Annotated in this window: 98 protein-coding genes (1 of these 98 running past the window's edge); 52 read left to right on the top strand and 46 right to left on the bottom strand. The window is 59.7% G+C overall.

Features of this window, described 5'->3' with window-relative positions; all coding sequences use genetic code 11:
• Window positions 1–925, top strand: the 3' portion of a protein-coding gene (locus tag FF098_RS13865) for an efflux RND transporter periplasmic adaptor subunit (protein ID WP_155141610.1). It extends 188 nt beyond the left edge of the window; only the last 925 of its 1113 coding nucleotides appear in the window; its start codon lies beyond the left edge, outside the window; the stop codon is at window positions 923–925.
• A 15-nt stretch (window positions 926–940) separates the two neighbouring features.
• The gene (locus FF098_RS13860) at window positions 941–4255 is read left to right on the top strand and encodes an efflux RND transporter permease subunit (protein ID WP_155141608.1); all 3315 of its coding nucleotides are present in this window, start codon (window positions 941–943) and stop codon (window positions 4253–4255) included.
• Window positions 4256–4283: 28 nt separating this feature from the next.
• Here the strand turns inward: FF098_RS13860 and FF098_RS13855 are convergent, their stop codons facing one another.
• On the bottom strand, window positions 4284–5246 hold the full coding sequence (locus FF098_RS13855; RefSeq protein ID WP_166426546.1) for a LysM peptidoglycan-binding domain-containing protein: 963 nt from the start codon (window positions 5244–5246) through the stop codon (window positions 4284–4286).
• A gap of 186 nt (window positions 5247–5432) precedes the next feature.
• Between FF098_RS13855 and FF098_RS13850 the strand changes: the two genes are divergently transcribed.
• Window positions 5433–6032 carry an LOG family protein gene (locus tag FF098_RS13850; RefSeq protein ID WP_155141604.1) on the top strand — a complete coding sequence of 200 codons (600 nt, stop codon included), beginning with the start codon at window positions 5433–5435 and terminating at the stop codon, window positions 6030–6032.
• Between the two features lie 2 nt (window positions 6033–6034).
• Here FF098_RS13850 and FF098_RS13845 read toward each other — a convergent pair whose 3' ends face one another.
• Window positions 6035–6925 carry a hypothetical protein gene (locus FF098_RS13845; protein WP_155141602.1) on the bottom strand — a complete coding sequence of 297 codons (891 nt, stop codon included), beginning with the start codon at window positions 6923–6925 and terminating at the stop codon, window positions 6035–6037.
• Window positions 6926–6990: 65 nt separating this feature from the next.
• The gene (gene gltX / locus FF098_RS13840; protein ID WP_155141600.1) at window positions 6991–8343 is read right to left on the bottom strand and encodes a glutamate--tRNA ligase; all 1353 of its coding nucleotides are present in this window, start codon (window positions 8341–8343) and stop codon (window positions 6991–6993) included.
• 273 nt (window positions 8344–8616) lie between these two features.
• Here gltX and FF098_RS13835 point away from each other — a divergent pair, with 273 nt between their 5' ends.
• The 5 genes from FF098_RS13835 to FF098_RS13815 all read left to right on the top strand — a co-directional run bounded on the left by FF098_RS13835 (window position 8617) and on the right by FF098_RS13815 (window position 14613).
• Window positions 8617–9204 (top strand): murein L,D-transpeptidase catalytic domain family protein, encoded by a 588-nt coding sequence (locus FF098_RS13835; protein WP_166426545.1) that lies wholly within the window; start codon window positions 8617–8619, stop codon window positions 9202–9204.
• A 188-nt stretch (window positions 9205–9392) separates the two neighbouring features.
• Entirely contained in the window at window positions 9393–9998 is a 606-nt protein-coding gene (locus FF098_RS13830) for a murein L,D-transpeptidase catalytic domain family protein (RefSeq protein WP_155141596.1), read from the top strand.
• Between the two features lie 189 nt (window positions 9999–10187).
• A complete protein-coding gene (locus tag FF098_RS13825) occupies window positions 10188–12311 on the top strand; it encodes a TonB-dependent receptor (RefSeq protein WP_166426544.1) in 2124 nt (707 codons plus the stop codon).
• A 4-nt stretch (window positions 12312–12315) separates the two neighbouring features.
• Window positions 12316–13422, top strand: a complete 1107-nt coding sequence (locus FF098_RS13820; RefSeq protein WP_155141592.1) for a PepSY-associated TM helix domain-containing protein — start codon at window positions 12316–12318, stop codon at window positions 13420–13422.
• A gap of 135 nt (window positions 13423–13557) precedes the next feature.
• Window positions 13558–14613: an acyltransferase family protein gene (locus FF098_RS13815; protein WP_155141590.1), complete on the top strand. Its 1056-nt coding sequence runs from the start codon at window positions 13558–13560 to the stop codon at window positions 14611–14613.
• Window positions 14614–14628: 15 nt separating this feature from the next.
• Here the strand turns inward: FF098_RS13815 and FF098_RS13810 are convergent, their stop codons facing one another.
• From FF098_RS13810 to FF098_RS13795, 4 genes are all read right to left on the bottom strand, one after another.
• Window positions 14629–15279: a DNA-3-methyladenine glycosylase family protein gene (locus tag FF098_RS13810; protein ID WP_166426543.1), complete on the bottom strand. Its 651-nt coding sequence runs from the start codon at window positions 15277–15279 to the stop codon at window positions 14629–14631.
• Window positions 15276–16322: an aldo/keto reductase gene (locus tag FF098_RS13805; protein ID WP_155141586.1), complete on the bottom strand. Its 1047-nt coding sequence runs from the start codon at window positions 16320–16322 to the stop codon at window positions 15276–15278. The genes FF098_RS13810 and FF098_RS13805 overlap by 4 nt, the downstream gene beginning before the upstream one ends.
• Before the next feature lie 22 nt (window positions 16323–16344).
• On the bottom strand, window positions 16345–17721 hold the full coding sequence (locus FF098_RS13800; protein WP_155141584.1) for a glutamate--cysteine ligase: 1377 nt from the start codon (window positions 17719–17721) through the stop codon (window positions 16345–16347).
• Between the two features lie 97 nt (window positions 17722–17818).
• Window positions 17819–18616: a 16S rRNA (uracil(1498)-N(3))-methyltransferase gene (locus FF098_RS13795; RefSeq protein ID WP_155141582.1), complete on the bottom strand. Its 798-nt coding sequence runs from the start codon at window positions 18614–18616 to the stop codon at window positions 17819–17821.
• A gap of 119 nt (window positions 18617–18735) precedes the next feature.
• On the opposite strand from FF098_RS13795, the gene ubiA reads away from it, so the two are divergent.
• From ubiA to FF098_RS13775, 4 genes are all read left to right on the top strand, one after another.
• Entirely contained in the window at window positions 18736–19689 is a 954-nt protein-coding gene (gene ubiA, locus FF098_RS13790; RefSeq protein ID WP_155141580.1) for a 4-hydroxybenzoate octaprenyltransferase, read from the top strand.
• A 106-nt stretch (window positions 19690–19795) separates the two neighbouring features.
• A complete protein-coding gene (gene msrB, locus FF098_RS13785; protein ID WP_155141578.1) occupies window positions 19796–20302 on the top strand; it encodes a peptide-methionine (R)-S-oxide reductase MsrB in 507 nt (168 codons plus the stop codon).
• A 40-nt stretch (window positions 20303–20342) separates the two neighbouring features.
• Window positions 20343–21365 carry a ligase-associated DNA damage response exonuclease gene (locus tag FF098_RS13780; RefSeq protein ID WP_155141577.1) on the top strand — a complete coding sequence of 341 codons (1023 nt, stop codon included), beginning with the start codon at window positions 20343–20345 and terminating at the stop codon, window positions 21363–21365.
• Entirely contained in the window at window positions 21365–22972 is a 1608-nt protein-coding gene (locus tag FF098_RS13775) for a cisplatin damage response ATP-dependent DNA ligase (protein WP_155141576.1), read from the top strand. The genes FF098_RS13780 and FF098_RS13775 overlap by 1 nt, the downstream gene beginning before the upstream one ends.
• Here FF098_RS13775 and FF098_RS13770 read toward each other — a convergent pair whose 3' ends face one another.
• The 3 genes from FF098_RS13770 to FF098_RS13760 all read right to left on the bottom strand — a co-directional run bounded on the left by FF098_RS13770 (window position 22973) and on the right by FF098_RS13760 (window position 25503).
• On the bottom strand, window positions 22973–23392 hold the full coding sequence (locus tag FF098_RS13770) for a hypothetical protein (RefSeq protein ID WP_155141574.1): 420 nt from the start codon (window positions 23390–23392) through the stop codon (window positions 22973–22975).
• 67 nt (window positions 23393–23459) lie between these two features.
• The gene (locus FF098_RS17965) at window positions 23460–24791 is read right to left on the bottom strand and encodes a class I SAM-dependent RNA methyltransferase (RefSeq protein ID WP_155141572.1); all 1332 of its coding nucleotides are present in this window, start codon (window positions 24789–24791) and stop codon (window positions 23460–23462) included.
• Window positions 24772–25503 carry a TlyA family RNA methyltransferase gene (locus tag FF098_RS13760; RefSeq protein ID WP_155141570.1) on the bottom strand — a complete coding sequence of 244 codons (732 nt, stop codon included), beginning with the start codon at window positions 25501–25503 and terminating at the stop codon, window positions 24772–24774. Before FF098_RS13760 ends, FF098_RS17965 begins: the two co-directional genes overlap by 20 nt.
• Before the next feature lie 79 nt (window positions 25504–25582).
• Here FF098_RS13760 and FF098_RS13755 point away from each other — a divergent pair, with 79 nt between their 5' ends.
• A complete protein-coding gene (locus FF098_RS13755; protein ID WP_155141568.1) occupies window positions 25583–26866 on the top strand; it encodes a serine hydrolase domain-containing protein in 1284 nt (427 codons plus the stop codon).
• A gap of 2 nt (window positions 26867–26868) precedes the next feature.
• Window positions 26869–27267 (top strand): Dabb family protein, encoded by a 399-nt coding sequence (locus FF098_RS13750; protein WP_205967521.1) that lies wholly within the window; start codon window positions 26869–26871, stop codon window positions 27265–27267.
• A 16-nt stretch (window positions 27268–27283) separates the two neighbouring features.
• Here FF098_RS13750 and FF098_RS13745 read toward each other — a convergent pair whose 3' ends face one another.
• From FF098_RS13745 to FF098_RS13705, 9 genes are all read right to left on the bottom strand, one after another.
• Window positions 27284–27904, bottom strand: a complete 621-nt coding sequence (locus FF098_RS13745) for a hypothetical protein (RefSeq protein ID WP_155141566.1) — start codon at window positions 27902–27904, stop codon at window positions 27284–27286.
• Between the two features lie 74 nt (window positions 27905–27978).
• Window positions 27979–29901, bottom strand: a complete 1923-nt coding sequence (gene dxs / locus FF098_RS13740; RefSeq protein ID WP_155141564.1) for a 1-deoxy-D-xylulose-5-phosphate synthase — start codon at window positions 29899–29901, stop codon at window positions 27979–27981.
• A 129-nt stretch (window positions 29902–30030) separates the two neighbouring features.
• Window positions 30031–30273: an exodeoxyribonuclease VII small subunit gene (locus FF098_RS13735; RefSeq protein WP_155141562.1), complete on the bottom strand. Its 243-nt coding sequence runs from the start codon at window positions 30271–30273 to the stop codon at window positions 30031–30033.
• Window positions 30266–30988: a hypothetical protein gene (locus FF098_RS13730; RefSeq protein WP_155141560.1), complete on the bottom strand. Its 723-nt coding sequence runs from the start codon at window positions 30986–30988 to the stop codon at window positions 30266–30268. The genes FF098_RS13735 and FF098_RS13730 overlap by 8 nt, the downstream gene beginning before the upstream one ends.
• Window positions 30989–31045: 57 nt before the next feature.
• Entirely contained in the window at window positions 31046–31609 is a 564-nt protein-coding gene (locus tag FF098_RS13725) for a histidine phosphatase family protein (protein WP_166426542.1), read from the bottom strand.
• Between the two features lie 63 nt (window positions 31610–31672).
• Window positions 31673–32617: a histone deacetylase family protein gene (locus FF098_RS13720; RefSeq protein WP_155141557.1), complete on the bottom strand. Its 945-nt coding sequence runs from the start codon at window positions 32615–32617 to the stop codon at window positions 31673–31675.
• 66 nt (window positions 32618–32683) lie between these two features.
• Window positions 32684–33373 (bottom strand): extensin-like domain-containing protein, encoded by a 690-nt coding sequence (locus FF098_RS13715; protein ID WP_155141555.1) that lies wholly within the window; start codon window positions 33371–33373, stop codon window positions 32684–32686.
• A gap of 7 nt (window positions 33374–33380) precedes the next feature.
• Window positions 33381–34292, bottom strand: a complete 912-nt coding sequence (locus FF098_RS13710; protein ID WP_166426541.1) for a metallophosphoesterase — start codon at window positions 34290–34292, stop codon at window positions 33381–33383.
• 63 nt (window positions 34293–34355) lie between these two features.
• A complete protein-coding gene (locus FF098_RS13705; protein ID WP_155141551.1) occupies window positions 34356–36149 on the bottom strand; it encodes an acyl-CoA dehydrogenase in 1794 nt (597 codons plus the stop codon).
• 91 nt (window positions 36150–36240) lie between these two features.
• On the opposite strand from FF098_RS13705, the gene FF098_RS13700 reads away from it, so the two are divergent.
• The 3 genes from FF098_RS13700 to FF098_RS13690 all read left to right on the top strand — a co-directional run bounded on the left by FF098_RS13700 (window position 36241) and on the right by FF098_RS13690 (window position 39636).
• Window positions 36241–37182 (top strand): L-threonylcarbamoyladenylate synthase, encoded by a 942-nt coding sequence (locus tag FF098_RS13700; protein ID WP_155141549.1) that lies wholly within the window; start codon window positions 36241–36243, stop codon window positions 37180–37182.
• Between the two features lie 99 nt (window positions 37183–37281).
• On the top strand, window positions 37282–38163 hold the full coding sequence (locus FF098_RS13695; protein ID WP_155141546.1) for a class I SAM-dependent methyltransferase: 882 nt from the start codon (window positions 37282–37284) through the stop codon (window positions 38161–38163).
• Window positions 38164–38232: 69 nt separating this feature from the next.
• The gene (locus FF098_RS13690; protein ID WP_155141544.1) at window positions 38233–39636 is read left to right on the top strand and encodes an FAD-binding oxidoreductase; all 1404 of its coding nucleotides are present in this window, start codon (window positions 38233–38235) and stop codon (window positions 39634–39636) included.
• 84 nt (window positions 39637–39720) lie between these two features.
• Here the strand turns inward: FF098_RS13690 and FF098_RS13685 are convergent, their stop codons facing one another.
• Window positions 39721–40044, bottom strand: a complete 324-nt coding sequence (locus FF098_RS13685) for a glycine zipper domain-containing protein (protein ID WP_373291499.1) — start codon at window positions 40042–40044, stop codon at window positions 39721–39723.
• A 200-nt stretch (window positions 40045–40244) separates the two neighbouring features.
• On the opposite strand from FF098_RS13685, the gene yaaA reads away from it, so the two are divergent.
• The 3 genes from yaaA to FF098_RS13670 all read left to right on the top strand — a co-directional run bounded on the left by yaaA (window position 40245) and on the right by FF098_RS13670 (window position 42976).
• Window positions 40245–41045 carry a peroxide stress protein YaaA gene (yaaA, locus tag FF098_RS13680; protein ID WP_155141542.1) on the top strand — a complete coding sequence of 267 codons (801 nt, stop codon included), beginning with the start codon at window positions 40245–40247 and terminating at the stop codon, window positions 41043–41045.
• Between the two features lie 79 nt (window positions 41046–41124).
• A complete protein-coding gene (locus FF098_RS13675; RefSeq protein WP_155141540.1) occupies window positions 41125–41913 on the top strand; it encodes a 3-hydroxybutyrate dehydrogenase in 789 nt (262 codons plus the stop codon).
• Window position 41914: 1 nt separating this feature from the next.
• Window positions 41915–42976, top strand: a complete 1062-nt coding sequence (locus FF098_RS13670) for a patatin-like phospholipase family protein (RefSeq protein WP_155141538.1) — start codon at window positions 41915–41917, stop codon at window positions 42974–42976.
• Here FF098_RS13670 and FF098_RS13665 read toward each other — a convergent pair whose 3' ends face one another.
• Window positions 42977–43699, bottom strand: coding sequence for an SOS response-associated peptidase (locus FF098_RS13665; RefSeq protein ID WP_155141536.1), 723 nt, complete (start codon window positions 43697–43699; stop codon window positions 42977–42979).
• 21 nt (window positions 43700–43720) lie between these two features.
• Here FF098_RS13665 and FF098_RS13660 point away from each other — a divergent pair, with 21 nt between their 5' ends.
• Window positions 43721–44149 (top strand): NUDIX hydrolase, encoded by a 429-nt coding sequence (locus FF098_RS13660; protein WP_155141534.1) that lies wholly within the window; start codon window positions 43721–43723, stop codon window positions 44147–44149.
• Window positions 44146–44730, top strand: coding sequence for a hypothetical protein (locus tag FF098_RS13655; protein ID WP_155141532.1), 585 nt, complete (start codon window positions 44146–44148; stop codon window positions 44728–44730). Before FF098_RS13660 ends, FF098_RS13655 begins: the two co-directional genes overlap by 4 nt.
• Here the strand turns inward: FF098_RS13655 and FF098_RS13650 are convergent.
• From FF098_RS13650 to FF098_RS13635, 4 genes are all read right to left on the bottom strand, one after another.
• Window positions 44670–45644, bottom strand: a complete 975-nt coding sequence (locus tag FF098_RS13650) for an acyl-CoA desaturase (protein ID WP_155141530.1) — start codon at window positions 45642–45644, stop codon at window positions 44670–44672. The genes FF098_RS13655 and FF098_RS13650 overlap by 61 nt on opposite strands.
• On the bottom strand, window positions 45641–46189 hold the full coding sequence (locus tag FF098_RS13645) for a hypothetical protein (protein ID WP_155141528.1): 549 nt from the start codon (window positions 46187–46189) through the stop codon (window positions 45641–45643). The genes FF098_RS13650 and FF098_RS13645 overlap by 4 nt, the downstream gene beginning before the upstream one ends.
• A complete protein-coding gene (locus tag FF098_RS13640; protein WP_155141526.1) occupies window positions 46186–46479 on the bottom strand; it encodes a metalloregulator ArsR/SmtB family transcription factor in 294 nt (97 codons plus the stop codon). Before FF098_RS13640 ends, FF098_RS13645 begins: the two co-directional genes overlap by 4 nt.
• 584 nt (window positions 46480–47063) lie before the next feature.
• A complete protein-coding gene (locus FF098_RS13635) occupies window positions 47064–47504 on the bottom strand; it encodes a VOC family protein (protein ID WP_155141524.1) in 441 nt (146 codons plus the stop codon).
• A 127-nt stretch (window positions 47505–47631) separates the two neighbouring features.
• Here FF098_RS13635 and FF098_RS13630 point away from each other — a divergent pair, with 127 nt between their 5' ends.
• Both FF098_RS13630 and FF098_RS13625 read left to right on the top strand, forming a co-directional pair.
• The gene (locus FF098_RS13630) at window positions 47632–48789 is read left to right on the top strand and encodes a serine hydrolase domain-containing protein (RefSeq protein WP_155141522.1); all 1158 of its coding nucleotides are present in this window, start codon (window positions 47632–47634) and stop codon (window positions 48787–48789) included.
• A complete protein-coding gene (locus tag FF098_RS13625) occupies window positions 48786–49214 on the top strand; it encodes a TIGR02301 family protein (RefSeq protein ID WP_166426540.1) in 429 nt (142 codons plus the stop codon). The genes FF098_RS13630 and FF098_RS13625 overlap by 4 nt, the downstream gene beginning before the upstream one ends.
• 63 nt (window positions 49215–49277) lie before the next feature.
• On the opposite strand, the gene FF098_RS13620 is transcribed toward FF098_RS13625, so the two are convergent.
• From FF098_RS13620 to FF098_RS13610, 3 genes are all read right to left on the bottom strand, one after another.
• On the bottom strand, window positions 49278–49727 hold the full coding sequence (locus tag FF098_RS13620; RefSeq protein ID WP_155141518.1) for a PA2169 family four-helix-bundle protein: 450 nt from the start codon (window positions 49725–49727) through the stop codon (window positions 49278–49280).
• An 87-nt stretch (window positions 49728–49814) separates the two neighbouring features.
• The gene (locus FF098_RS13615) at window positions 49815–50267 is read right to left on the bottom strand and encodes a hypothetical protein (protein WP_155141515.1); all 453 of its coding nucleotides are present in this window, start codon (window positions 50265–50267) and stop codon (window positions 49815–49817) included.
• Window positions 50268–50331: 64 nt separating this feature from the next.
• Window positions 50332–51660, bottom strand: coding sequence for a dihydroorotase (locus FF098_RS13610; protein WP_155141514.1), 1329 nt, complete (start codon window positions 51658–51660; stop codon window positions 50332–50334).
• A gap of 54 nt (window positions 51661–51714) precedes the next feature.
• On the opposite strand from FF098_RS13610, the gene ygfZ reads away from it, so the two are divergent.
• The 6 genes from ygfZ (at window position 51715) to FF098_RS13580 (ending at window position 55896) form a co-directional block, all read left to right on the top strand.
• A complete protein-coding gene (gene ygfZ / locus FF098_RS13605; RefSeq protein WP_155141512.1) occupies window positions 51715–52569 on the top strand; it encodes a CAF17-like 4Fe-4S cluster assembly/insertion protein YgfZ in 855 nt (284 codons plus the stop codon).
• A gap of 4 nt (window positions 52570–52573) precedes the next feature.
• The gene (locus tag FF098_RS13600; RefSeq protein WP_155141510.1) at window positions 52574–53146 is read left to right on the top strand and encodes a DNA-3-methyladenine glycosylase I; all 573 of its coding nucleotides are present in this window, start codon (window positions 52574–52576) and stop codon (window positions 53144–53146) included.
• 49 nt (window positions 53147–53195) lie between these two features.
• Window positions 53196–53414 carry a hypervirulence associated TUDOR domain-containing protein gene (locus FF098_RS13595; protein ID WP_155141508.1) on the top strand — a complete coding sequence of 73 codons (219 nt, stop codon included), beginning with the start codon at window positions 53196–53198 and terminating at the stop codon, window positions 53412–53414.
• Between the two features lie 40 nt (window positions 53415–53454).
• Window positions 53455–54330: a glutaminyl-peptide cyclotransferase gene (locus tag FF098_RS13590; protein ID WP_229714599.1), complete on the top strand. Its 876-nt coding sequence runs from the start codon at window positions 53455–53457 to the stop codon at window positions 54328–54330.
• 67 nt (window positions 54331–54397) lie between these two features.
• Entirely contained in the window at window positions 54398–54661 is a 264-nt protein-coding gene (locus FF098_RS13585) for a hypothetical protein (protein ID WP_155141506.1), read from the top strand.
• A 113-nt stretch (window positions 54662–54774) separates the two neighbouring features.
• Complete coding sequence (locus tag FF098_RS13580; RefSeq protein ID WP_155141505.1) at window positions 54775–55896, top strand: beta-ketoacyl-ACP synthase III; 1122 nt, start codon at window positions 54775–54777, stop codon at window positions 55894–55896.
• Between the two features lie 3 nt (window positions 55897–55899).
• Here FF098_RS13580 and FF098_RS13575 read toward each other — a convergent pair whose 3' ends face one another.
• Together FF098_RS13575 and FF098_RS13570 are read right to left on the bottom strand one after the other, a co-directional pair.
• Window positions 55900–57240 (bottom strand): agmatine deiminase family protein, encoded by a 1341-nt coding sequence (locus tag FF098_RS13575; protein WP_155141503.1) that lies wholly within the window; start codon window positions 57238–57240, stop codon window positions 55900–55902.
• A gap of 73 nt (window positions 57241–57313) precedes the next feature.
• Window positions 57314–59920 carry a toll/interleukin-1 receptor domain-containing protein gene (locus FF098_RS13570; protein WP_155141501.1) on the bottom strand — a complete coding sequence of 869 codons (2607 nt, stop codon included), beginning with the start codon at window positions 59918–59920 and terminating at the stop codon, window positions 57314–57316.
• 155 nt (window positions 59921–60075) lie between these two features.
• Between FF098_RS13570 and FF098_RS13565 the strand changes: the two genes are divergently transcribed.
• From FF098_RS13565 to FF098_RS13525, 9 genes are all read left to right on the top strand, one after another.
• On the top strand, window positions 60076–60513 hold the full coding sequence (locus FF098_RS13565) for a hypothetical protein (protein ID WP_155141499.1): 438 nt from the start codon (window positions 60076–60078) through the stop codon (window positions 60511–60513).
• Between the two features lie 125 nt (window positions 60514–60638).
• Entirely contained in the window at window positions 60639–61256 is a 618-nt protein-coding gene (locus FF098_RS13560) for a YfbR-like 5'-deoxynucleotidase (RefSeq protein ID WP_155141497.1), read from the top strand.
• 57 nt (window positions 61257–61313) lie between these two features.
• Window positions 61314–61838, top strand: coding sequence for a tyrosine phosphatase family protein (locus FF098_RS13555; protein ID WP_155141495.1), 525 nt, complete (start codon window positions 61314–61316; stop codon window positions 61836–61838).
• A 31-nt stretch (window positions 61839–61869) separates the two neighbouring features.
• Entirely contained in the window at window positions 61870–62874 is a 1005-nt protein-coding gene (locus FF098_RS13550) for an NUDIX hydrolase (RefSeq protein WP_155141493.1), read from the top strand.
• 83 nt (window positions 62875–62957) lie between these two features.
• Complete coding sequence (locus FF098_RS13545; protein ID WP_155141491.1) at window positions 62958–64583, top strand: tetratricopeptide repeat protein; 1626 nt, start codon at window positions 62958–62960, stop codon at window positions 64581–64583.
• A 187-nt stretch (window positions 64584–64770) separates the two neighbouring features.
• Window positions 64771–65898, top strand: a complete 1128-nt coding sequence (nadA, locus tag FF098_RS13540) for a quinolinate synthase NadA (RefSeq protein ID WP_155141489.1) — start codon at window positions 64771–64773, stop codon at window positions 65896–65898.
• A gap of 13 nt (window positions 65899–65911) precedes the next feature.
• Window positions 65912–67519: an L-aspartate oxidase gene (locus tag FF098_RS13535; RefSeq protein ID WP_155141487.1), complete on the top strand. Its 1608-nt coding sequence runs from the start codon at window positions 65912–65914 to the stop codon at window positions 67517–67519.
• Complete coding sequence (gene nadC, locus FF098_RS13530) at window positions 67519–68367, top strand: carboxylating nicotinate-nucleotide diphosphorylase (RefSeq protein WP_155141484.1); 849 nt, start codon at window positions 67519–67521, stop codon at window positions 68365–68367. Before FF098_RS13535 ends, nadC begins: the two co-directional genes overlap by 1 nt.
• Window positions 68368–68463: 96 nt before the next feature.
• A complete protein-coding gene (locus tag FF098_RS13525) occupies window positions 68464–69126 on the top strand; it encodes an FAD-binding oxidoreductase (RefSeq protein WP_155141482.1) in 663 nt (220 codons plus the stop codon).
• A gap of 22 nt (window positions 69127–69148) precedes the next feature.
• Here the strand turns inward: FF098_RS13525 and FF098_RS13520 are convergent, their stop codons facing one another.
• From FF098_RS13520 to FF098_RS13490, 7 genes are all read right to left on the bottom strand, one after another.
• Entirely contained in the window at window positions 69149–69916 is a 768-nt protein-coding gene (locus FF098_RS13520) for a cell wall hydrolase (protein WP_188544136.1), read from the bottom strand.
• Between the two features lie 317 nt (window positions 69917–70233).
• Entirely contained in the window at window positions 70234–72903 is a 2670-nt protein-coding gene (gene ppdK / locus FF098_RS13515) for a pyruvate, phosphate dikinase (RefSeq protein WP_155141478.1), read from the bottom strand.
• A gap of 33 nt (window positions 72904–72936) precedes the next feature.
• On the bottom strand, window positions 72937–75150 hold the full coding sequence (glyS, locus tag FF098_RS13510; protein ID WP_155141476.1) for a glycine--tRNA ligase subunit beta: 2214 nt from the start codon (window positions 75148–75150) through the stop codon (window positions 72937–72939).
• Between the two features lie 154 nt (window positions 75151–75304).
• Window positions 75305–76345: an ACP S-malonyltransferase gene (locus tag FF098_RS13505; protein WP_155141474.1), complete on the bottom strand. Its 1041-nt coding sequence runs from the start codon at window positions 76343–76345 to the stop codon at window positions 75305–75307.
• Entirely contained in the window at window positions 76342–78555 is a 2214-nt protein-coding gene (locus FF098_RS13500) for a thiamine pyrophosphate-dependent enzyme (protein WP_205967519.1), read from the bottom strand. The genes FF098_RS13505 and FF098_RS13500 overlap by 4 nt, the downstream gene beginning before the upstream one ends.
• Before the next feature lie 126 nt (window positions 78556–78681).
• Window positions 78682–80121 (bottom strand): protein adenylyltransferase SelO, encoded by a 1440-nt coding sequence (locus tag FF098_RS13495; RefSeq protein WP_155141472.1) that lies wholly within the window; start codon window positions 80119–80121, stop codon window positions 78682–78684.
• Window positions 80122–80273: 152 nt separating this feature from the next.
• Complete coding sequence (locus FF098_RS13490; RefSeq protein ID WP_155141470.1) at window positions 80274–83624, bottom strand: TonB-dependent receptor domain-containing protein; 3351 nt, start codon at window positions 83622–83624, stop codon at window positions 80274–80276.
• Between the two features lie 251 nt (window positions 83625–83875).
• On the opposite strand from FF098_RS13490, the gene FF098_RS13485 reads away from it, so the two are divergent.
• The 7 genes from FF098_RS13485 (at window position 83876) to FF098_RS13455 (ending at window position 93529) form a co-directional block, all read left to right on the top strand.
• Entirely contained in the window at window positions 83876–85405 is a 1530-nt protein-coding gene (locus tag FF098_RS13485) for an NfeD family protein (protein WP_166426539.1), read from the top strand.
• A gap of 21 nt (window positions 85406–85426) precedes the next feature.
• A complete protein-coding gene (locus FF098_RS13480) occupies window positions 85427–86188 on the top strand; it encodes a slipin family protein (RefSeq protein ID WP_155141466.1) in 762 nt (253 codons plus the stop codon).
• A 224-nt stretch (window positions 86189–86412) separates the two neighbouring features.
• Window positions 86413–88896 carry a TonB-dependent receptor gene (locus tag FF098_RS13475; protein WP_155141464.1) on the top strand — a complete coding sequence of 828 codons (2484 nt, stop codon included), beginning with the start codon at window positions 86413–86415 and terminating at the stop codon, window positions 88894–88896.
• Window positions 88897–89043: 147 nt separating this feature from the next.
• A complete protein-coding gene (locus FF098_RS13470; RefSeq protein ID WP_155141462.1) occupies window positions 89044–90555 on the top strand; it encodes a hypothetical protein in 1512 nt (503 codons plus the stop codon).
• A 6-nt stretch (window positions 90556–90561) separates the two neighbouring features.
• Entirely contained in the window at window positions 90562–90816 is a 255-nt protein-coding gene (locus FF098_RS13465; protein ID WP_155141460.1) for a sulfurtransferase TusA family protein, read from the top strand.
• Window positions 90817–91026: 210 nt separating this feature from the next.
• Window positions 91027–92394 (top strand): peptidoglycan-binding protein, encoded by a 1368-nt coding sequence (locus FF098_RS13460; RefSeq protein WP_155141458.1) that lies wholly within the window; start codon window positions 91027–91029, stop codon window positions 92392–92394.
• Between the two features lies 1 nt (window position 92395).
• Window positions 92396–93529: a right-handed parallel beta-helix repeat-containing protein gene (locus FF098_RS13455; protein ID WP_166426538.1), complete on the top strand. Its 1134-nt coding sequence runs from the start codon at window positions 92396–92398 to the stop codon at window positions 93527–93529.
• Window positions 93530–93590: 61 nt separating this feature from the next.
• Here the strand turns inward: FF098_RS13455 and FF098_RS13450 are convergent, their stop codons facing one another.
• From FF098_RS13450 to FF098_RS13420, 7 genes are all read right to left on the bottom strand, one after another.
• Window positions 93591–95081 (bottom strand): tryptophan halogenase family protein, encoded by a 1491-nt coding sequence (locus tag FF098_RS13450; protein ID WP_155141454.1) that lies wholly within the window; start codon window positions 95079–95081, stop codon window positions 93591–93593.
• A gap of 4 nt (window positions 95082–95085) precedes the next feature.
• The gene (locus FF098_RS13445; RefSeq protein WP_155141452.1) at window positions 95086–96129 is read right to left on the bottom strand and encodes a cupin-like domain-containing protein; all 1044 of its coding nucleotides are present in this window, start codon (window positions 96127–96129) and stop codon (window positions 95086–95088) included.
• Window positions 96129–96845, bottom strand: coding sequence for a SapC family protein (locus FF098_RS13440; protein WP_155141450.1), 717 nt, complete (start codon window positions 96843–96845; stop codon window positions 96129–96131). The genes FF098_RS13445 and FF098_RS13440 overlap by 1 nt, the downstream gene beginning before the upstream one ends.
• Before the next feature lie 27 nt (window positions 96846–96872).
• On the bottom strand, window positions 96873–98429 hold the full coding sequence (locus tag FF098_RS13435) for a tryptophan halogenase family protein (RefSeq protein ID WP_155141448.1): 1557 nt from the start codon (window positions 98427–98429) through the stop codon (window positions 96873–96875).
• A 175-nt stretch (window positions 98430–98604) separates the two neighbouring features.
• The gene (locus FF098_RS13430; RefSeq protein WP_155141446.1) at window positions 98605–101631 is read right to left on the bottom strand and encodes a TonB-dependent receptor; all 3027 of its coding nucleotides are present in this window, start codon (window positions 101629–101631) and stop codon (window positions 98605–98607) included.
• A gap of 421 nt (window positions 101632–102052) precedes the next feature.
• Window positions 102053–104305: a beta-glucosidase BglX gene (gene bglX, locus FF098_RS13425; RefSeq protein WP_155141444.1), complete on the bottom strand. Its 2253-nt coding sequence runs from the start codon at window positions 104303–104305 to the stop codon at window positions 102053–102055.
• A gap of 183 nt (window positions 104306–104488) precedes the next feature.
• Entirely contained in the window at window positions 104489–105235 is a 747-nt protein-coding gene (locus FF098_RS13420) for a LytR/AlgR family response regulator transcription factor (protein ID WP_155141443.1), read from the bottom strand.
• Between the two features lie 153 nt (window positions 105236–105388).
• Here FF098_RS13420 and FF098_RS13415 point away from each other — a divergent pair, with 153 nt between their 5' ends.
• The 4 genes from FF098_RS13415 (at window position 105389) to FF098_RS18050 (ending at window position 109214) form a co-directional block, all read left to right on the top strand.
• Window positions 105389–106588, top strand: coding sequence for a sensor histidine kinase (locus FF098_RS13415; RefSeq protein WP_155141441.1), 1200 nt, complete (start codon window positions 105389–105391; stop codon window positions 106586–106588).
• Between the two features lie 192 nt (window positions 106589–106780).
• Window positions 106781–107167: a hypothetical protein gene (locus FF098_RS13410; protein WP_155141440.1), complete on the top strand. Its 387-nt coding sequence runs from the start codon at window positions 106781–106783 to the stop codon at window positions 107165–107167.
• A gap of 4 nt (window positions 107168–107171) precedes the next feature.
• Entirely contained in the window at window positions 107172–108605 is a 1434-nt protein-coding gene (locus tag FF098_RS13405; protein ID WP_155141438.1) for a relaxase/mobilization nuclease domain-containing protein, read from the top strand.
• A gap of 138 nt (window positions 108606–108743) precedes the next feature.
• Entirely contained in the window at window positions 108744–109214 is a 471-nt protein-coding gene (locus tag FF098_RS18050) for a very short patch repair endonuclease (protein ID WP_413228465.1), read from the top strand.
• On the opposite strand, the gene FF098_RS13395 is transcribed toward FF098_RS18050, so the two are convergent.
• On the bottom strand, window positions 109203–110225 hold the full coding sequence (locus tag FF098_RS13395) for an HNH endonuclease (RefSeq protein ID WP_155141434.1): 1023 nt from the start codon (window positions 110223–110225) through the stop codon (window positions 109203–109205). The two genes, FF098_RS18050 and FF098_RS13395, sit on opposite strands and share 12 nt — an antisense overlap.
• 5 nt (window positions 110226–110230) lie before the next feature.
• Window positions 110231–111292 (bottom strand): DNA cytosine methyltransferase, encoded by a 1062-nt coding sequence (locus tag FF098_RS13390; RefSeq protein ID WP_155141432.1) that lies wholly within the window; start codon window positions 111290–111292, stop codon window positions 110231–110233.
• Window positions 111293–111562: 270 nt separating this feature from the next.
• On the opposite strand from FF098_RS13390, the gene FF098_RS13385 reads away from it, so the two are divergent.
• Window positions 111563–113893 (top strand): AAA family ATPase, encoded by a 2331-nt coding sequence (locus FF098_RS13385; RefSeq protein WP_155141430.1) that lies wholly within the window; start codon window positions 111563–111565, stop codon window positions 113891–113893.
• The gene (locus FF098_RS13380; protein WP_155141428.1) at window positions 113890–115221 is read left to right on the top strand and encodes a hypothetical protein; all 1332 of its coding nucleotides are present in this window, start codon (window positions 113890–113892) and stop codon (window positions 115219–115221) included. The genes FF098_RS13385 and FF098_RS13380 overlap by 4 nt, the downstream gene beginning before the upstream one ends.
• The last annotated feature ends 122 nt before the right edge of the window (window positions 115222–115343 follow it).

Raw genomic sequence — 115343 nt, 5'->3', positions numbered from 1 at the left:
CGATATGCGTGGCCGCACCGAGGCCCGCCGCCTCGTCGTGGTGCGGGCCGAGACGGCGGGGCAGGTTCGCTCTACCCCGTCACCGGAAGGTCAGTTTGTCGAGCGCGGCAAGGTGCTGTGCGAAATCGATGTCGAAACCCGCAGCGCTACAGTTGAAGAAGCCCGGGCCGCCTTCGAGAAAGCGCGGATCGATTATGAAGCCGCGCAGGAACTGGCCGAGAAGGGCTTTGCATCTGAGGCTGGCGTCGCATCAGCAAGGGCCGTTTATGACCAGGCAGAGGCAGCCCTGCAGCGCGCCCGCACCGATCTCGGCAAGACCTCGGTTCGCGCGCCTTTCGCTGGCATCCTTGAAGAACAGCAGGCGGAGGCAGGCGACTTCCTCAATGTCGGTGCCCCCTGCGCCACCCTTGCCGAACTCGACCCGATCCGCATCCGTGGTGCTGTACCGGAGAAAGACATCGCCCGCATCCGCGAAAACAACATGGCGCAGGTCACGCTGGCGACCGGGCAGGAATTCCCCGCCCGCGTTACCTTCGTCGGTGCTGCCGCCAGCGACGCGACCCGCACCTATGCAGTCGAGCTGGAAGCTGAGAACCCCGGCAATATTCGCGCCGGTCAGACCGCCACCGTGTTCATCGATACCGGGGACACGGATGCATGGCTGTTGCCCCATGATGTAGTCGTCACCTCCGACCAGGGTCAGAGCGGCATACGCAGCGTGACGCGCACAGGCGGCAGGACAGGCGAGGTCGTGTTCCGGCCCGTTACCATAACCAGCGATTCTCCCGATGGTTATTATGTCAGCGGCCTGTCCGGAGAGCAGGAAATCATCGTGCGCGGCCAGAACTATGTCCGGGACGGTCAGGAAATAGAGATCGCTGCACCGGGCGAAACCTATCAGCAATCGGAACAACAGCCGGGCTAGGCAGGGAGGCAGATCATGATGCATATCGTCGATGCCGCCTTCCAGCGCTCGAAAGTCGCCATGCTGGCTCTTGTCGCCTTCACGATTTTCGGCATTTCTGCCTTTGTCAGCATGCCCCGTGAAGCCGACCCGGATATTCCCATTCCTGTCGCGCTGGTGGTGCTGCCCCTGCCCGGCGTCTCGCCAGAAGACGGTGAACGCCTGCTGGTCAAGCCGACAGAGGCTGAGCTTCAATCGATCGAAGGTCTCGACCAGATGGACTCGCTCGCCTATGAGGGCGCCGCGCAGATCCGGCTGGAGTTCGAGCCGACCGTCGACATGGATGATGTCCTCGCCGATGTGCGCGAGGCAGTCGACCGCGCCCGTGCCGAATATCCGGCGGATGCGGAAGAACCGATCGTGCAGGAGTTCAACGCCCAGCAGCTGTTTCCGGTTATCTCCGTCATCCTGTCAGGTACCGCGCCGGAACGCGCGCTGTTCCAGAGCGCCAAGCAGCTGCAGGACGCACTGATCGCCACACCCGGCGTTCTTGAGGCAGATCTGGTCGGTGCGCGTGAGGAACTGCTTGAAGTCATCATCGACCCCGAAGTGATGGAGGCCTATGGCCTCTCGGAGCAGGAAGTCGCACAGGCTGTCCGCGCCAACAACTCGCTGATCACCGCCGGCTCGCTGCGCTTTTCCGACGGCAGCTATTCGGTCAAGCTGCCAGGCCTCATCAAGACGGTCGAGGATGCGCAGGACATACCGGTACGCACTGACGGCGAGAGCGTCGTGACGCTGGGCGATATTGCCGAAATCCGCCGCACCTTCGAGGACCCTGACGGCTTTGCCCTGTTCAATGGCGAACCTGCCATCGGCATGAACGTGTCCAAACGCTCCGGCGCGAACATTGTCGAAGTCAGCCAGGCCGTGAAGGATGTGACCGCACGCCTCGCCCAGGAATGGCCGGAGACTATCCACTATGCCTTCACCGGCGACCAGTCCTATTTCGTCAGCGATATCCTGTCGTCGCTGACATCATCGATCATCCTCGCGATCCTGCTTGTCATGATCATCGTCGTCGGCGCTCTGGGCTTCCGTTCGGCGGTCATGGTCGGCATCGCTATCCCCTCCTCCTTCCTGATCGGCCTCGCCCTTCTGTCGATGAATGGCTACACGCTGAACATGCTGGTCATGTTCTCCATGGTGCTCTCGGTGGGCATGCTGGTCGACGGCGCCATCGTGATCGTCGAATATGCCGACCGCCGGATGATCGAGGGGGCCAGCCGCCGCGAAGCCTATGCCGAGGCGGCCAAGCGGATGTTCTGGCCGATCGTTGCCTCGACCGGCACGACGCTTGCCGCCTTCATCCCCTTCCTGTTCTGGAATTCGCTCGATGGCGAGTTCATGAAATTCATCCCGATCACACTGATCTTCGTTCTGTCTGCATCACTTTTCGTGGCGCTCATCTTCCTGCCGATCATTGGCGCCAGCTTCGGCCTGCCGGAAAAGCTGAAACGCCGCCTCGGCATTCAGGGCAAGACGGACAGCGAGGAAACACGCGTCGACCTCGACAATGTTGATCCGCGCACGCTGGGGGGCATGACGGGTGCCTATGCAAGGCTTATCGCGTGGCTGACCGACAAGCCCGTGCTGGTTCTGGGTTATGCCGCCATCATCATCGCCGTGTGCAACCTCACCTTCTCCGTCGCATCGCCCGATGTCGAATATTTCATCCGCAATGATGATGAGCAGGTACTGGTCATCGTGCAGGGCCGCGGGAACCTGTCTGAAGAAGACAAACTCGCCATCGCCGAGGAAGTGCGCGGGCTGGTCGAGGATCATCCGGCGATCGAAAGCATCTATACCCAGACCGGCCCGGCCCTTTCGCGTGACCCGACGGCGCCGCCGGAGACCATCGCCCAGCTGAACATCGACCTTTATCCGTATGAGGAGCGCAAGCACTCCCGCGAAGTGCTGGAGGATTTGCGCGAACGCACCGCCGGCCTTCCCGGTATCGTGCTGGAGGTGCGCCAGCCTGAACAGGGCCCGCCACAGGGCAAGGACACACAGGTCGAGCTGACCGCCAGCAATTTCACGCTCGCCCGAGAGGCTGCCGTTCTGGTGCGCCAGTTCATGGAAGAGAGCACCACCGTCGTCAACGGCCATGAAGTGCCGACCTATATGGATATCGAGGACAACCAGCCCTTGCCGGGGACGGAACTTGTCGCCGTGGTCGACCGCGAGCAGGCCGGGCGCTTCGGCGTATCGCTTGGCGAGATCGGCTCGATGATCCAGCTCGTCACCGATGGCCTGCTGATCGATACCTATCGCCCGGATGACAGCGATGACGAGATCGATATCCGCGTCCGCTTCCCTGCCGACGAGCGCACGGTCACAGCGTTGCAGAATCTGAACATCCAGACCCGCGACGGCCCGCTGCCGATCTCCAATTTCGTGCAGATCGTGCCGCAGCAGCAGGTCGACCGCGTCACCCGCCGCGACGGCAACCGGGTGATGGACATCAAGGCCAATGGCAACACGACGGTCGAGGGCTATGAAGTCAGCCAGGATGTCGCCATCGAAAAAATGCGTGCCTGGCTTGAGACCGGCGTGCTGGCCGAACAAGTCAGCCCGTCCGTTTCATGGCGCCTTCGTGGGGCGAGCGAGAGCCGCAACGAGGCGGCAGGCTTCTTCCTGACCGCCATGCTGTCGGCGATGTTCATGATCGGCGTCATCCTGATGCTGCAGTTCAACAATTTCTACCATGCTGCGCTGACGCTCTCCGCCGTCATCCTGTCCGTCTACGGTGTATTGCTCGGCATCGCCTTGTCCGGGCAGTATATTTCGGTGATCATGACCGGCGTCGGCATCGTCGCGCTGGCGGGCATTGTCGTGAACAACAATATCGTGCTGATCGACACCTATCACTTCCTGCGCAATACCGGCCTGTCGGTGGAAGATGCGGTGATCCGCACGGCCGCCCAGCGCCTGCGACCGGTGCTGCTGACGACCTCGACGACGATTATGGGCCTATTGCCGATGGTGTTCGAGATCAACGTGAATTTCACCGCCGGTCAGATCGGCATCGGCTCGGCAACGTCCGGCTGGTGGGTGCTGCTGTCCTCTGCCATCGTCTTCGGCCTTGCCTTCTCCACGCTGCTGACGTTGATCCTGACTCCTGTCCTTCTGGCTGCCCCCAAAGTCTTCTCGGCCCGGATCAAGAAAGCCTTCGGCATCGCTAAGCGCAAGACGGAAAAATATCAGACCCGGTCAACAAAGCCGGATGACGGGGATACTCGGGAAAATCGTCAGCAGTCACCTGACGCCACCCGTACGGCTGCAGAGTAGGACTAGCGTCGCTTAAGCAGAAAAAGGTCTACCGGTCAGCCGTGTCTTCGGCTTCCTCATTCTCATCGACCATTTCCGGTTCCGGCGTCGTCGGCGTATCTTCTTCCTCGGCACCCGGCACATCGAAAATCTGGCCCGGATAGATCAGGTCGGGATCGCGGATCTGCGCCTGGTTCGCCTCGTAGATGATCGTGTACTGGGCGCCCTCGCCATAGGCGCGGCGGGAAATGACCCAAAGGGAGTTACCCGGCTGGACGATAACATTGCCGTCACGGAACACGACATCGCTGAACGAGGCCCGCTCGAACGGTACCTCGATGGCATAAGCAGGATTGCCGAACTCATCGAGCTGGACGATCTGCAGTGTATAGCGGCCCGGCACAATCGACGTCGACATGGTCCATGACCCATCATCGGCGGCGATCGCCTGGTCGATGAAATTGCGATTGGCGAAGACCTGCACGGTCGAACCCGGCGAGGCCATGCCGGAGAAGATGACGCTGCCGGCGTCGTCATAGTCGATGGTGTCGAGACTGAGCGGGCCGAGCCCTGCAGGACGGTCCGTAGGGCGCTGCAGCACTTCGCTGGCGCCGCCCGGTGTCGTGCGCAGGATCAGCGGCTGATCGCCCTCGCGCTCCGGCACATAGACGACGATGGTCTCGTCGGAGCCGATCTCCAGCCCGTCGATCGTGGTCATGGACAGAGTCAGCTCGACCGTGCCGGATTTCAGTGGCGTCTCGGTTGAAATCGCCCAGGCGCCATCGCGGCCCGCGGTCTCGGTCGCCAGTTCCTCGCCATTGGCATAGAGCGTCACGGTCGCGCCCGGCGCCGCGACACCGGCGATGACGGCAAACCCGGACCGGTCGACGCGAACGATATCGAATCGTGGCGGCTTGATTCCAGTCTCCGCCGGCTCCACATCCTGTGTTTCCTGCACTTCCGTCGGGACATCAATTCCGCTAGTGTTGCCAGCCCCCGGGAGCCATCCCATCTTCTGGGCTGCAAAATAACCAACCACTGCAAGGATTACGAGAACCAGAAAAAACAGGACGACACGCATTCTAATGGCCTTTTTGTTGCAATGGTCCGATATCGGCTAGTTGTCGACCAAGCTTTAGCATGCACCGCCGCGCCTGACCAATTGTCTATTCCCATTAAGGTATACGAGACCAGCTATATGTCTAAATTGAAATCAATATGCGTCTATTGCGGCCATAAAGAGGGCGACAGCCCTATCTATGTCAACTCAGCCGAGAAACTGGGGCGAGATATCGCCGATAAGGATATCAAGCTCATTTATGGCGGCGGCGCGCTGGGCCTGATGGGCCGCGTTGCCTCGACCGCCCGCGACAATGGCGCGGACGTGTTTGGCGTCATTCCCGAATTCCTCGTCGAGGTCGAAGGCATCCTCGAAGGCACCGACCACAGGATCGTCAAGAACATGCATGAACGCAAGATGATCATGTTCGAGCAGGCGGACGCCATCTGCACCATGCCCGGCGGCATCGGCACGCTGGAGGAAATCATCGAAATCCTGTCCTGGGCGCGGCTGGACCTGCACCGAAAGCCGATCGTGCTGTTGAACCTCGAAAACTTCTGGTCACCGCTGGTCGAGCTGATCGACCACATTATCGAACGCGGTTTCGCCGCGCCGGAGCTGCGCAAGGACCTGATTCTCGTCGATCGTGCAGAGGACGTGATCCCGGCCGCCCAAAAGGCGCTGGACGACCTCTCCTGCGATGCGGAAGAAAGCGAAGAATTCGAGGAGCGGATCTAGCGCTAGAAAATCATGTCGAACCGCTGTGACGGCAGCGCGCCGTTGCGGTCCTGAAGGTCCATCATGGAAAATGCCGCTGACTTGATGTCGATGAAGATGCGCTCGAGGCGTTTTTCGGTTTCAGCGGCAGTGTCGTCGCCCAGAATGTCAGGATTTTGTATATAGATGGAAGCCGCATAGGCGAATACGGCGGCTGCCTGACCGATCAGCGCAAAATCGTCGTCACGCGCTGCAAGCGCCTCGATACCGGGCGCAGAGGCAATGAAGCTGTCATTGAGCGGACCACCCTCAGCATTCAGCGCGGCGATCACTCCCCCAAGGGGCCCGTGGACTTTCGGCTCTGTGCGGACTTCTGCGGCCTTTCCGTTGCTATCGGCTACTTGGTTTTCCTCTGCGGCCTCACTGGCCTTGTCCATGAGATCGAATAGCTGGCTGGCGATATCCTTGCCCGTTAACGGCTGTTGGATTTGCATCGCAAAGCCATCCCTGTCGGCCAGTCCTTTCAATGAACTCGACAACGCCCATGTAAAAACCTCGATGCGCTCGAAGGTTTCTTGCGCCTTTTCCTCCGTACTACGAGTGTTGTCGCGGCTATACAGAGGCAAGTCGGCAAGACCTCTGGCAACGTCGTCCATGTATGCCGGGGCTGCTCGCTTGACGAGGTCAAACTTGATCTGTGGGTCAGTTGCCTTGCCGCTGATGCCCTCCAGTACACGCATCATCTTCAGCGTGTCATAGGCCTGATCGGCAGATACTTTCGACGCTCTGGGCAGAAACGGCCTTGGTTCGGCATCAGCTTCGGGTTTTTCAGCCATAGCCCTGGCTGGAAGTGCGCCGCCAGAGGAAAACAGGCTGGCGATGTTCGCCGTGCTTGCTGTTCCGATACCGATCATTGACGCGCTCCCTTTGTGGCAGCACGCTAGAGCGATATCCTTTCGCAGATATTTAATTCTGATTATCAGGCAGTCTCGCCGAGCAGGCGGGCCCTGGCTTTCTCCGCGCCGATCAGGCGGAACATCACTGCCATGTCGGGCCCGTGCGGCTGGCCGGTCAGCGCGAGGCGCAGCGGCATGAACAGCCCCTTGCCCTTGCGGCCCGTTGCCTCTTTCAGGGCCGAGGTCAGTTCACCCCAGCTTTCATCCGTCAGCGAACCATCGGGCACATGCGCTGCTGCGCTGGTCGTGAACTCACGGTCCTCATCGGCGATGACCGGCTCGACCGGTCCGTCGATGACCGCCTTCCATGCGACCGCATCCTTCAGCGTTTCGACATTGCCCCGAACGGTGTTCCAGATTTCCTCGGTCACGCCATCGGCAGAGAGGCGGTCGGCGACTTTTTCAAAAGGCGTTTCGTGCAGTATCTTGGCGTTGAGTGCCGTCAGTTCGTCCATGTCGAACCGCGCCGGGGCGCGGCCCATCTTGTCGAAGCTGAAGCCCTCCACGAGATCAGCAAGGTCCGGCACCGGCTGGACCGGGTCGGATGTGCCGAGGCGTGCCAGCAGGCTGGTGATGGCCGCCGGCTCGATGCCAGCCTCACGCATGCCCTCGATAGACAGGGAGCCGAGACGCTTGGACAGCCCCTGGCCGTCAGCGCCGACCAGTAGCGAGTGGTGAGCGAATTGCGGCACCTGCCCCTCACCTCGCAGCTCGATCAGTACACGAAAAATCTCCACCTGCGTAGCCGTATTGGTGACATGGTCTTCGCCGCGAATGACATGGGTGATGCCGAAATCGACATCGTCGATGCAGGACGGCAGCGTGTAGAGATACATGCCGTCCTCGCGGATCAGGATAGGGTCGGAAACAGCGGAGGTGTCAACCGTTACCTCGCCGCGGATCAGGTCGTTCCACTGAACCGGTGTCTGTGACAGCTTGAAGCGCCAGTGCGGCTTGCGGCCCTCGGCCTCGAAAGCTGCTTTTTCATCGTCCGACAGTTTCAGCGCGGCACGGTCATAGACCGGCGGCAGGCCACGGGCACGCTGCAGCTTGCGCTTGCGGTCCAGTTCGTCGGAGGTCTCGTAGCACGGATAGAGAAAGCCCTTGTCCTTCAGCCAATCGGTAACCTTGTCGTACTCGCCGAACCGCTCGGACTGACGGGCAAATTCATCGTGCTTGAGCCCCAGCCAGCCGAGATCAGCCTGGATGCCTTCCTCGAACACCTTGGTCGAGCGCGCCTGGTCGGTGTCGTCGGAGCGGAGCATGAAGGTGCCGCCCTCCTTGCGCGCGAACAGGTAATTCAACAGCGCGGCGCGGACATTGCCGACATGGATCTTGCCAGTGGGCGACGGGGCGAAACGGACTTTGACGGACATTCGGGGACCAGCTTTCGGCTCTGATTTTACGTGAGCCTTGCGGCCCTGATTTTGAGTGAGCGCTTTACCCTGTCCTGTCATGGCGGTCAAACGGATCGCACCGCGTTGAGACCCCACCCCCTTGCAAAGAACCGCAGTATAGCCTCCAATCCGTGCGGGGAATTGGGGTATTCGGTCATGGCATGCGTGCGTGCGTTTCGAAACGGGTTGATTGTGCTGGCGGCAGGCCTTGCGCTCATCTGGTCACAGATGTCCTGTCCAGTCGCGGCCGGCATGCCTATCACGGAGATCGTCGATTACGGCCAGGTACAGGCGGTCGGGCTTGAACCTCGCGTGCTTAACGAGGCTTTCTCGGCTCGCGACCGGTATCTCGGGGACATTGAAGACCGCCGCTATCTGACCATTATCGATTTCGGAAAACCGTCGAGCGAGGACCGGCTTTACCTGCTGGACCTCGTCGCCGGCACGGTGGAGGCAATGCTCGTCGCCCATGGCGAGGGATCGGACCCGGACAAGGACGGTTATGCCGACCGCTTCTCGCCGGTGCCCAATTCGCGCATGAGCTCGCTCGGCGGATACCTGACCGCAGACACTTATTATGGCGCACACGGCCTGTCGCTACGCCTGCAGGGCCTGGAAGACACCAACGTAACCGCGTGGGACAGATTGATTGTCATCCATGGTGCGGACTATGTCGGCAGGCATCTCGCCGAGCAGGGCTGGAGCTGGGGATGCCCCGCCGTGGAGTACGCAAAATCAGGTCCGCTAATCGAGAAAATAAAGCAGGGCACATTTCTCTATATTGCAGGCCCCGCGCCGAAATATGACGACAATGCGGCGCGCTTGGCAACCAGGGATTAACATGGATGTTACGATATCGAAATTTGATCTGAACCCGTCCCTTTGATACAAAGGAACACAAGGCAGGTCAGTTCCAAAATTTCTGATACGTCATGTTCCCGACCCTGAAAAATGGGGTCTCGGGCCCGAGAGAGACGGGATGACATCTGCCGCACACCGACCACACGAAGCGACAGGATATTGCCACTATGCTAGCCACTCTTGCTGGCCTGTTTGCAGGCCTCATGCTCTCCCTCAACCCGCAGCAGCCGACACCGGTAAATTACGACAAGGTATCCGCCGCCGGGCTCGACTATGCCCTGCTCGAGGAAGCCATCGCCGCAAGGGATGCGTATCGCGGCAAGATCAGCAATGAGCGCTACGTCACCATCATCGACTATCGCAAGAATTCCAGCGAAGACCGCCTCTATCTGGTCGACACGAAGACCGGCGATATCGAGACGATGCTCGTTGCCCATGGCCGAGGCTCAGACACCAATCATGACGGCTTCGCCGAAACTTTTTCCGACACGCCTGAATCGAAGATGACCTCTATCGGCTCCTTCGTGACCGCCGAGACCTATTACGGCAAGCACGGCCTTTCCCTGCGTCTCGACGGCCTTGAAGAGACCAATTCCAACGCCCGCGCCCGGGCAATCGTCATTCATGGCGCCGACTACATCAACCCTGCCCGCACCCGCCAAGGGCGCAGCTGGGGCTGCCCATCGGTCGAGCGTGCGCGCTCCAAGCCACTGATCGAGGCGATCAAGGGTGGATCTTTTGTCTACACCACAGGCGGCACTATCAGCGCCTGATGTGACTTCTCCTCTCCTTCTGAAGTGTAGACTGCACCTGCGGGCGGCTTTCGGGCCGCCCGTTTTTTGTGTTCTCCCCCAATGACTTTCGGGAAAATGGCCGATAGATTTGATAATGACTTGCAATAACAGGTAAGCCCTTCTATGCAGCTGCGAATAATTTGCAGTATCGTTCAGGGGCAATCACGCATGTACAGATCTTTCCTGCTGGCCAGCAGCGTTCTCGGCAGTCTCGCAATCCTTCCAGCCGCAGCCCAAGATGAGAATTCGGGTGACACCGAGGAAGTCATCATTATCGAGGCAACCCGCTCGAGCACGCCCGCAGAAGCCCTGCCGAACGCCGTCAGCGTGATCGGCCGCGAGGACATCGAGGACCAGCTGGCGATTTCGACCAGCATTCTCGACGCGATCGGCCAGGTCGCCCCGTCCACCGCCCCGACCCGCCAGAAGCTGTCCACGGCCGGCGAGAGCTTCCGTGGCCGTAACCCGCTTTACCTGATCGACGGGGTGCCCCAGTCCAACCCGCTGCGCAACGGCTCTCGCGACGGATTCACCCTTGATCCGGCGGTTATCGAGCGCGTGGAAATCCTCTACGGCGCCAACGCCATCCAGGGCATCGGCGCGACCGGCGGCCTGATCAACTACGTCACCGTGGCCCCGACCAGGGAAGAGGGCTGGCAGGTTCGCTACGAGGCAGGCATCACCGTCGCTGACGGCCTGGAGGATGACGGCACGTCCTATCGCGGCGCTGCCACTGCCCTTGGCCGCTTCGGCGATTTCGACATCGTTGCCAGCGCCGCCGTGGAAGACCGTGGCATTTTCTATGATGGCGAAGGCCGCCGCATCGGTGTCGACACGACGCAAGGCGATATCCAGGATTCACAGTCACTGAACCTGTTCGGCAAGGTCGGCTGGGAGCCTGACGACAAGACCCGCCTGCAGCTGATGATCAACACTTTCGATCTCGAAGGGAACGGCGACTATGTCGAGGTCGTCGGTGACCGCGATGCCGGTATCCCGACCATTTCCGTCAAAGGCACCTATCCCGGCATACCGGCGACCAATGACGTAATGACGATCTCTTTCGACGCCAGCCGCGAAGAGGTTTTCGGCGGCACGCTGTCCGGCCAGGTCTTCATGCAGGACTTTGAGGCCGTCTTTGGCGGCGGCTCCTTCGCCACGTTCCAGGACCCTGATATCGACCCGAGCGGCACGCTGTTCGATCAGTCTGCGAACAATTCCGAAAAGCATGGTTTCAAGACCACATGGGTCAATGACAGCCTGCCGGTTGACGGCATGACCGTAACCGCCGGGTTCGACTGGCTGAAGGACAAGACCTTCCAGGAGCTGGTGCAGACAGGTCGCCTATGGGTGCCGGAGACGGAGTTCACCTCTACATCGCCCTTCATCCAGCTGTCCCAGACCCTGCTGGATGAGCGCCTGCTCGTCTCCGGTGGCCTGCGCTATATCGATGCAGAACTGAGCACCGATACGTTCACGACGCTTTATTCCTACGGCCCTGTGACCGTGGATGGCGGCACCCCGAGCTTCAGTGACACGCTGGGCAATATCGGCGCGAGCTATGAGGTGATTGACGGGCTGACCTTCTATGGCAGCTATGCCGAAGGCTTTACCATGCCGGATGTCGGTCGCGTACTGCGCGGTGTCACCGACCCGGATGCCGATGTCGATACGCTGCTGAACCTGCAGCCGATCGTCGCCGACAATCTGGAGGTCGGCGTCAAGTTCGAGCAGGGTCGCTTCTCCGGTGATGCTGCATGGTTCCGGTCCGAAAGCGATTTCGGCCAGCGTCTCGTTGCCAATGCAGATGGCATCTTCGCGGTCGCCCGTGAGCAGACGGAGATTGAGGGCATCGAGCTGCGCGGCCGCTTTCAGGTCACCGAGGCCGTAGCTGTTGGCGCGAACTACGCCAATCTCGATGGGCAATTCGACAGCGATGACGATGGCAGTGTCGACAGCGACCTGCCCGGCGCGAATATCAGCCCGAACCGACTGAATACCTATATCGAGGCAAGCCTGACGCCAGCGCTCTCGTTGCGCGGACAGAGCTCGACCTATTTCGACCGGGACTTCGATGATGCCGGCGATGCGACGGATTTCGACGGCTATACGCTGGTCGACGTGCTCGCCAGTTATCGCATCGCCGACAAGGGCAGGCTTGACCTCGGCGTCCAGAACCTGCTGAACGAGGACTATATCCACTACTACTCCCAGTCCGGCACGACCACCGAGGCCCGTTATTTCTCGGGCCGTGGCCGTGCCATGACCCTGCGCTGGACTGGCGCATTCTAGAGCTATGGGTGGACCGGTCATCAGTACTGCGCGTGCACTGCACGCCTGGGCAGGAGCGATCCTCTCGGCCCTGATGATCGTGCTCAGCCTGTCCGGTGCCCTCCTCGTCTGGAAGGAGGACTATCTGCGCCTGACAATGCCAGAGGCCCGCCAGCCTTTCGAGGCAACGCCGGACAATCTGGCAATCCTCGCCAATACGGCAGAGACTAAGTTCGGGCGCGAGAATATCCGCCTGATCGTGTTTGGTACGGAGCATTTCGGCATCAACAAGGTCTATCTGCACGGCGAGGATTTCGCCTATCTCGATGGCGAAGGGAATGTGCTCGCCACCTGGCACGGCACGGCACGTTTCGAGGAATGGCTGTTCGACCTGCATCACTATCTGCTGGCCGGGCGTACCGGCAAGCTCGTCGCCGGGGCTGCCGGGCTGTCCATGGCCGTTCTGATCATTGCCGGACTCATCGCATTCTGGCCAACGCGCAAGGCTTTCCGTTTGGGAATGGCAGTGCGCAGCCTGCGACGTCCGCACCTGCTGCTCAGCCACCGGAATATCGGCATCATTTTCGCCGTGCCCGCCTTTCTGCTGATCCTGACAGGCGGTGCCATCGTCTATTATGGCCCGACCAAAGCGATACTGACAGTCTTCGACACCCCTGCCCCGGCACCGCAGCCTGTGGCACGTGTTGAGGCGCAGGACTGGCAAGCTGTCTTCACCGCGGGACAGGCTGCCTTTCCCGATGCCGATATCCGCATGGGCAGCTGGCCGAGCGAGAGCCGCCCTGCAGCGTCGGTGCGCATGCGCCGTGCCCCTGAATGGCATCCCAATGGGCGTACCTATCTGGCGGCACCATTGGCGCAGGGTGAGCCGACCACCACTACGAATGCACAGGCTGCGCCACTGGGCGAGCGCGCCTATAACGCCTTTTATCCGCTACATGCGGCCAAGACAGGCGGCATTGTATACAAGCTCGTCGTGTTCATGACCGGCATCGCCTTGACGGCGCTTGGCCTGTTAGGGTTAATTTCCTTCGTGCAGAGACTTCTTGGCATGCGCCCGGCACCAGCCATTCGCCGCTCCACGCAAAGCGTAACACCTCCTCAAGGCAGCTGATCTCCCTGACATTTGCGTGAGGTCTGGCTGTTTTGGGTTTAATCCGCCAAAAATTTACCATGACCGGGCTCTGACTGCCCCTTTTGGGTATGGCCCTTGCATTTCTCCAGGCAGGCAACACACCGGAGAAAGTTCATGACGGCGCAACCGTCACCATATCGCGTAGACTGGGTCGATTATGGCAAGGGGATCTGCATCATCCTCGTCGTGATGATGCATTCTACCTATGGCTATGGCGCGATGGTTGGTGGTGAAGGCTGGATGCATAACATCATCGAGTTTGCCAAGCCGATCCGTATGCCGGACTTCTTTCTCATCGCCGGGCTGTTCCTGTCGCGCACTATCCATGGTCCGCTGGCTGACTATATCGACCGAAAGGTCATTCACTTCGCCTATTTCTATATCCTGTGGCTGGCGATCCAGAATGTCGCGCTTGAGTCGGAGTTACTGTTGGCAGACCCTCTCGCCTTCGCCGCTCTGTTTGCCAAACAGCTGGTCTTCCCGTCTGGCAGCCTGTGGTTCCTGCACCAGCTACTGGTCTTTTACGTCCTGACGCGCATCCTGCGCAAAGTCCCGGCGATGGCTGTGCTCGCGGCAGCCGCACTCCTGCACACGCTGTTCTATGCCGGCCTTATCGAAACCGGCTGGTCCGTCACCGACCGCATTGCCAACTGGTATGTCTTTTTCTTCGCGGGCTATGCCTGTGCGCCTCTGGTCTTCCGATTTGCGCACATCGCCGGCACGCGACGCCTGCTCACGCTTGCCGGTCTTGCAGTTTGGGGCCTGATTAACTGGGGTTTTGTAGCAGCCGGACTGGGTGAAGCGCCGGTCATCGCCTTGGGGCTCGGCATGGCAGGCGCTGCCGCGATCATCGCCGTCGCAGCGCTACTTGCGGAACTGAATATCGGCAACGCCATCCGTTATGCCGGCAAGCATTCCATCGTTATTTACCTGACGTTCTTTGTACCAATGAAAGCCGCAGAGAAGGCCCTTGGCGCCACTGGCCTGATTCCGGATATCGGTTTTGCCTGCCTGACCGTGCTCGCCATCGCCGTTGCCGTGCCGCTGCTGATCCATGCGGTTGTGAAAGATACACCGCTGAATTTCCTCTATCGCCGCCCTTCCCTGTTCACCCTGGGCCGCTGGCGGCGGAAGGATGGCGGCAAGGCGCGAATCGCACCCGCTGAATAGAGTAGGCTGAGTAATCTAGATCGGCGCACGTCCGCGCAGCTTGGCGTAATAGGTCCACAGGATGTGCGCGGCGATACCGCGCCAAGGGTGCCAGTCCTCCGCCATCGCATCGAATTCCTTCATCGGCGGCTTCTCTGAAAAGCCGGTCGCGGCAGCATAGGCAGCGAGCAATGCCACATCGCCCCTGGGCCAGATATCGGCCCGGCCCTCGCAGAACAGAAGGTAGATCGCCGCCGTCCACGGACCGATACCCTTTATCGCCGTCAGCTGCGCCGCAGCGTCCTTGTTGTCAAGCTTGTCGAGGCCACCCAGATCGAGAGCCCTATCGGCAATCGCCGTCGCCACCGCCTTCACATATCGGATCTTGGGACCAGACAGGCCGCAGGCCCGCAGGTCATCCTCGGACAAACCCAGCACTTGTTCGGGCGACACCTCGCCAAGCCGCGCATCGCAGCGGGCGAGGATCGCCTGTGCCGAGGGCACCGAGACCTGCTGTTCGACGATGACCCGGAACAGGCCGGGATAGCCGCCTGGCCGCCGCCTGATATGCGGCTTGCCGTTTATCTCCTTGAGCGCCCGGGCCAGAGGCGCCGACCGGTTCGCGAGATCCACACAGGCAGTGCTGACATCGGCAAAGACATTCAGCTCACGGACTTGCCGTGTCACGGGCATGGATTGGGCTGGCTGACATGCACAGCGTTGACCGCATCGTTCAGCTCATCCGTCCACTCGATGGACAAGGAGTCGAACACCGTCTGTAACTGGTCCATGCCATTGGCCCCGAAGATATTCGAGGTCACCCAGGGGCGCGTGGTAACGAACTGGAACGCCATCGCCGAGGGATCGAGGCCAAAATCCTTTGCCACCTTCATATAACCGCGCAAGGCTTTTTCCTTGCCCGGTGTCTGGTAACGGTCGGCCTTGCCGAACCAGTCGCGGCGCGAACCCTTCGGTGTCTCGTCATCGAGGTATTTGCCGGAGAGTTCGCCCTGGGCCAGCGCCGAATAGGCGAGCAGGCCGACATCTTCCTGCATCGCCACTTCGGCAAGGCCGATCTCGAAGGTGCGGTTCAGCAGGGAATAGGCATTCTGGATCGAGGCAACACGCGGCAGATCACGAGTCTCGGACTCCTTCACATGACGCATGACGCCATAGGCGGTCTCGTTTGACACACCGAACGCCCGGATCTTCCCGGCCTTCTTCAGGTCGGCCATGACTTCGAGCGTTTCGAGGATCGCATCGAATTCTTCCTCGTAGTGGTAATATCCCTTCAGGTCGCGGCCAAAAGTCGGCACGCGCCGGTCCGGCCAATGGGTCTGGTAGAGGTCGATAAAATCCGTCTGCAGATTTTTCAGGGACCGGTCGACAGCGAATTCGATGTCCTTGCGTTTCAGGCGCGGTATACCATCCCAGGGCCGCATATAGTCAAAGCCCGACTGACCCATCACCTTCGTCGCCAGCACGATCTTTTCCCGCGCGCCGCGCGCTTTCATCCACCGCCCGACGATACGCTCGCTCTCGCCTTGTGTCTCTTCCTTGGGCGGGATCGTGTACATCTCGGCGGTGTCGAAGAAATTGATGCCGAAATCGAGGCTCGCATCCATTTGCTGAAAGGCCAGTTCCTCGCCGATCTGCTCGCCATACATCATGGTGCCGAGGCATAGCGATGTCACATCGATGCCGGTCCGGCCAAGCGGTCTCTTTTCCATTCTGCTCTCCTTTGGTGGAAGGTCAGTAAGCGTATTTCTCGTAAAGTTTGCGCATATCGCGGTCGAGCGGACCGGTGTAATCCTCGAGGATCACATCGGCGAGTGTCTTCCCGCTTTCGACGATTTCCTGCAGCGGGCTGAGGAAGCCTGTCTCGTCATTACCGCCAAGATCCGTCGCGGCGCGCGCCTTTAGTCCCGCGCGGGAGATCATCAGCACTTCGCGGGCGATATCACGCAGGCTGTGCCTGCCGATCTTCGCTTCAAGACCTTTTTTCGCTGCATCGACGCGCAATTCGTGGCGCTGTTCGACGGTCCAGCCCTTGACCACATCCCATGCCGCATCGAGACTGCCGCCGTCATAGAGGATCCCGACCCAGAAGGCCGGCAAGGCGCAGATCCGGGCCCACGGGCCGCCATCGGCACCACGCATCTCAAGGAATGTCTTCAGCCGCACCTCAGGGAACGCCGTGGACAGATGATCTTTCCAGTCCTCGATGCTGGGATAGACACCGGGCGCGATCGGCAGCTTGCCCGCCATGAAATCGCGGAAGGACAGCCCCGCCGCATCCTCGTACCCGTTCTTGCCATAATGGAAATACATCGGCACGCCGAGCATGTAATCGACATAGCGTTCGAAATCGAACCCGTCCTCGAACACGAAATCCAGCATGCCCGTCCGGTCAGGATCGGTATCGGTCCAGATATGCCCGCGGTAAGAGCGCCAGCCATTCGGCTTGCCCTCAGTCAGCGGCGATGAGGAAAACAGCGCATTGGCAAGCGGCTGCAAGGCGAGAGAGGTGCGGAACTTCGCGACCATGTCGGCCTCGCTGGCGAAGTCGAGATTTACCTGCACCGTAGCCGTCCTGTGCATCATGTCGAGGCCGAGCTTGCCGACCTTGGGCATATAGTTGCGCATGATCGTGTAACGGCCCTTGGGCATGTGGGGCATCTCGTCCCGCGTCCATTTCGGGGTGAAGCCCATGCCGAGGAAACCGATGCCGAGCGGCTCCGACACTTTCTTGACCTGGTCGAGATGGCTGCCGACCTCGTTACAAGTCTGGTGAACATGCTCCAGCGGCGCGCCGGACAACTCGAACTGACCGCCGGGCTCCAGCGAAATGGAGGCGCCGTTCTGTTTCAGGCCGAGCAGGCGCTCGCCCTCGTAGATAGGCTCCCAGTCGAACTGCTCGGCGAGGCCGTGCAGGATCGCGCTGACAGAGCGCTTGCCCTCGAACGGGATCGGTTTCAGATCGTCCCAGGTAAAGCCGAATTTTTCGTGCTCTGTGCCGATACGCCAGTCGGCCTTGGGCTTGCACCCGGATTCCAGATAGGTGACGAGGTCATCCTTGCCCTCGATGGGGGGCGCATCCTGGCGGGTTGACGCATCAAGCTGGGTCATAAGCACTTCCAATTACATTGGCGCCAAGGCGCTCTGGCGACTGCCATAACCTTTCTCGCAGGCTTGTCAAAGCCGGGAATGGCTAATCAATGGCTCCTCACCTGTTGGTGAAGCCCTCAGATAAGTCGCCCAGCGCCGCTTGCCAGAGGGTGATGGCGGCGAAAGCGGCAGTGTCGGCCCGCAGTATGCGAGGGCCAAGTGTGACCGGCATGACGAAGTTCTGACGGCGCAAAAGGTCGCGCTCCTCCGGCGTGAAGCCGCCCTCCGGCCCGATCAGGATCGCCCAAGGTAAAGGTCTATCGGCGAACGGGGCCAGCGCCTCCAGCATCGGCTTCGCCCGGCCTTCTGCCCCGCCCCAGCGCTCGCCGTCTTCATCCCCGGCCTCGTCGCAGAAGATGAGCCGGCGCCCCGGATAGCTCTCCTGCCAGCTGGCGATCACAGCCTCCAGCTTCGCCGTCTCGCGCACATCCGGCACATCGAGCCGCTCGGACTGTTCCGCCGCCTCGATGGCATTGGCGGCCAGACGGTCTTCTTTCACGCGGGTAACGATGGTGCGCGCCGTCATCACCGGCTGCAGGATCGAACAGCCAAGCTCCGTCGCCTTCTGCGCGATCTGGTCGATCGGCGCTTTCTTGACCGGCGCAAACAGCAGGGCAAGGTCCGGCGAGGCCGCCTGCTCCCGCGTGCGCTCCTTCAGGGCAATCGCGCAGTACTTCTTGTGTGGTGTCTCGATCTCGGCTGCCCACTCGCCATCACGCCCGTTGAAGACGAGGATCGGCGCGCCTGCCTCCTTGCGCAACACGGTGACGAGGTAATGCGACTGGTCCGGCGGCAGGGTCAGCATACCTCCCTCGCCCAGATCGTCCTGCACGAAAAGTCTCGGTGTCGTCGCCATGTCTGTTCCTTCGATAAGCCCTCCTCTTAGCGGATGTCCGGCGCGAAGGGCAAACACCTGTCCGGCTTGACCCTTCTCTGGCTTGACTAAGCCCCTCGGTCAGCCGACATCATCGGGCGATGAGCAGTGACGACACTTCACCAGAACCCCAACAGGAAATGACACCCGATGCGGAACGCGAGAGTTTCGTCGATTTCATGCCTGCGCCAATCCGCCCCTATCTGAGGCTGATGCGGGCCGACAGGCCGATCGGTACTTGGTTGTTGCTTATCCCCTGCTGGTGGGGCCTCGCCCTTGGTGCCGCCACACCCTTGCCGCGCTATGGCGATCTCGGCAGCCTCATGTTCTTTGCCATCATCATGGCCATTGGCGCCTTCGTCATGCGCGCGGCAGGCTGCGTTTATAACGACATCATCGACCGCGACATCGACGCTAAGGTCGCCCGCACTGCCAACCGCCCCCTCGCCTCGGGCCGAGTCTCCCTAAAAGCCGCCTGGGCGCTCCTCGTGGCTCTCAGCCTGATCGGGCTTCTGGTTTTAATCCAGTTCAATCTCACCGCGATCATCACCGGCCTCGCCGCCCTTGGCCTTGTCGCCGCCTATCCGTTCATGAAGCGGATCACCTGGTGGCCGCAGGCGTGGCTGGGGCTGACATTCAACTGGGGCATTCTCGTCGGCTATGCCGCCGTGACAGGCACACTTGGCTGGCCCGCCTTCCTCATGTGGGCTGCGGGTATTTTCTGGACCCTCGGCTATGACACAATCTACGCCCATCAGGACAAGGAGGATGACGCGCTGATCGGGGTAAAATCCACCGCCTTGAGGCTCGGCGAGCGCACGCAAGCCTGGCTCGTGCGCTTCTATACCGCCACTGTCATCCTCGCCGCCATTGCCGGACGGCTCGTCGGCATGAATTTCTGGTTCTTTGTCCTGCTGGTCGCGCCTATGGCCCATTTCACGTGGCAGATCTGGCGGCTGAAGACGGACGAGCCCGCGACCTGCCTGCTGCTGTTCAAATCCAACCGCGATGCCGGGCTGATCCTGCTCGGTGCCATGTTGGCGGGTTTATTCTAGGTCACGGGCTGTCACACTCCGGTGAGAGCGATGGAACGTCCGGTGCACATGGCGCGTCCGTTGCGTATATTGAGTACAAGCGATTTCCGGAGGATAAATGGATAATATGAGCAGACGCGGATTTCTTGGCGGTATTGCAGGTGCAACGGCAGCCCTTGGCGGCGCCAAAGCCAGTGAAAAGTCAACCGAGCCGCCTCGCAGCGAGATCACCGATTACGACAAATGGCAGCTTTCCGAAGCCGAATGGAAAGAACGCCTGACCGATGAGGAATATTACGTGCTGCGCAAGGAAGGCACCGAGCGCGCCGGCACATCGCCCCTCAACAACGAAAAACGCGAAGGCACGTTCGTGTGCGCCGGGTGCGGTTGGCCGCAATTTTCGTCCAAGACGAAATATGAGTCCGGCACGGGCTGGCCGTCCTTCTACGACACGCTGCCTAATGCCGTCGGCACCAAGGAAGACAACACCTTCTTCATGAAGCGTACTGAATATCACTGCGCCCGCTGCGGCGGCCACCAGGGCCATGTCTTCAATGACGGCCCGGCCCCGACCGGCCTGCGTTATTGCAACAATGGCGTCGCGCTGGACTTCATCCCGAAGGAACAGGCCTGACAAATTTGGCGCTGACACGGCCCGGCCCTATCTCTAGCGGATGATCCGGCCCGACCAGCTTCTCTGTCCCTCCCCGGCCGGGCTTTATTGCCCGCCCGGCGATTTTTACATCGACCCCGTGCGCCCGGTCGACCGGGCGGTGATCACCCATGGCCATGCCGACCACGCCCGGGCCGGGCACGGCACCGTGCTGGCGACGCCCGAAACGCTGGCGATCATGGCCGTGCGCTATGGCGAGGAGTTCACCGCGCGCCGCCAGTCCCTTGGCTATGGCGAGACGACGAGCATCAACGGCGTCGAAGTCAGCTTCGCGCCGGCCGGCCATGTGTTGGGCTCGGCCCAGGCGATCACGAAATGGAAGGGCATGACCATCGTCTGTACCGGCGACTACAAGCGCCGGGAGGACCCGACCTGCCCGCCCTTCGAGCCCGTGCCCTGTCATGTCTTCATCTCCGAGGCGACCTTCGGCCTGCCGGTCTTCGTCCACCCGGACACGCGCGGCGAGATCGCCAACCTGCTGGGCAGCGTGCAGCGCAACCCTGACAGAGCCCATCTCGTCGGCGCCTATGCGCTGGGCAAGGCGCAGCGGATCATCACGCTGTTGCGCCTGATGGGTTATGACAGGCCGATCTACATTCATGGCGCGCTGCAGCGCTTGTGTGATCTGTATGAGGAGCATGGCATCGATCTGGGTGAGCTGCGCCCCGCGACCATCGACGCGAAGGACGGTTCAGGAAAACAGGACTTCGCCGGGCAGATCATCATCGCTCCGCCCTCTGCCATCCAGGACAAATGGGCGCGACGCTTCCCCGATCCCCTGCCCGCCTTTGCCTCCGGCTGGATGCGCGTGCGCCAGCGCGCCAAGCAGCGCGGCGTCGAACTGCCGCTGATCATCTCAGACCATGCCGACTGGACCGAGCTGACCGACACGATCACCGAGGTCGACCCCGAAGAACTCTGGGTCACCCATGGCCGCGAGGAGGCGCTGGTGCGCTGGGCGAGCCTGAAGGGGCTGAAGGCCAAACCGCTCTCCCTCGTAGGTTATGAGGACGAGAACGACTGATGCAGCGCTTCGCCGACCTCCTTGATCGCCTGATCCTGACGCCGTCGCGCAATGGCAAGCTGCGCTTGATGGAGGATTATTTCCGCGCCGTGCCGGACCCCGAACGCGGCTGGGCCGTTGCCGCCATCACCCGCGATCTCGACATCCGCTCGGTCAAGCCGGCCATGCTGCGCGAGATGACGGCGGAAAGGGTGGATGCGGAGCTTTTCGCGCTGTCCTACGACTATGTCGGCGATCTGGGTGAGACGATCTCCCTGATCTGGCCCGGCAAGCGCGGCGCGAACTATCAGGCAACCCTGACGGAGGTCGTCGAGACGCTCAATTCCATGAGTCGGACGGAGGCCCGCGGCACCGTCGCGACATGGCTCGATGCCCTCGACCCGACCGCCCGCTGGGCCCTGATCAAGCTGATCACCGGCGGCCTGCGCATCGGTGTCGGCGCCCGCCTCGTGAAACAGGCGCTGGCCAATTTCGGCGACAGGCCGATCCAGGAGATCGAGGAATTGTGGCACGGCCTCGCCCCGCCCTATACGAAGCTTTTCGAATGGCTGGAGGGTAAAGCCGACAAGCCGGAAAATGCGATGAAGGCCCCCTTCCGCCCGGTCATGCTCGCCCATGCCATTGAGGAGGCCGACAAGGCCCGCATCGACCTGTCGGAGAACGCTTTCGAGTGGAAATGGGATGGCATCCGCGTGCAGGCCGTCGCCGAGGGCGGCCAGACCCGGCTCTATTCGCGCACCGGCGACGACATCTCCAACGCTTTTCCCGATCTGGTCGAGAGCATGGCGTTCGACGCCGCCATCGACGGCGAATTGCTGGTCTATGACCCGAGTGAGCCGCCCTTCGCCGTGCGCCCCTTCAACGACCTCCAGCAGCGCCTGAACCGCAAGACGGTGACGAAGCGTATGCTGACGGACTATCCCGCCTTCATCCGCGCCTATGACCTGCTCTGGCATGACGGGCAGGATCTGCGCGGGCTTCCCTTTGAGGAGCGCCGCGCCCTGCTGGAGCGCTTCATCGAAACGGAGAAACCCGCCCGCTTCGACCTGTCGCCCAATGTGGTGGTGGAAAGCTGGGAGCATCTGGCCGAGCTGCGCGCCAACCCGCCGCTCGATGCCATCGAGGGGCTGATGCTGAAGAAGCTATCCTCCGTCTACGTCCCCGGGCGGCCAAAAGGCGAGTGGTGGAAGTGGAAGCGCCAGCCCTTCCTGATCGATGCGGTGCTGATGTATGCCCAGCGCGGCCATGGCAAGCGCTCCTCATACTATTCCGACTACACCTTTGGCTGCTGGCGCGAAGACGAGAATGGCGAGGACGAGCTGGTGCCCGTCGGCAAGGCCTATCACGGCTTCACCGACGAGGAGCTGAAGAAGATCGACCGCTATGTGCGCAACAACACGATCGACCGCTTCGGCCCGGTCCGCTCGGTCAAGGCAAGCAAGGAAGAAGGGCTGGTGCTGGAAGTCGCATTCGAGGGCCTCGCCCGATCAAAGCGCCACAAATCAGGCGTCTCCATGCGCTTCCCCCGCATCAGCCGGCTCAGATGGGACAAACCCGCCGCCGAGGCCGACCGGCTGGAAACGCTGGAAGCGATGATCCCGGAGTGATTATTCGCAAAGCGAGGTGTATTTGCCGTTGATGAAATCACTCTCGGGCCAGAGAGTTATTCTACTTATCTGCTTCAAGCCCATTTCGCCGGTATAGCGACCAGTAACTGATACGTGCTTGCCGGATAAAGAACGCAAATCGGCGGACCGGCATTTATCAGAAAAGGATTCCAGGGTTACGGCAAACTTGTCATCGCCAGCCTCAAGATGGTCAGTCGTAACGTATATTGCCACGGGCTTTTCATTACCAATATAACCACTGACCCTGACAAGCTTGTTCTGAAAAGAAGATGAATTCTTTCTCAAATAAGGGATAGGGGCCTCCCAGACAATATCAGTATATGAATTCGCTGGAGGATTCTTGTCCGAGGCACAAGAAGCGAACACAAAGCAGTAAAAGAACATCAACAAGCGTTTCAATCGATATTCCTTCCTTTGTCTTCAATCATCCTAGGCAGAAGAGCTTCATATGTCACTCTGCTATATCTTACCGCCGGAACACCGCTGCAACTTCGATATGGGGGGACCAGATGAACTGGTCGACGGGCTGGACGGCGTCGAGCCTGTAGCCGCCCGCCGTCAGGATCGCCGCGTCGCGGGCGAAGGTCTTCGGGCTGCAGGAGACGCCGACGATGACCGGCACGGCGCTGCCCGCCAGTTGCTCGACCTGCGCTTCGGCGCCTGCGCGTGGCGGGTCGAACACCACCGCCTCGAAAGATTTCAGCTCGTCCGGCATCAGCGGCTGGCGGAACAGATCGCGCACCTGCGTCGTGATCGGCTTGAGCCCTGCCTGGTTGCGCCCCACATTGATCGCGGCAATCGCTTCGGGCACGGACTCCACGGCGTGGACATTCGCGCGCTTGGCCATGGCAAAGGTGAACGTACCGGAGCCGGAGAACAGATCGGCGACATGGCTCGCCTCGCCGACACCGTCGAGCACGACACGCTGCAGCGCCTCCTCCCCGTCCTTCGTCGCCTGCAGGAAGCCCTTGGGCGGCAGCGGCACGGGGGTGCCAGCGAAAGTCACCGTGACCGGCCCTGGCACATAGAGCGGCACGCGGTTCAGGGTCAGCCGCGACAGCTTCATCGCCCGGGCGAGCTCCGTCAGCGCTTCGCGCGCGGCCAAATCCAGATCTTCCTCGGCAACATCGCCGCCGAGATCGACATCGGCGCCACTGTCGGCGAGCGTAACGAAACAGGTGAACCACGCCTTGGGGTTCAGGCGGAACAGCGGCTCGCACAGCCGGGCGACATCGTCGCGCAGGGCGAACAATTCCGGATCGAGCACATGGCACTCTGCCATCGGCACCAGCCGGTGGGAGCCCTTGGCGAGAAAGCCGATCTGCGCCTTGCCGCCGATCCAGCGCACCGAATAGCCCGCCCGGCGGCGCATTTTCGGCGAGGACGACAGAAGCGGCAGCACCTCCACATGGGACAGGCCCTCCCGCGACAGCGCCTGGCGGATCAGCCCCTGTTTCCACGCATTGTAATAGTCCGTATCGAGATGCTGCAGGGCGCAGCCGCCGCACTCATCGCCCAGTTTTTCATTATTGGGGCCACCGTCGCGCGCATGGCCAAAATGGCGGCAGACCGGGGCCTTGCGCACGGCGCTCTCTTTCGACAACCCGGTCAGTTGCGCCTTGGTGCCGGTGACCGACAGCTGCGCGACATCGCCCGGCGCGGCGAAGGGCACATGCACGGTCCTGTCGCCGACGATGGCCGTGCCATCGCCTTGCAGGCCGATGGAGACGATCTCCGCCTCCGCCGCAAACGGCTTGGGTGCCTTTGCAGGCTTGCGCTTAAATCTTCTTCCGGGCACCGATCAAAAACTCCCTGTTACCATCGCCGCCGGCTATCGGGCTCTCGCACCAGCCGAGCGGATCGAACCCCTCTCCCGCGATCCACGCCAGCATGTCCTCCGCGACGCCCTCGGCATTCTCGCGGGCCGGACGCACCAGTCCGCCCTTGCCGATCTCGCCGCGGCCGACCTCGAATTGCGGCTTGACGAGAGCGAGGCAATGGCCGCCGTGGCGGATCAAGTCAAGAGCCGGCGGCAAGGCCTTCTTCAGGCTGATGAAGGAGACATCGGTGACGACGAGGTCGACCGGCTCCGGCACCAGCGCGGGAGACAGGTCCTTCGCATGGGTCTTTTCGAGGTTCACGACGCGGGCGTCACCAGCGATCTTCTCGTGCATCTGGCCGTGGCCGACATCGACGGCATAGATCTTCGCCGCGCCGCCAGCCAGTAGCACATCGCAGAACCCGCCGGTCGAGGCACCGAGATCGAGGCAGGTCAGCCCCGCCGGATCGACACCAAAAACCGCCAGCGCCTTTTCCAGCTTCAGCCCGCCGCGGGAGACCCAGCGCAGCACCTCTCCCTCCAGCGACACCTCATCGCCGGCGCCGATCTTGCGCGAGGGCTTGTCGGCCACCGCGCCATTGATGCGCACCAGCCCGGCGGCAATGGCCGACTGGGCGCGGGCACGGCTCTCGCACAGGCCGCTTTCGACAAGATGAAGGTCAAGACGCATGGCCGGTCTATACCCCGGTTTTGCAGGCTGGTCATCCCGCCCGCACTTCCCTTATGCTGGGCAAAAAGAGGAGGAATGGATGAAAAACACGCTCGCGGCACTCCTTGCCACCGCGCTCATCGGCGTCACCGCCACCAGCGCGCAGGAAACCGCCTTCACGGTGCAGGACGCTGTTATCGACGAGACGCTGGAAAGCTTTGTCGAGGACGGCAAGATCGCCGGGGCGACCGCCCTTGTCTGGCAGGATGGCGAGGAGGTCTATGCCGGCAATTTCGGCATGGCCGACCGCGAGGCCGGCCGCGCAATGACCCGCGACACGCTGTTCCAGATCTATTCCATGACCAAGCCCGTCACCGGCGTTGCCCTGATGACCCTTTGGGAAGACGGCAAGTTCGACCTCGACGAGCCGCTGTCTGATTATTTGCCAGAGTTCACCGACATGGAAGTCTTCGCCGGGTTCGATGCCAATGGCGAGCCTGTGTTCGAACCGGCCAGGCGCGAGATAAAGGTCATCGACATCATGCGCCACACGGCCGGTCTCGGCTATGCCAGCGAAGCGAAGGAATATCCGGCATATCTGTACCGCGAAGCCGGGGTAATGAGCGTGACGCAAACGCTGGAGGAGTTCAGCCAGAACATCGCCTCCCAGCCGCTTTACTATCAGCCAGGCGGCGAGTGGAAATACAGCGCCTCCGTCTCGGTGCAGGCGCGCCTCGTGGAGGTGTTGTCGGGCATGGAATTCGACGCCTATCTGCAGGAGACCATCTTCGATCCCCTCGGCATGGACAGCGCCAAACGTTATGTCGCGCCCGAGGATCGCGACCGCATGGCCGGGTTCTATTCCGATGCGTCGGGCTCGCTGCAGCGTGTGCCGAACATGCAAGCCTATGGCGGCGCCTTCAACCGCACCGCTTTTCATGCCGGTGGCTTCGGCCTTGTCATGGAGATCGATGACTATATGCGCTTTGCCCGCATGCTGCTGAATGGCGGCGAGCTGGATGGCGCACGTATCCTCGAGCCGGAAACGGTGCAGCTAATGGCGACCGATCACCTGCCCTCGACCGTGCAGGACGTGAACTGGCTGCGCAACAAGGGACAGGTCGGTTTCGGGCTCGACTTCGCCGTGCGCATCGCCCCGCCGCTGAAATCATATGAGGCGTCGGGCGCGGTTGGCGAGTTCTTCTGGGACGGCTATGCCTCGACCCTGTTCTGGGTCGACCCGGCCAATGTCCTCGCCGCCGTGATGCTGGTCCAGAAAGTCCCGTTCGACGAGATCGGCCTGCACAAGGCGTTTCGCGATGCGGTCTATTCCGGTTCGGCCTTCGCCGCGCCCTTACCTGCCACTACCCCAGATGGAGAATGAAAATGATGCGTTTCCTCGCAATCCTGACACTGATTTTCACAACACTGTTTGCAACCGCAAACGCGGAGGATGAGATGTATTCCCACGTGGTTTTCTTTGAACTGACGGACAACAGCGACGAAGCCAGGCAGGCCCTGATCGACGGCTTCGAGACATATCTCGCGCCCCACGATGGCATTCTCGTCTACACCGCGAGCATCCGTGACGAGAGCAAACAGCGCGATGTGAATGACCTGACCTTCGATGTCGCCCTGACACTGGTTTTCGAGAGCGTCGCCGCGCAGGACGCCTATCAGGTCACCGACGCCCACAAGCAGTTCATCGAGGAGCTGAGCGGCAACTGGGCCAGCGTGCGCGTGTTCGACTCCGTAGTTTCAGGTTCGCCAATCGGACTGGAATAATCAGTCCACTCAGGGATCAGTCCAGCGCGGGGGGCGCCAGCCCCTCGTAAATATCATCAGGCATCCGGTCGTCCCTGATGGAATCGACATAGGCGAGAGAGTCACGGGCGACGGAGATCGCATAGGCGATGTCTTCATCACTCAACGCCGTGCCGTCCGCCGCCGCAGAACTGACCTGGTCGACATAGCTGTCGACCATCGCACGAAAGGAAGCGGCATCGCCGCCCTGCTCGACCTCCAGCCAGTCATGATAGAAGAAATGATTGTGGCTGTTGTCGAAGCTGCTCTCGGAAACATCGTTGATATGGGCATAGCGGACTAACGTGTGCATTTCCGCCCGCCCTTGCAGCCACAGATCCTCGGTTGACCGGTTCTTCAGGATGAAGGTGACGAGCCGCTGGGCAGGTGCGGTCAGGGGCGGCAGATCATAGGTGACGCCTTCATATTTTACGCGGGTCGCCTCATCCGGCTTGCGCATCAGCTTGCGGAATACATTCTTTTCGCGGCGATAGAGCGACGGGCCCGGCATAGACGCCCCGAGCAGCTGGCTGGCATCATCCGCCGTGATCACTGCCGCCGTCTCGAGGCTGGTCAGTTTTTCCGTGAAGGGATCGTCCTGCGCATATGCACTGGACAAAAGCACAATCGCCACAAGACCAGTCAGAATTGCGACAAGGCGCTTTGAGACGTTCTCCCCCATCATCACGCCTGTCAGGCCCTGATGTCGCCAGCCTGAACCGGCATGTCTTCCATGCCCAGCGCCCGGCGGGCGGTATTGGCGATGCCGCGGGCATCGAGGCCAGCGTCTTCATACATGCGTGCCGGGCTGGCCTGATCCTGATAGGTATCCGGCAGTGTCAGTGTACGGATCTTCAGCCCGCCATCGAGCAGGCCGGTCTCTGCCAGATAATGCAGCACAAAGGCGCCGAAACCGCCCTGTGAGCCTTCCTCGACCGTGATCACGACTTCATGTTCTTTCACCAGGCGGCGGATCAGGTCGTAGTCCAGCGGCTTGGCGAAGCGGGCATCGGCGACCGTCGTCGACAGACCCTGTGCCCCCAGCATGTCTGCGGCCTTCAGGCATTCACCGAGGCGCCCGCCGAGCGACAAGAGCGCAACCTTGGTGCCTTCCTTGACGATGCGACCCTTGCCAAGTTCGAGCATCAGCGGCTTGTCCGGCATCTCTACGCCAATCCCCTCCCCGCGCGGGAAGCGGAAGGCGATGGGGCCCTCGTCATACATGGCGGAGGTATGGGTCATGTGGACCAGCTCCGCCTCATCGCCCGCAGCCATGATCACCATATTGGGCAGGCAGCCGAGATAGGCGAGATCGAAGGCACCGGCATGGGTCGCGCCATCGGCGCCGACAAGACCGGCCCGGTCGAGCGGGAAACGGACGGGCAGGTTCTGCAGGGCGACATCGTGTACCACGCTGTCATAGGCGCGCTGCAGGAAGGTCGAATAGATCGCGGCGTATGGCTTCATGCCTTCGGCAGCGAGGCCAGCGGCAAACGTCACCGCATGTTGCTCGGCGATGCCGACATCGAAGGTACGATCAGGGAACTCTTGCATGAATTTTGTCAGGCCGGTGCCGTCCGGCATGGCAGCGGTGATGCCGACGATCTTGTCGTCGCGGCGGCCTTCCTCGACCAGCTGCTGTCCGAATACGGATGTATAGGACGGCGCGTTGGACTTGCCCTTGTGCTGCTTGCCGGAGATGACGTCGAACTTGGCAACGCCGTGATATTTATCGGCGGATGTTTCAGCCGGGGCATAGCCCTTGCCCTTCTGGGTGACGACATGGACCAGCACCGGCCCGTCATCGATGTCGCGGACATTCTCTAGAACATCGATCAGGTGGTCCATGTTGTGCCCATCGATCGGCCCGACATAGTAAAAGCCCAGCTCCTCGAACAGCGTGCCACCGGTCACGAGCCCGCGGGAATATTCCTCTGCCTTCGCCGCTTTTTCATAGATTGTCTTGGGCAGTTTCTTGGCCAGCTGCTTGGCAAAGGTGCGGAAGCCCTGATAGGCGCCGGACGAGGCCGCACGGGCGAGATAGGCACTCATCGCGCCGACCGGCGGGGCGATGGACATGTCGTTGTCGTTGAGGATGACCGTCAGCCGGCTGCCGAGGTCCCCGGCATTGTTCATCGCCTCATAAGCCATGCCGGCGGACATCGACCCGTCACCGATGACGGCGATGACGCGATTGTCCTCGCCCTTCATGTCGCGGGCGACAGCCATGCCGAGCGCCGAGGAGATCGACGTCGCCGCATGGGCCGCGCCGAACGGATCATATTCGCTCTCTGACCGCTTGGTGAAACCGGACAGGCCGCCTTCCTGGCGCAGGGTGCGGATGCGGTCGCGCCGCCCGGTCAGGATCTTGTGCGGATAGCACTGGTGGCCGACATCCCAGATCAGCTTGTCGTCGGGCGTGTTGAACAGGTAATGCAGCGCCACGGTCAGCTCGACCACGCCGAGCCCGGCGCCGAGATGCCCACCGGTCACGGAAACGGCGTCGATCACCTCTTCCCGCAACTCATCGGCCAGCTGGCGCAGCTGACTGCGGTCCAGATCGCGCAGATCGGCCGGCAGGGTCACTTTGTCGAGGAGCGGGGTTTCAACAGCCATAGGTTTTATCCGTTACTATCTTATAGCGTCACAGGAGTTTCACAGTCCTATGGGGCGAAATCAAGCCGCGCTTGCGGCAAGGGCCTGAAATTAGTGTGAAATATGATGGGCAAATTGCCGCCATCTCACTCAGTCAAAGGATGCCGGTTCGGTTCGCGCTTCGCCGGACTCGCTCAGCATGATCTTGTCGACCTTTTCCTTGGCATCTTTCAGCTTTTTCTCGCAATGGGCTTTCAACGCGGCCCCGCGCTCATATAGCTCGATCGACTGCTCCAGCGGCGCGTCGCCCTTTTCAAGGGTGGAGACGATGCCTTCCAGTTCCTGAAGCGCTGCCTCGAAAGACATCATATTGATATTCTGATTGTCAGCCATCTTCGTCTTCTTCCGTTTCGATCAGGGTTTCCGGCCTACAGCGAGTCTCCCCCGGGGTCGCAAGACAGCCTTCTACGCGACTGATATAATCGGATAAAAGCCCTGCATCCTCAGGCATGGATGCCCGGGCGGCTTCGAGCTTTTCCCGTGCCTTGTCGGGCTGTTGGTCCTGGGAATAGACATAGGCAGTTACAGCCTCATAGTAAGGCCGTTCCTCGTCGCTCATCGTTGGCAATGTCTGTTCAGCAATATCGAGATATGCCTTCAGATAATTCGCATTCGAAAACGTATTTTCGGGGTCATACCAAAAGCCGTTGAGCAACAGGAAATAGCCTTCATCCGCCTCTGCCTCCCCCAGTTCCTCGCTCAGGCGGTAGGCGAGATAATAGCGCGAAATCGACCGCCCCTCCGAATAGGCGGGGGTCTGCATGAATTCCTCTATGACGGGCAATTCCTCATCCGCAAAATCGCGATAAAGCGGCAAGCCGTTTGTCGGACATTGCGGCAGGCGCGTTATGAAATCGCAACTCGAGACAATGCGATAAGACATGGTCGCCTGCCCCCATGGGGAGGAACAAGACATTGTGCCGGTATAGCCAAACTCTTCACCACCAATCGGGCACACGGCAGTTTCATTTGTCGGCATGCCTGCCCATGCCGATCCTGCAGTCAGGAGCATTGCCGACAGTGATATCGATGCAAGACGACGCTTCATGATATTCTCCCTGCTATCCATCACATTCCTGATCATACACGGATAGCCTCAGCCAACCTACTCGGCGACGGCAGGCTTTTCAGTCGCTCTGGTTTCCGGCGCTTCCAGCTCATAGGCGCGCCAGGACCAGTAATTATTGCCGCCCTGATGGTCGACCCGGGCCCAACGGCGCTTCTTGCACATGTGCCGGTCGATCATCCAGTTGAGATAGCCATGGGCACAGAGCAGCACATCGCCCTCTGCCGACAGATCGATCAGCCGGTCGGCGATCTGCGAAACCCGGCGCCAGGCCTGCGCGTGGTTCTCCGTCTCGTCCGGCGCATAGCCGAGGAACCAGAAGGTACGGGAGACGACACCCCAGGTGCCGGGGCGCAGCCTGATCCACGGCACGGGCGGCGGCGGCAGCGGCGCTTCGACGAACAGCGCATCCTGCGGCACGATGCGTGCGCCCTCGACGATATGGTCGGCGGTCTCGATCGCGCGCGGCAGTGTAGAGCACAGCACATGCTCGCAATTGGTGGCGACGTCGATCAGGCTGCGCGGCGGCGCCTCGTCCGGGTGCAAGCCGCTTTCGTCGTAGCGCGCCCACCAGTCGCCATACTCCCGCGCGGTGATCCGCACGTTCCTGTCTAGATTGGGGCGCCCGTGGCGCGCAGTTATGATTCGGCCCACCATCAGTCCGGATTAGCCGATTTGGCCGTGTGAGGCGAGCGCTTTAACGTGTGCTGCGGCAGACTTTCCAAGTGCATCAAGGTCATAGCCGCCTTCGAGTACCGAAATGAGACGGCCTGCGCACTTGTCCCGCGCAATCGCGGCGATTTCGGCCGTGATCCAGGCGAAATCCTCCTCGACCAGTTTCAACCCGCCTAGCGGGTCCGCGGCATGGGCATCGAAACCGGCGGATATGACGATGAAATCAGGCGCAAAATCCGACAGCGCCGGCAGAAGCCTATCCCCCCACGCCCGGCGGAACGCCTGCCCGCCCTCGCCCCGCGCCAAGGGCTGGTTGGTGATCTGGTCGTAAAGGCCGCGATCAGTCTCCTTGCCCGTGCCCGGATATTGCGGCCACTCGTGGGATGACGCGAAGAACGCGTTTTCGCGATCCCAGAAAATCGCCTGAGTGCCATTGCCGTGATGGACATCGAAATCGACCACGGCGACGCGGGCACAGCCATGGGCCGCCTGTGCGTGCAGGCCAGCGATGGCGGCATTGTTGAAGAAGCAGAAGCCCATGGCCCGGTCCTGCTCGGCATGGTGGCCGGGCGGTCGGGCGATAATGAAGGCATTATCGGCCTCGCCCGCCATCACCGCATCGACGGCGGCAACGGCAGCCCCTGCCCCGCGCCTCGCGGCGGACAGCGAATGGGGGCCCATGAAAGTATCAGGGTCGAGCTGTGCCCAGCCCTCATCCTTGGGGGCCTTGGCCTGAACGAGATCGAGATGATCCTGCGGATGGGCGAGCGCGATACGGTCCCACGCCGCTTCCGGAGCTTCGAGGCGGATCAAGTCATCGAAATCGCTTGTGGCAAGCGCCGCCTCGACCGCGCCATAGCGAGACTGGCGTTCCGGATGGCCGGGCGGGACCTCATGCTGGCCGAAGTCAGAATGGCTGTAGAGAAGTGTTGTCATGGGCTTCTTATGCCAAGGTGAGCCGGTCGCGAAAAGTGGTTTGATGACACGGCGCTTTCTGCTGCCTCACCGGCACGTCATGAACGGGCCCATGTCGAGGTGGAAGTGATTGGCGTGGGCGTTGTTGTAATCCGGACCCAGCACCACCGCGAAGCGCTCGCAGGCACGCTCATGGACAGCGTCTAGGAACCGGCCCTGCTCATTGTCATCGCCCCAGTCATCCAGCACAGAAATTTCGGTCGAATCCTCCAGCACGAAACCGGCAATGTCGATGGCATTGGCGTATGCATGTTCGGACCGCCGCCCGGTGGAGCGGTTATTGACGTTGCGGCAGGCATAAGTACCGTAATGGCGGATACGGATGATCTCACGACCCAGAATCTCCTCTGCCGCCGGCTTCAGGTCATGCTCTTCCCAGACCGCGAGAGCGACGAGCGCCGGACAGGTCAGCGTGATGTCGCCGCCATAGGAGATGCTCGACTGGCGCAGCTGGGCGACATCCGTAAAGCCGCAATTCTCGCCTGTCTCCCGGTCCGGCAGGAACTCGAAGTCGAGCTCGCTCTGGTCGAGCACCGCCCGGCATTCGGCAGCATTTACCCGCAGGCGGGTCAGCTTCATGCCGGTCAGGAATGTTGGCTCATCGGCAATCGCCAGCGGCTCGAACGGGTTGAACCGGTCAGGCACATGGCGGTCGAGCACATAGAAACCGCCTGCGGTCAGAAGGGCGCAGACGAGCAGAAAGGCAAGGAATCTCATACCTGCGCTAACACGGCCCGTAGGAAATCGTCAGCATGTCGATGACCGGAGGTACGTTGAAACGCATCGGCAGGCCGACCATGCCCGTGCCGGAGGTAACGAACAGATTCCCGCGTCGTTCCTCGCTAAAACCATAGCGATGGACATCGCAGGCAAAGGTCAGCGCACAGGTCACTAACGGAATATTGATCTGGCCGCCATGGGTATGGCCGGAAATCATCAGGTCGAATTCCGGCAGGGTTCGGCGCTGTTCAAGCACGTCCGGGTTATGTTCGATAGCAAAGGTGAACGCTCCTGAGATGGGCTGTTCAGGTGCCACCCAGTCAAAATCGCGCTGTGCGCCCCAATGGTCCGGCAGACCGATGATGTTGACCGGCTGGCCGTTGACCTCGGTCGCCGCGGCATCGCCATCGAGCACGGCGACGCCGACCGCCTCCAGCGTGTCGATCAGCGGCTCGGTCAGGTCCTCTCCCGACAAGCCGACATCGTGATTGCCCATCACGGCAAAGGCGGGGGCCGTCAGGTCAGCCAGCGACGCAAATAGTTCCGGTAACTCATCCGCTGGCGGATGATAAGTGAAGTCGCCCGGGATCAGCACCAGGTCTGCATCCAGCCCGTTCACCCGGTCCACGATACGGGCGACCGGCATTGCATTGCCGAAAATGCCATTATGGGTATCGGAGAATACCGCTGCCCTGACTTCACCCAGCGCTTCCGCAGTACAGATGTTAAGCTCATGCTCTTTCACGAGCAGAATGCGAGGCTCGACAAAGCGGGCATAGGCCAGCACGCTGATGCCAGCGAGAAACAGCCCGAGCAGAACCCTGCGCACGCGCCAGTCCTTGCGGATCATCAGCCAGAGAATGACCGGCACAGCGATGAAGTAGAGATAGCTGGCGTAATAGATGAGGAGTTGCATGAAACAATGGCGAGGCTGGTTTTGCGCACCATGCCCCGCCATCATGACAAAGAAAAGGCGAAATTATCCCGCTAAAAGGGCCGGATCGATTTCGCGCACGGTCTGCTCACCGGCCATGGCCGCCGTTGCGCAAGCACTGGCGCGCGGCAGCAGATTGTCGGCATAGAAGCGGGCAATGGCGATGCGCGAGGCATGATAGGCCTGATCGCCCTCCTCCAGCCCCTCCGCCGCGAGCGCCCCCTTGCCGAGATAATGCCCGCCGGCAACATAGCCGAACTGGTCGAGATAGGCGCTCGCGCCAGCGAGCGCATCCTCCGCCTTGCCACGGCCTCCGGCCTCGACCATCCAGCGTGTGACCTCCTCCAGCCGCTCGGCTTCTGCTTTCAATTGCTGGCCGATGGCTTCGAGATCGCCTTCACTAGAGGCCATCAACGCGTCGGCATTTTCCTTCACCTCTGCGATAAAGTCATAGGCGAGCTTGCCGCCACCCATACCGAGCTTGCGGCCGATCAGGTCGATCGCCTGGATGCCGTTCGTGCCTTCATAGATCGCGCAGATACGCACATCGCGCAGGTGCTGGGCCGCGCCCGTCTCCTCGACATAGCCCATGCCGCCGAAAACCTGGATGCCAAGCGAGGTCGACTCGATCGCCCGCTCCGACGAGAAGCCCTTGGAGATCGGCGTGAGCAATTCTTCCCGCTCCTTGGCCAGTTTCGCGGTTTCTTCATCCGGCGAATGATGCGCCACGTCATGAGCAACCATATTGGCATAGCAGATCGCGCGGGACGCATCGGTCAGCGCCTTCATGGTATAAAGCTGGCGGCGGACATCCGGGTGCTGAATGATCGCGACCTGAGGCCCTGATTTCACGCCGAACTCCCGCCCCTGCGTGCGGTCCTGCGCATAGGCGAGCGCCGACTGGAAGGCATGCTCGGCGACGCTGACCGCCTGCATGCCGACATCGATGCGGGCCGCGTTCATCATCACGAACATGTTCTTCAGGCCTTCGTTCTCCTTGCCAACGAGCGTGCCGTAGCACGCGTCATTATCGCCATAGGCAAGCTGGCAGGTGGGGCTGAGATGCTGGCCCAGCTTGTGCTCGATGCCGGTGCAGCGCACATCATTGCGTTCGCCCAGCGAGCCGTCTTCGTTGACGTGATATTTCGGCACGAGGAACATGGAGATGCCGCGCGTGCCCTCCGGAGCATCAGGCAGGCGGGCCAGCACCAGGTGGCAGATATTCTCCGTCAGGTCATGCTCCCCATAGGAGATCCACACCTTGTTGCCCTTGATCTTGTAGCGGCCATCGCCCACCGGCTCGGCCTTTGTGCGGATGACCGACAGGTCGGAGCCCGCCTGCGGCTCTGACAGGTTCATCGTCCCCGCCCATTCGCCCGATACCATCTTTTCCAGGTAGAGCTTCTTCTGCTCCTCCGTACCGTGAGCAAGCAGCGCCTTGACCGCGCCAGTCGTCAGGCAGAACCCCATGGACAGGCCGATGCATGCCCCGAACAGCGCATCGGACACGCATAGCGCCAGCGTCTGCGGCAGGTTCTGGCCGCCATATTCCTCCGGGAAGGCCAGCGAGCCCCAGCCGCCTTCGGTGTACTGGCCATAGGCCTCCTTGAATTCCGGCGGCAGGGTGACGACGCCATCCTTCAGGTTTGCGCCTTGTTCATCGGCGGCCTGGTTCAGCGGCGCCAGAACGTTGTCGGCAAGCTTGCCGACTTCCTCCAGCACAGCGGAAACCAGTTCCGGTCCGAGATCGTCATAAGCGCCGGTCTGGCGCACCGCGTCGAACCCGGCCATATGGTCGAGGATGAATTGCATGTCGCGCACGGGTGTCTTGTAGGTCATGGGGGTCACTCCGGTGTTTGCCTGAACTATAGTAGAGCGGCCCCAGATTTTTGTAGCCTTGTGCGCAGTTCATCTGCAGTTATGACCCGATATGTCACACCCGATCGTCCCCTATAGTACCGATGCCGCCGAGAAAGCCGCGCAGATCCTGTCGCAAGGCGGGCTTGTCGCCGTGCCGACGGAGACGGTCTATGGCCTTGCGGCGGATGCGACGGACGACCACGCCGTCGCCCGCATCTATGAGGCCAAGGGCCGGCCCAGCTTCAACCCGCTGATCATCCACGTGACCGGTCTCGAGATGGCCGCGACCTACGCAGAAATATCCCCGCTGGCAGAGAAACTCGCTGCCGCTTTCTGGCCCGGTCCGCTGACCATGGTCCTGCCGGTCAGGGCCGATAGCGGCTTGTCGAAGCTGGTCACTGCGGGACTCGACACGGTCGCGATCCGCTGCCCGCAGTCAGAGCCAGCGCAGGCTATCCTCGCCGCCTTTGGCAGGCCCTTTGCCGCGCCCAGCGCCAACCCGTCCGGCGGACTCAGCCCGACCAGTGCCGCCCATGTCGCCGCGGGGCTGGGGGCCAAGGTCGACATGATCCTTGATAACGGCCCGTCCTCGGTGGGCGTTGAGTCGACAATCCTTGCCGTCGGCGAGACGCTCTCCCTGCTACGCCCCGGCAGCATCACGATCGGGCAGATCGAGAAGGTCACCGATCAAGCCGTTGAGATAAAAGAGAAATCAGCTGAGATTCTGGCCCCCGGCATGATGGAGAGCCATTACGCGCCCAATGCGCTCCTGCGCCTCAATGCAAAGACACCTGCATCTGGTGAGGAATTTCTCGGTTTCGGCCCGATAAGCACACCCCACGCCCTCAATCTCAGTCCTTCGGGCGACCTGACCGAGGCGGCGGCAAATCTCTTCGCATACCTGCACCGGCTTGACGAAGCCGCCGAGAAAATCGCTGTCGCGCCAATCCCGGAGACCGGCCTTGGCATTGCCATCAATGACCGCTTGCGCCGGGCCGCTGCCCCCCGCTGACCAGTTCGCCGCCCTTCACAAGCAACCACTAAGCGCAAAGTCCTGTTCCCCTTTCAGGAAATGCCTTATGAGGAGGCACCTTAGAGAGGGAGATTCCCAATGACCAAATACGCCTTACTCGGCTCCGCCGCACTTTTGCTGGCCCTCGCGGCCTGCGGTGAGCCCGCCGATGACACCACCGAAACCGCAACGCCAGTCGAAACGTCAGAATCTGGCGATATGGAACTCGCCGACGATACCGATGTGGAGATGGAAGTCGTCGAAGAAGAAAGGGAGATGTCCGGCCCCGTCGAGACCGGCTACGGTCGCTATCTAACCATGGAGACACGGCCCGAGGGCGACGCCGCCGATGATGCCTCCCGCAAGCCCGCGACTGTCCTGTCTTTCATGGATGTCATGCCCGGCATGACCGTGCTCGAGCTGGAAGCGGGCGGTGGTTATTATACCGAGCTCCTGTCCTATGCCGTTGGCGAGGATGGCGAGGTCATCATGCAGAACCCTGCTGAATTCGACGCCTTCCTCGGCGATTCCGTCACCAACCGCCTCGCCGATGACCGGCTGGCCAATGTCACTTACTCCAAATCTGACTTCGATGCGCTGGAACCGGCCGATGCGTCCGTCGACCTCGTCACCTGGATCCTCGGCCCGCACGAGCTGTACTTCTTCCCGGAGAACAAGCCGGACGGCTTCGGCGATCCGGCAACGTCCTATGCGGAAATCTTCCGGGTGCTGAAACCGGGCGGCGCTTTCATTGCGCTTGACCATGCCTCAGCTTCTGGCGATCCGGAGACGACCGGCGGTACCACCCACCGTATTGACCCGGCAATCGTCATCGAGCTGGCAGAGGCTGCAGGCTTCGAGCTGGAAGCCCGCTCCGACGCGCTGGCCAATGCAGGCGACGACTACACCAAGGGTGTCTTCGACCCCGCGGTGCGCCGCAACACCGACCGCTTCCTGTTGAAATTCAGGAAACCGGCCTAAGATCATCAGGGCGGGCCCAAGGCGGACCAAGGGCCCGCCCTTTGTGATTCAGGATGAGGCAGGATTTCCATGGCCCTCGACCAGCAGCATATCGACGCCCTCGCCGCCATCACCGGCCCGAAAGGCGTGATCGAGGATAATGACCGCGCACCCTATCTGACCGAATGGCGGGGCCGCTGGACCGGTACTGCACCGATCATCCTTGCGCCTGCTTCCGTAGAGGAAGTCTCCAAGATCGCCGCCTATTGCCATGAACACGGCGTCGGTATCACGCCACAGGGCGGCAATACTGGCCTTGTCGGCGGGCAAGTCCCGGACGGGCAGGTTCTCATCACCATGAAGCGACTACGCGGCGTGCGCGATGTTTCGCCTGAGAACAACACAATGACGGTCGAGGCGGGGCTGACCCTCGCCGAGGCTCAACAAGAGGCAGAGAAAGCCGACCGCCTCTTTCCCCTGTCCATCGGGTCCGAAGGCACCTGCCAGATCGGCGGTATCCTTTCCACCAATGCCGGCGGGGTGAATGTCATTCGTTATGGCAACATGCGCGACCTGGTGCTGGGCATCGAGGCGGTGCTGCCCGACGGCACGGTCTGGAACGGTCTCAACCGCCTGCGCAAGAACAATACGGGCTATGATTTGAAGCATCTCTTCATCGGCGGGGAAGGCACGCTCGGCCTCGTCACCGCAGCGGTTCTCAAACTCTATCCACGCCCGGCCCAGAGCGTGACGGTTTTCACCGCCCTGCCCTCGGCCCGCGCGGCGGTCGACCTCCTGTCGCTGATGCAGGGCGAGACCGGCGGCATGGCCGCATCCTTCGAACTGCTCAGCGCCTCGACGCTCGACCTTACGCTCAAACAGTTTCCCGATCTGCAGCGCCCTGTGGAGACTGAAGCACCGTTCTACACACTGATGGAATTCACCACCGGCTCCGGCACTGATCTTGGTGAGAAGATCGAGGCCGCACTGGCCAAGGCGATGGAAAAAGACCTCGTCCTCGATGGCACCATCGCCCAGAACGAGACCCAGGCCGCCGAACTCTGGCAGATCCGCCACAACGTCTCCGAAGCTATGAAGAAAGACCCGGCCTATTGCGTCAAATGCGACATCTCCGTGCCAGTGCAGGATATCCCCGCCTTCCTCGAAGAGACCGGCAAGGCGGTCGAAAAAGCCGCGCCCGGCGCCCGGGTCATCGCCTTCGGCCATATGGGCGACGGCAATATCCATTACGATATTCTGGGTTCGGAGGATGGCGAGCGCGACGCCTTCAAGGCCCGCTCAAACGAGATGGAGCGAATGGTCCATGATGTGGCTGTCGCCCACCACGGATCGATCTCCGCCGAGCACGGCATCGGCATCCTGAAGCGCGATGAACTCGCCGAGCGCAAGGACCCCGCCGAGATACAGATGATGCGTGCCATCAAGCAGGCGCTCGACCCGAAAAACATCATGAATCCCGGCAAGCTTTTGTAGGCAAAAAAAGACCCGGCCGGATTGCTCCGGGCCGGGTCCTCACGCAGGAATAGTTGAGGGGCAAACTATTCCAGAGGGATTGGTTTAGTAACTGCGCAGCTGGCCATTTTCGTAATAGGTCCGACCTGTCTGCTGGTCGACATAGTAGTAGCGGCCGGAAGACTGCTCGTAGTAAAGCGGCCGACCGGAAGCGTCGCGTCGCTGTGGCGCTTCGCGCTGCGCGCGGTCCTGCTCGCGGCCGACCATGGCACCACCGGCGCCACCGACGACGGCACCGATCGCGGCACCGGTTTGTGCATCACCGCTACCGGTGTTGTTGCCGATCACGCCACCGGCGACGGCGCCAGCGGCGGCGCCCATGGCAGCATTGCGTTCGACATTGCCGGTCTGTGTACATGCAGTTGCCATCAGGGCGATTGCACCGGCACCGGCAAGGAATTTAAAGTTGGTCATCATGTCCTCCTTCGCGGAAACGGACCGCTTTTGATCAATGTTAACCAAACAGCCAAACCGCTCCCCGGTTCCCACATCAAGAAAATGCCTTACTCCGGCATTCAGCCGCAGCCGGAAGGGATGACAAATCAGGCGGCGCAGCTATTTATGGGACCATGATTATTCTGCTCTCACCCGCCAAGAACCTCGACTTTTCCCCTTCACCGGACAACCTTGAGGCGACCAAGCCCACCTTGTCGAAGGACACGAACGAACTCGCCTCGGTCACCCGCGACCTGACCCGGGCCGACCTGTCACGCCTCATGGGCATTTCCGACAAGCTTGCCGACCTGAATTTCGAGCGCTTCCAGGCATTCAAGGCCCGCGGCAAGCCGGCAGAGTCCAAGCAGGCGGTGCTCGCCTTCAACGGCGATGTCTATCAGGGGCTGGAGGCAGAGACGCTCAACAAGAAAGACTTAGACTATGCCCAGAACCATCTGCGCATCCTGTCGGGCCTTTATGGCATCCTGCGCCCACTCGACGTGATCCAGCCCTATCGCCTTGAGATGGGTACGAAGCTCGCCAATCCGCGCGGCGAGAACCTGTATGATTTCTGGGGCGAGAAGATCGCCAAGGAAATCAACAAGGCGCTGAAAGGCCAGCAGAACCAGTTCGTCCTCAACCTCGCCTCCAACGAGTATTTCAAGGCGGTCGACACGGCCGCCCTGAAGGCGCCGGTCATCACACCGCAGTTCAAGGAAGAGAAGGATGGCCAGTCGCGCATGCTGATGTTCTATGCCAAGCGCGCCCGGGGTATGATGGCCAAATGGGCGATCGAGAACCGCGTCGACACCGTCGAGGGCCTGAAGGACTTCAATGTCGACGGCTATACGTTCCGCAAATCAGGCTCAGACGACAACACCTGGCTATTCGCCCGGCCCCAGCCGGAGCCGAAAGGCGCCAGCAAGGCAGCCTGATCACTTTTCTGATCTTCCCTTGGCCTGATGCTGCAATGCACCTAAATTCCCCTCACGGGTTTAAGCATTGGAGAGCATCATGGAAGACCTCAAAGGCAAGACTGCCGTCATCACCGGCTCCACTTCGGGCATCGGCCTGCATTTCGCGCAGGGTCTGGCGTCGAAAGGCGTCAACGTCATGCTCAACGGGTTCGGCGACGCAGACGAGATCGAGAAGGAGCGCGCCGGGATCGAGGAGAAGTTTGGGGTGAAGGCCGCCTATAACGGCGCCGACATGACCAAGCCCGCCGAGATCGCCGACCTGATCAAGGAAACGAAATCGACCTTCGGCTCGCTCGACATCCTCGTCAACAATGCCGGTATCCAGAAGGTCTCGCCGATCGAGGAATTTCCCGACGACAAATGGGACGCGATCATCGCGATCAACCTGTCCTCGTCCTTTCACACGATCAAGCATGCCGTGCCGATCATGAAGGAACAGGGCAGCGGCCGCATCATCAACCTCGCCTCCGTACACGGACTGGTCGCCTCGCCGTTCAAGTCGGCATATGTAGCGGCCAAGCATGGCGTCATCGGCCTGACCAAGACGGTGGCACTGGAAGTCGCCGAACACGGCATCACCTGCAACGCCATCTGCCCCGGCTATGTCGAAACGCCTCTCGTTCAGAATCAGATTGCCGACACGGCCAAGGCCCGTGGCATGACAGAGGAGGAAGTGAAAAAGAACGTGATGCTGGAGGCTCAGCCGAGCAAGGAATTCATCACCTATTCCCAGCTCAACGGGCTCCTGTTCTATCTCTGCTCCGAGGCTGGCAGCGGTGCCAATGGCGCGTCCTTCAACATAGATGGCGGCTGGGTTGCCAAGTAGGATGGCGGATCGTGCGGCCAGCAGCGAGCGCAAGCTGATCGATCTCGCCCTGCAGGGCGGCGGTGCCCATGGCGCCTTTGCCTGGGGCGTGCTCGACTACCTGCTCGAGGATGACCGCATCGACTTTGCCGGTATCACGGCGGCAAGTGCCGGGGCGATGAATGCCGCTGTCATGTGCTATGGCCTTGCCGAGGGCGGGCCGGAGGCCGCGCGCAAGCATCTCGACCGCTTCTGGTACGAGATCAGCCAGATCAAGAGCCATTTGGGAATCTTCTCCAATCCCCTGCTCGACCATGTGCCCGAACTGCAGCGCATGACGGATTGGCTGTCATACACGATGATGGAATCATTCGTGCACGCTATTTCTCCCTACCAATTCAACCCGCTGAAGATCAATCCGCTGCGCGATATCCTGACCGAGATCGTCGATTTCGACGTCCTGCAGCACTGCGAGATGACCCGGCTCTATATCTCCGCCACCAATGTGCGCACGGGCCGGGTGAAGGTGTTCCAGACCAGGGACGTCACCGCCGACGTCATCATGGCGTCCGCCTGCCTGCCCTATCTCTACCAGGCCGTGGAGATCGACGGAGAAGCCTATTGGGATGGCGGCTTTTCCGGCAATCCGCCGCTGTTCCCGCTTTTCTATGACCGGGCGACACGCGACCTTTTGGTCGTGCATATCAACCCGATCCGCCGCGATGACGTGCCCAAGACCTCGACCGAGATCAACAACCGCATCAACGAGATTTCCTTCAACTCGTCCTTGCTGAAGGAAATGCGCGCCGTCGCTTTCGTCCAGCGGCTTCTCAACGAGGACATGCTGAAGGACGAATATCGCGACCGCTATTCCAACATCCTGTTCCACTCGATCCGAGCCGACAAGGTGTTGCGCGACCTGTCCATCGCGTCGAAATACAACACAAACTGGCATTTCTTCGAGGACCTGAAAATGCGCGGGCGCGAGACGGCGAAGCTTTGGCTGAACCAGTCCTATGACAGGATCGGCCGTGAATCGACCGTCGATTTGCATGCGGAATTCCTGGATCTCGACGGGGAGTGACTAGAACAGCTGCCCCTGCTTCGGTTCCCTCGGCGCCTCCTCTAGCTCAACCTCGTCCAGCAAACCGGCATGGTCGTTCGCGACATTGCCGACGTCGCGACTGACCGGGTGCGGCGTCCATAGCGGCGGATCGATATCGAGCCAGCGGCCATAGACTTTCATGTCGCGCTCATCGGCATGCAGCCAATCATCCCAGCCCTCTGGCGGGATGATGACCGGCTCGCGGTGATGGATCGCTTCCATCAGCGGCCCCGCGGATCGCGTGATCATGCAGGCCGTCTCGACCTCCGTCCCGTCCGGGCCCTGCCACAGCTCCCACAGACCGGCGAAGGCAACAAGACCCGGCTCGCCGAGGTCGATACGGTAAGGCTGCTTCAGCTTGCCCGTCCGCTGCCATTCATAAAAACCATCGGCGATAACAAGGCAGCGACGGCGGCGATAGGCGTTCTTGAATGAGGCCTTCTCATGCACTGTCTCAGACCGCGCGTTGACGAACGGCCCGGCCCCGCCAACCGTTGGCTCCTTGGCCCAGTCGGGGATGAAGCCCCACTGCACCATCGCCACTTCTCGCTTGGGCGCATAGCTCAGCGGGTCCTGCCGCACGATCAGGATCGGCTGCCCGGGGGAGATATTATATCGCGGGGGCGGCGGCACATCGGGCTTCACGCCAAAGGCGGCCTCGATCGTGTCACTGTCCGACAGGAGAAAGTAGCGTCCACACATGCAATCGGGTATAGCGCCCTCATGAATGAAAATCGACCGATCATCGCCTCCGTTGGCGCCGTTGTGTTCAAGGGCTCCGATGTCCTCGTCGTCAAGCGCGGCCGCGCTCCGCTGAAGGGCCACTGGTCCATACCCGGCGGCAAGCTGGAATATGGCGAGGCCCTCGCCGAGGCTGTCGCCCGGGAGGTGAAGGAAGAGACTGGCTGCGAGATCAACGTCATCGGCCTGATCGATGTGTTCGAGGCGCGTCCGCAAAAGATCGGCGAGGCCCATTACCTGCTGATCGACTATGTCGCGGAATGGGTTTCGGGCGATGTCGTGCCTGCCGATGATGCCGACGAGGCTGAATTCGTGCCCTTCGCCGAGGCGCTGTCCCGCCTCGCCTGGGACCAGACCCGCACCGCCCTGCAAAAGGCGAAACTCGCCATGAAGAAAGCCCGTGACGCATGATCAGACTGTACTCAATCCTGTCGCTTTGCCTCCTCATCGCCGCCTGCGACCAGCAATCTATTGCCCGATCCGAATTCATGGGCCGCGTCGCACAGCTCTGCGGCAATGCCTATGAAGGCACCATCGTCAGCAATGATCCGCAGGATGACGACTGGCGCGCCGAACGCATCGTCATGCATGTCACCGACTGCAGCGATGACGAGACCCGCATTAGACTGTATGTAGGCGAGGATGCCTCCCGCACCTGGATCCTGCGCGATGAAGGCGGCCAGCTCGCCCTGCGCCATGACCACCGCCACGAGGACGGCACACCCGACGCCATCACCATGTATGGCGGCCCTGCAAGCACTTCCCTCTCGAATGAAACCAATAGCGGATCGCGCCAAAACTTCCCCGCCGACGAGGCGACGAAAGAGATGTTCGACCGCGAAGGCATCCCGGCCTCGAAGGAAAACATCTGGGCGATCGAAGTCCGGCCGGTCTCCAACCTGTTCGCCTACGAGATGTCCCGCCCGGGCCGTTATTTCCGTATCGAGTTCAATACGGGCGATCCTGTCGTCCCGCCCGTCACCGACGATTGAGTCTCGCTCACCCGGCGCACGCGCTGCCTCTGTCCCATCACGTCCGGTGTACGGATATCCCAGGCGAGGCCCAAGGCTTTCAGCAGGCGGATGAACTCCCAGCCAAGGTCGACCTGACCCGGCTCTATACCGTGACGCGCCGAACCGGGAAATGCATGATGATTATTGTGCCACGCCTCGCCGAAAGTCGGTATCGCCATCAGAGGCACGTCATGGGCCTGCACGGCAGCTTCGTCTACCAGCCAGTGTTGCGGACCCTGCGTGTGCGCGTAATGGGCGATCCACCAGTGCATCAGGATGCAGGCGGCACAACGAACGCAGACGCCCCAGATCACGAATGGCCAGCCGCCGATCAGATAGAACAGTCCCGCCAGTGCCAATTGCTGGGCTAGCCACGTCTTCTCGAAAAAAAGATACCATGTGTCGCCGGCAATCTCCGGCCCCGGATCGAACCCGGGCGGCCGGTCGAGGTCCAGCCTGGTATTGAGATAGAGCAAGCCGTCTTTCCACATCGGGTATTTGTGTGCGAGCAGCGGATGGCAGTCTTCCTCCCGTTGCCCCCAGTCGCGCGTGTCATGCAGGCGGATCGTCCAGAAAGTGCCGCCGATCCCGACCATCATGCCGAGCCAGACCATCAGCCGTTCCAGCCATTTCGGACAGTCGAAGCTGCGATGGATCAACCGCCTGTGGACACCAACGGAATGCCCGACGCACAGCGTCAACGCGGTCGTCGCCAGAAACAGCAAGAATGCCGGGACCGTAAAGGTGAAGGGCGCGAAGATAATGGCCGCGCCGATCATTCCCATGTTCCAGACCGAATGAACCGGGTCCCAGACTATCCTGCCTGAGACGGGGCTGGCCTTATCGAGGCCCGTTAGCGAATTGACTTTACACGGATCATCATGATCACTCATCGACCTTTCCCGCCCAACCTGTTGAAGAACCGCGCCGTGCGACCGGTCAGGCCAACGATCTGCCTCAGTCTCTCCGGCGACAGGCGGCTTGCCTGTGCGTCGAGTGCGGCGATATCGCCCGCCATTGCGTTGATCGCTTCAAGCCGTGCAGTCGTTCCCGCTGCGGCACCGTCAGCCTTTGCCTGCTCCAGACATCTACCAAAGGTAGATTGCGCCATCGGCACTTCCTCCCGGCGGCGCTGTTCCAGCCCTGCAAGAAGCAAAGCCCACGGATCACCGCCGGTCGACCATTTCCCATCAGCAGACTTTGACGCCACGCCCATATCCTTCAGGCGGGAAACCACATCGGCAATGGTATCAGGTGGCAGGGAAAGGGCTGTAGCGATGTTGGCTACCGCAACAGGCCGGGCTGTCAGATAAAGCCATGCGTGGACCCGGCAAAGGTCTGCATCCATGCCCCAACGTGCGCCGAGTCCGGCAAAATACTCCGTGAAATGCTGCATCCAGTCAGGCATCGCTTTCGGTATCGCAGCGCTCGCTGTCATGGCTTCTTGCGCTCTTTCGATATCCGCCGCGCCTCCGGGCAGAAGGGTGTCAGGAAGCTGTAGAGGGAGTTGGTCAGATTATCGGCGGCAATCGAATAGAGAACGAACTGTCCCCGCTTCTGCTCGTTGACGAGCCCCGCCTGTTTCAGGATCGACAGATGCTTGGAAATCGAAGGCAGGGCCATGTCGAATTTCTCGCCGATTTCACCAACAGTCATAGGCCCACCGGCAAGGTGGTTCAGGATACGCCGGCGTGTATCCGACGACAGGGCTTTGAAAGCATCGTTCATTTATATATTTTCCTATATAGGAAAATATATAATCATTTTGACGACCTGTCTACTCATCAACCGGAACGACCTGATTTGCCGGAAACTTATCCCCGTCCCTGCTACCACGCTTATTGTCTTGTCCAAGCCGGGTGAGGACCCGGCGGAGGCGTTGATCGCAAAGTGTGACCTGCACGAAGTATCGACGTATCAGGGTGAGCCGACAGAAATTGGGGATGGGGCCCCAATTTCAGGCGAACGGTGGCGCGTTCGGCGGGCGATTGATTCACTGGATCAATCGCTCTTCCCGCCTCACCGCATCGTCCATCCGAGCGGTGTTCCGTCATTTAGCATGGCGGACGGGAGGTTGGCCCGGAAAATCGGGGCCCCAACCCCGATTTTCTGACAGCCAACGGTATCGGCCCCGCACCAGATCACTGCCGTGGGAGCGTGAGGCTACCTACACTTATGAATTTTGCTTATGGAGCCGGTAGCGCTTCCACGGGCCCCCTCTGTCGCGCCGGAGCCTTGGCGAAGGCGGATCATTTCATTGAATGCTCGCACTCTTCGGAGTGGCGGCGGTTCTTGTGCTAGCCGGTGGGAACCTACCAGCTGCCGGTATTTTCCATGCTGGCCCAGGGCTCTGCCGGGGCAAGCGGCTCATTTGCCTGCAACAGCTCGATGGAGATGCCGTCGGGGGAGCGCACGAACGCCATATGCCCGTCGCGCGGCGGGCGGTTGATGGTGACGCCGCCATCCATCAGGCGCTGGCAAGCCTCGTAAATATTCTCGACCCGATAGGCCAGATGCCCGAAATTGCGCCCGCCGTTGTACTCTTCAGGGTCCCAGTTCCAGGTCAGCTCGACCAGCGGCGCCTTGTTCTCTCTTGCCGCTTCGACATCGTCGGGCGCACACAGGAAGACCAGCGTAAAGCGGCCCTTCTCGACTTCCTTACGGGAAAACTCGACCAGGCCGAGTTTGGTGCAATAGAAATCGAGCGAGGCGTCGAGATCGGCGACGCGAACCATCGTATGAAGATATTGCATGGTATTTTCCCTGCTGAGCCCTTGAAACGTCCGGCATACATAACGCACCACACTGGAACGGCAAACTGTAAAGCACCCTTGACAGGCGCGCGATTTCGTACTTCAGTGGATCGTGGGAGACAGACCTATGACCTTACGCATTATCATGGCTTGCGCCTGCGCGATCTTTTTGCCGCTGCCGCTTGCCGCTCAGGATATTCAGGCCGATGTCGCAGCAGGCATTGCCAAAATTCGCGCTGACAATGAGCTACCAGCGATCGGTGCCATCGTGCTTGTCGATGGACAGGAGCAGGCGCTGGCGGTCGAGGGCCTGCGCCGGGTCAGTGGCGAGGATGAAGTCACACTCGACGATCTCTGGCATGTCGGCTCGATCACCAAGTCGATGACCGCGACCCTCGCTGCGACCTTGGTAGAGGACGGCACATATCAGTGGGACATGACGCTGGCAAAAATGCTTCCCGACATGGCTGCAGACATGCACCCGCAATGGCGCGAGGTGACGCTGGAACAACTCCTCACCCACACTTCCGGCGCGCCGGACAATTTCTCGATCTTCGTCCAGCGCCATTGGCCCGACACGCCGGAAAAACTGGTCGCCAAGCGCGGCGAAGTGCTGGCAGGCACGCTGAAGAACCCACCCGTGACCGAGCCCGGCACAGCCTATCAATATTCCAATATCGGCTTTACTATCGTCGGTCACGCCATCGAGACGACGCTCGGCATACCGTGGGAACAGGCGATGGACGAGCGGGTGTTCACTCCGCTCGGCCTCGACAGCGCCGGCTTCGGCGCGCCCAAGGGCGAGCAGCCCTGGGGCCATGGCTCTTTCTTCGGACGCAAGATCGCCAGGAACCCGGAAAGCAACAGCGCCGACAACACGCCGGTCATGGGCCCGGCGGGCACGGTGCACATGTCGCTGCAGGATCTGGCAGCGTGGGGCAATCACCATCTGATGGGCGAGCTTGGCGTTGCCGACGGCTTGCTAGAACCCGCTACGTATCAATATCTGCACGTTCCGATTCTGGAGGACTATGCCAAGGGCTGGGTCGCGTGGAACCGGGAATGGGGTGGTGCCACCGATAACGAGGGGGATATCAACGTCATCTGGCACAATGGCTCGAACACAATGTGGTATGCGCTGGTCGTGCAGCTGCCGGAGAAGAACGCCGTCATCGCCATCGTTACAAATGACGGCACCAGCAACCAGGCGAAGAAGGACTTCTTTACCCTGACCGAGACGATTGCCACAAGCCTGCCGCAATGGAATGGCACGTCGGAAGAATGAGAAAGACTGTCCTCACCCTGCTCGCCGCGTTGACGGTGGCCCTTCCCCTCTCCGCTACCGCGCAGAGCGAGACGACCAGTGCGTGGCAGCAGCGCTCGACCGACCTCGTCACCATGTCGCGTCTGCTGGGGAACCTGCATCACTTCCACCAGCTCTGTTATCCGGGCGACTGGCGGCCCGATCTCTATCGCGACCGGATGAAGGAAATGGTCTCGCTGGAAGACCCATACGAGACGTTGAAAGACGACATGATTGACGGTTTCAACGAGGCCTATCGCCAGACCAGCGCCAGTTATGCTCAGTGTACGGCAGCAGCCGTCGAAGCCATGCGCCAAACGGCCAGCAATGGCGACGTCGTCGCCGGGCGCCTCGCCGCACCCTACCGTCAGGTCAGTGGATACGATTACGATGCCGGCGACTACTGACAGCCATTAAAAAAGCCGCTCCGGCTGACCCGGAACGGCTTCTCAATTTTATCCGCGCAGAAATTACGCGTCGTAGGTTTCCTTGATGTCACGCATGTCATCGTGGAGTTGCTTGATCTCAGGATAAACGCGGTTGAGCACGGCCTTTGCCTCGGTCGGCGTGTCGTCGCTTTCGAGCAGGTCCTGCACCTTATGCAGCGCATGGTCCTCATGCTCCTCCAGCTCATCGACGAAGGATTTGCCGGTATCGCCGAGATTGGCTTTCAGCTTGGTATAACCCTCGCGCATCGTGCCGACGATCGTGCCATCGGTTTCAGGGTTCTCACCGCGCAGGGACACTGCCGAAGACAGGTCCGTCACCAGCGTCTGCTTGGCATCGCGATAGCGGCGAAAGACTGAATTGAGCGAGGTATTGTCGACCTGCTCGATGGCATCATTATAAAATGAGACACCGTCGCGCATGATCGAGACAACATCATTCAGCTTGTCAGCTGTTTGTTCAGAAGTAGACATAATGGTCCTCCTTTCAAATACACAAAGGGGACACACGGAGGAATGTGACCGTTCCGCCTTTTTCCAGGAGAAACCATTACAGTCTCTTTATTCGGTGATACTAAATTCCTTATAGATTTTAGTTACGAGCGTATCGGTGAATATCACGACGGGCCTTGCGTAATCTTCAGGCTTTGCCGATGGACCAGCGAGCACTCCACTGGCCACGAGTAAGGCATTTCGGTCTGGCAGGAAAAGAACATCAAGAGAGGACGGATCGAGGCTGCCGTCCGGCACATACTGATAAGAGCCGACGCACATAGTAAGCGCGTATGCGACGGAACTGGCTCCGGGCCGTTCCAAGCCAAGTTGTAACAATTGATCGTCATCAAGCAGCACGAATCGCGCTTCACCGATAAAGGCTTCAAGTTTGTCATTGGAAATAGGATCGTACGCGAACATATATGAAACGGCGTCGATAGGCTGACTTCTCTCCACCCCGAGACAGCCTCCGTCGGGAATTTCATAACAAGGACTGGTTCTGGGAGATGCATCGAGCATCGCCCCTCCCGCGCAGGCAGACATGGAAAGCGCGATTATCGAGAACACCACCCCACGCATAGCGCTACCGGATCGTTTCCTGGAACCGCACCGGCTCTCCGAACGGGTCGCCGATCAACTCATCTTCCCACATGGCTTTCTGTCCACGGATGATCGTACCTTTGGGCCAGCCCTTGGCTTCCATACCATCGAAGGGCGTCCAGCCGCATTTGGATTCGATCCAGTCTGCGGTGATGGTGCGTTTCGCCTTCAGGTCGACCACGGTGAAGTCGGCATCATAGCCGAGCGCCAGCCGCCCCTTGCCGGCGATACCGAACACGCGCTGCTGGCCGTGACACAACAGGTCGATCATCCGCATCAGGCTCAGCCGCCCCTCCGCGACATGGGTCAGCATCAGCGGCACCAGCGTCTGCACGCCCGGCATGCCCGAGGGCGAGGCCGGGTAAAGCTTCTGCTTCTCTTCCGTCGTATGCGGCGCATGATCGGAGCCCATGACATCGAACACGCCCTGCTGCACGGCCTTCCACAGTGCCTCGCGATGGCGGGCATCGCGGATCGGCGGGTTCATCTGGGCGTAGCCCTTCAGCCGCTCATAGCAGTCAGGCGCTTCCAGCGTCAGATGCTGGGGCAGTATCTCGCAGGTTACGAGGTCCTTGTTCGCCGTCAGGATCGGGATTTCATCGGCGGTCGAGATATGCAGTACGTGAATGCGGCGCTTGGTCTCCCGCGCCAGCGCAATCAGGCGTTCCGTACACCGCAGCGCGGCCTGCCAGGAGCGAACCTCCGGGTGACTGGTCCAGTCGCCCTCGCGGGCCAGCGGCGCATTGGCGCGCAGCGTCTCTTCATCTTCTGAGTGGATCGCGACCCGGCGCTGACCGTGTTTCAGCACCTCGCGCACGCCCTCATCGTCGGCAATCAGCAGGTCGCCGGTGGAGGCGCCCATGAAGATCTTCACGCCCGACACGCCGGGCAGCATTTCCAGTTCGGCAAGGTCGCGGGCATTGTCGTGGGTCGCGCCGGCATAGAAGGCATGATCGCAGCGCATCCGGCCCTTCGCCCGGGTCAGCTTGTCCTCGATCGCGCTCGCCGTCGTCGTCAACGGCTTGGTGTTCGGCATCTCGAATACTGCCGTCACGCCGCCCATCACCGCTGCGCGGGCACCGCTTTCCAAGTCTTCCTTGTACTCGTTGCCCGGCTCGCGAAAATGCACCTGGCTATCGATGATGCCCGGCAGCACGTGCAGCCCGGTGCAGTCGATCACCTCCCCGGCATCCGCCTGACCAAGGTCGCCGATCGCGGCAATCTTGCCGCCAACTACGCCGACATCTCGTTTTCCTTCGCCGTCATGGTTGACGACAGTACCATTCTTCAGGATCAGGTCATATGTGCTCATGCCCGCCTTCATAAGCGCTTTGAAAGCAACTCGCAAATCGCTTAAGTGTGAGCCATGACAGTACACTCCTATACCCTGCCCGACCGGGCCGTTCTGCATCTTTCGGGCCCCGATACGCTGGAATTCCTGCGCGGCCTCGTCACCCAGTCGCTGACCAAGCTGACGGACGAGCAGCCGGTCTATTCCCTGCTGCTGACGCCACAGGGCAAGATCATCTCGGATTTCTTCATTGCGAGAAAAGGCGACGACCTCCTGCTGGACTGCCCCGCCAGCATCGCCGACACGCTGAAAAAGAAACTCACGCTGTATAAGCTGCGTGCTAAAGTCGAGATCGAGGATGTCAGCGAGTTATGGACTGCCGTGCAGATGTGGGGCGATGAGAACCGGCTGGAGAAGATGATCGCCGAGGCGCTGGCCTTCCTGCATGTCTATCGCGACCCGCGCCTGCCTGCCCTTGGCGTGCGCGTGCTGGGGCCAACCCAAGCCAAGCCCGACCTGCCGGGCGAGGTCTCCCGCGCCGAATGGGATGCCCACCGCACGGTACTGGGCGTGCCGGAATTCGATGCTGATTTCGTCAGTGAGCAGACCTTCCCCATGGATGTGAACATGGACCGGCTCAATGCCATAGACTACAAGAAGGGCTGTTTCGTCGGCCAGGAAGTCGCCAGCCGGATGAAGCGCAAGGGCGAGGTGCGCAAGCGCACTCTCATAGTCGAGGCTCCTGCCCCGCTGAGCGTTGGCAGCCCGGTGATGGCGGGTGAGTCGACGCTGGGCGAGATCACCTCCAATGCTGACAAACAGTCGCTAGCGCTCATCCGCCTCGACCGGCTGGACAAGGCCGGTGACGCTGGCCTTACGGTTGACGACCAGACGGTTACCCTGACCCGGCCACCCTATCTTGAGGACTGACACTATGAAGCGCTGCGCCTGGGTGCCGGAAGGCGATGATCTTTACGCGGCCTATCACGACGAAGAATGGGGCGTGCCCGAACGCGACGCCCGGGCCCTCTACGAAAAGCTGATCCTAGACGGCTTCCAGGCCGGACTTTCCTGGCGCACTATACTCTATAAGCGGGAGAATTTCCGCGCTGCGTTCAAGGGCTTCGAGCCCGAGAAAGTCGCACGCTTCGGCGAAAAAGACGTAACCCGGCTGCTTGGCGATGCCGGTATCATCCGCCATCGCGGCAAGATCGAGGGTGCAATCAAGAACGCGCAAATCTGGCTCGACATGCGCGAAGCGGGCGAGGATTTCTCCGACTATCTGTGGAACTACGTCGACGGCGCGCCCCTGCAAGGCAATCGCAAGACCATCAAGGATGTGCCCGCCGCGACGCCGCTTTCCGAGGCGATCTCCAAGGACATGAAGAAGCGCGGTTTCAAGTTCTGCGGGCCGACCATCATCTATGCCTTCATGCAGGCGGTCGGCATGGTCAACGACCACACGGCGGACTGCCACCGTCACGCTGTCGTGAAACGCATGGGCTGAACCACCGCGCCCCTCCGGCGTTTGCGAAACGCAACAAAGGAGACCTGCGATGAGCAAGACCTATAATGTCGGCACGAAAGTGAAATGGAGCTGGGGCAATGGCACGGCCACTGGCAAGGTGGAGAAGAGTTACACCCAAAAGATCACTCGCAAGATCGACGGCAGCGAGATCACCCGCGACGCCGATGACGACAACCCCGCCTATTACATCAAGCAGGAAGACGGCTCTGAAGTGCTCAAAAGTCATTCGGAACTCAACAAGGCGTAAAAACCCGTCTATGCTGGCGCGAAACCGACAGCGAGCCTGAATGACCCTGATGAGATACGCCCTGTTTTTCGCCGCAATGGCGCTCGCCGCCTGCGGCAATGCCGATCAGACTGATGCTGCGCCTGTTGCAGAGACGGCAGCACAGGACCCTGCAAGCCAGCAGGCCACGCCACCGGCCAGCGATGCGGCATCGCCGGCTGACATCCCGCTCTATGACTATACCATTGTGAACACCTACCCCCATGACCAGGGCGCGTTCACGCAAGGACTGTTGTGGAAAGACGGCCATTTGTTCGAGAGCACAGGGCGCAACGGAGAATCGACAGTTCGCAAGGTCGACCTTGAAACTGGCGAGGTCCTTCAGCGCCATGACGTGCCGTATGAATATTTCGGCGAGGGCCTCGTCGACTGGAACGGCCAGCTGATCAACCTGACCTGGCGGTCGGGCAAGGCCTTCGTGCTAGATCAGGAGAGTTTCGAGGTCGAGAAAGAGTTTTCTTACACTGGCGAGGGCTGGGGCATTACTTCCAATGGCGAGCAGCTGATCATGAGTGATGGCAGCGACCGGCTGCGCTTCCTCGACCCGGAAACCTTCGAGGAGGTCTCCAGCGTCAGCGTCACCGCCCGCGGCCAGCCCGTCGGCCGCCTGAACGAGCTGGAATGGATCGATGGCGAGGTCTGGGCCAATGTCTGGCTAAGCAATGCCATAGTGCGTATCGCCCCGGCGACAGGCAAGGTGACGGGCGTCATCGACCTCACCGGCCTGTCCCAGATGGCAGGCATCGGCCCGAGCCGTGATTTCGTTCTCAACGGCATAGCATGGGACAAAGATGGCGGCAGACTGTTCGTTACAGGAAAGTACTGGCCCGCCCTGTTCGAGATCGAGCTAAAGGAACGCCCGCAGCAAGGTCAATGAAACAAGAGACCTGACCTCAAGGGATATGGGCCTATATGGCTGACAAGTCCCGCTGGAAAGGAATACCATGACCGACAAGACCACCGATCTGGAAGCCCGCCTCGCCGCCCAGCGCCTTGTGCTGGAATGGCTACTGGAACGCATAGCCACTGACAAGGATACGGCGAAAGCCCTGGTCGAGCATGTCGATGCCCGCTTTCCGCCGCAGGACCATCAGGAAGACCCCGGCGCCGTGCCGGTCAACGCCTTTGCCGATTTTGCGGCCACTGAGGCCGAACTGCGCCTGCTGCTGGACCCCGTCCGCGCCCGTCACGATCTTCTCGAAGATTGATCAGAGCCGCTGAGCCGTGCCCTTGCCCCGGGGCGGACTAGCGCGCAAGATGCGGACCACAGAATCAAGAGCGCCCGTTTGAGGGCTGCCAGAAACGCGCAAGGCAAGTATCCATGAGCAAATCCCCCCTCGCCCGCATAGCCGGCACCGGCCTTTTCACCCCCTCCCAATCGATCAGCAATGAAGAGCTGGTCGAGGCCTATAATGCCTGGGTCGACAAATGGAACGCGGCGAACCCGGATGAAGAGCCGAAACAACACTCCTCAGCGGAATTCATCGAGAAGGCCTCCGGTATCAAGGCACGCTTCGTGCTGAACAAGGACGGCATCCTCGATACCGACCGTATGCGCCCCAGCCTGCCTCAACGTACCAATGATGAACTGTCGATCATGGCCGAAATGGGCGTTACCGCCGCCCGCGACGCGATGAAAGCGGCAGATCTTCAGCCTGCGGATATTGATGCCGTCATCTGCGCCGCGTCGAACATGCAGCGCGCCTATCCGGCAATGGCCGTGGAAATTCAGAACGCGCTGGGCATCGACGGCTATGGCTTCGACATGAATGTCGCCTGCGCCTCAGCCGCGTTCGGCATCCAGAACGCCGTTGGGCTGATAGCCACCGGTGCCCGCCGCGTGCTGATGGTCAACCCGGAAATCTGTTCCGCCCACCTCAACTTCCGTGATCGAGACGCCCATTTCATTTTTGGCGACGTCTCCACCGCCGTGATCGTAGAAAGGGCAGAGGGCGAGCCCGGCCCGGATAGCTGGGAGATTATCGACACGCGCCTGAAGACTGTCTTCTCCAATAATATCCGCAATAATTTCGGCTTCCTGAACCATACCTCCGATGAACTCGACATATCTGCGCCGGACACGGACAAACTGTTCAAACAGGAAGGCCGCAAGGTCTTCAAGGATGTTGTGCCGATGGTCGCGGAGCTCATCTCGGGCCATTTGGCCGACAACGAGATCGACCCGACGACGCTGAAGCGCATGTGGCTGCATCAGGCCAACCTGTCGATGAACCAGTTCATCGCCCGCAAGGTGCTGGGCCGCGATGCGAGCGAAGAAGAAGCGCCGGTCGTGCTCGACACCTATGCCAACACATCCTCATCCGGTTCGATGATCGCCTTCCACCGCCATCGCGAAGGGATAGATATCGGCGAGATCGGCGTCATCTCCGGCTTCGGCGCGGGTTATTCCGCCGGCTCCGTCATCGTGCGCCGCGCGGCTTAAGCTCTACTGTGCCTTTGCGACCAGTGGCTCCTGCTGCGTGATGCAGTGAATGCCGCCACCTGACCAGTTGATCGCCAGCGGGTTGATCTGCACGATCTCGCGGTCGGGGAATTGCTCGGCAAGGATGCGGCGCATTTCCTCGTCAGTCTCCCTGATATGCCCGGGCAGGCCCTCGCGCCAATAGGCTGCGACCAGCACGACGCCATTGGTGACAAGGAAGTTCTGATAGCTCGCTGCCGGAACGAAATGGATTTCATCGCCGGGCTTGAAGTCGCGATAGACGCTGCGCGGGTCCCAGCCCTGCTCTCCGGGCATGAAGTCCTCTTCCGTCAAAATGCGCGTGTCCATCAGCGCCGTGATGTCCGGCATCGGCACGGGGATGACAGTGAACGGCTCGCCATTGATGTTCCGGGCACGGCGCATCTCCTCGATATTCTCCGTCAGGATTTCATGGTCGAGCCGCAGGAGGGCATTGGCATCGCGTTCCCATTCGGGCACCTGCGCGACAAGCACGGTATCGTCGCTGATGAAACGGACATATTCGTCGACATGGCCATTGGCGCCCCAGCCAAAGAAATTAGCGACTTTCGGCCCCGCAAACACGCGATCGGAGATCGGCGCGCGCGACAGCCATATGACTTTCTTCTTGCCGTATAGACGCAGATACTCCGCTTCGATCTCTTCAAGGCTCTTGCCCGGATTTCTCAGCCGCGCGGCATCCTCATAGGTCACCAGCACATCGCTCGTCACATCCAGCCCGCCGCCCTCGGCGACGAAATTGGACTCTACCGCATCCCAGCCATAGGTCTCTGCCAGCCCGCGATCGATCCCTTCATTGCGCATGCCGCCATTGTCAGCATAGGGCCACGGGAATCCGTAATAGTCCCAGCGGAATTCAGCGATCCTCTTTTCCTTGCCATCGGTTATGAAAAGCGGGCCGAAATCGCGATACCAGTAATCCGTCCACGGCTGCACGATGAGAGTGACCCTGTCGAGATCGACACCGCCCGCGCCCAGTTTTGCACGGGCAGCTTCAGCGCTCTCCTCGGAGCCAGCAACCAGCTTGACCTGAACATGCGGCGTCAGGGCGCTGATCACTTCAGTCCAGAGAGGCACCAGATTTTCCGGGTGCGGATCGCCGCGAGAGCCCCACCCCATCCAGACAGCCTCATGGGCTTCCCATTCGGGCGGGAAGGTGAAATCGTCTGTTTCTACAGCGGTATTATCTTCTGCCAAAGCGCTGGCCTGCATCGTTGCCAGCAGGCCGGCAAAGACGACCAACATGGCAGCAAGGGCGCGACACACCCGGCACAGCTTTCCAAATACAGTGTCTCGTCCCGGCATCGGCTATCCCTCATAATGTGCGTTTTAAAGCAGGAAAACGGTAGGCGAAACGCTGCGCCCTGACAATTCGCCCTTATAGTGGCCAGCAGGGCGAGGTCGCATAATCACCCGCCTCTTCCGGCTGGCAGTCCGGTGACAGCAATGCCTTCGCATCAGTGGTGACATCGCTCAGCGTCGGAATGTCGTATAGTATCGACCAGGCATTGCCATTGGCGATGGCCACAGTCTGCCCCTCCAGAAAAACGGCATTGAGCCATTTGTACTCACTGGCGAGGTGGCGCCATTCCCGTCTTGCCTCGGAGGAATAAAGGATCGCATCGATTTCTCCACCGACCCTGTACTCAATCACCGCATAAAGATCGCCCGCCGCATTCATGTCGAAAGTCACGACTGACTTGCCTGCACGATACAGCTCTTCGCGCGGTCCACCATCAAGCGGGTAGAACCAGACGACCGGCTCGTTCATGTAGTGAGCGACAACACCGTCTCGCGCCTTGTGGAAGAAGGCAGAAAACACCGCATCGGGACCGGCCATCATCTCCTGATCGACCTTGACCGACAACACTTCGACCTCATTTGCATCACTGACGATAAAATTACCTAGCTGGTCGAAAGAAAGTGTGTATCCGTTTTTTTCGACAGGCGACGCTCCTTCCAAGAGATCGTCGCCGAGTGACGTCAGACATTTCCCAGCCCGATCACAAATTTCTGAAAGTTTCTGAAGCTCCGCTTCGTTGGGGCTGCGCTCTCCATAGGCAGGCCTGTCATCAAGAGTGTAGATGCGGATCATGGGGTCCACTGCCGTTGCGACCGCAATGCGGGTGTTTCCGATAAATTGCGCTGCTGTGATGCGGTGAGCATGAGACCAGCCACGCACATGCTCCGGCACGTAATAGCCATACTCCCCGCCAAAGACTGTCAGCTCGCCATTGTTTACCGTCGCAAGGCGCGATCCATCCGGCGAGAACCCGATCCAAGAGCGGTTCTGCCCCGGTCCGCTTTTCAGGTCGCTACGATCAATCTGCGTAAACAGCTCATCCAGATCGGTGACACTCTCATCACCCTCCGTCAGCAGATAATCGATACGATATACGCCTGATGATGTTCCCTCATATGACGAACAGACCATCTTGCCCGGTCCTCGCAGGCATTCATTTTCAAAGGCTGTCGCGACATACTCATGCGCCATGAAGCGTTCATAAAAAGCGATATCTACTGCGTCCGGTTGCGGCAGCGCAGAATGCATCCTGAAGCGTTCCCTCTCCCCTTCCAGATCTGCATACGGTATAACTGTCTGCGATACATCGGGGCCTACCTCGATCCAGTCATCGAAGCCTTCAATCAGTCGCTGTCCATCCGGCATCAGGGCATAATCCAGGATCGCGCCATATTCGCCGACCAGCATGTCTGTCGCCCCGCTGGAAAGCTCCATCAACTGCGTTTGCGGCATGTCGCTGGCATCGCGCACGGTCATCGCGGCGAGTCCTCCCGGCAGCACGACATATTCCCTGGCCCAACCCTCCGGTACCTTGAGGGTGAAGCGCCCCACCTCCTGCACCATACCATCAGCATGGAGGTAGGTCCTGCCGTCCTCTGAAATCGCAACGAGTACTCCGGATACAGCGTCCTGATCCAGATGAACCGGTACCGGCATCCTGAATATCGGCTCCAGCCCCTCATCCTGAACGCGCCAGACCTGCTCATCCCTGTAGATGTAAATGCCATTTTGCGTGCCAAAGACTTTCACCTCTGACGGTAGTCGGATAGTTGTCTCGACCATCGCCTTGTTCAGCGCCCGGTCGAACGCCATAAGCAACCTGTCCGGAGCAGTCTCGGGCGTGAAGGCTTTCGCTGCATCCATCAGCACGAGCAGCGCCTCGTCAGTCTGGCCAGCATCCAGCATTCCCTCTGCCGAGCCCGATGCCAGCAGGGCAGATCGCTGTTCGGCATTCTTCTGGGCAGCCACCGCCACCCGCTGCTGGATGAAGGAGAATATGGTGAGGCCCATCAGAACGACGGCCAGCGCCCCGGCGCCAATCACCATAAAGCGCTGGCGCTGAGCAGACGCTCGCTGACTTTGCAGGATCAGGTCCAGGACATCCGTGCCCGGATGGGGAGCGGAGGGCGGCTCTGAATCCCGCCACATGATGGCATCCTGCAGCTGGCGCCCGCGCAGCAGCCCCTCGCCTGCCTTGCCCCGGGCCGACCATTCCAGCGCCCTGTCGGTCAGGCGCGTATGGGTCTTGATCCAGGACCGGTTGGTGTTGAGCGTGGTGACGAGATCGTCGAGATCCTTCTTCTCGTCATAAACGCGCCCGGCAGGCAGCAAGTGGATATCGCCGATTGCCTTGGGAATCTCGTCGACGCTGATCTCGCCGATCACAACCGGAACGAACCTCTTCTGCATGCGGATAACCTGGGCGAGTTCCCAGTTGCACCAGTGGGAAGATACCGAATGACGGCTGACCAGCCATATCACCGTGTCGGCCTCTTGTATGAAGCTCGCCAGTTCCGCCTGCCACGCTTCGCCGAAGGGCAAATCGCGCGTGTCGATCTTCACCGCAAAGCCGCGCGCCTCCAGCGAAGCGACCAGCGCTTCGGCGATCCCGGCGTCTTTTCTTGAATAGCTGATGAACAGCTTCAGGCTGTCCGGCCTTGCCTTGGCACCGTCATTTCCCATTGTCGAAAATCCGTCCCTCTTTCCCGGCACGATCCTAGAAAGCTTTTCCCTGCGGAACAACCGGTCGCGGCATGTGAAGGGGCACCACCACTCGATTATCTTGCCCCGTTACCTGACAATGTTTACCCTGTGTCAGGTAATGGGAGAGAGAAATCATGACATTCATTATCAGGTCCAGCCTTGCAGCCATTTTCATGACCATGCTTGTCGCCTGTGGCGGCGGCAATGACAGTCCGGCGGATATCGACATGACCGCCGAGCAAGCAAATGGCCCCAAGGATTATATAGCGGTCTACGAGAAGCAGCTCCTAATCATCGCCGAGGCCGTTGAATCCGTGGCCGATGAAGAGAGTGCTCAGAAGGCTGCTGCGATCATCCGCGACGCCTCCTCCGAACTCGAGATCGTGGCGACAAAGGCAGACGGCATGTCGCAGATGGAAAAGGCACGCTTTGCCATGTCCTACGCTACCAATCTCGCAGATACGCAGATGCGCCTGATGGAGGCGATGACAAAACTGGCTTCCACCGATCCTGAAACGGTCCAGCTGATTTCCGACGCGATGGATGAATTGCCATCGCCGGTAGAAGAATAAGCTCGCCCATCCTTCCCGGTGGAAAACAACGGCGTGGCGCGTCCTGTCTGGTCGCCCCTGTGATATTGATTTCCGGCCATTGACGTGCGAGGCGCTATTCCTCGATCGATCACCGGACGGATGACATGGCAAAACTCGACCAGAAAAAGGGACAGGCCCCGCGTGCCTGGCAGCGCATGCTGTCGGGGCGGCGCCTCGATATTCTCGACCCATCCCCCATGGATGTGGAAATCGAGGATATCGCCCATGGCCTTGCCCGAGTTGCCCGCTGGAACGGCCAGACTTACGGCGGCCTTGCCTTCAACGTCGCCCATCACTCGGTCATCGTGGAAGCGCTCTGCCAGGAACTCAAGCCCGGCTGGCCGGTGAAATGGCGTCTGGCCGCCCTGCTGCATGACGCACCGGAATACGTCATCGGCGACATGATCTCCCCCTTCAAGGCGGCCCTCGGGGAAGGCTACAAGCGCGTCGAACGCGGCCTTGAACAGGCGATCCATCTGCGCTTCGGCCTGCCCGCCGAGTTGCCCCAGACGATCGAAAAGACAATCAAGAAAGCCGACCGCATTTGCGCCTATCACGAGGCGACACAGATCGCCGGTTTCTCCCACGAGGAAGCCCGCAAGTTTTTCGGCACGCCGCGCGGCGCAGCGCCAATCACCATCGAGGCGCTGGACCCGGAGGCGTCACAAGCGCTGTTTCTGCAACGCTTCGAGGCACTATTGCGTGAACATCGCGGAAATTGAGCATTTTCCTGAGACTGGGCACTAGTGGTGCCCGACGATTTACCCCACATTTCCTGCATGATCATTCTTTGCCCCTATGACCGCGTCGAGGCCGCCTTGAAGAAATTCGAGCCGGATCGCGTCATCACAATCATGGACACGGTGGGTTCGGCGAACTTTGCGGGCATCCCACCGGAGCGACATCTGAAGATCGGCTATACCATGGCCGAGGCTGCAAGGACGCAGAAATGCGCGCCCCATTGCGATACCGTCCGTATCCGGCAGATGATAGACTTTGCCGCCGGGAATGACTGGAGCAAGCCGTTGCTCGTCCATTGCCGTCTAGGCCTCTCGCGCTCGCCGGCTGCTGCGCTGATCATCCAGTGCGCCCTGTCACCGGACATTCCGGAAGTCCGGTTTGCCGAGGACATGCGCACGTTGTCGCGGGATGTCGAGCCCAGCTTCATGATGCTGGCCCAGGCTGACGACCTCCTGCAGCGCGATGGTCGCATGCTCGATGCACTCGACGCCATGGGCGAGAGCAGTGGCGCGTCCGTCGGCGAGATCCTGCGCATCCCCTACCTTCCCGCGAAGGCCACTTGATCGATCGGCGCAAAGACGGCAGGGACGGCTGATGAACAAACAGACCAGCGCAAACAGCGGCGTCATCATCGGGCTCAATGCAGTGCTCGCCGCCATTCAGGAGGACCGTCCCCTCGTGCTCAGCCTGCGCAGTGCGGCTGCCCGTCCATTGCTGGCCCTGCCCTATGGCGCTTTTTCACCGGACCAGCATCGCACCTTCGAACTCGGCTTGCGCGAATTCGTATCTCAACAGACCGGCATGCAGCTCGGCTATGTCGAACAGCTCTACACATTCGGCGACAAGGGCCGCGAGGCACCGAGCGCGACTTTCGAAGGCGGCAAGGCCAGCGACAGGATCATTTCCGTCGGCTATCTCGCCCTCGCCCCGCGCGCTGCGCCGGTGGAAATGGCCAACACGGCGTGGACCAGCTGGTATGATTTCTTCCCCTGGGAAGACTGGCGCAATGGCGAGCCGGCCATCCTTGCACAGAGCATCCTGCCCGGTTTTGCCAAATGGATCGCAGAGGCAGGCGACAAGGCGCGACAGGCAAGGCGCCGCGCCCGTGTGCGGCTGGCCTTCGGCTATGAAGATGCCGGCTGGGAAGAGGAGCGCGTTCTCGACCGCTACGAACTGATGTACGAGGCCGCACTCGTCTCGGAAGCCTGGCGCGATGAAGGCCAGGACAGGGCATGCGAGACGGGTACCGCGATGATCTCAGATCACCGACGCATCCTCGCGACCGCCATCGGCCGACTGCGCGGCAAGCTGCGTTATCGCCCGGTCATCTTCGAGATGATGGACGATACCTTCACGCTGCTCGACCTGCAGCGCGGCGTTGAATCGATCATCGGCTTTACCCTGCACAAGCAGAATTTCCGCCGCGGCGTCGAGAATGCAAGGCTAGTCAAAAAGACCGGTTCTACCAGCGCAGAAACTGGCGGCAGGCCGGCGGCGCTCTATCGCGTCAACCGCGATCCACAGACGGCAAACCACGACCGCACGATCCAGGGCCTGACCCTGCCTCGCCTGCGCCAGTCGCCGTCATTCCCGTTATAGGGCACTCTACTTGCAGTTGCCCGGCTGCCTTATACCGGTTAGGCTTTTTCTGGATATGAAGTTCAGGCTTGAGGGGCCATAACGTGCAGAGATTTTCATTACACACACCGATGCACTGTGTCGGGCTCTATTGCCTGACTGCCCTGCTAGTCTTTACTGGAACCACTGGTCAATCCCGCGCTGACTGGTACGAAGTAAAGTCGGAAAATTTCGTGTTCTATGGTGATGTGAGCGAAGACACGGCCCGCAGACTTGTGACCGATCTTGAAATCTACCGCAGCGCCATTGTCATGCTGTCCGGTCAGGAAGCTGGCCCGGAAGTTCGACCCGTACATATTTTCGGTGCCAATAACAGCAGTGGGCTGCGGCGGTTGACAGGTCGAGCCGATATTGCCGGTCTCTACACAGTTGGCGATGATTACCCGATCTTTGTCATGGACACATCCGAGGGCTTCAACGATGACGGAGATTCGCGCGGTGTCGCCCTGCACGAATTTGCTCACCATGTCATCCGCAGCCATACGAGTTACTACTATCCTCTATGGTATAATGAGGGGTTTGCTGAATATCTTGCCTCCTTCATTGCAGAGGAAAATACGGTTACGATAGGCCAGCCAAACTCATACTTCGCATCTTCCCTGAATGATCGCTGGATGGATATTGACGATGTTCTGAGCGCCGTCACCAGATATCCCGAGAGCAAGGGGTCCCGGCGGGATGGAGAGATGCGCTATCAATTTTATGGTATCACCTGGCTTGCTGTTCATTATATTCAAAACACGAAAGAAATGAGCGACCGCTTGCCGGATTATATCTCCGCGATCAATGAAGGGCTTGATCCGATTGAGGCGTTCGAGAGCACTTTCGAGATGACAACCGAAGAATTCCGCCTAGCGCTCGTACGGTATCACCGAACCAACAGGTATCAGGTTATTCGCTTCACCTTCGAGGAAGAGATCATCGCTGGTCAGATCACCGTAAGAAAACTCGATGAGCGGGAAGAAGACCTTACCACTATCCTGTCCAGGCTGGAGTTCATTCCGTTTGGTGAGAATGGGCAGAACCGTCGCGATGACATGCGCAAATTACTGGAAGAGACGGAAGCGAAATATGGCCTGTTGCCAGTGATCGGCGATGGCTGGGTGTCGCTGGAGCTGGCTGAAAGGGATTACGACGCGGCCGTTGAGCGCGGTGAAGCCGTCGCTGCAGCGCATCCGGAGGACTCCACGGCCTTACGCGCGGTCGCCGATGCCTATTTCCACCGCTATCAATGGGGCGATGAAAAAGACATCGAGGACGTTAAACAGGCTCGGGCTTATTTTGCCCGTCAGTTGGCGATTGATCCGACGAACCCGACGGCAAATGACCACTATCCGACGACGTTCCTCTATGACCGGGAAGTGCCGGACGAAATGGCGATCGAAGCGGTCGCCTTCATGGTGAACTATCAGCGCAGTCCCTATTACATGAGCATGTATCTCGATATGGCCGAGGTTATGCTACTTGCAGGCTATCTGGAAGATTCCTGCTGGCTGGTCGACCATGTTGAAATCCTGGTTAGAAACTCGGCCAGAGAAGCCGCAGAGAGAACCGATGATGAAGAGGAAGAAGCATCAGAAGATAACGGGCCGCCTCATATCACCGATGAGAACAACCTTCAGCATCTGGAGAGACTGAAATCCGAACTGGGCGACCGTTGCCCGTCCTGATAAGCACCAGGAACAATATCGGATTAATAACCAGCCTGGACCTTCACGCTTTGCTGAGATTAGCACTGAGTGCAGTCTAAAAGCTTGACAGGCGGGTATATGCGCCTATTTTCCGCACTCTGCCCTTGAAGGGCGATTTTTTAGACCCCATATATGCTCTAGTTGAGCATAACGATTGGAGGCTGACATGCCCGCGTTTGGAAACGAGTTCGAGAACGACCTGCCCTATACCGAAGAGGTCAAGGCCAAGACGGAGCATCTCTACCCGCTCGTCCAGCGCCAGATCCCGCGCATCGAGTGGGAGATGCATGCGCCTTACATCGCCGCGATCAACGACCTGAAAAAGCACATGGACGCGGTCATCCTCGCCCACAATTACATGACGCCGGAAATCTTCGCCTGCGTCGGCGATTTTCGCGGCGACAGCCTTGCGCTCGCCATGGAAGCGGCAAAAACCGAAGCCTCGGTTATCGTGCAGGCTGGCGTCCACTTCATGGCCGAGACCTCCAAGGTCCTGTCGCCGGAAAAGACGGTGCTGATCCCCGACATGAAGGCCGGCTGCTCCCTCGCCTCCTCGATCACCGGCGACGATGTGCGCCTCCTGAAACAGAAATATCCGGGTACGCCGGTCGTCACCTATGTGAACACGACCGCCGACGTGAAAGCCGAAACCGACATCTGCTGCACGTCATCGAACGCCGTGCAGATTGTCGAGCATATCTGCGCCGAATGGGGCACAGACCAGGTCATCCTCATCCCCGACCAGTATCTGGCCAAGAACGTCGCCGCGATGACCAAGATCAAGGTCATTACCTGGGCTGGCTCTTGCGAGGTCCATGAGCGTTTCACGCCGGAAGACATCCGCGAGATGCGGGCCGGTAACCCGGGCGTCATCGTGCTCGCCCACCCGGAATGCCCGCCGGAGGTGCTGGCCGAGGCTGACTTTGCCGGCTCGACCAGCGGCATGAGTAATTACGTGAAGGAAAAGCAGCCGAACAATGTCGTGCTGATCACCGAATGCTCGATGTCGGACAATGTGGCGCTGGAAAACCCTGATGTGAATTTCGTGCGCCCCTGTAACCTGTGCCCGCACATGAAGCGCATCACCCTGCCGGGCATCCTGCGTGCCCTGCAGACGATGGAACACAAGGTCGAGGTTGATCCGGTGATTGCCGCAAAGGCACGCAAAGCGGTGCAGGCGATGATCGATGTGAAGTTGGAGAAGCAGTCGGAATACTCCCATATCGGCAAGCCGGAAGTGATCGCGCTCGAAGACCGCGAGCTTGCGGGCCGCGCGCTGGAAATCAGCGCCTGACAGGCGGCGGGGCATGAGGGACACGCTCGAAACACTTGCCCTGCCGGAAGGCAGCACACTGATCATCGGGGCCGGTGTTGCCGGTCTCTTCACTGCGCTGAAGCTCGCCCCCAATCCCGTCACCGTCATCAGCGCCGCGCCCATAGGGCGTGGTGCGTCGTCCACATGGGCCCAAGGTGGCCTCGCTGCCGCAATGGGCGAAGACGACACGCCGGACCTTCATTTCAGGGATACGATCGACGCCGGCGCCGGGCTTGTCGAACCGAAAGCGGCCCGTATCCTGACCGAAGACGGGCCTGCCCGAGTCCACGACCTGATCGATTTCGGCGTTGCCTTCGATACTGACGAAAACGGCAAGTTGAAACTCGGTCGCGAGGCGGCACACTCGCGCAAGCGTATCGTGCATGCGACCGGCGACCGGGCCGGCGCGGCTATCATGGCCACGCTCGACGAGGCCGCCCATGCTGCCGATCACATCACCCTGCGCGAGCGCATGGTCGCCGAAGATCTGATCACTGATGACAGTGGCCGCGTCATCGGCGCGCTTGTCCACGACATCACCGAGCAGAAACGCCTGCTCATGCTCTGCCCGCGTACAGTGCTCGCTACCGGTGGGCTTGGCGGGCTTTATGCCGTCACCACCAATCCTGTCCGCGCGCAGGGCCACGGCCTTGCCATGGCACTGCGGGCTGGGGCGGAAATCATCGACCCGGAATTCGTCCAGTTCCATCCCACGGCACTCGATGTCGGCATCGACCCGGCTCCGCTCGCGACGGAAGCCCTGCGCGGCGAAGGCGCAATCCTCGTCAATGGCAAGGGCCGCCGCTTCATGAAATATCTTCACGACGATGCCGAACTCGCCCCGCGTGATATCGTCGCCCGTGGCGTCGCCCAGGCCGTGCACAATGGCGGCGCGTTTCTCGATGCCCGTGAGGCCATCGGCGCAGCCTTCCCTGAAAAATTCCCGACCGTCTATGCCGCCTGCAGGGAGGCAGGCATCGATCCGGTGACGGAGCTTATGCCGGTCGCCCCAGCTGTCCACTACCACATGGGCGGCGTCGGCACTGATGTCGACGGGCGCACCAGCCGCCCCGGCCTCTGGGCCGTTGGCGAGGTTGCCTCGACCGGCATCCATGGCGCAAACCGCCTCGCGTCCAACTCCCTGCTTGAGGCGCTCGTCTTCGGGGCCCGCGCCGCCGATAGCCTGAAACAGGATGACGCAACGCTCGATCCGTCATCCATAAACCTCTTGCCTGATCGCCTGTCATTAGATCCGAAGCCCCCCGTTGCTGAAGATATCGCTCTCCTTCGCCGGACCATGGCGTACCGCGCCGGTATCCTGCGCGAAAAGGACGGCCTGATGGCTGCGATGGAAGTCATCGGCGAGCTGGAAGAGCGCCCGAGTCTGAACAGCGGCATGCTCAACTGCCTGCTGACGGCGACGATGATCCTCGCCGGCGCGCTTGACCGTCGCGAAAGCCGCGGCAGTCATTTCCGTACGGATTACCCGGAAAAGGCATCGCCACCCCCGGTTCATACGGTCATGACCTTCAGCCCCGAAACCGGCCTCGTCGTTTCCCCGCGTCCGATCGATTACAAGACAGATCTGGAGAAAGCCTGATGGCCATCTTCCCCCTGCCCCGCCCGCTGGTCGAGACCAATGTGCGCGCTGCCCTCGCCGAGGATCTGGGCGATGCAGGTGACATCACCACACTCGCGACCATTCCAGCCGAGGCGCGGGCAGACGCCGTTATCGCTGCCCGCAAACCTGGCATCATCGCAGGCACGGCACTGGCAGAGGCAGCCTTCACCCTCGTTGACCCCGCCCTGAAAGTCGAGATCGTCACGCAGGACGGCGGCACGGTTGAACCCGGCACGGAGGTCATCCGCCTGTCTGGTCCTGCTCGCGCCATCCTGACCGCAGAGCGTGTCGCGCTGAACTATCTCGGCCACCTCTCTGGCATCGCTACGGCGACCGGCGACCTTGTCCGCGCGGTCGAGGGCACTGGCGTGCTGATCGTCTGCACAAGGAAGACGACGCCCGGGCTGCGCACGCTCGAAAAACACGCCGTCAAATGCGGCGGCGGCCAGAACCACCGTTTCGGGCTCTATGACGCCGTCATGATCAAGGATAACCACATCGCTGCGGCAGGCTCCATCGCCGGAGCGCTGCAGGCAGCCAAGGCCGCGACCGGACACATGGTCAAGATAGAGATCGAGGTCGATACGCTGGACCAGCTCGGCGAAGTACTGGAGGAAGGCGCCGACGTCATCCTGCTCGACAACATGTCCACGGAGGACATGCGCAAGGCGGTCGAGGTGAATGCCGGTCGGTCGATCCTCGAAGCCTCCGGCAATGTCACCATCGACACCGTGCGTGCGATTGCCGAGACCGGCGTCGACGTCATCTCGTCCGGCTGGATCACCCATTCCGCCCCGACGCTCGACCTTGGCCTCGACTGGAAATAGGCCCGCTCACGACATTGTCACCTAGTTGGCAATCCCATAACTGGCCTGAGTACCTTCGCGGCCTACCTCCTTGCCTGAAGCAATCGGAGGCAACCCATGCACAAGACAAGGCTGATTTCGACACATCAGGTCACCCATGACGTGAAGAGCTTCCGCCTCGAACGCCCGAAGGGCTTTGACTACAAGCCCGGCGATGCGACAGAGCTGGCGCTTGATGCCGATAACTGGCGAGACGAAAAGCGCCCCTTCACCATGACGTCCCTGCCCGATGACGACACGCTGGAATTCACCATCAAGTCATATCCCGACCATGGCGGAGTGACCATGCGCCTGCACCGGCTGGAGCCAGGCAGCTCGCTGCTGATCGATGACCCGTTCGAGACCTTCCGCCATGATAGCAATGCCGTCTTCATCGCTGGCGGCGCCGGCATCACGCCATTTCTTGCCTTGCTCCGTAGCCTGAAAAAACAGAACAGGATCGCCGGCAATCGGCTGGTCTTTGCAAACAAGACCCGAGCCGACATCATCCATCAGGAAGAATTGTCAGCAATGAACGGCCTCGCCGTCACTCACGTTCTATCGAATGAGAAAATCGACGGGTACAGACATGGTCATATCGACAAGGAATTGCTGACAGATATCCTTGGAGACAACGACAAGCGCTTCCATGTCTGCGGCCCGCCGCCTATGCAGGAAGCAGTCGAGAAAGCCCTGCACGAGATGGGGTTTGAGGCAGACAGTATCTCCCTCAGCGATTGATCCGTCAGCTTACTGAAAACTTTTATTGGGCAGCGGAGACGATGGTTTCTGTCGTCTTGTTCGGGAAGCGATAGAATTTATGCGCCCCGATTTGGGCCGTGGGCGTCAGTGTCGGCGCCCAATATGGCGAAACATAATCCGCGTGATAGTGCGTCGCGTTACGCGAGACCGGCATATGCATGCCGGCGAGGATCACGCCAGCCAGTTCATCGATATCGTCATAGAGGGCGACATTACGACGCTTGTCCATCGACCCGTCGCAGGTGAAGGAAAACTGGCAGCCGGTTGTGCGCTCGGAGCCCTGATAAACAACGCCGCAGATCGTGTCCGGATAATAGGCGCTCTTGACCCGGTTCAGGACAACGTCGGCAACGCCAAGCTTGCCCAGCATCGATTCATTGCGGCTCTCGTAATAGATCGCGTCTGCAAGACAGCGGCGCTCGGCCGACTGGATGCGGGCAACCTCGAGTTCGGTGAAATCATAGCTGACGAGGTCAGAGATATCGGCGCTGGCAAGCTGGACTGCCGGTGCGGTGTCGAAAAGACCATCTTCCGCGTCGCCTGACTGGGCAAATTGCCACTGCGAGAACTCTGCCGCTGCGGCCTCAGCCTCGGCAAGCATCTGCAGGCTTTGCTGCTCTGTCTCGTGCAGCTGGACGCGATGATGGCCGGACAGCGTCAAGGCGACAGCGCACACGCTGATGCCGAGCGTGGCTAGCCAGCGGCGGGCCTGCCAGTTCGGCATGCCTGCTGCTTGCGCGTGTGTCTCAGTATCGATCGCCCTGTTCATGACGGTCAAAAGCCTCTTCTTCTGTGTTCTTGGTAGTCCACCGGACAGTCCGCGTTTCGCACGGTGTCCCTTTAAAGGTTTCTGCAATCCTTGATGCTCGATCAAACCTGTCTCCGCCACGCAGTTCCCGTGCCGGGTTGGCGGCTTATGACGGAAGAAAACGCTCTTGGCAAATTCTCTCTCATGATCATGACATAATGTTAATCAGAGATAAAAGAAGCATTTTCCCACGGAAAAGTGAGAAAGCCGCGCTGCAATGCGGAATCAAGCTTGCAGCACGGCGATTTGCCTAAGGAAAACAACGGCCTGCGCGTTAACTATTTCTTAACCAGCAGGGCAGATTGCGCCGCCGTGAGTCGGGCGATCGGCACCCGGTATGGCGAGCAGGACACATAATCAAGCCCGACCTTTTCGACGAAATGGATCGAATCGGGGTCGCCGCCATGCTCGCCGCAAATGCCCAATTTGAGATTTTCGCGTGCAGAGCGTCCCTTTTCGGCAGCGATTTCGATCAGCGCGCCGACACCGGCCTGGTCGAGCGTGACGAACGGGTCCTGCTCCCAGATACCCTGTTTCTGATAGGCTGGCAGGAAGGAGCCGGCATCGTCGCGCGACAGGCCGAAGGTCGTCTGGGTCAGGTCGTTGGTGCCGAAGGAGAAGAACTCCGCTTCGGCAGCGATCCTGTCCGCCGTCAGCGCCGCGCGCGGCAGCTCGATCATCGTGCCGACCAGATAGGCCATCTCCTGACCCTTCTCGGCCAGCACCGCCTTGCACACGGCATCTACGCGGGCCTTCAGGCTCGACAGCTCCTTCACGTCGGCGACGAGCGGGATCATGATTTCCGGCACGATCGCCTCGCCGGTCTCCTTCGCAACCTCGCAGGCCGCCTCCATCAGCGCCCTCACCTGCATCTCGTAGATTTCCGGATAGGTGATGCCGAGACGGCAGCCGCGATGACCCAGCATCGGGTTGAACTCGTTCAGCTTGTGCGCCCGCGCCTTCAGCGCTGCTGGCTCGAGGCCGGAGGCCTTGGCGACTTCCTCGATCTCCGCATCCGAATGCGGCAGGAACTCATGCAGCGGCGGGTCGAGCAGGCGCACCGTCACCGGCAGGCCGGCCATCACCTCGAACAGCGCCTTGAAGTCGCCACGCTGCATCGGCAGCAGCTTGGCAAGCGCCGTCTCGCGGCCCGCCTTGTCCTCTGCGAGGATCATCTCGCGTACCGCGACGATCCGTTCGGCCTCGAAGAACATGTGCTCGGTCCGGCACAGGCCGATGCCCTCCGCGCCGAAATCGCGGGCCGTCTCCGCGTCGAGCGGCGTTTCGGCATTGGTGCGCACGGCCATGCGGCGATGGCTGTCAGCCCATTCCATGATCTTGCGGAAATCGCCGGACAGTTCCGGCTGGATCGTCTTCACCTCCCCGGCGAAGACCTCGCCGGTCGCACCATCGATGGTGATCCAGTCGCCCTTGGCGATGGACCGGCCACCGGCAGTAAAGCCCGACCCGTCGCGCTCGATGCGCACATCACCAGCCCCGCAGACGCAAGGCCGCCCCATGCCACGGGCAACGACCGCCGCGTGGCTGGTCATGCCGCCCCGGGCAGTGACGATGCCCTTGGCCGCATGCATGCCGTGAATGTCTTCCGGGCTCGTCTCGACGCGCACGAGGATGACCGGCTTGCCGTCCTGCGCCAGGCGTTCGGCTTCATCGGAGGAGAAGACCACCTCCCCTGCCGCCGCGCCGGGCGAAGCAGGAAGCCCCTTGGTGATCACATCTCGCTTGGCCTTCGGGTCGAGCGAGGGGTGCAGAAGCTGGTCGAGCGAGCCGGGCTCGACGCGCATCACCGCTTCTTCCTCCGTGATCAGACCATCGGCGCACATTTCGACGGCGATCTTCAGCGCGGCCTTCGCCGTGCGCTTGCCGGTGCGCGTCTGCAGCATCCACAGCGTGCCTTCCTGGATGGTGAACTCGATGTCCTGCATATCGCGATAATGCTTTTCGAGTTTTTCGAACACCGCGACCAGTTCCTTGAAGGTCTCCGGCATCGCCTCTTCCATCGAGGGCAGGTCCTCGCCCTGCTTTTCCTTGGCAAAGATCGTCAGCGGCTGCGGCGTGCGGATACCGGCGACGACATCCTCGCCCTGGGCGTTGATCAGGAACTCGCCGTAATAGGCGCGCTCGCCGGTCGACGGGTCGCGGGTGAAGGCAACGCCGGTCGCCGACGTCTCGCCCATATTGCCGAAAACCATGGCCTGCACGTTCACCGCCGTGCCCCATTCCTCGGGGATATTGTGCAGGCGGCGATAGGTGTTCGCCCGCTCGTTGCGCCAAGAGCCGAACACGGCGTCGATCGCGCCCCACAGCTGCGCCTTCACATCCTGCGGGAATGGCTCGCCCCGCTCCTTCTGGACCACCTCCTTGTACTGGCCGATGACCGTCTTCCAGTCTGACGCGGTCATGTCGGTGTCGAGCATGTAGTCATGCTCTTCCTTGTAGAGGTCGAGGATCTCCTCGAAATGATAGTGATCGACGCCGAGGACCACGTCGGAATACATCTGGATGAAGCGGCGATAGCTGTCATAGGCAAAGCGCTCATCGCCCGCCAGCGCGGCAAGGCCGGCCACCGTCTCGTCATTGAGGCCGAGGTTCAGCACCGTATCCATCATGCCGGGCATGGAGGCGCGGGCGCCGGAGCGCACGGAGACGAGCAGCGGGTTTTTCGTATCGCCGAATTGCTTGTCGACCAGCTCGCCAATGCGCGCGACGGCCTCGTCGACCATCTGCGTCAGCCCGTCCGGATACTGACGGTCATTCTTGTAGAAAAGCGTGCAGACTTCGGTGGTGATGGTAAAGCCCGGCGGCACGGGCAGCCCCAGGCTCGCCATCTCGGCAAGGTTCGCGCCCTTCCCGCCCAGCAGGTTTTTCAGGCTCGAGTCGCCGTCGGCATTGCCGCCGCCGAAATTATAGACCCACTTGTCACTCATTCCACGCTCTCCATCAGGTTGGAGGGCGTTTCCCTAGCCCTCCAGGCGCGACAGGTCTGCCACCTGTTCGCATATTGTTTTTATCTCAGACAGCAATGCGAGACGATTGTTCCGCAGTGCAGCATCTTCCGAATTGACCGTAACGTCTTCGAAGAACGTATCAAGGGGCATGCGCAGTTTTGCCAGCTCCGACATCGCCTTTTCGAAGTTTTCTTCCGCACACGCACTGTTAGCGGTATCACGGACCTCGTTTAATACCATAAACAGCTGCTTTTCAGCGGGCTCGATTAGCTTGGACTCGTCGATATCACCGCTGACATCGGTGTCGCCCTTCTTCTCCTCGGCCTTGAGGATATTGGCGGCGCGCTTGTAGGCGGCGGTCAGGTTCGCCCCGTCATCGGTCTTGAGGAAGGCATCGAGCGCTTCCAGCTTCGACACAATCAGGACGATGTCATCCTCCAGCGAGCCATCGGCGCGGAAGCGCACGGCATCGACATGGTCATGGGCATGGCCCTTGTCGCGAAGATAGACCTTGAGGCGGTCGTGGAAGAAGTCCACCAAAGCCTCCGCTACAAAAATGCTTAGCGCGAACGCATGCTTGTCATTCTCAAAGACACGATGGAAATGTTTTTCTTCTAGTCTGGATTTTACGTACTCTTTATCCGCAAACCAGTCCGGCACGACTTGAATGGCAGCAACTTCTTGCTCGAAGCTTTCGTCTTCTAACTGCTCAAAAGTTCGAATTAAATTATCTCTGAGGATCACGAAAAAGTATCGTTGCTCTGAAGAATTTATCAGTAGCTGAATAACGCCGAGCGCCGCACGTCTCAAAGCAAACGGATCACCCGAGCCGGTCGGCTTCTTGCCGATGGCCCAGAAGGCTGTCAGCGTGTCGAGCTTGTCAGCGAGCGCCACGGCGACGGTGACCGGCTCGGTCGGCACGTCGTCATTCTGGCCGGCGGGCTTGTAGTGGTCGCGGATGGCATTGACAATCTCCGCAGGCTGACCTTCGGCCTCGGCATAATAGGCGCCCATCAGGCCCTGCAGTTCCGGAAACTCATAGACCATCTGAGTGACGAGGTCGGCCTTGGCGAGGCGGGCCGCCTTCTCTGCCATGTCAGGGTCCGCCCCCACAGCCGGAGCCAGCTCGCGGGCGAGCGCCGCGATGCGCTCGACCTTGTCGGCTACGGTGCCGAGGCCTTCGAAGAAGGTCACCTTCTCCAGCTTCTTCGCGTGCTCCGCCAGCGGCGTCTTCAAATCCTGCTGATACAGGAACCACGCATCGGACAGCCGCGCGGTCAGCACGCGCTCATAGCCGGTGCGCATCGCCGCGCCACCATCCGGCGCCTCGATATTGGCGACATAGACGAACTTGTTGGCGAGTCGGCCCGTCTTCGGGTCGCGGACGGAGAAATATTTTTGGTGCCCGCGCATCGATGCCGTCAGCGCCTCGTCCGGCACGGTCAGGAATTTCTCGTCGAACGTGCCGACCATGACGACCGGCCATTCGGCGAGGCCAGCGACCTCGTTCAGCAGCCCTTCATCCTCGACCAGTTCCAGCCCCTGCGCCTTGCACAGCTGTTCGGCTTCGCCGAAGATCGTTTCCTTGCGTTCTTCCGTATCGAGAACGACTTTCGCGCGCTTCAGCTGCGCGGCGTAATCCTCGAAATTGCGGACCTGGATTTCCTCCGGCGCCATGAAGCGATGGCCCCAAGTGCGGTCGCTGGCCTTCACGCCATCGATTTCGAACTCGACGATCTCGCCATCGAAAGCGCACAGGATCGCGTGCAGCGGGCGGACCCAGCGCAGCTCGCCATCGCCCCAGCGCATGGCTTTCGGCCACGGGAATTTCGCGATCACCTCCGGCATGAAACCGGCGATCACCTCGGCCGTCGGGCGGCCCTTTTCCTCGATCAGGGCGACGTAAAATTCGCCCTTCTTGTCCTCGCGCGTCTCGCACTGGTCGAGCGAGGTGAGACCCGCTGATTTCAGGAAGCCCTCGACCGCCTTTTCCGGCGCGCCCACGCGGGGGCCCTTGCGCTCTTCCTTGCGGTCCGGCTGGGCGTTGGGCAGGCCGGTGACGACCAGCGCCAGGCGGCGCGGCGTGGCAAAGCCCTTGACGCCTTCGGGCATGAACCCGGCATCGAGCAGCTGCTGGTTGACCAGGCGCTCAAGGTCGGCGGCGGCGCGCGTCTGCATGCGCGCGGGGATCTCTTCGGAGAACAGTTCAAGGAGTAAATCAGCCATAACCCCAATCGTTTAGGCGGCAGCGCGGTGTGACGCAAGATGCAATTCCCCATCCTTCGTGGGCGACTGCGTCGCCGCCTCAGGATGAGGAATTGGGGTGTGAAAGAGCCTCATCCTGAGGTGGTCAGCCTGCTGACCCACGAAGGATAGGCGGTCAGCCCACCACCAGTTTGCGTTGGTCTTCCATCCCCATGGACAGGATCAGCGGGTCACTGCCCTGCCTCGTCTTGAACGCGCTCTTGCCGGTCAGCCCGCGCCAGCGATGACGGATCAGCTCCTGCGCCACCGGCGCGCCCATGGTCGTGCCCGGCCCAAGCAGGATGAATACGTCCGGCGCATATTCCTTCGCCGCGACCTCGATCGCTTTCGAGAAGTCATAGGTCGTGTCGATCTGCGCCCCCAGCGTATAGCCATGCAGCGCCGTCGTGTCGGTCGACCAGGGCGACCACTGGTTGCCCTTGCCGTCGATCAGCGGAATGGCGGGCTTGGCGAACATCTCCGCGCCCAGCTTTTCCTGCGCCAGCGGCGGTACATGGGAGAGCAACGGCGTGTGAAAGGCGGCGTGGTTCGCGAGCTGCATCGGATAACGACCATCCCGCGGCAGCCTGTTGCCTAGATATTTCATTCCCTTTTCATCGGCACCCAGCACCATCAGCCCCCCCAGGCGGATGGAGGCATGGATATTCATTTGACTGCCGGGAGCCGCAGCCAGACCGATGCTCGCCTCGATGAAATCTGCCGCTTCCTTCACCGGCTGCCAGTCATCATCGACGACGGGATAGACCACCTGCCCGCCCCTGCCCTCGGCCTGCATGATCTTGCCCATAGTATTGACGAGCCGCGCGCCTTCTTCGTGCGACAGCGCCCCGCCGGCGGTCAGCGCGAGGTACCAGCCCATGGAATTGCCGGTGACAGCGACGATGTCATATTGCTCGCGGTCGATGGCCATAAAGTCGGCCAGCGCGCAGGCGAAGATCAGCGGCGAGGCATTCTCGCTGGAGGTATGCCGGGCGAGCGAAAAGCGCTCGGCGACATCGAGGGCACTGACCGGTGTCTGGCCTTCGGCCTCACGCAGCGCGTCGACCATGGCGATGAAATCGCCTTTGTCTGCGTGGTGGCGGGCGAGATAGCCGAGCTCCGCCGCATTATAGGTGCCGCGGCCGGGGCAGACGATGACGGCCTTTTTCCTGGTCATTTCCCGCCTCCACACAGTTTCATCGCCGCGTCGATGATGCCATCGACCGAGGGCAGCACTTCATGGGCGGCCGGCCCAAGGGGGATGAAGCTATCCTCGGCGCAATAACGGGCGGTCTTCGCCGGGATGCCGCCTTCCGCCAGCAGCGCCATGATCTGCTCACTGACGGACCCGGTGCGCCGCGCCTCGTCAACGACCAGCACGTTCTGGCACTGGCGGGCATGTTTCAGCACCGCCTCGCGCGGCAGCGGGTGCAGCCAGCGCAGGTCGACGACGCGCGGGCGGATGCCATGTTTCTCGCCCAGCACTTTCGCAGCCTTGCGCGACAGGTAATAGCCATTGCCATAGGACAGGATGCACAGCTCGCGTCCGTCGCCATGGTGCCCGGCCTCGCCCAGCTTCACCCGGTGATCCTCCGCCGGGGCGCGATAGCGCGAGGCCCATATGCCGTCGCCTTCGTCGTAGAGGTCCGCTGTCATGTAGAGCGCAATGGGTTCGAGGAAGATGACCACCCGCCGCTCTTCCTCTGCCAGCCTTACGCATTCGCGCAGCATGCGCGCGCCATCGGTACCGTTCGACGGACAGGCGATGATGATGCCGGGAATGTCGCGAAGCGCGGCGAAAGAATTGTCGTTGTGAAAATGCCCGCCAAAGCCTTTCTGATAGGCAAGCCCCGCGATGCGCACGACCATGGGGTTCGTGTAGTGGCCGTTGGAGAAGAACGACAGCGTCGACGTCTCCCCCCTGATCTGGTCGGCGGCGTTGTGGACATAGGCGAGGAACTGGATTTCCGGGATCGGCAGGAAACCGTTATGGGCCATGCCGATGGCAAGGCCGAGGATCGACTGTTCGTCCAGCAGCGTGTCGATCACTCGCGCCGGGCCGAAGGCCGACTGCAATCCGGTAGTAACGGAGTAGACGCCGCCCTTGCGCCCGACATCCTCGCCGAACACGACAGTGTTCTTGTACTGCAGCATGACATCGGCGAGCGCGAGATTGATGTGGCGGGCCAGGGGAAGCGGCTTGTCCTTCTGGCGCAGCTCTTTCACCTCTTGGCGCGCCCTCTCGTCCGGCAGGGCCGGTGCCTTGCGGCCTGAACCTGAAGAGACCGGCGGCACCAGCGGCGCCATCACCGCCTCGGCGCTGGTCAGCCTTGGCCGGGCGCAGGCATCCTCGGCAACACGCATCACTCGCTCGCCTGTTTCCTGATAAAGGCGACAGATATCCTCTCCGCTCATGACCCCCGCGCGGATCAGGTGGCGGGCCGTGTGCAACAGCGGGTCCTGCGCTTCGCCGGCCTCGATATGGGAAACATCCGTATAGGCCGCTTCGATATCGGCCCCGGCATGGCCCATCAGGCGCACGGTCTTCATATGCAGGAATACCGGCCGCCGCGTGCGTCGCGCATAATCCACCGCCGCCGCCGTGCCGCGGCAGGCATCGAGAATGTCGCGCCCGTCGCAGGCCATATAGGTCAGCCCCGGACGGTTGGAGAATGTCGCCTCGATCCATCCCTTGGGCGTCCTGACCGAAATGCCGATGTCATTATCCTCGCAGATGAAGACGATCGGCATAGGCAGGTTCTGATAGGCCGTCCACGCGGCGGTGTTGAACGCGCCCTGCGCTGTCGAATGATTGACCGAGGCATCGCCAAAGGAACAAAGGATCACCGCGTCGCGTGGCAGCACGGCCTCGACATCGGCCAGCTTGCGCGACAGCGCGATGGAGTGCGCCGCGCCGACACCTTTGGGCAAGTGCGAGGCAATGGTCGATGTCTGCGGCGGCACGAAAATCTCGTGCCCGCCCAGCACCTTGTGCCGCCCGCCGGAGACAGGGTCTTCGGCGCTGGCAGAGAAGGACAGGCACATGTCATAGAGATAAGTCGATCCCGATACGGATTTTTTCCGCTGCAACAGGAACGCGCCGTCACGATAGTGCAGGAAGGCCATGTCGGTCAGGCGCGAGGTCAGCCCCAGCGCCGCCATCCCCTCATGGCCGGACGAGCCGATGGAGTAAAAAGTCCTGCCCTTGGACCGGCGGGCCATCAGGTCGAGATGGCGGCTCATCACCTGCGTCTCGAACAGCCCGGCGAGCGAGTGCACCTCGAGACCAGCACCGGCCAGCGTGGTATCGCTCAGGGGTTCAGGCAGGTGCCCTGCCCCGACCCTGTCGATGAACGCCTTGTCGATGATCGTTGCCCGGTCGAACAATCGCTGCCTCCTTGCGCCGCGCGGCATGTTTTTGCGGCGGCTATAGACTGCCCGCACGGCGAATGCCAGCCCTGCGAAAATCCCGTAGATGACCGGTCAGTCCCGCACGTCAGGCGGTACTGCGCATCAGCTGGTCTTGGGCCCGTACAGCGCATAGGCCCGGCGCATCACGGCGATGTCTTCCAGCTTCTGATCAAAGGCTGACCAGTCGTCATCCTGGTCGATCTTCTCCCAGATCGCCTCGACCTCGTCGATCAGCATGGTGCAGGGTTCGCCCTCGAAAAACGCATTCTCCAGTCGCTCAGGGCGCACCGGTTTTGCCGCCATCAGCTTCTCGCGGATCGGTTTGAACGCGTCTGCCTTGTAAAGGTCGGCATGGGGAGACCTGTCGGCCCGCGCCTCACTGGCAGAGCCGCAGAACCAGTCGAAGAACACGCGCTCGAACGGGATTTTCGTTGCCTCCATCCATTTCAGCAAGGAACCGACGAAATCACCCGTCAGCCCCTCGACGCCAAAGCGGCGGGAGAACTGGTAGGACATCATGCGCTCATACATGACGGGATATCTGGACAGTGCCCGATTCAGATCCTCCTGGCTTGCATGCTTGGTCAGTGTGCCGCCGAGCTGCGCCAGGTTCCAGCCGACTGCCTCCGGCTGGCGGCCATAGGCATACAGGCCACGCTCGTCGAAATAGGCAGCTGTGAAGTTCGGGTCTGCCTCGGGCAGGAAGCGCCACGGGCCATAATCGAAGCTCTCGCCCGAGACATTCATATTGTCCGTATTCAGAACGCCATGAACGAAACCGGCCGCCATCCAGCCGGCCACCATGCTGGCGGAACGGGTGATGACGTCATTGTAGAAGCCTATCACTCGCGCCGCGCCCTGCTCATAGACCTGATGCTCCATGAAGTGCTCGATGCAGTAATCGATCAGCGTCTTGATCTCTTCGTGTTTCTCCCAATAAGCCAGATACTGGAACGTGCCGAAGCGGATATGCGTATGGCTGAGACGCACCAGAACAGAGGACCGCGTCGGGCTCGGCTCATCGGTGCGCTCCAGCTTCTCGCCGGTCTCGATCAGGGAGAAACTCTTGGATGTATAGACGCCGAGCGCCTCCAGCATTTCCGTCGCCAGCACTTCGCGAACGCCGCCCTTGAGCGTCAGCTTGCCATCACCGAACCGCGAATAAGGTGTCTTGCCAGAGCCCTTGGTACCAAGATCCAGTAACCGCCCGTCTTTCGATTCCAGCTGCGCGAACAGGAAGCCGCGGCCATCGCCGATATCCGTGTTGTAGCTGCGGAACTGGTGGCCGTGATAGCGCATCGCCAACGGCTCCGGCAGGTTGTCCGGCAGCGGCATGAAGCCGGCGAAATGATAGATCCAGTCCTCATCGCTCAGGCCATCCAGCCCGACCGAGGCGGCCGCGCGGTTATTGCGGTAACGCAGGATGGTTTCCGGAAACAGCGCCGGTTTGACGATATCGAAAAACTCCTCGCCCAGGGCCAGATAGGGATAGGGCTTGCGGGTCGATGTCGGTTTTGTCGGCTCGGTCTTCTTCTTGGGCATGGACGTCACTTTACGCAGGTTGAAGGTTGTGTCTGGACATAGACAAGAACGGGCCGGGCGACAATGCGTCTGGCGAAATGAACGTGCAAAAGAAAAGCCAGGCACAAGGCCTGGCTTTAATTCCCCTAACTTTCCCCTCGAAAGGAGCTTTACTAGAAAGTGAGATCAACGCCCATGAAGATGAACCGACCACGCGGACTGACCGGATAGGCAGTTTCGGTAACGAACGGCTCATCGTCCGCGACATTGTTGATACCGGCATAGAAGCGAGTCATCTCATCCAGGCGATAGCTGGCGTTAATGTCGTGGATGAAAATTTCATCGACGAAGCCGGCTTCTCCGAAGATTTCCATACCGTTTTCGATCTCGACGCCACGCAGGCCCTGCTCACCCAGATACTGGGTCTGCCAGCCAAGCTGGAACGGACCACGCTGCCAGGAGGCGAAGACATTGCCAAGCCACTCAGGACGCTGAATCTCACCCAGCTCCGGATCGATGATGGTCAGATCGGACGGGTCGGTGAAATAGTCGATCGTGTCGTTCTGGGTCGCCTGAACCGCAACACTGAAATCGTTAGAGCCGAGAGCGAAATCGTAGGTAGCAGCATAATCGATACCCGCAACCTCATACTTCGCATAGTTGATTGGTTGAACGGCCAAAGAGTTGAAACCACCGAACTGCAGCGAACCTGGATTGTCCTGACGGGTGAACAGGTCACAGAAGCTGTTCTCCAGACTGGACGCCGTGTAACAGGCATCGACGATGTTCTGACTGGACGGGGTGGTGATAGCTTCTTCGATTTCGAAGTTCCAGTAGTCGGCAGAGAGCGTAAGTCCTTCGACAAAACGCGGCTGGAATACGAAGCCAAGGGTATAGGTCTTGGCCGTCTCTTCCAACAGATTTGGGTTACCCGATTCGGTACCACCGAAAGCAGCCGACAGCGGGTCCTGGAAGATATAGTCTCCATTGCTGTCGAACAGGTCTGCATCTGTCAGGCCGACAGAGCGCAGGTCTGAGATACAGTTTGCCTGAACGTTCGAGGCAAGGTCGCCATAGCTGTCGATACGCGAAGCATCACAGGGATCGTCCGGCCGGAAAGTCGTGCCAAGCTGTGGCTGAGCCAGCTCCGTGATGTTTGGTGCACGAACGATTTCGGCGAAGGTTGCCCGGAAGCGCAGATCTTCCACAGGAGCCCAGTTTGCCTGAAGCTGCCAGGTCTGCTGCGTTCCCACAGAAGAATAGTCAGCAATACGATAAGCACCACCGACACTCAGTTCTTCGGCGAGTGCTACGCCGCTGAGCAGCGGTACTGAGGCTTCAACATAGCCCTCGTAGACATCATACTGACCACCACCATTGGAATAGCCAAGGGCCGGGCGGAACAACAGCGACCGGTTGCCCGATACGTCGCGGATATTCTGGCCAGCAAAGGGCGATTCGGACGGCAGGATACCGAGACGCAGGTCGCTGTAAGTGGTCTCGGAGGATTCATCGCGATATTCGACACCAGCAGCAAAGTCCACAGGACCGGCGGGCAGTTCGAAGAACGGCGAAGAATCACCAGTAACGTAGGCAGAGAATACAAACTGCTCCAGTTCGGTCGTCGTCTTGTCGTCTTCTGCAAGGATGAAGTCCAGCGCCTCAGGGGTTACACCGGAACGGCCTGCCCAGATATTAAGCGGCACACATTGCCCTGCCCCCGGGGTGAAGGAGTAGACGCCGGGATCGGTCACCGGGATATCGAATGGTGTCGTCGGCGGTGTAACTGACGGATCGACATCGACACGGCACGCTGCTTCGCCCGTCGCCGGATCGATGACGGCATCGATAGCAGCATAGAAGCGGTCAGTGATCAGGGTCGCCAGAGCCTCGCGGTCGGTACCTTCACGCTTGAACTTGCCATATACGGCAGAGACTTCGTAGTCCCAGTCGAATATCGTCTTGCCCTCGATGCCAGCGACGAATCGCATGGTTTCACGTTCGTCCTTGTTCGGGGTTTGACGCAGGTAGGAAGGGTCCGCCGTGATTGCGATACCGCCGTATGCGTCTGCAGTATCCTGGAATACATCCGGAATGAAGGGGTTGTCCGGCGCACCAAACAGCAGGTCGAAGAACGGCTGGCCACCGTTTGAAAGAACTTCCGAGTAGGAATACTTGCCCTCAAGGAACAGGGTGTGATCCGGCGTCAGCTCATAATCGGTCGTGAAGTTGAACGTGTACTTGTCCTCCGGCACGATCAGATACTGATTGTCTGTGTCAAATACGCTGTCACCACCAAAGCCGTTGAAGTTACCGGCAACAAGGCCGTTGTCATACGGACGATAAGTACCGTCACCGACCGATTGCCAGCAGCCGCCTACAACACCAAATGATGCGGCGCCGAAGACGGAGTTGTAGCCGACAAATGAATCGAGACAATCCGGCGTGCCGTTACCATCGAGGTCAATCGGCTCTTCCGGATCGAAGCCCGCGAAAGTATACGGGTTGCCCGGGATGATCAGGCCGTTGCCGGAGGTGATCGAGAAGACGAAGCCTGGCAGGATTGCCCGCGGCGGGGCATTCTGCGCACGTTCGATCAGCGCCTGTTCCTCGGATGTCAACGTCGGGGTTGTGCCGAATTCAGCCTCGTAGTTGGCAATGAACGATGCTGCAGAGGGAATGTTCAGGCCATAATTGAACAGGCCGGTATTGGCGTAGTTATAGTATTGCGCAAAGTTCGGTGTCGCACCGGTGATGTCGCCTTGCTGAAAGCGAAGAGCCGGGTTGACCCAGTCCGTCCACGGACCATCGATACCACGAGTAAAATCGCGATCGCCGATCTTCAGACCATCATCTGTACGAATATCCGCGCCGATCGTGAAATTACCGCGACCATCGGCGAAATTCTTGCCGTACAGGGCGGAGACAGAATACTGTTGACCATCGCCCTTGCTGGAACGTCCGGTATAGAAGTTGATATCGAAGCCTTCGAAGTCATCTTTCAGGATGAAGTTGACGACGCCTGTCACGGCATCGGAACCGTAAACGGCGGAGGCACCGCCGGTCAGAACCTCGACGCGCTCGACAAGACCAGCCGGGATGGAGCCGATATCCACTGCCGAAGAGCCGCCAACACCGCCGACATGACGACGGCCGTCAACCAGAACCAGCGTACGGGCCGACCCCAGACCGCGCAGGTTGAGAACGTTGGCACCCGCAGCAAAGCCACTGTCGATAGAGCTCTCTGTCGATGTAGAGCTGTTGAGAGCCGGAATATCCTTCACAACATCGGTCAGGGAGAACTCACCGGAAAGCATGATGTCTTCAGAATCCACCGACTGCACAGGTACCGGCGCGATAGTATTGGGATCTCTAGCAATCCGCGAACCAGTGATTGTGATCGTGTCGCCGCTGTCAGCTTCGGCACTGTCATCGTCCTGCGCCGTAGCGGCAGGAACGGACATTATGGCCAGAAGGGCGATGGCGGAAGATGTCAGGATGGACTTCTTGAAATTATCGGTCATTTTTACCCTCAAAATAGTACAAATAACGCATAACGTGGCCAATTCCGCGATATTACGTCAGGTGATGTTGCTCCGCACAAAAGTTATCGCTTTGTGACAGTTCTGTCACCATCTATCACTGCGAAATGTTCCACAGGAGCGAACAGTGTTGCAGTTCGGCAACTCCCCTGTTCAGGCGCTTACCGAGGGAAAGATATTGAACGAGACCTGAAAACGCTTATCTTCAGTGGATGAGAGTAGTGGGGCGGGAAATGATGATACGTAAGATCTGGCAATCGATCTGTGTGGGCATGATTGCCCTTGGCATCCTGTCGCTGATGGCGAATGCCATCCCCTCACTGACCGCGCAGCCGGACAATACGGGCATCATCCTCGACCTGAACGGTCCCGTCACGCCGACATCTGCCGAATATCTGTCCCGTGAGATCGCCCTTGCTGGCGAGAATGGCACTGACCTTGTCATTATAGAGATCGACACGCCCGGCGGGCTCGTCACATCCATGATGGATATCGTCAAGTCGATCCTCGGATCGGACGTGCCGGTTGTCACTTATGTATCCCCGCAGGGATCGCGCTCCGCCAGTGCCGGCCTGTATATCATGTACTCGGCCCATGTCTCCGCCATGGCACCGGCAACCAATACCGGTGCCGCTACGCCGGTTGAAATCGGTGGCGGCGGGGGTGGCGAACCGTTCGAAACGCCGGTCGATCCGGCCTCCGAGGAAGAAGGTTCGGACGACGGCACGCCTGCACAAGAAGAACCTGGCGAGGATGCAACCGCTGAAGAGGACACTGCTTCATCGGATGAACCCGCGCCCCAATCCCAGACCCCTGCCCTTGCCAATGACGACGCCATGCGCGCCAAGGCGATCAACGATGCCGTTGCCTATATCCGTTCCCTCGCCGAAAAGCGTGGCCGCAATGCCGACTGGGCAGAACGCGCCGTTCGGGAAGCAGTCAGCGTCACCTCTAACGAAGCGCTGGAGCTTGGCGTGATCGACCTGGTCGCCGATGATCTTGATGACCTGCTGGCACAAATTGACGGCATGGTGGTGGAGACCGCCAGTGGCGACGTCACGATCAGCACCGCCGATATCCAGCTGACGCGCGTCGAGCCGCAATTCTGGGAAAAATTCCTCGCCTTTTTCGCCGATCCGAACGTCGCCGCGATCCTGCTGTCCCTCGGCACGCTGGGCATCACGGCTGAAATCTGGAATCCGGGATCGATCTTCCCCGGCGCACTTGGCGTCATCTGCCTGTTGCTGGCATTCTATTCCTTCTCGATCCTGCCCCATAACGCGCTCTTTTTCGGCTTCATGGCTGTCGGGGTGATATTGATCGTGCTGGAGGCATACACGCCCACATTCGGCATATCGGGCCTTGCGGGCCTCGCCCTGTTCGGCGGGGGATTATACTTCCTGTTCCCCGAACAGTTCCGGATTTCGCCGCTGGTGATCATCACCATCCTTTCGTTTACCGGCGCGTTCCTCGCCATGGTTCTCATCGCGATCGTGCGCTCGCGCAGTCACCGGCCGCTGACCGGCGCCGAGAATATCCGCAAGCTGGAAGGTTCGGTCGTCGAATGGAACAACGAAAAAGGCACCGGGCTTGTGCTCGTCGATGGTGAAACGTGGAAAGCACGGTCGAAAGCACCGCTCAAGGCCGGCGACAAGATCAAGGTCGTGGAGATCGACGGCCTCGTCCTTGACGTCAAACCGGTTCAGAACAATTCCGCTTCCCTGTCCCGCTTCGTCCCGGGACTGGGCAGCCAGAACAGCTAACAGCAGAAGGCAGGAAATATCATGGCAGGACTCAGCATCTTAATCCCGGTACTCGGCATTGCGCTGTTTCTCATCACCTCGATCGTCAAGGTACTGAAAGAATACGAGCGAGGCGTCATCTTCACCCTCGGCCGCGTTGGCAAGAAGGCGAGCGGTCCCGGCCTGATCCTGCTGATCCCGTTCATCCAGACACTGCGCAAGGTCGACATGCGCACCCTCGTCCATGACGTGCCGTCCCAGGACGTCATTTCCCGAGACAACGTCTCGGTGAAGGTCAACGCCGTCATCTATTATCGCGTCATCGACTCGGTCAAAGCGGTTGTTCAGGTCGAGAACTACATGGCTGCAACCAGCCAGCTGGCCCAGACAACCCTGCGGTCCGTACTCGGTAAACACGAGCTCGACGAGATGCTTCAGGAGCGTGACAAGCTCAACCACGACATCCAGGAAATCCTCGACGCCCAGACAGAGGCCTGGGGCATCAAGGTCGCCAATGTCGAGATCAAGCATGTCGACGTCGACCAGTCCATGATCCGCGCCATTGCCAAGCAGGCCGAAGCAGAGCGGGAGCGCCGCGCCCGCGTGATCTCCGCCGAAGGCGAATTCCAGGCTGCCGCAAAGCTGGCCGAAGCCGGTGAAGTCCTCTCCAGCCAGAGCAATGCGATGCAGCTGCGTTACCTGAATACGCTTCAGGAAATTGCGTCAGACCGGACAAATACGATCGTCTTCCCGTTCTCCATGGACGAATTGAAGGGCATGCTGAAACACGACCCTCAGCCTTAGACGCGTATAATATCAGCCATCCTAATATTTCAGCGGCCATAGTTGCAGTACTGCCACAACTTTGGCCGCTGCTGATTTTTTATTGTGTACTGAGGGCGTTAACTGCCCTTCAGCTGCATGGATTCATTGCCTAGCTGCCCGCACCCGCATTATTTTATGAGACAGCAGGCTAATAAGCCGCTGATGCGAGCAAATCGCGAACATAGGTCCATAGGGAGGATTGCATGAAAAAGTTTCACTGGCTGAAAGGCCCGTCCGCTGCTGCCATTGCCGTTGCCATCGCGGCACCGGCCCTGCCAGCCGCTGCGCAAGTCGATATCATCACCGTCACGGCGCAAAAGCGCGAAGAGAACATCCAGGATGTTCCGATTTCGGTCACGGCCCTCAGCGAGGAGCAGCTCGACCGCTCCGGTGTGGCCGACATCAAGGACCTGATCAGCATCACGCCCGGCCTGATGGTCACCTCGACGTCCTCCGAAGCCTCCACCACCGCCCGCATCCGCGGCATCGGTACAGTCGGCGACAATCCGGGCCTTGAAAGCTCTGTCGGCGTCGTGATCGACGGTGTCTACCGCTCGCGCAACTCCATCGCCTTCAGCGATCTCGGCGAGATCGAGCGTGTCGAGGTTCTGCGCGGCCCGCAGGGCACGGTTTTCGGCAAGAACACGTCTGCCGGTGTTATCAACGTCATCACGAAGGCGCCTGACTATGAGTTCGGCGCTGGTGCAGAGGTTACCCTCGGCAATCTCGGCCTGCAGCGCTATCAGGGCTATGTGACCGGCGGCAATGAAGCCCAGACTGCGGCTTTCCGCCTGTTCGGTGTCATCCAGGAGCGCGATGGCCTGATGGATGTTGAAACCGGCAATGGTCCGCGTACGCTGGAAGAAAGCTACACCTCCGATTACAGCAGCCTGCGCGGCCAGTTGCTGTTTGAACCGAATGACGCGCTGTCCATTCGCCTGATCGGCGACTGGACGGAGCGCACTGAAGATTGCTGTACCGGCGTTCAGGTCGAAACCGGCCCGACGGCGGCCTTCCTGCTGGCCCTGAATGGCGGCCAGCCTGCAGTCATGAACCCGGCCGACCCGGAAGAGCGTCTTGCCTACTCCAACCGCTCTACCGCACAGGACATTACCGACCAGGGCCTGTCGGCTGAAATCGACTGGGATCTTGGCTATGGCACGCTCACTTCCGTCACCGCATGGCGGGACTGGAATTCCGATGTTGCCCAGGACGTCGACTTCACGACCGTCGATATCGCCTATCGCAACCAGGATGATAACGGCGCGAGCTTCGAGGTCTTTACCCAGGAACTGCGTCTTGCCGGCTCGACCGACAATCTCGACTGGATGGTCGGCGGTTTCTATTCCGATGAAGACCTTGAACGTCGCGATGCCCTGCGCACGGGCCCGGCCTATGGCCCGTATCTCAACCTGCTCGTGTCTGCGAACGTCCTTGGCAGCGGCACTCAGATCCCGGGTATCCTGACCAACTCGACCGGTCCTACTTCGACCTTCCTCGGCGACCTGATCGCTGCAGGCGGACTTTCCGCCCTCTACCCTGCACCGCTCTATCCGACGGGCGCTGGCATGAATGGCGATGTCTATAATCAGACTGCCGAGAGTTTTGCTCTGTTCACGAACAATACCTGGCACATCAACGACACCAGCCGCCTGACCTTCGGTCTGCGTTACACGCAGGAAGACAAGGAACTGGTATCGGACTTTGACACCATTTCCACCAATGGCTGCGAGTTCTTCACCCAGCCCCAGGCCGCTCTTGGCGGGGCGACAGGTGCCCAGGCTTTCGCGTCCGGTGCACCGGCACTCGCGCCGCTGTTCCCGAGCATCCAGCCATTCTACTGCCTGAACTGGACGGACGACCGCTATGACGATGCGCCCTATGACTTCGAGCGCAGCGACGAGGAAATTTCCGGTACCGTCAAATTCAGCAAGGACCTGTCTGACAATGTCACCGGCTACGTGTCCTATGCGAACTCGTTCAAGGCTGGCGGCTTCAACCTCGACCGCGACCCGCTCGTGCTCGATGGCACGAACGACGATACTTCTTTCCGTCCGGAAAAGATCAATTCCTATGAAGCCGGCCTGAAGAGCGTTCTTGCCGAAGGCACGCTGGTCGCCAACCTCGCCGCCTTCCATCAGGACATCGAGGACTTCCAGCTCAACTCCTTCCTCGGCACGCGCTTCGTTGTCGAAAACGTGGCAGAAGCCACAGCGACGGGTGTCGAGCTCGACTTCCTCTGGGATCCGGGCATTGAAGGCCTGAGCATCACCGGTGGCGGTGCCTACATCAAGGCCGAGTATGGCGAGGACATCGACCAGGCTGTGCTGGCCGGTGAGCAGATGACCCTGTCGCCGGAATTCTACGGCAATCTCGGTGTCACCTACGAGACCGTCCTCGCCGAAACGCTGAACGCGATCTTCCACGTCGAGGGCCGTTATGTCAGCGACTACAACACCGGTTCCGACCTCGATGCTGCCAAGTATCAGGAAGGTTTCGGCATCGTGAACGGCCGCATCGTGCTGTCGCCGATGGACAGCCCGTTCAGCGTCGAGCTTTGGGGCAAGAACCTGTTTGACGAGTACTATACCCAAGTCGGTTTCGACGCTCCGCTGCAGACGGGCAGCTGGAACGCCTTCCTCGGCGCCCAACGCACCTATGGCGTAACGCTAAAAGCCGATTTCTAGCCCCTGACCTATCAGGCTAGTTTTCACCAAATACAGCGCCCCTCCCTGACGGAGGGGCGTTTTTCTTTTATGGTCCGCGCACTTCGGCGGCTGGAAGGGGCCAGAGAGTTGACATCGCAAGCCGACACAGCGCGTGTATGGGACGGTATGGAAACGCATGGACAAGATCAGCCGACGCGCGGCACAACAGGCCGTGGCCAGCAAAGCCGCCGGGATACACGGCGTCTGCGTGACTGGCTGGCGGACAGGCTTGGCCTGCCAGCCCTGCTCGCGACCGGCCCTGCCCCGATCTATACGAAAGCCGATGAAGACCCCGACCTGATCGCCCGTCTGGAAAAGCTGGACAGGTCGATTGCGGTTGACGAGCTGAGCTTCGCACCTGACCTGCGCTATCAATGTGCCGCCGAACCACTCGCGATCCGCCTGATCCGGGAGCATGAGGGTATCGCTCCCGGCTGCCCGGCCGTGCTGTGTCCCGGCGATGCCCACGCCGTCTCGCGCCTCATCGACATCGCCGCCAATTGTGGCCTGAGTGTCGCTTTTGGCCGCAACAGGCCGACCGGGGACAATGTCCTGCCCCTCAGCTTTCACCGCATGAAGTCGGTCATGCTCAGCGATGACACGCCGGGCCTCGTCAGTTTTGGCCGTGGGGCCAGCTGGCAGGATATCCGTGACGCAATTGACGCGGCAAAGAACGCCGACAGCTGTATACCACGCGGAATCGATACCCTGTTCGCAACACCGGCCGACGCGGCAGCGGAAGGGGTGTTCTCGCCCCGGGCCGCCGAGAGCGTCGCCGGCGAGGCGTGTACATGGGAAATGATCCTGCCCGCGCGGGGCACGACACTGCTCGACGGGACCTGGGTTTTTCGTTCGCAGGAAAAGGCTGAAGAGGCGCTCGCCGCTGTATGCCGCAAGGTGCCGCCCTTCCAGGCGCGCCTGATCGGCGAGCCTGACCTCAGGATCGGTGAAAAAATCGGCCTGTGGCGTCTGCCGCGCCGCCTTACGGGTGGCAATGACTATACAGGGCTTCGCATAGCCTACCTCGGCGATGGCATATCGGTACGCGCCCAGCGCTTTGCATCGACCTGGCCTGTCGAGGGCCTTGGCGGCACGTTCTGGCGCAATGGCGCCCTGCTTGATGATGCGGAACGGATCGGTCTTCTGCTGGACAATGGCCTTACAGAGGTCACGGTACCGGATGACGGCAAGGCTGCCGAACGGCTGACGCACGCCCTGAAGGCGGCATCGAACGGTGATGAAAGCGGAATTTCGGCTCTCATCAGCCGCAAGGCACTGCTGGACCAGGGCCGCATCAGGAATGACGTCTCTGCCATCGTCCCGCGCGATTTCAACGATCCACTGGGACAGTGGCAAAAACTGGCATCGATAGCCGTGAGCCCGGACGATAACGCACCGGTGGAGCGCGAGGATGAAAAGCCGGGCGACCAGACCGAGCAGATGCAAATGCCACAACAGCCTTATGACAGCAGTGGAGATACCACTACCACGATAAGCGAAAGCGCCGAGTGGCAGGCAATCCGCGCTGCCCTCCTGCCGCAGGGCGAGGCCGCGCCACCACCACCGGATCTTGAAGACCGCACACCTGCCCGGATGCCTGCCCAGTCTTCAGCACAGTCCCCGGCCAGCCATGGCTGACCTGCCATGAGCGAAAGCCGCCGTTCCGATCCCGGATCAATCGAAATACTGGATGTGCGCGGCTTGCGATGCCCCATGCCGGTCATCCGCACCGAATCGGCGCTGAGGAAACTGCCGGCTGGCGTCGATCTGAAAGTCATCGCCGATGATCCCATCGCCAGGATCGACATTCCACATTTTTGCCGGGAAGCTGGGCATTCGGTCGAAGAGCTTGATTCTGAAGGAAAAACCGTAACGTTCCTGATCAGGCCGGCAGAATGACCTGTCGCCGAATCCGGTGCCGGTTTGCCACAGGCAGCGATCACATTAACTTTTTCACGAGAGCTAGTGCCTTTTGCAGAAAAAAGGTGTTAACTTTGATCTGATGAGACTCGTGCGAGCTGCCTCATCAGGGGAGCCACGGGGGTATGGACGCAACGACTGGTTACAGGTCAATGCTGGTGCCGGGTATAGCGAGGGGAAGTTTTCACGATGAAAACAAAATGCTCTGAGAGACTTTCAACACTGAAGCGCGGCATTGCGGCTGCAGCGATCGGCATTGCTGCCGGTCTCCTGCCTGCCGGGGCGGCCTTTGCCGATTACGATGATGCGCTCAATGCCTATGCATCGCAGAAATTCGAGAATGCCGTAGACCTGTGGGTCAGATACGCGGTTGCCGGTGATGTGAAATCCAAGCAGGCACTCGGTGACGTCTATGCCGGCAAGGGCCTCGAAGCAGGCCCTGAATATACCGGCGTACTGACCAGTCCGTCAGATACCGGCGTTATCCCTCAGGACGATGTCGAGGCGCTGGCCTGGTATATTCTCGCCGCCAATCATGACTTCGACAGCTATAACCAGTCGCCGACCTATCGCGACGTAAACGCCAAATTCGTGGCTCAGGAACAGATCCCGATCCTGAAAAAGCGCATGAGCGACAATGATGTCTACCAGTCGCAATTGCGGGTCGTGGAAATACTGTCCGCCGAATCGGAGTTCGACCTTTATCGTCTCGGCATGATGTTCCAGACCGGTGCTGGCCTGCCAAAGGACAATATCGAGGCGCTGAAATATTTCGAACTCGCCAAGGGCCGCAACCGCAACTCCAATGCCCCGGCAAGCGAAGCAGCGAAATATCTCATTACGCTGATGAACCCGCGCGACGTCGATACCGCGCAGGACCTCGCCGCCAACTGGGAGCCGCCGCTGCCTGAGGCGCTGAAGAACAAGACGCCGCGCCAGGAAGCACTGGAAATGGAGCTGGCACGCCTGCGTTCCATCCAGCTGGCCGAAGCGATCGACAATATCGAGGAAGAGTTCTCCAACAACGAGGACCTGCTGCAAAGCTCGCTCGCCGCACTCGGCTTCTACCAGGGCTCCATCGACGGCAAGGTCGGTCCGGAGACCCGAACCTCGGTGCGTAACTTCCAGTACTCGCTGTATCAGAAGAACCGCGAGATGACCGAGGAGGAGAAGCGTAACAAGATGACGGGCACGCTGTCGCCGGAGCAGAAGGTCCAGCTGGTCCAGCTCGCTGCCGATCGTGAGCATCCGCAGTCACAATATGTCTACGGCATCATGTATACGCGCGGCATTGGCGTCGCCAAGAATGGCGAAAAGGCAGTCTACTGGCTGAAGAAATCCGCCAATTATGGCTATTCGCTCGCGCATTACGCGCTTGGTGTCGCTTTCCGCGACGGCATCTATGGCGAAGACCCTGTCGAACCGGATGTGTCCGAAGCGACCTTCCACTTCGGCCAGGCCTATGCCCTCGGCCATCAGCAGGCACAGGAAGATCTGATCAAGCTGCGCTATGAAGCCGTACCTGCAACGAATATTCGCGGCAGCCAGGAGAATTGAGATGAGAGAGACGATGATCAAAGGGGACATCATGAAATCCGCCACCCGTCTTGCTGCCGGCTTCACCGTCGCGGCCATCGCCCTGACCGGCACGGCTAGCGCCCAGTTCGGCGGCTTCCCGACCGTGACCAAGCAGGACCAGATCCGCATCGACGCACAGAAGGAAAAGACCGCTTCCAAGAAAAGCGAAGCGAAGCTTCCGTCCTATCTGGTGGTCGACTCCCGCGCCCATGGCGATGACAGCTATACCTCGATCCAGGAAGCCATCAATGATGTCGCCCCTGGCGGTGTCGTTGTCGTCCTGCCTGGCGTCTATCGCGAGAACATCACGTTGACCAAATCCGTCAGCCTGCAGGGCGACCGTGGCCCGGGCGGCCAGGTCCGCGTTATGCCGACGGATTCGTCCAAGCCATGCCTGACCTATTCGCCTGAGGGCTCCAACGATCACGCGCTGGTCTCGAACATGCAGTTCGATTTCTCCGACGCCGTGTTCGCAACGCCCGGCTCGGCGGCAAACAAGGCAGTACGCGCCGGCTTCGGCTCGGCCAGCCCCTGCGTCGCCATCAAGTCAGGCGTCTTCACGATGAAGGAGACGACCGTCGACGGCGGTAACATCCATTTCGGCACGATGGTTGAAATCACCGGCGGCACAGCCTTCCTCGAGCGTAACGAGATCCGTGGCGGCGAACAGGGCGTGCTGATCAACCAGAAACATCCGCTCTGGGACCGAACCCTGCTGGTCGACAACGTCATCACCGGCAATACGGGCATCGGCCTGCACATGCAGGGCGCCTCGACCATGCTGGTCACCGGCAACATGATCAACGCCAATGGCAAGGGCATCACCTATAATGGCGAGGGCGGCGCGACCATGGTCGGCAACAAGATCCTCAACAATGCCGGCGATGGCGTTACCCTTGGCGAGCAGGCCAAGCAGGTGCTGATCCGCCTTAACCAGATCTGGGCCAATGATGGCGACGGGCTGAAAATCTACCAGTCCAATGGTCTCGTCGAGGACAATGACATCAAGGGCAATGTCGGCCTTCAGATCTCGTCCATCGGCAATGGCAACAAGCCGAAAATCTACAATGACGTAGAGCGCGAAATCAGCCGTATGCGCAAGCAGACGAACTAGTCTCGGCACACACTGCTATCGAATGATCAGGGCTGCTTCGGCAGCCCTTTTCTTTTGGTGCCTATCTCTGCGCTGCCTTGCAATAGCTGTCGATATACGCCTTGTGGCTTGGCATGTCGGCGACCGTACGCTGAACATTTTCCTCGATATGATCGAGGAACCGTCTGATCTCGTCCGGCTCCATCACGTCGGCGATGGGGTGCCAGGTATCGGGGCTCAGCCCCTGCCCCAGCATCACCTGCGTCCATGAATTCTCTGCAAAAAGCTCGTCCGCCGCGCGGAATACCCGGCCTGTCTGCGCGAACAGCTCCATGCGATGGCGCAGACTTTCGGGGATATCCATCGACCGGCAATGGCGCCAGAAGTCCGTGTCCTGCCGATCCGTCAGGTGATAATGCAGGATGATGAAGTCGCGGATGTGTTCGATCTCATCCATCATCTGCGTGTTGAATTCTTCTGTCTCCGCGCCTCTGATCCCGTCATGCGGGAACAGGTAAAGCAGGCGCATCACCGCTTTCTGGATCAGGTGGATGCTGGTCGATTCCAGCGGTTCGATGAACCCGCTCGACAGGCCGATAGAGACGCAATTGCGCTTCCAGTGATCCCGCCGCGTACCGGTGCGGAACGGGATCGTGCGCGGCTCAGTCAATATTTCCCCGTCGACACTGTCCAGCAGCTGCGCCAACGCCTCATCCTCGCTCATGTAGCGGCTGCAGAAAACGATGCCATTACCGGTGCGATGCTGCAGCGGAATTTTCCAGCGCCACCCGGCCCCATGGGCAATGGACCGCGTATAGGGCAAAGGATCCCCCACGGACGATGTCTGCACCGCAATCGCCCTGTCGCAGGGCAGCCAGTGCGTCCAGTCGTCATATCCTACCCCCAGCGCCTGCCCGATAAGGAGCGCGCGGAAGCCGGTACAGTCGATGAACAGATCGCCCTCCAGCTGCGTGCCATCTTCGAGGGTGATGCTTTCAATGTCGCCGCTCCCGGCGCGCGCCACGCTCTCGATCCGTCCCTCCCGGCGCGTGACGCCATGGTTCTCTGCCATCTGGCGCAAAAATGCAGCGTAGGCAGATGAATCGATGTGATAGGCATAATTGAGCCCGAATTTCGGCAGGTGCGCGAACTTTTCCTGCTCTGCGGCAACCAGTTCCAGGCAGTACTCGCCAAAGTCCTTCGCGATGCCCATATCCTGCCCGCGCCGCCAGAAATGCTGGAACCCGGCTGTCCAGTGGTCCTTGCCGGTCACCCCGAAGGAGTGGATGTAGCGGTGATCGACATCGCGCCAGTTCTCGAACGCGATGCCCAGCTTGAATGTGCCATTGACGCTTTTCAGGAAAGCAGCTTCATCGATCCCCAGCAGCCGGTTGAAGGTGAGCAGCGATGGAATCGTCGCCTCCCCCACACCGACTGTGCCGATGGCATCGGACTCGACAAGGGTAACATCAACGACCTTCTCCAGTGTCTTTCCGATGGCTGCCGCCGTCATCCACCCGGCGGTGCCGCCGCCAGCGATGATTACGCGCGTCTTTCTTGCACCTTGCGTCATTGCCCTACCGGTTCAGCCTGTTGAGAAGAAGCGCCCGCAACCGCCTGGCGGACTGATCCGTCATCGGATCAAGAATGCCGCGCGCATGGTCGGGGATATGCGCCACCGTCTCATCATCATTCTCGAACACATAATGGTCGAAGAAATGTTTCCAGATCTTCTTTTCCTCGGGCGGCATGTCGCGGATCGTCAGCATGGCGTGGTTGAGCACATCCTGCGGCGTGCCCAGATAATCAGGCACTGTCCGCCACCAGTAATTGACGAGCACGTTGAAAGCTTCCAGTGCCTCGACGTGGTGCCACCACATGGACGGGATGAAGAGGGCATCGCCCGCTTCCATCTCAGCGACCTGTGCATGCTGCATCGCCTCGGCAAAGCGGGGGAACCTCTCGAGGTCGGGCCGCGCAAAATCGACCAGGCTGATCGGTCTGCCCGCCGGCGTGTTTTCGATCGGGCCGATATAGAGGTTCGCCAGCTGGTCCGGCGGGAAAAGGGTAAAGCGCCGCCGCCCGGCAGCCACACAGGCAAGATTACGTGGCAGGTCGTTATGCGCTGCGATACGCGTGCGCGTACCGATCCAGATGCTGGCAAGCGGATCATGCTCGCCAAAGCCGACATCGTTTTCATCGCGGAAGCCTGGCAGGCAATCATCGATGGTGGCGGATGCCAGATAGATCAGCGGCGGCGCGTCCTGCCCGCCAGTATCGGCAATGCGCCGCAGCACCTCACCGATGGGGGCATTACCACGATCGGCGTTTGAACCGGAGAAATCATCCTTGTAGAACACCCGCCCCTGAAGTGTCGGTGGGCCTACCGATACGGGCACGACAGCGCCTCGGTCGAACTGGCTGAGATAGTCGAACAGCGCCTTGTCAGACGTCCGAGCTGCCTTGACCACAGGCCAGTCCGAGACCCAGCCGCGCAGGATGACAGGCTCCGGAGATACCATCACCTCCTCCGGCAGGTCGTCTGTATGCGGCAGGTCGATTTCCCTGACCGGTGCCGGATCAGGCAGCACCCCCGTCATGCTATCGGCGGCAGTAGACATTACGGCGCACCCTTGCGATTACGCCGGTCGATAAGGGTGCGGAATTGCGAGATTGACGCCACTGCCATGTAAATTGGCAGCAGGAAATTATGTTCCTGCAAACGGCCTAGCCCTGCGGCATCCAGCGAATACAATTTTTCCTCGGCAATGGTATAAAGACCGGCGAGGCGCCCCTGCATGCCATCATCAAGCGTCACATCCAGGCTGAATGGCTCGATCAGGTCCATCTCGTCCAGCAGTGCGCAAAAACTCTGTACGTTAGTCTCGGCATGATGGATTTCCGTCAGCATACCGGCAATCTGCTTCAGGAAATCGCTCTGCCCGCCCTGCGGCAGGAACAGGGGCTGGCCCTCTGTCTCGCTGACACGCGGATGCTCGATGTCGATATGCACTTCCATCTGGCTTTCGCCGCCGCCCGGAAAAGCAAAGCCGATCAGGAAAGGCGGCATGCGCATCGCCATCGGCACATAGTTGGCATCCCATTTTTCGCCATCCAGGAACAGGTTGCTGTCCTTCTCCAGCCCGAACAGGGCAATTGGCCGGAACCGACCGGAACTCTCCTTGGAAAACACGATCGGATAGGTCGCCTGCACATTCCGGAATTCGTGCGGGAACACCGGGCTCGACATGACGGCATCGCCGAGATCGGCAGAATATTCCGTACGCACCTTGAGATTGGCGTGATCGACGTTATTGAGGGAGACGTGACGTGGCATCGACTATGTATCCTTAAGCTCGGTCTTTTAAACTCTGGTCAGGCCGGCCTGCATGACATGATCGAGCAGTTGCCGGTTGGTTGGCAGCCCGGCGAGAAAGCGCCGGGTCATGGTTCTAATATCATCAAGATGCCGTCTGGCGATGGCCGGATCGTCGAGCCGCCGCAACGTTTGCGGGGCAGCAGTCTCGAACCCCATGCCATACATGACATAAGCGTAGCTTGCGGCCGGGAAGATTTCCTGTATCTGCGGAAAATCGTCGCGCGAAGGCGGGCCGTGCCGCCAGCGCTCCAGCAATTCTGTAAGCCGCTCAGGCCATGTCGACCGGTCGAGATGGTCACGCCAGTATGGCTCAGTCCGTTGACTGAGGATATAATGGAGCTTGAGAAAGTCGACGATACGCGCCCAGCGATAGGCAAAGCGCCTGTTGAACTGCCCTGCCGAGCGTGTCATCTGTCCCTTTCCAAAAGACAGGAGACTACTGATCATGTCGGCGGAAAGCTCGACCATGACAATGGCAGATGCCTCCAGTGGCTCCACAAACCCCGATGACATACCGACAGCAACACAATTGCCGCGCCACGGCTCGCGCCGATAGGCGGATCGGAACCGGATCAGCCGGGCGTCCTCACTTCTGACGCCACTGCCCGGCGCCGTCTTCTCCAGATAGGCGTCGAGCCCGGCGCATGCCGCATCCTCGCTTATATGGTTTGACGAATGCACATAGCCGACGCCGCGGCGCGATTGCAGGCCGATGTCCCAGACCCACCCGGCTGAAAGCGCCGTACCCACTGTTTGAGATGCTATCGCCGAGAGTTCATCTTCATAGGGAACATGCAGGGCAAGCGCCCGGTCATTGAACAGAATATCGGATACGTCCGTCAACGGACTGTTGAAATGCTCGCCGATCAGCATTGCCCTGCTGCCGGTGCAATCGATGAAAAGGTCGCCGTCAACCGTTCCGTGCCCATCGGCTTGGATGGAGCTGATATGACCATTCTCAGTGCTGGAAACACTGGTCACGTTTGCCATGATATGGGTGACACCCAGGCGGGCGGTGCAATGCTCGCGCAGCAGCGTGGCAAAGGCACCGGCATCGAGGTGATAGGCATAATTGGCGACAGCGGCATATTCCGGGGTCGCTGCCTGTTTCGGGGCTTTTCCCTCGCGGCACAGGCTCACCTGTGCACTGATCGCTTCGCCAAAGGGCGTGCCTTCCGGCGCTGCGCGCCATACGGCAAGACAGGAAATATCGTCAGGGTCGGGCGGTGCGGTGAAGGGGTGGAAATAGCTGTCGCCCGCGCTGCCATCGACCCAGCCGTCGAAGCGGGAGCCCTGTTTGAAGCTGGCATTGCAGCGCCGGATGAAATCGGTTTCCGCGATTCCTATACGGCGCAGCGTGTCACGCAAGGACGGCCAGGTCCCCTCGCCTACACCAAGGATTGGCACATCGGGGGATTCGATCAGGGTGATGTCGAGACCGGCCTGTTTCCACGCGCAATGATCGGCAGCAAGAATGCCAGCTGTCAGCCAGCCGGCAGTGCCACCGCCAATGATCACGACACGTTTGATTGGCTTGTCCAAGCCTTGCCCTCCTCCCTTGTGGAGACTTATTTTCTTTTCCCGAGTGTAGAACAGTATGGCAGCGATGTTAACGCGGCATTGTCGTGTGACGGCATCAAGAAGCTGCCATTTCCTGCCCTGAAATATAAAAACCCCCCGCGGGTTAGCGCGGGGGGCCAGTACTCTTTCCGGGAAACTAGAAAGAGAAGCGTGCACCGACAGCGTAGCGGGGGCCTGTCTGTGTCGCAAAGTTCACATAGGCCGCCGATCTGCCAACGGTACGGGAGGTTTCGTTGGTGATGTTGATGCCTTCGGCAAAGACAGTGATCCTGTCGGTCACGTCATAGCTGGCATTCACATCAAGCTGTCCATAGTCTTCCACGTAAAGCGGGTTGTTTGCAGTACCGCTGACGCCGATAGCAGAGGTCAGGAACTTGTCGCGCCAATTATAGGCGGCCCGGACCTGGAAGCCATTCTTGTCGTAGAAACCGATGACGTTGTAGCTGTTCGACAGACCGAGAAGCGGTGTCTGCACATCGCCACTGATCGGTACGGACAGGTTGTCAAATTCGACATCACCATCAACCAGCGTGTAGTTCAGGATCCAGCCAAAGCCGGTGTCGCCGAGCAGGTGCTGCCAGGCAAATTCCCAGCCATCGACCGTCTTGGTTTGATCGTCATTGACCGGACGGGCAATGCGGAACTCAAGCAGCGGGTCCTCACCAGCTACACCGAAGATGTTACCTGTGTATGCGCCCGGCGTGCCGCCGGTGATCTCGAATGTCGACGGATCGGCATTCTCGAAGATCCACTGACGGATTGCTTCTGCATCGGTCGTGCCAAGAGCGGCTACGGCATCATTATAACGCTGGCCTTCATAGGGCGTGTACACATCAAACGGTGTCTGGCCTGTGATCACTTCATTGCCGATGAAATTCTCGACTTCCTTGTTGAAGTAACCGGCAGACACATAGCTGCCATCCTCGTAATACCATTCAGCTGACAGATCGATGTTTGTCGACAGGAATGGCTCAAGAGCCGGGTTGCCGGCGTTGCCTTGCGCACCATCAATCCGGAAGATGGCGGCAAAGGTCTGGCCACCCTGAATGTCCGCATAGCTCGGACGCGTCATCGTCTTGCTGTAGGAGGCACGCAGGACGACGTCATCACGCGGCTCGATCTGGAAATCCACCGCCGGAAGCACGAAATCATATTCGCCGGTCAGCTCAGTGAAATCGCGGTTTTCGGGGTTGTCGGTACCCAGGAAACCGAATTCGTTCGCAGCGTTCCAGATCGTTCCTGTCGGGAACGGTACGAGCGCCTCTGACGTGACTTCCGTCTCTTCATAGCGCACGCCACCGACGATGGAGGCCGGCCAGGCACCGAGCATGAACTCGGTATCCACCTCGAAGAAGCCTGCAAGGCTTTCTTCCTGCGTCCTGCGGTCTGTTTGGAGAATCGGATTGATGCAGGCACCGTTGCCGCCGCAGATCGGAGCGAAACCGCCAATCGGCTGATCCATCGCTGCGAGCAGTTTATCGAAATCGATGATGAAGAAGTCCTGGAACGTATCCTTGTAGCCATCGAACTGGTCGAAATTGCTCGCCAGATCGGCACGCTGCCAGATATCATCCGGATAATCCGCAGGGGTACCGACACCGCCCCAGCTGTCACGCTGGTTGTTGGAGAACGTCGAACGGTAGTCGTTCTTGGTCGAGGACACACCGAAATCGACGCTCTTCACGATGGAATTGTCGAACTCATAGGTACTGACCAGCTGGATCTGCTGGATCTCTGTCCGGATAGAGCTGTCCTGGAACGTCGAGCCGGTGCCGCGCATACGGTCTGCACTGATATCATTGAACGGATCGACCCATCCAAGAGACAGGCTCGGAAGGTCCGTAGAGAAATCAACGCCCTGGAAGTTCAGGGACAGGTCGGCCGTGCCGATCACTCCGGCGGTACCGTTCGGGCTGTCATTGCCGGACTCGGCGCTGGAATCATGAACATCGAGTTCGAAGCTCAGATTGTCCGTTGCTTCCCACTCGACGTTGAAGCCGAGGGACTTGTTCTCACTGACAGTGGCGAACTTTGCAGCGCCCATGGAAAGGTCCGTCGAGACGAAATCCTCGTTATAGAAGATGATGTCAGAGATTGGCCCGTCGCCCCATGCACTCGTCGTGTTGCCATGGTCAAACCAGACAGACAGGTCGGAGCGGCGCGTCTCGTTCTTGTTCTGTGAATAGAAATAGTCGAGCGTTGCCGTCAACGTCTCGATCGGGCGGTATTGCAGGGCCAACTGGCCGTTAATCCGTTCACGGCTGATGTCTGTCAGTGAATAGTTGGAGCTTTGCGGCACGGAATAGATGTCATCCGGGCCTGGCCGGTTGGTAACCTGCGTATCGGCAGGCGGCTGGGGCAGCGTACCCCAGTTGTTTTCGGAGCCGAGATAGGCACCGCGCCAGCCATCTGGTGTCGCGAACTGGGCAAAGCCGCTATCGCGCTTCTGATAGCTGCCAACGACCGCTACGCCGAAAGTGTCATCAGCGAAGGTGTTGGAGTAGATACCGGAATATTCCGGCGTGAACGACGTGCCATCACCAAGCTCGGTCACGGAATCATCGATGACGCCTTTTACACCAGCAGAGAAGCGCATACCCGGTGCGTCGAGCGGACGAGCCGTCAGGATGTTCAGTGTGGAACCGATACCGCCGGTCGGCACGGCAGCGCGGCCGGTCTTGTAGACTTCCACACTCGCAATGCCTTCTGAGGCGAGGTTGCCGAAATCGAAGCTGCGCGAGGCCGGTGCACCGCCGGTCAGGAAGGCGGTCGGCATCTGGCGACCATTGAGCAGGACGAGGTTGAAGTCCGGACCGAAGCCGCGAACGGTAACCTGGCTGCCCTCGCCGTTCTGGCGGTTGATGGAAACACCGGTGATCCGCTGCAGCGATTCAGCGAGGTTGGTGTCGGGGAACTTGCCGATGTCCTCTGCCGTGATGGCGTCGACGACGCCCTGCGAGTTACGCTTGACGTCGGAGGACGCTTCCAGCGACTGGCGGATACCCTGAATAACGATGACGTCTTCTGAGAAGCCCTGCGCGTCCTCAACGCTGTCCGCATCATCCTCTTGAGCCACGGCCGGCATTGCCAGCGACAGGGCCGAAACACCGCCCATCAGCGCGATGGAGAGCTTCACGCCCCTCAGGTTATTTGTCTTGATCATGTTTATTCCTCCCTCTGATTGTCGTTAGGTGGTTTGATTTTCTTGTCTTGAAACACCGGGTTCCACCATGCGCATTGCAGTGACAGATACGCGCCAAAAGCGGGATCGTTGCCCTGATCTTGCCCATTGAATGAACCGCAAGTCCGAATTCCTCCTTCCGTCTTCCACAGGCACATCCCGTGCTGACGGATATTTTTTTGCATGGTGATCCAATGCCTGTGCTGGCTTCAATTGATTTGCGGTGGGACGGACACATGCTGCGGCAAAACGGAAATGTTCAACGCTAACAATAGCTTTCCGGCTTTGCCTGTATGGCTTCCGGGGCACGACTCACGCGTCGTTTCATGTGTGCAGATACAAAAACGGACGGGCAACTCCTTGCCCGTCCGTGTAATGATAGCGCTATCGCAAGCTATCTTTGTCAGTTAGACGACCAGGTGAAGCTGCCGCCCAGGTCGGCCGCTGAAGACCCTCCGACATAAACCTCGAAGTCTCCATTCTCGACCTTGAAGTTTCCATACGGATCATAAAAGCCGAGCTCGGCGTCGGTAAGCTCGAAGGTTACAAGCGTGCTCTCGCCCGGCTCCAGCATGACCTTTTCAAACCCCTTCAGCTCCCGCACAGGCCTGACGACACTGGCAACGGGATCACGCAGATAGAGCTGCGCCACCTCCGTACCGGCAACATCGCCTGTATTTTCCAGCGTGACCGAGACCGTTACGGATCTGCCCCCCTGGGTGATTTCAAGGCCTGAATAGTTGAAGCCCGTATAGCTGAGGCCATGGCCGAAAGCATAGAGCGGCGTGTTCGGCAGGTCGTTATAGTGGGACCAGAACACCTCGTTCTCCAGTGGCCCGGGCCTGCCTGTCATCATGTAATTGTAGTAGACCGGAATCTGCCCGACCGAGCGCGGGAAGCTCATCGGCAGCTTGCCGCCGGGATTATGGTCACCGGTCAGGACGCTGGTTATGGCATGGCCGCTTTCATGACCAAGATGCCACGCCTGCACGATGGCAGGCACGTTGGCATCGGCCCAGTCGAGGATCAGCGGACGGCCGCTCATCACCACCAGCACCGTCTCCGGATTGGCAGCGTGGACAGCCTCGAGCAGTTCCTGTTGCACACCGGGCAGGCCGATATCCGATCGGGACCGCCCCTCACCGCTTTGCAGGCCATCCTCACCGAGGACCAGCACGACCTTGTCAGCCTTGCGGGCAGCGGCAACTGCGGCGTCAAAGCCGCTGCGGTCCGTCGTGTTGACGACAACCGGCTGGGGGAAGCCGGCCTCGCCGACCTCTACCGCCGCGCCCTCTCGATAGGTGAAACTGACGCCAGCGGCCTCGAACCCTTCCACGACGGACACGGCTGTCCCGGTCTCTCCGGCAGCCCGCCAGTTGCCGAGTGGCGTGTCCTTGTCGGCGGCCAGCGCCCCGATCAGCGCGACCTTCTCGCCCCCCTTCAGGGGAAGCAGGCTGGCCTTATTCTTCAGGAGCACGATAGAGTTTTTCGCGACGTCGAGCGCGACGGCGCGATGGTCCGGCGACATCAGGATATCCTCCTGATCCGGATCGTCGACATAGCGATACGGGTCCTTGAACAGCCCCAGCTCATGCTTGACGCGCAGGACGCGCCTGACGGCGTCATCGACAATCGCCATATCGACAGCGCCGCTTTCGACCAGACCGGCCAGGTGATCGCGATAGATATAGGATTCCATGTCCATGTCGGAGCCCGCCTCGATCGCCAGCTCCGCCGCATCGCGCGGCCCGGCGGCAAAGCCATGATCGATCATTTCCCGGCCCGACGCCCAGTCGGAGACGATGAACCCGTCAAATCCCCATGCCTCTTTCAGCAAGTCGCGCTGGAGATAGGCATCGCCCGTCGCCGGCACGCCATTGAGGATGTTGAACGAGTTCATTGCGGTGCGCACATCGGCTTCCTCGACGGCGGCCTTGAACGGCGGAAGGATCACGTTGTGCAGCGTCACGGTGCCGAAATCGGCGGTGTTGTAATCGCGTCCGCCCTCGGCAAAGCCATAGCCTGCCAGGTGCTTGATCGTTGCCGCGATGGTGTCGTCCGCTGACAGATCATCACCCTGAAAGCCCTTGACGCGGGCAACGGCGATGCGCGCACCGAGATAGGGATCTTCCCCCGCCCCTTCCATGACGCGACCCCAGCGCGGATCGCGGGAGATGTCGACCATCGGCGCGAAGGTCCAGTTCAGGCCCTGCGCGGCAGCCTCGACGGCGGCGATGCGGGCGCTCTGCTCGATCAGGTCGATATCCCAGCTTGCAGATTCGGCCAGGGGAATCGGGAAAATCGTCTTGTGACCGTGCACGACGTCATAGCCGAAAATCAGCGGGATACCGAGACGCGAATCCTCCACGGCCAGCTCCTGAACGGCCCGCACCTCGTCTCGACCGACGACGTTCAGCATCGAGCCGACCCGGCCTTCGCGCACCTGCTCGAATTTCTCCTCCTGCTCGCCGCCCTGCGGCGCCGGGCCGGTAGCGTCCCAGAAAGAGCTGTACTGGGTCAACTGGCCGACCTTCTCTTCCAGAGTCATTTCGGCGAGGAGCGCATCGATCTGCCCTTCGATGTCATCCTGCGCCATCAGGGCGACAGGGGAAGTGCCAGCCAGCACGGCTAGGCCAGCGAGGAATTGCTTGATCATTTTTTCCGTCCCAGAGATGTTTTGTCATTCATGCCCGCACTGCCTCCCCACAGGAAAAGGCAAAACAGACGTGAGGGAACGATTTATCGTTACGGACAATACCGCAACATGTCTGCGGTCGGTTGGCCGGTTAGTGCGGCAGGATGGATATTGCAAGGCACAATATTCCGCCCTTGGCTGAGGCTATGCCTCCCCCGTCAGGCGGTGAACGGCATCACGATAGCTGCGGCTGACCTTGACGGAACCACCATTAGTGAGCGTTACCAGGGCTTCTCCCTTGGCGAGCAAACGCACTTCACGCACATGGCGGGCCGAGATGATGGTGGAGCGGTGAACCCGCACGAACAATTCATCCGGCAACTGCTTTTCCAGGGCGCGCAATGTCCTGCGCAGGGCATATTCCCGCGATGGCGTATGAATCAGCGAATAATCGCCCGCCGCCTCGATGGAATAAACATCTTCATAGGGAATGAAATAGACGTGGCCGGCATCCTTTACCTTCAGCATGCCGCTGCGTTCCGGTTGCGGCGTATCGGACCGGTCACTGCCCGCCTCGGTCGACGCGATCAGGGAATGGAGCCTCTCGGCTTTTTCCACCGCTTTGCCGACCCGTTCAGGGTCAAGCGGCTTCATCAGATAGTCTATCGCATCGACACCAAAGGCATCGACGGCATACTCGGAATGGGCCGTGGCGAAGACCAGCAACGGCTTGGGGTCGACACTCATATGCCTCGAAGCATCGACACCGCCCAGTTCCGGCATCTCGATATCGAGCACGGCAAGGTCGATGCCGCCCTTGTTGATCACTTCCAGCGCTTCGAGAATGGATTGGCAGGAGATGACGATCTCTACGGCCCCGGTATCTTTCAACAGGGCCGTCGCCAGCTCCAGCGCCGGTAATTCATCGTCACAGACTACGGTTTTCAGCATATCTCCCAGCCTTGTCGGCCCCCTCGTTTCGGGGCGTGACTATAAGCGCCGTTCTCGATAGTGCAAATCCGTTTGTCATCATCCCTGAGATTGCCAGCTTGACTTGGCCCCGCGTCTGCTCCCACCCTGCCCCGATTGAAATGGACGAACTTCATGCAGACAGCCTTCGACCGATATATCCAGCCGCGCCTCGCCTCCCCCGGTCATCAGTACTGGCTGTTCCAGATCGCCGGCTGGTCTGCCATGACGATGCTGAGCTATTTCAGCCTGACATTATGGTACAATCCGGGCCAGTGGGAGCCTGCCTTTCACACCATCCTGCAATCGATCCTTGGCCTCATTGTCAGCCACCCCCTGCGCTGGATCGCATCGGCGGCATGGGAAAAGCCCATGATCAACCGTATCCTGATCAATGTCGGGGCGATCATCGGCGCGAGCCTGGCCTGGACCTTCCTGCGCCTCGTCACCTTCCAGTGGCTGACCGGCGAAATCGTGAACCCGAAGGATTACGGTGGCTGGCTGTTTGCCTCCGTCATCGTCTTCGGCTCATGGATCTTCTGTTACCACGCGCTGAAATATTACCGCCAGCTGATGGAACAGAGGGAACTCGCCATCGCGGCCCATCGCGATGTCCTGGAAGCCAAGAACCTTGCCCAGGAGGAAAGCGTCAAGCGCCTTACCGCCGAAAGCCTCTATCGCGAGGCGCGCCTGCGCATGCTGAAATACCAGATCAACCCGCACTTCCTGTTCAATGCGCTGAATTCCGTCACCCTTCTCGTGCGCAAGGGCGAGGCCGACAACGCGACCCAGATGCTTTCGCGCATCGCAGACTTCCTGCGCGTCAGCCTCGAACATAATGACGAGCTGGAACATACGCTGGAAGAAGAGATCGAGGTGCTCGACCTGTATCTCAGCATCGAAAAACTGCGCTTCGGGGATCGTCTGCAGACAGAGTTTTCACTGACCCCCGAAGCCGAACGGTTTATCGTCCCCAGCTTCCTGCTGCAGCCTCTTTTCGAGAACGCGATGAAATATGCGGTCGGGCGCAGCCTGAAACCGACACGGATCACCATGGAAGGTCATGTCGAGAATGGCTGGCTGGAGCTGTGCATCGCGGACACAGGGCCCGGCATCGATTTTGGCAAGACCGGTGAGGACGAGCGTTCCACCGGCATCGGCCTGCGCAATGTCGAACAGCGCCTGAAGTCATCCTACCGCGACAATTTCCGCTTCAGCCTTGAGCCAAATGAGCCCCACGGACTGAAGATCAACCTGGCGATCCGCGACGGCCAGCCCCGCCTGCCCGATGCGGAAAAGGTCGCACAGACCGGCAATGAAGACGCGGTCGTCTAGGTCAGTGCGGTAATTGGTGCGGCCGAGAGGACTGACCTCAAGCCGAACAGGCACATCTCAAACATTCCATGAAGCAAGCATGGCCTCCCTGATACAGCCTGACGGGGAAAGTCTGAACGACCTGTTTGAAATCCTATCAGATTGGGAACATCAGCTTCAAGAACAAAAAATAAACTTCGAGGAGCTGGGCCTATGAGCGACACAAAATCCCTCTCCTCCCCGAAGAAATCCACGCCGCTATCGATACGTCTCACCGCAGAAGAACGCGCTTGGATGCAGCGTCAGTCAAATGGCGGCTCGCTCAGTGCCTTTGCCCGCGAACGCATCTTCGGACGCAAATCGTTCAATAACAGCGCAGGCAGCCGGTCAATTCATCCGGACAAGGTCGCAATGGCGCAAGCCCTTGCTCTGCTCGGCAAGTCGCGAATGTCCGAGAGCTTCAACGCGCTGGCCGAGTCCGCTCGCATTGGGGCGCTGCCAGTGCACGAGGAAACCGAGAAGGCCATCAACGAAGCTTGCAAGCAAGTGGCGTATATCAAGTCCTTGCTGATGGCGGCGCTTGGCATCAAGGAGCACTAGCCTCTTGATCATCGTTGCATCACAGCGGGGCGGCGGGAAGCAGCTCGGCCAGCACCTTCTCAATGCTCGGGATAATGAACATGTTGAGGTACATGACATTAGGGGCTTCGCCTCGCGCGATGTCGTGGGCGCGTTCAAGGAGGCTTATGCCGTATCAAAGGGCACGCGCTGCAAGCAATTCCTGTTCTCCGTTTCCTTCAATCCCCCTGAAACAGAACACGCCGATATCGCGGCTTTTGAAGATGCGATCGGCAGGGTCGAAGAGCGCAATGGCCTGAGCGGTCAGCCGCGCGTGATCGTCTTCCATGAGAAGGAAGGCCGCAGACATGCCCATGCCGTCTGGTCGCGCATCGATGCGGAGACGATGACGGCCAGACAGATGAGCCATTTCAAGGCCAAGTGCACTGACATCTCACGCGAGCTGTATTTGGATCATGGCTGGAAAATGCCCAAGGGCCTGATGAGCGCCAAGGAGAAAGACCCGCGCAACTTCACACTGGAAGAATGGCAGCAGGCAAAGCGCGTGGGCTACCACGCGTGGGTCCTGAAACAGACCGTCCAGGAATGCTGGGCCGTTTCCGATTCCAGGGCGGGCTTTGCCTCGGCGCTGGAAGAGCGCGGCATGAAGCTCGCCCGTGGAGACAGGCGCGGCCATGTCATCGTGACCCATGAGGGCGAAGTCCTCTCCGTTGCCCGGTATGCCGGGCAGAACACAAAGGACGTACGCGCCCGGCTTGGCGATGAGCAGGCCCTCCCCTCGGTTGAACGGACGAAAGAGACCTTCACGCAGGAACTGACGGCGCAGGCAAAGCGGCACCTTGATGAACAGGAACAGAAGCAGGCGGCGGAAATGGCACCGCTGCTTCAGCGCCGCGATGTCATGCGCGACGCCCACAGCGCTGAGCGGGAAAAACTGAAAGCCGGACAAGCAGAGCGCTGGGAGGCGGAATGTAGAGATCGAGCGGCGCGACTGAACTCAGGACTTCGCGGTCTGTGGGACCGTCTCAACGGTTCCCATGCGCAAACGAAGCGGCAAAATGAGCGAGAAGCCTATGAAGCCCTGCAGCGGGACAGAAAGCAGAAACAGGACCTCATCAACGCCCAGCTTGCCGACCGGCAAAGGCTGCAAGCTCTTATCCGGCAACAACGCGCCGAGGCGACGAGAGAGCGGCTGGAAATCCACAAGAGGCTGGACGATCTCAGGAAAGGCCGACTGGAGCAGAAAAAACCAAAGCCCAAACACAGACCGACCCCGGCGCAGACGAAATCCTCAAAACCATCCTTCGACCGCGCCAACCAAGCGCAGTCCTCGCCGCAAGACAGGCTGGCAAAACTCCGTCAGCAGGATCTAGGCACAACCTCAGATCGCCTGCAGCAATTACGCCAACGCCAACAAAAGCCTGCGCCAAAGCGCGACGGCCCTGACATGGAAAGGTAAATCAATTATGGGGAGCTATGCTCCCCTGCCACATGGCGAATGTGGGGGTAGCAAGGGCAAGGAGGCTCCGAACGAGGCTCCGCGCCGCAAGGCGTGGATACGTTTGGATGCCTTTCCCGCGCGAGGGGCGAAGCCCCTATGATTTTTTGCCAGCCATGGTCAGTGTCAAGAGCTAATAGGAGGTGGTATAAATATGGGATGGATAATCTATCGACGGCAGACAGACGAAAAACGATGAGGTCGGTTCGCTCCAAAGACACCGGCCCGGAGATGCGTATACGAAGGATACTTCATAAAGCTGGTTATAGATATCGTCTCCATCGTTCCGACCTTCCCGGCAAACCCGATTTGGTTTTCTCAACTCGTAGGAAGGTTATTTTTGTTCATGGATGTTTTTGGCACGGGCATCATTGCAAAAAGGGCACGCCACCTTCTTCTAACAAAGAGTTTTGGGAACCCAAACTAGCCCGGAACCGGGAACGTGATATTGAGAACCTTCAGAAGCTGACAAAGATGAGGTGGAACACGCTTACTCTGTGGGAATGTGAGATTAAATCAATGCAGGACACGGAGATTCTGGAACTCGCTGTGGAGTTTTTAAGACAGTGAAACCAATACCTTCTTTCCGCTACGCTTGTCGAGCCAACCGTCTTTTGACCAAACAATATCACCGCGATGCACTGCATCGTGATGTACATTGCAAAGAGCGATCAGATTTTCTGCCTCATTGTCCCCGCCTTTAACGTGGTCAACGATATGGTGGATTTCGAGAAATTTTCTGGGATCTTCGCGGTCACGTTGCTCACGCGTCCAGCCGCAAAATGTGCAAGCAAATCCGTCTCTTTCGAGCACGTTTACTCGGATATCGTCTTTGATGTGACGATCGTGCTCCTCGGCCTGCTTATCCTCCTCAAGAAGATACTCACCAACGCCTAAATCATCACGGCCCTGCATTCTCGTTACGACGGGCCAACCGTCTTCTGTGCGAAGCTCACGGGAACGACGCGCCCACTCCTTCTTATTATTTGCCAAGTAACGTAACTCTTCGCCGGTAACGACTCGGCCTGCGTTTGCACGCAGGAACTCCAAGATTTTCGACTTAACTCCACCCGGCTTTTTACGAATCTCATTGAGCTGGTTCCAGCGCAAAGCCGCCTCTCGATCCTGCTCCTCACGCATGAGAATATAGTGATTGGGTTTGATGCTATCGGGATCAATACCCGTGTCGGCCTGCAAAGCCTCAATGACTTCCGGTTGCTCTGACGTGAGCTGCTTGATTGTTACGCCCGTATAGATTGTCCAACCAAATTGAACGCGCAACTCGCGAACACGCCGAGCCCATTCCCCAATTCCCGAAACGACCATCAACTCGTCACCATCGATTAGCGTCTTGGGGTAGCGCTGCAAATAACTCAGAATTCGGTCTCTCGCAGCGTCCTTTCCCTCCATCGGGATTAAGCCGCTGCCAAGATCGCGCAGACAATAAACTGCGGGCACCAAGGACCGAACTTGTTCGCGCAGATCGCTATCGTCCAAGCGATCTAAAAAATTATCGAGAAGACTCTTAAGCTCTTCGACTTTAATTTTGGGGTTTGTTGCTGCGCGGGATCGTCGTGCCATGCCACCTATGCCGACTTCTTGAGCGGCATCAGTGCCAGTTTAACTTCTTGAGCGATTGCGCCAGCAAGTGCTGGCGGCACCGCATTTCCTATCTGCCGTGCAATCTCGACTTTTGAGCCCACAAATATGAAGTCGTCAGGGAATCCCATCAAACGTGCAGCCTCGCGATGAGTGATTGGTCGATGCTGATCTGGGTGTAGGTAACGACCTTTCTCCGGTTTGAAAAATTCTGTTCGGATCGTGACGGATGGACGATCCCACCAAAGCCGGCCGAACAAATCCGTACCGCCACTTTTTTTCCTGATCCAGCAAGCAGGTGTGATTTCAGGCGCGTTCCGTTGGAGATCAAACCTGTTTCCGCCGGGTGGAACAGCTTTGTAACGCTCAATGCTTTTCGCCGTAGGGTTTCGCTTGATGTGCAAATCAAGCGGTGCCTCGCCAGCTATCTCGGTCTCCGTCGGCTTTGGAAGGTCTGAGATGACATCTCGTACCGTGCGCCATCTCGGCAAATTAGTCTCTTCAGGTGAAGCCGAATGGCTGGGGGTAGGAAACATCGGCTCAAACGATAAATTCCTCCAGCCGAAGATAATCGTGCGTTTCCGTGTTTGCGGCGCCCCATAGTCAGCAGCATTCAAAATCGTCTTGCTGCAAACGAAGCCGTATTCGGCTGCCTTTTCAAAAATGTCGTCAGCCTCCGGAGACTTATAGAGCTCCGCTACATTCTCCATCACAAACATGCGAGCGCCCGAGAGATTCGCAATCTCGATAAAGGGCTCCCAGAGTGCCCGCCTCGCGTCGCCGTCACGCTGCTTATTCAGTAAGCTAAATCCCTGGCAGGGAGGCCCCCCGATCACGACATCGGCGGCAGGGACTTTATGCTCATCAAGCCAATTTTCGATGTCCGCGCAGACGGCTTCGCCTGAGAAATTTTGATTGTGCGTCTCCACGGCGCTTGGATCGTTGTCCAGAGCGAACACAACATCGAAACCGCCGCCGAAACGGCCGTCTTCAAAACCGAGGGACATCCCTCCAGCACCTGAAAATAGATCTATAACGCGCAAGCTCATCCGATTTTGATCCACTGATTCGAGAAAATACTCAGCTACGCAGGAGTAGCGAGTTGATTCGATCTAAGTTTAACGCAACCTCGAAAAAAGAACAATATGAGAACTTATGTTGATGACTCACTCTGAGAACGCCAACCCTTCTTCGCTGGGGAGTCATGTAGCTTAGGCAGATAGCTGTTTGGACCAACCCTGATTTATTGCTTCGTTCGAGATAGTTGCATTCTCACTTTGGTAGATGGCAGAATTACTACACTCGCAGGGGTGGAGCGCATGATTGAAGAAATACATCTGGCCAATGAAGGGGCTTACGATGCCGAAGGCACCCGCCTTCACGGTCTGAAGGCGCTCAACTTTGTCTTCGGGCCGAACGGGTCTGGCAAAACGACGATTTCCCGTATCATCGACGGCACGGAAACCTACCCTGACAGCACGGTGACATGGAGAGCGGGCAACCAGCTGGAGACTCTCGTCTATAACCGTGACTTCATCAAAAGGCATTTCGATACGGAAAGCAGTATCAAGGGCATTTACACCTTCGGCGAAAACATTGAAGTCGCCGAAAAGATCAAGTCATTAAAAGCCGATGCCGATGAGATCGGCACCAAGCTGGCCGCATTGAAGAAGACGCTGTCCGGCGAAGACGGCAACGGAGGTAAACAAAAGGAACACAACGATCTGAAAAGCCAGTTGGTTGAGGATGTCTGGACAGCAAAGAAGTACCTTGATGATCTGAGTGACGCCTTTTCCGGGCTAAACAACAACAAGAAAAACTTCTGTACGCGCTATCTGGCCGAAGCCGAGAACAATCATACCGAACTGCGGGACATTGGCGAACTGCGCGAGGATGCAACAACCGTATTCTCCAGTACCCTTATCGAAGCGGCAACTTTGCCGCAGCCGGACAATTCCGCTCTCGCCTCGCTCGAGAACGATGCAATCCTTTCTAAGAAAGTCATTGGCAAGGAAGATGTCGATATCGCGGCCCTGATTGAAAAACTCGGCAACAGTGACTGGGTTCAGCAAGGACGGGAGTATTTCAACAAGCTGGATGATCAGTGTCCATTCTGCCAGCAAAAGACGGACGCGGCATTCCGCCAAAGTCTCGAAGACTATTTCGATGAAAGCTACGTCGCTGATTTGGCTGCGATTGACCGGCTGCTTGATGACTATGAATCCAAGGCGAAGGCACTGTTGGACAGCTATGGCGTGTCGGCCGTCGTGGATTCCGCCTTACTCGATCGGGACCTGTTTGATAAAGACCTGGCAACGTTGCGCCTCGCGCTTGAGAACAACATCGACCGCATAAGGGGCAAAAAGAAAGAACCCAGCGCACCGGTTACACTCAAAGATACAAAACCGCTTTTGGCCGCAGTGGATACCCACATCGGCGCTGCGAACACGAAGGTTAAAGCGAACAACGACACGCTACATAATCTGGACGCTCGCAAGAGGGAGCTATCTTCACAAATCTGGAGGCGCTTGCTGGAAGATACGAAGGCAACCTACGACAGATACAAGAAAGCCAGCGGCAATCTTGAGGCGGCAATTACGAGCCTCAGCGGACAAATCCAGCAGCGCAAAAACGAGCTGGAAGCCAAGAATAGTGAGATAGAGGAGAAAGAGCGCCAGATCACCAGCATCAAGCCGACGATTGATGCTATCAACAAGCTGCTAAAGTCGTTCGGGTTTATGAACTTCTATCTCGTAGAAAGCGCGGACAACGGCTTTTACGAGGTCAAGCGGCCCGGTGGCGAAGATGCGAAGGACACATTGAGCGAAGGCGAAAAATCCTTCATCACCTTCCTGTATTTTTATCACCTGATAAAAGGATCGTTCTCGGCGAGCGGCGCGACAACGGACCGAATTGTGGTGTTCGACGACCCAGTTTCGAGTCTTGACGCTGATATATTGTTCATCGTGTGTAATCTCATCAAGGGCATCGTTAATGAGATGCGCGAAGGGAACAGTGCGATCAAACAAGTCTTTGTACTGACCCATAATATATATTTCCACAAGGAAATCACGTTCAACAAAAAACGCAGCGGTGCTGATGCGTTCCAAGATGAAACTTTCTGGATCATCCGCAAATCTGCCGACCGCTCTGAGCTGCTGGCCTCTGAGGAAAATCCGATCCGGTCGAGCTATGAGCTATTGTGGCGGGAAGTAAAGCAAAAGCCACCTTCCGATGCGGCGATCCAGAACACCTTGCGTCGCATCCTAGAACACTACTTCAAATTCTTCGGCGGCATAACGCCAGACAACATCATTGAGAAATTTGAGGGGCAGGACAAGCTGATCTGTGGCTCACTCTTCTCATGGATCAATGACGGCTCTCATTTTGCCAACGACGATCTCTATATGTCCTGCGATCCGGGGCAAATAGGGCGTTATCTCGCCGTGTTCCAGCGTATATTTGAAGAGTCCGGCCATGCCGGGCATTACAAGATGATGATGGGTAACGATTATACCGCGTTGCCTGCCACGAACGGACCAGAAGATCAGCGCGTTGTCGCCAATGATAAAATAGCCGAAGCCGCTTCACCTGAATCTGGATCGAACCGGCCTCCATCACAAAGTTTCCATGCCGGAGCCAATCGGTGAATGGGTTGTGGGTATGGATCACCGACAATTTCAACAGCCGCGAGTTGGCCGGAGCTATTTGGCTGATTGCCTTCCTTACTTTCTTCCTATTCAAGAAAGACGTTCGACGGTCCTTAGCAGACGTTATTCGTGCCGCTTTGAACCACAAGTTTTTGATACTGTTTTCCGGCTTTGCCGCTAACGTGGCGATTCTGTCGTGGCTCGGCACGCTTCCCAAAATGTGGGACTTTGGCCTACTTACGCCGACAATCGTCTGGTATTTTCTCGGCGGCCTGCCTCTGCTGGCACGGGCGTTCGATGCTAAGGAAGGCAGCCAGCATTTCCAAGGCTATGCAAAAGACGCTTTAAGCGGAACAGCGCTTCTAGAATTCATCTTCGTCGCAAAAACTTTCAGTTTGCCGGTCGAGCTGGTACTGACACCCATCATCACTGTGATCGCCATGATGGTGGTAGTTTCGCAACGAAATCCGGAGCACGCAGCCGCCAATAAGTTTCTGACTTGGGTTTTGTCCATCATTGTCCTCGTGATCATGTGGAATTCAATTTCCCAGATATGGGCCGAGCGTGGGAGCTTCTTCACGACGGCAACATTCAAAAGCTTTATTCTGCCTGTCTACCTCACTATCGGCTCGATCCCTTTCTTCTATGCCATGCACTGCTATTCGCACATTGAAGAAGCGCTTATCCAGATCGACCGGAAAACATTCCAGTCGGACGAGCTAAAGAGGTATGCGAAGAAGCGTTTTTTCCTGACATTCATGACCCGCCCTTGGCTGATACGGCAAGCAACACGGCAATTCCATATTATGCCCGCTAAGGAAACGCAGGATGTCGACAAAATCATCAACGGCATTCTCGATTACGAACGGGAATCGCAAAACCCTCCGGACGTCGATATGAGGGAAGGATGGAGTCCCCATGCGGCTAGGGAGTTTCTATCTGATGAAGAACTTCGAACAGGCGACTACCACGCAGGTTACGACGGCGAAGAGTGGTGGTCAGGGGTCATCGCAAAGGAACTTGATGACAGTGTGCTTCCGAGCTACGTCAACTATTCGTTTTCCGGCATTAAAGGCCTCGTAAAGCGTTTGAAGCTGAAAGGCCATTTCATCGAAGAGTTTACAACTGACGTTTCGCTGGCAGAATTCAGCCGGCTTGCGGTGAGACTTATTGACATTGCAGTAGATAAAGACACCGACGATATTGCTGACAAGATATGGAACCGCGAAGAATTCGCAGCTTCGATAGGAGCAAACCACATACAATTCAAAAAGGAACCGTTTCCAAATAAACGAGGGTATGAACTGATCCTTGAAATCGAGAAATAGGTGCGGATATCGGGTCACAGCACCTGACGCGCATCCAAACCGCGTATGTGTGGATGGCCTCCGCGATGCAAGGGCAAATTTTGGAATGTTGACGAGAATGCGAATGGCAGCGTGCATGTGTC

Source organism: Aquisalinus luteolus, assembly GCF_009712425.2.
Classification (GTDB): Bacteria; Pseudomonadota; Alphaproteobacteria; order Caulobacterales; family Parvularculaceae; genus Aquisalinus; species Aquisalinus luteolus.
This window is presented reverse-complemented; position numbering and strand designations above follow the sequence as displayed.

Coding starts and splice junctions, on each gene's coding strand:
- FF098_RS13805 (WP_155141586.1), bottom strand. CDS start 16,322: ATGGAAAAGAGACCGCTTGGCCGGACCGGCATCGATGTGACATCGCTA.
- FF098_RS13750 (WP_205967521.1), top strand. CDS start 26,869: ATGATGCGTTTCCTCGCAATCCTGACACTGATTTTCACAACACTGTTT.
- FF098_RS13470 (WP_155141462.1), top strand. CDS start 89,044: ATGGAAACGCATGGACAAGATCAGCCGACGCGCGGCACAACAGGCCGT.
- FF098_RS13815 (WP_155141590.1), top strand. CDS start 13,558: ATGACGGCGCAACCGTCACCATATCGCGTAGACTGGGTCGATTATGGC.
- FF098_RS13415 (WP_155141441.1), top strand. CDS start 105,389: ATGCAGACAGCCTTCGACCGATATATCCAGCCGCGCCTCGCCTCCCCC.
- FF098_RS13630 (WP_155141522.1), top strand. CDS start 47,632: ATGACCTTACGCATTATCATGGCTTGCGCCTGCGCGATCTTTTTGCCG.
- FF098_RS13800 (WP_155141584.1), bottom strand. CDS start 17,721: ATGACCCAGCTTGATGCGTCAACCCGCCAGGATGCGCCCCCCATCGAG.
- ygfZ (WP_155141512.1), top strand. CDS start 51,715: ATGACAGTACACTCCTATACCCTGCCCGACCGGGCCGTTCTGCATCTT.
- FF098_RS13440 (WP_155141450.1), bottom strand. CDS start 96,845: ATGCCACGTCACGTCTCCCTCAATAACGTCGATCACGCCAATCTCAAG.
- FF098_RS13565 (WP_155141499.1), top strand. CDS start 60,076: ATGACATTCATTATCAGGTCCAGCCTTGCAGCCATTTTCATGACCATG.
- FF098_RS13590 (WP_229714599.1), top strand. CDS start 53,455: ATGACCCTGATGAGATACGCCCTGTTTTTCGCCGCAATGGCGCTCGCC.
- FF098_RS13690 (WP_155141544.1), top strand. CDS start 38,233: ATGGCCCTCGACCAGCAGCATATCGACGCCCTCGCCGCCATCACCGGC.
- FF098_RS13395 (WP_155141434.1), bottom strand. CDS start 110,225: ATGGCACGACGATCCCGCGCAGCAACAAACCCCAAAATTAAAGTCGAA.
- nadA (WP_155141489.1), top strand. CDS start 64,771: ATGCCCGCGTTTGGAAACGAGTTCGAGAACGACCTGCCCTATACCGAA.
- FF098_RS13600 (WP_155141510.1), top strand. CDS start 52,574: ATGAAGCGCTGCGCCTGGGTGCCGGAAGGCGATGATCTTTACGCGGCC.
- FF098_RS13735 (WP_155141562.1), bottom strand. CDS start 30,273: ATGGCTGACAATCAGAATATCAATATGATGTCTTTCGAGGCAGCGCTT.
- FF098_RS13550 (WP_155141493.1), top strand. CDS start 61,870: ATGAACAAACAGACCAGCGCAAACAGCGGCGTCATCATCGGGCTCAAT.
- FF098_RS13385 (WP_155141430.1), top strand. CDS start 111,563: ATGATTGAAGAAATACATCTGGCCAATGAAGGGGCTTACGATGCCGAA.
- FF098_RS13495 (WP_155141472.1), bottom strand. CDS start 80,121: ATGCCCAAGAAGAAGACCGAGCCGACAAAACCGACATCGACCCGCAAG.
- ubiA (WP_155141580.1), top strand. CDS start 18,736: ATGAGCAGTGACGACACTTCACCAGAACCCCAACAGGAAATGACACCC.
- FF098_RS13390 (WP_155141432.1), bottom strand. CDS start 111,292: ATGAGCTTGCGCGTTATAGATCTATTTTCAGGTGCTGGAGGGATGTCC.
- FF098_RS13820 (WP_155141592.1), top strand. CDS start 12,316: ATGGGTGGACCGGTCATCAGTACTGCGCGTGCACTGCACGCCTGGGCA.
- FF098_RS13410 (WP_155141440.1), top strand. CDS start 106,781: ATGAGCGACACAAAATCCCTCTCCTCCCCGAAGAAATCCACGCCGCTA.
- FF098_RS13525 (WP_155141482.1), top strand. CDS start 68,464: ATGCACAAGACAAGGCTGATTTCGACACATCAGGTCACCCATGACGTG.
- FF098_RS13560 (WP_155141497.1), top strand. CDS start 60,639: ATGGCAAAACTCGACCAGAAAAAGGGACAGGCCCCGCGTGCCTGGCAG.
- FF098_RS13860 (WP_155141608.1), top strand. CDS start 941: ATGATGCATATCGTCGATGCCGCCTTCCAGCGCTCGAAAGTCGCCATG.
- FF098_RS13585 (WP_155141506.1), top strand. CDS start 54,398: ATGACCGACAAGACCACCGATCTGGAAGCCCGCCTCGCCGCCCAGCGC.
- FF098_RS13465 (WP_155141460.1), top strand. CDS start 90,562: ATGAGCGAAAGCCGCCGTTCCGATCCCGGATCAATCGAAATACTGGAT.
- FF098_RS13835 (WP_166426545.1), top strand. CDS start 8,617: ATGCCTATCACGGAGATCGTCGATTACGGCCAGGTACAGGCGGTCGGG.
- FF098_RS13485 (WP_166426539.1), top strand. CDS start 83,876: ATGATGATACGTAAGATCTGGCAATCGATCTGTGTGGGCATGATTGCC.
- bglX (WP_155141444.1), bottom strand. CDS start 104,305: ATGATCAAGCAATTCCTCGCTGGCCTAGCCGTGCTGGCTGGCACTTCC.
- FF098_RS13715 (WP_155141555.1), bottom strand. CDS start 33,373: ATGAGATTCCTTGCCTTTCTGCTCGTCTGCGCCCTTCTGACCGCAGGC.
- FF098_RS13635 (WP_155141524.1), bottom strand. CDS start 47,504: ATGCAATATCTTCATACGATGGTTCGCGTCGCCGATCTCGACGCCTCG.
- FF098_RS13825 (WP_166426544.1), top strand. CDS start 10,188: ATGTACAGATCTTTCCTGCTGGCCAGCAGCGTTCTCGGCAGTCTCGCA.
- FF098_RS13595 (WP_155141508.1), top strand. CDS start 53,196: ATGAGCAAGACCTATAATGTCGGCACGAAAGTGAAATGGAGCTGGGGC.
- FF098_RS13845 (WP_155141602.1), bottom strand. CDS start 6,925: ATGATCGGTATCGGAACAGCAAGCACGGCGAACATCGCCAGCCTGTTT.
- dxs (WP_155141564.1), bottom strand. CDS start 29,901: ATGGCTGTTGAAACCCCGCTCCTCGACAAAGTGACCCTGCCGGCCGAT.
- FF098_RS13720 (WP_155141557.1), bottom strand. CDS start 32,617: ATGACAACACTTCTCTACAGCCATTCTGACTTCGGCCAGCATGAGGTC.
- FF098_RS13705 (WP_155141551.1), bottom strand. CDS start 36,149: ATGACCTACAAGACACCCGTGCGCGACATGCAATTCATCCTCGACCAT.
- FF098_RS13795 (WP_155141582.1), bottom strand. CDS start 18,616: ATGGCGACGACACCGAGACTTTTCGTGCAGGACGATCTGGGCGAGGGA.
- FF098_RS13610 (WP_155141514.1), bottom strand. CDS start 51,660: ATGAGCACATATGACCTGATCCTGAAGAATGGTACTGTCGTCAACCAT.
- FF098_RS13695 (WP_155141546.1), top strand. CDS start 37,282: ATGACCAAATACGCCTTACTCGGCTCCGCCGCACTTTTGCTGGCCCTC.
- FF098_RS13775 (WP_155141576.1), top strand. CDS start 21,365: ATGCAGCGCTTCGCCGACCTCCTTGATCGCCTGATCCTGACGCCGTCG.
- FF098_RS13830 (WP_155141596.1), top strand. CDS start 9,393: ATGCTAGCCACTCTTGCTGGCCTGTTTGCAGGCCTCATGCTCTCCCTC.
- glyS (WP_155141476.1), bottom strand. CDS start 75,150: ATGGCTGATTTACTCCTTGAACTGTTCTCCGAAGAGATCCCCGCGCGC.
- FF098_RS13645 (WP_155141528.1), bottom strand. CDS start 46,189: ATGACAGCGAGCGCTGCGATACCGAAAGCGATGCCTGACTGGATGCAG.
- FF098_RS13650 (WP_155141530.1), bottom strand. CDS start 45,644: ATGAGTGATCATGATGATCCGTGTAAAGTCAATTCGCTAACGGGCCTC.
- FF098_RS18050 (WP_413228465.1), top strand. CDS start 108,744: ATGATTTTTTGCCAGCCATGGTCAGTGTCAAGAGCTAATAGGAGGTGG.
- FF098_RS13675 (WP_155141540.1), top strand. CDS start 41,125: ATGGAAGACCTCAAAGGCAAGACTGCCGTCATCACCGGCTCCACTTCG.
- FF098_RS13460 (WP_155141458.1), top strand. CDS start 91,027: ATGAAAACAAAATGCTCTGAGAGACTTTCAACACTGAAGCGCGGCATT.
- ppdK (WP_155141478.1), bottom strand. CDS start 72,903: ATGAGTGACAAGTGGGTCTATAATTTCGGCGGCGGCAATGCCGACGGC.
- FF098_RS13755 (WP_155141568.1), top strand. CDS start 25,583: ATGAAAAACACGCTCGCGGCACTCCTTGCCACCGCGCTCATCGGCGTC.
- FF098_RS13555 (WP_155141495.1), top strand. CDS start 61,314: ATGATCATTCTTTGCCCCTATGACCGCGTCGAGGCCGCCTTGAAGAAA.
- FF098_RS13730 (WP_155141560.1), bottom strand. CDS start 30,988: ATGAAGCGTCGTCTTGCATCGATATCACTGTCGGCAATGCTCCTGACT.
- gltX (WP_155141600.1), bottom strand. CDS start 8,343: ATGTCCGTCAAAGTCCGTTTCGCCCCGTCGCCCACTGGCAAGATCCAT.
- FF098_RS13625 (WP_166426540.1), top strand. CDS start 48,786: ATGAGAAAGACTGTCCTCACCCTGCTCGCCGCGTTGACGGTGGCCCTT.
- FF098_RS13700 (WP_155141549.1), top strand. CDS start 36,241: ATGTCACACCCGATCGTCCCCTATAGTACCGATGCCGCCGAGAAAGCC.
- FF098_RS13760 (WP_155141570.1), bottom strand. CDS start 25,503: ATGCGTCTTGACCTTCATCTTGTCGAAAGCGGCCTGTGCGAGAGCCGT.
- FF098_RS13430 (WP_155141446.1), bottom strand. CDS start 101,631: ATGATCAAGACAAATAACCTGAGGGGCGTGAAGCTCTCCATCGCGCTG.
- FF098_RS13420 (WP_155141443.1), bottom strand. CDS start 105,235: ATGCTGAAAACCGTAGTCTGTGACGATGAATTACCGGCGCTGGAGCTG.
- nadC (WP_155141484.1), top strand. CDS start 67,519: ATGGCCATCTTCCCCCTGCCCCGCCCGCTGGTCGAGACCAATGTGCGC.
- FF098_RS13665 (WP_155141536.1), bottom strand. CDS start 43,699: ATGTGTGGACGCTACTTTCTCCTGTCGGACAGTGACACGATCGAGGCC.
- FF098_RS13620 (WP_155141518.1), bottom strand. CDS start 49,727: ATGTCTACTTCTGAACAAACAGCTGACAAGCTGAATGATGTTGTCTCG.
- FF098_RS13535 (WP_155141487.1), top strand. CDS start 65,912: ATGAGGGACACGCTCGAAACACTTGCCCTGCCGGAAGGCAGCACACTG.
- FF098_RS13710 (WP_166426541.1), bottom strand. CDS start 34,292: ATGCAACTCCTCATCTATTACGCCAGCTATCTCTACTTCATCGCTGTG.
- FF098_RS13670 (WP_155141538.1), top strand. CDS start 41,915: ATGGCGGATCGTGCGGCCAGCAGCGAGCGCAAGCTGATCGATCTCGCC.
- yaaA (WP_155141542.1), top strand. CDS start 40,245: ATGATTATTCTGCTCTCACCCGCCAAGAACCTCGACTTTTCCCCTTCA.
- FF098_RS13480 (WP_155141466.1), top strand. CDS start 85,427: ATGGCAGGACTCAGCATCTTAATCCCGGTACTCGGCATTGCGCTGTTT.
- FF098_RS13450 (WP_155141454.1), bottom strand. CDS start 95,081: ATGACGCAAGGTGCAAGAAAGACGCGCGTAATCATCGCTGGCGGCGGC.
- FF098_RS13640 (WP_155141526.1), bottom strand. CDS start 46,479: ATGAACGATGCTTTCAAAGCCCTGTCGTCGGATACACGCCGGCGTATC.
- FF098_RS13780 (WP_155141577.1), top strand. CDS start 20,343: ATGATCCGGCCCGACCAGCTTCTCTGTCCCTCCCCGGCCGGGCTTTAT.
- FF098_RS13655 (WP_155141532.1), top strand. CDS start 44,146: ATGATCAGACTGTACTCAATCCTGTCGCTTTGCCTCCTCATCGCCGCC.
- FF098_RS13505 (WP_155141474.1), bottom strand. CDS start 76,345: ATGACCAGGAAAAAGGCCGTCATCGTCTGCCCCGGCCGCGGCACCTAT.
- msrB (WP_155141578.1), top strand. CDS start 19,796: ATGAGCAGACGCGGATTTCTTGGCGGTATTGCAGGTGCAACGGCAGCC.
- FF098_RS13520 (WP_188544136.1), bottom strand. CDS start 69,916: ATGAACAGGGCGATCGATACTGAGACACACGCGCAAGCAGCAGGCATG.
- FF098_RS13615 (WP_155141515.1), bottom strand. CDS start 50,267: ATGCTCGATGCATCTCCCAGAACCAGTCCTTGTTATGAAATTCCCGAC.
- FF098_RS13850 (WP_155141604.1), top strand. CDS start 5,433: ATGTCTAAATTGAAATCAATATGCGTCTATTGCGGCCATAAAGAGGGC.
- FF098_RS13475 (WP_155141464.1), top strand. CDS start 86,413: ATGAAAAAGTTTCACTGGCTGAAAGGCCCGTCCGCTGCTGCCATTGCC.
- FF098_RS13490 (WP_155141470.1), bottom strand. CDS start 83,624: ATGACCGATAATTTCAAGAAGTCCATCCTGACATCTTCCGCCATCGCC.
- FF098_RS13445 (WP_155141452.1), bottom strand. CDS start 96,129: ATGTCTACTGCCGCCGATAGCATGACGGGGGTGCTGCCTGATCCGGCA.
- FF098_RS13575 (WP_155141503.1), bottom strand. CDS start 57,240: ATGCCGGGACGAGACACTGTATTTGGAAAGCTGTGCCGGGTGTGTCGC.
- FF098_RS13570 (WP_155141501.1), bottom strand. CDS start 59,920: ATGGGAAATGACGGTGCCAAGGCAAGGCCGGACAGCCTGAAGCTGTTC.
- FF098_RS13855 (WP_166426546.1), bottom strand. CDS start 5,246: ATGGGATGGCTCCCGGGGGCTGGCAACACTAGCGGAATTGATGTCCCG.
- FF098_RS13455 (WP_166426538.1), top strand. CDS start 92,396: ATGAGAGAGACGATGATCAAAGGGGACATCATGAAATCCGCCACCCGT.
- FF098_RS13580 (WP_155141505.1), top strand. CDS start 54,775: ATGAGCAAATCCCCCCTCGCCCGCATAGCCGGCACCGGCCTTTTCACC.
- FF098_RS13660 (WP_155141534.1), top strand. CDS start 43,721: ATGAATGAAAATCGACCGATCATCGCCTCCGTTGGCGCCGTTGTGTTC.
- FF098_RS13685 (WP_373291499.1), bottom strand. CDS start 40,044: ATGGCAACTGCATGTACACAGACCGGCAATGTCGAACGCAATGCTGCC.